Here is a 115,090-nt window from a genome sequence, read left to right on the forward strand (position 1 = left end):
CGATAGCGGTGTGTCATTCAAATAATTCTGGTCTGACACACCGCTATCGCGAGCAGGCTCACTCCTACAGGGTTTCTGCGCAAGCCGTCAGAAGGGGGCAGGGCACTCGAAGCGCAGGCGTTCACCGGTTTGCGGATGGGTGAAGCTGAGCATGCTCGCGTGCAGGCACAGGCGCGGCCAGGCAGCGAGGGCTTGTTCGTGTGCGTAGAGGCCATCGCCAAGCAACGGATGCCCGATCGACAGCATGTGTACACGCAACTGGTGCGAACGGCCGGTGATCGGCGTCAGCTCGACGCGGCACCAGTCGCCACAACGTTCCAGCACGCGCCAGAAGGTCAGCGCATGTTTGCCGAACTCATGATCCACCACGTGACGCGGCTTGGTCGGCGGGTCGTAGCGCAGCGGCAAATCGATGCTGCCGCTGTCCAGTTCCGGCTGACCCCACGCCAGCGCGGTGTAGGCCTTTTCGGTTTCGCGGTCATGAAACTGACGCGACAGTTCGCGATGGGTGTCGGCGTCACGGGCCAGCAGAATGATGCCGGATGTTTCCCAGTCCAGACGATGGACGATGCGCGCTTCCGGGTAGCCGTTTTCCTGCAAGCGGGTTATCAGGCAATCCTTGTTGTCGTCGGCGCGACCGGGCACCGAAAGCAGCAAGGTCGGTTTGTCGACCACCAGTACGGCGGCGTCCTGATGGATGATGCGGATGTTGGACAACGGCATTAAAACAGCCTCGTAACAAATGCCAACGGCGGCTCAGGGCCATTCCGGTATGGGAATGGCCCTGAGCCGCCGCCGTTCCTGCCGGATCGACTCAGCGATCTGGCAGGGTGATGTTGAGTTCCAGAATCGAGCAACTGCCCTGGCTTTCCAGTGCAACGTGTACGTCGTCGTTGCCGATGTTGACGTACTTGCGGATCACGTCGACCAGTTCCTTCTGCAAGGCTGGCAGGTAATCCGGCGTGCTGCGCTGGCCGCGCTCATGCGCCACGATGATCTGTAGACGCTCTTTCGCTACCGAGGCGGTACTTGGCTTTTTGTTGGCACGAAAGAAGTCAAAAAGGTTCATTACCTACCTCCAAACAGGCGCTCGAAGAATCCCTTCTTCTCGACATCGAGGAAACGGTGGGCTTTTTCTTTGCCCAGCAAACGGTCGACGGTATCGCTGTAAGCCTGACCGGCATCGCTCTGGTCGTCGAGAATCACCGGTACGCCCTGGTTGGATGCCTTGAGCACCGCCTGGGATTCCGGGATCACGCCGAGCAGGGTTACCGAGAGGATTTCCTTGACGTCTTCAACGCCAAGCATCTCGCCCTTTTCAACACGCTCCGGGTGGTAGCGGGTGATCAGCAGGTGTTCCTTGATCGGGTCTTCGCCACGTTCGGCGCGACGCGACTTGCTGGCCAGCAGGCCGAGCATGCGGTCCGAATCGCGTACCGAGGACACTTCCGGGTTGGTCACGACGATCGCTTCGTCAGCGAAGTACATGGCCAGGTGCGCACCTTTTTCGATGCCGGCCGGGGAGTCGCAGACCACGAACTCGAATTGTTCCTTGAGCTCCATCAGAACCTTTTCCACGCCTTCGACAGTCAGCGCGTCTTTGTCGCGGGTCTGACTGGCGGCCAGTACGTAGAGGTTTTCCAGACGCTTGTCTTTGATCAGCGCCTGTTGCAGGTTGGCTTCGCCGTTGACCACGTTGACGAAGTCATACACCACGCGGCGCTCGCAACCCATGATCAGGTCAAGGTTCCGCAAGCCCACGTCGAAGTCGACGATCACTGTTTTGTGGCCGCGCAGAGCGAGGCCGGTACCGATAGCGGCGCTGGTGGTGGTCTTACCCACACCACCCTTGCCGGATGTAACCACGAGAATCTTGGCCAAGGTGTTTCACCCCTAAGGAAGAAGGACTGTTCAGCCCCTGAAAAACATCTCTTGAAAACTACTGCAGTCGGACAGCCTTGGCTGGAATTTGGCTTTAGGCCTTTTTCCTACTTCGTTTGAGCCGTTTTCGCTACGTTTTAGAGATGCTTGGAAAATGCGGCAGTATCCGTTAAAGCCGAATGATGTTCAACACGTCGCCCGACAGGCTGACCTGTACGCCCGAGCCCCACATCGGATCGCGACGCAAGTCTTCGGAAACCTTGTAGTGGCCTGCGATAGAGATCAGTTCAGCGCTCAATTGCTGACAGAAAATCCGCGCCTTGGTGTCACCCTTGACCCCGGCCAGCGCACGACCGCGCATCGGGCCGTATACATGGATGTTGCCATCGGCAAGAAGTTCCGCCCCCGGACTGACCGAGGACACCACCACCAGATCACCGCCCTGGGCATATATCTGTTGGCCACCACGTACTGGCGTGGTGATGACGCGGGTCGGTTTTACGGTCGGCTCCGGCGGTTTTTCCGGTTTCTTTTTGACTTCGGCCTCCGGGGTTTCCAGCGGCCGTTCGCGGGCGCCGGACGGCGGCAACACCGGAATGTCGATGGCGATGGCGGCGGCGATGTCTTCGATGCGGCTGGCGCGAATCGCCAGGGTGCGCAGGCCATGCTGGCGGCACACGCGCATCAGGCCCGGCAGATCGACCGCGCCTTCGCTCGGCGGCAATTTGTCCAGCGCCAGAACCAGCGGCGCGTTGCTGAAAAAGTTCGGCGCCTGGGCGACTTTGGCGGCCAATTGCCGATCGAGGCTTTCGAGGTCGTTACGGGCCAGTTCCAGCACAGTAATGGCCAGCATGCTGCCCTTGAGCTGGAATACGGGATCTTGGTCTAACGGTTCGGTTTGGCTCATGTCGGCATACAACGGCTTGTCACTAAAAGTGCCGAGACTTATAACGAGAACGCCCGCGAGCCGCAAGCCGGGTCGAACGATGTAGAATGCGCGGCCACTGTATTTACGGAAGCTTTAATGGATCGCCCGCGTTTTCGAAGAGCATTTCTTGCTCCACGCTTCTGGCCGCTCTGGTGCGGTCTGGGGCTTTTATGGCTGATCGTGCAGTTGCCGTATCCGGCATTGCTGACCATCGGTCGAGTTTTGGGCGCGCTGATGTATCGCGTGGCCGGCGACCGGCGGCGCATCGCCAAGCGCAACCTTGAACTGTGCTTCCCGGAAAAATCCGCCGCCGAGCGCAAACGCCTGCTCAAGGAAAATTTTGCCTCCACCGGCATCGCGTTTTTCGAGATGGCGATGAGCTGGTGGTGGTCCCGCGAGCGCCTGGCCAAACTGGCCCACGTCGAAGGTCTGGAGCATTTGCAAAAAGCCCGGCGTGAAGGCAAAGGCGTGATCCTGATGGCGGCGCATTTCACCACGCTGGAAATCGGCGCGGCATTGCTCGGTCAGCAGCACACCATCGACGGCATGTACCGCGAACACAAGAACCCACTGTTCGATTTCATCCAGCGTCAGGGCCGCGAGCGGCACAACCTCGATTCGCTGGCGGTGGAGCGCGACGATGTGCGTGGCATGCTCAAATTGCTGCGCTCCGGTCGGGCGATCTGGTACGCACCGGATCAGGACTACGGTGCCAAGCAAAGCATTTTCGTGCCGCTGTTCGGCATTCAGGCAGCGACCGTGACCGCGACCACCAAATTTGCCCGGTTGGGTAAAGCACTGGTGGTGCCTTTCACTCAGGAACGCCTGGCGGACGGCAGCGGTTATCGCCTGACGATTCATGCGCCGCTGGAGGACTTCCCCGGCGAGACCGAAGAGGCCGATTGCATCCGCATCAATCAGTGGGTCGAAAGCGCTTTGCGAGCCTGCCCCGAGCAATACCTGTGGGCGCATCGCCGCTTCAAGAGCCGTCCACCGGGCGAGCCGAAGCTGTACGCCAAACGCGGTTGATTCACCCATCCCTTTAAGCACCATGGAGTGTTGCGATGAGCCCAGCTGAACCGGTCACAGGTTTGATTCTTTCCGGCGGCGGGGCTCGGGCGGCGTATCAGGTGGGGGTGTTGGCGGCGATTGCCGAGTTGTTGCCATTGGGCGCCGACAATCCGTTTCCGGTGATCGTCGGCACCTCGGCGGGGGCGATCAACGCCGTGAGCCTGGCCAGCGGCGCCACGGATTTTCGCGCCGCCATCGAACGCCTCACGCTGTTCTGGCAGGGCTTTCGCAGCCATCGCGTATTGCGCAGTGACTGGCCGGGAGTGATCCGCCAAGCCAGTCGTTTTGTCAGCCACAGTTTGCTCGGCATGGGCCGACACCTGCCGGTGGCGCTGCTCAACAGTTCGCCGCTGCGCGATCTGCTCAATGAAAAACTGCACATGCCCGGCATCGCCGAATCCATCGCACGCAAGCAATTGCACGCGGTGGCGGTGACTGCGTTCGGCTATGAGTCGGGGCAGGCGGTGACGTTCTATCAGGGCGGCGGCAAGATTGATTCCTGGCTGCGGCATCGGCGCATCGGCGTGCCGACGCAATTGTCGGTGGAGCATCTGCTGGCCAGTTCGGCGATTCCGTTGTTATTCGCTCCGGTGAAAATAGGCGAGGAATATTTTGGCGACGGCGCAGTGCGGCAATCGGCGCCGATCAGTCCGGCCCTGCATCTGGGCGCCAGTCGCGTGCTGGTGGTCGGTGTCAGTGGCAACCCGCGCGGGTTTGATCCGCAGCAGCCGCTGGAGCGCACCTACACCGGGCAACAGCCGACGCTGGCGCAGATTGGCGGGCACATGCTCAACAGCACGTTCATCGACAGCCTGGAAAGCGACATCGAGTTGCTGCAGCGGCTCAACCAGTTCAGCCACCTGATGCCCGCCGGCACGCCGACTCGCGAATTGGGTGTGGCGCCGGTGGAGGTGCTGGTGATTTCACCGAGTCAGCCGATTGATGAAATCGCGGCACGGCATCGTCAGGAATTGCCGGCGGCGTTGCGCTTGTTCTTGCGCGGGCCGGGAGCGACCAAGACGAGCGGGGCGGGGGTGTTGAGTTATCTGCTGTTCGAGGCGGGGTATTGCAGCGAGTTGATCGATCTGGGGCGACGGGATGCGTTGGCCAAGCGTGAGGAGCTGTGCCGCTTTCTGGGGATATCCGAGGCGGTGGCTCCCGCCTGAGATTTGTGGTGCGGCAAATCGCTGGCAAGCCAGCTCCCACAGGGCTTTGCGTCGTAAACAGATTTTGTCTACACCAAAGAACTTGTGGGAGCTGGCTTGCCAGCGATGGCGTCCTCGCAGACGCCACTTACACCCGCATCAGAAGTGGAACTTCACCAGGAAGCTGGTCACGTTCTGATTGGTGGTGAAGGCACGGGTGTCGTCGATCCCGTACTTGTCTTTCCAGTAGTCGTACTCAACACCGACGTACAACTGCTTCTCGCCGAAATTCAGCGCCTTGCCCAAGTCGTATTTGACCTGTGGGTTGAAGTGCAGGTTGGCGTGGTATTCGCCACGGTTGTTGACGTCGTTGTCGACGACCCAGTCCATGTAGCCGTCGATCAGCACGTTCGAGTCGCCGACCGGAATGGTGTAGGACCACACTGGAGTGATCTGCCAGACGTTGTCACCCGGGCGCGAGCCTTCGGTGTGACGCTGGTAGAAGTTCAGCTGGAAGTAGTCGAAGCCCGGGATGGCCAGGTCGAAGCCCGGACCGATCAGGTAGGACTCGGTGTCACCCTCGCCGAACTCGTATGTCATCGCCAGCAGGACGTCTTTGATCGGGCCGAATTCGATCTTCTGGTCGAGCACCTTGCCCAGCGATATGCGCGGGCTGAACTCGCCGTAGTAGGTGTTCGGGCCGTTGTTGAAGTCCTTGTCACCGTTGTAGAAGATCTTGTCGACGAACAGGAAGTTGTCCCCATACTTCCAGGCGTCGGCGTGCTCGAAGGTGACGGTCTGCTGAATCGCAGGGTTGACCTTGAAGTCTTTGCCGTAGAGGTAGGTCAGGCTGTTGTTCTGCCATTGCAGCAGGCCATCGGCCATGGCCTGGCCGCCGGCCAGCATCGATCCCGCGAGCATCAGGCTGGTGCACATACGTTTCATTCGGTTGCTCCCAAAGTAGGTGTTCCACGTTTATTTTTTTAAGATCGGCGCTCTGGTGTGGCGCCTTTTTTCGTTGCTGCAAAAGTCATCCGATTGGTCAGCTTTCATGCTGTTAGCAAGAGCTGGGCCAAGGCTTTCGAAAAGCAAAAAAACGCCCGGTCGGCTGCTGAAAAACAGTCGACTGAGCGTGTTTTCGGGATGCCTCGGTACTGACCGGGGCCGGGATAAGTTGGCCCGTCGGTCAGGAATTAAATCCGGGCTTTTTTTTAGACCGAATTCATGAGGCCGCGGAGAATACTGACTCCTTGGCCAGCTCTCAAGTGCCCCGCAACAGAGCACCGACGACAGGTATGGGGCACGGTTGCGGGTCATCTTAAAAGTGCACCTTCACCAGCAGGCTGGCGGTGTTCTGATTGGTGTCGAGGTTGTGGCTGCTTTCGACCCCGTATTTATTTTTCCAATAACTGTATTCGGTGCCGACATACAGCTGCTTCTGACTCCAGCCCAGCGCTTTGCCCAGGTCGTATTTGATCTGCGGATTGATGTGCAGGTTGGCGTGGTAGGTGCCGCGCGAGTTCTCGTCGTTGTCGACCACCCAGTCCAGATAACCGTCGATCAGCAGGTCGGAATTGCCCACAGGGATGCTGTACGACCAGCCCGGGGTGATCTGCCAGACACCGTCGCCGGGGCGCGGGCCTTCGGTCTGGCGGCGGAAGATGTTCAGGGTGACGTAGTTGAAGCCCGGCACCTTGAGGTCGAACCCGGGGCCGATCAGATAGGCCTCGCTCTCACCTTCGCCGTACTCGTAGGTCATCGCCAGCAGCACGTCCTTGATCGGGCCGAATTCGAGCTTATGGTCGAAGATCTTGCCGAACGAGAAACGCGGGGTGAATTCGCCGTAGAAGGTGTGCGGGCCTTTGTTGCGGTCTTCCTGGCCGTTGTAGAAGATCTTGTCGACGAACAGGAAGTTGTCGCCGTACTTCCATTTGTCGGCGTGCTCGAACGTCACCGTCTGCTGGATCGACGGATTGATCGCGAAATTCTTGCCGTACAGATAGCTCAGGCTGTTGGTCTGCCACAGCAATAAATCGCCGGCCATGGCTTGGGATGCGGCCAGCAGGCCACCGCTCAACAGCAGGTTGGTTTGCGTGCGAATCATCTGTTGCTCCCTCTTGTTTTTATTGTTTGAGGCGCAGAGCTGTTGCGTGCCTTTGTAGGAGTGAGCCTGCTCGCGATAGCGGTGAATCAGTCAACATTGATGTCGGTGTTGATGACGCAATCGCGAGCAGGCTCACTCCTGCAGAGGACATTGGTGTTGCTGTTTTTAGTGCTGATGCGCGTGGCAGTCGTTGATCGTCGCGCGCTCGGCGCCGCCGAGAATGTTGAACAGCAGGTTCAGCGTCAGCGCACTCAGCGTGGCCATGGCGATGCCGCTGTGGGTGATCGGGCTCATCCACAACGGCAGGTGTGCGAAGAACTCCGGACGCACCACCGGGATCAGGCCCATGCCGATGCTCACCGCCACCAGCAACTGGTTGCGACGGTCACCGATGTCGGCTTCCTGCAGAATCTTGATGCCGGTCGCGGCAACCATGCCGAACATCGCAATCGCCGCACCGCCCAATACCGCCGGTGGAATCGACGCCACCAGGAACGCCGCTTTCGGCAGCAGGCTGAGGACGATCAACAAGCCACCGGCGACGATGGTCACCGAACGGCAACGCACGCCGGTCATCTGCACCAGGCCGATGTTCTGCGCGAAAGAGGAGTGGGTGAATGTATTGAAGAAACCGGCCACGAATGAAGCGCCGGCATCGCACAACAAGCCGCGACGCAGCATGCGTGGGCAGACTTCCTGGCCGGTGATCTTGCCCAGCGCGAGAAACATCCCGGTGGACTCGACGAAGATGATCACCACCACCAGGCACATCGACAGGATCGGCGCGAGTTCGAATTTCGGCATGCCGAAATGCAGTGGGGTGACGAATTGCACCCATGGCGCGTTGGCCATGCCGCTCAGGTCGACCATGCCGATCGCGCCGCACAACAGGTAGCCGAAGCACATGCCGATGAGGACGGAAATGTTCACCCAGAAACCGCGCATGAAGCGGTGGATCAACAGAATGGTGCCCAACACCAGAGCGGCGATGGCCAGATAAATCGGTGAGCCGAATTGCGCAGCGGCAGCACCGCCACCAGCCCAATTCACGGCTACGGGGAATAGCGACAAGCCGATCGAGGTGATGACTGTGCCGGTCACCAGCGGCGGGAAGAAGCGTACGACCTTGGACATGAACGGCGCGATGATCATGCCGAAGAAACCGGCAGCGATGGTGGCGCCGAATATCCCTTGCAGGCCGATACCGGGCATGCCGGCCATGGCGACCATGCTGCCGACGGCGGCAAAACTGGCGCCCATCATCACCGGCATGCGAATGCCCATCGGGCCGATGCCCAAGGACTGCACGATGGTGGCGATACCGGCGACCAGCAGGTCGGCGTTGATCAGGAAGGCGATTTCTTCACGACTCAGGCCTGCGGCCTGTCCAATGATCAGCGGCACCGCGATGGCACCACCGTACATCAGCAGAACATGTTGCAAACCGACCAGGATCAGTTGCAAAAGGGGCAATCGCTGAATGGCGGGTGCGTCGGGGATGCGCGCTTTGGACAGCTCGGACATGCAACACCTCGGATCTTTTTTATTCTTGTGATTGAACAGCTGCCGGGTTGCTCGCAGCTGTTTCTTTGCATCAGGTAAACCGCGTTGCGGCCAATCGCTGGCAAGCCAGCTCCCACACAGGCAGTGCAAAACCCTGTGGGAGCTGGCTTGCCAGCGATGCTTTGTGGCTTAGTTGGTCTGCGCTCCCTGGGCGATCCATGCACCGATCAGGTCACGTTCCTGCTGGGTCATCTGGGTGATGTTGCCCAGTGGCATGATCTGCGTGGTGATGGCTTGCGCCTGGATGCGCGCCGCGTTCTGGCGGATCTGCTCAGGGGTGTCGAACATCACACCTGCAGGGGCCGCACTGAACAACGGGCTGGTCGGTTTGGCCGAGTGGCAAACCGCGCAACGTTCTTGAATCACGTTGTGCACTTTGTCGAAGGCCGGACCTGCATTGGAGGCTTGCGCCGGTGCTGCTGCAGGCGCTGCTGCAGGCGCTGCTGCGGGTGCTGCCGCTTCAGCCGGTTTCGCGCCACCGCCCAGTGCCGTTTCCGGCAGCGGCTGGTACTCGATTTTTGCCGGAGCCTTGGCCACTTCCGGAGCGGTCGACATCGGTACAGGCCCGGTGACGTACGCCAGAGTGATCATGCCCACCGCCGCAACCGGCAGAGTCCAGGCAAACTTGTGGCTGTCGTGACGGGTGTTGAAGTAGTGACGCACCAACACCGCCAACACTGCGATCCCGGCCAGGATCAACCAGTTGTACTGGCTGCCATAAGTGCTCGGGAAGTGGTTGCTGATCATGATGAACAGCACCGGCAGGGTGAAGTAGTTGTTGTGACGCGAACGCAGCAAACCTTTGGCCGGCAGCGCCGGATCCGGCGTGCGGTTTTCGGCAATCGCCGCCACCAGTGCACGTTGCGCCGGCATGATGATGCGGAACACGTTACCGACCATGATGGTGCCGATGATCGCGCCGACGTGCAGGTACGCACCCCGACCGCTGAACACCTTGCTGAAGCCATACGCCGCGCCGATGATCAGCACGAACAGGATGAAGCCGAGCAGGGCAGGGCGTTTGCCCAGAGCGGAGTCGCAGAGGAAGGAGTAGATGAACCAGCCGAGGAACAGCGAGCCGATACCGATGGCCACGCCTTCAGGGCCGCTCAGTGTGCTGCCCGGAGCCAGCAGGTAGAGCGTTGGATTGGAGTAGAACACCACGCACAGCAGCGCAATACCCGACATCCAGGTGAAGTAGGCTTCCCATTTGAACCAGTGCAGGTTCTCCGGCATCGACGGTGGGGCCAGTTTGTATTTTTCCAGGTGATAGATACCGCCACCGTGGATCGCCCACAGATCACCGGCAAGACCGGTTTTCGGGTTGACGCGGTTGAGGTTGTTCTCCAGCCAGACGAAGTAGAACGACGCGCCGATCCAGGCCACGCCAGTGATCATGTGAACCCAGCGCACGCTCAGGTTCAGCCATTCCAACAGATGTGCTTCCACAGTCTTTACCTCTCGCCTGTCACTCTTGTTGTCGAGTGATCAGACCTTCTCTTATTGGTGGGGGGCGAGGATCAAACGCTCATCCTCTTTGAAAAAATGCTCATCGCAGTTATTGCCTGTGCCACTGCGATCAACCACCAGGAAGTCATCCCGCTTTTCGATCGTCAGCACCGGGTGGTGCCAGACGCCGCGATGGTAATTAATGCCCTGCCTGCCGTTGGTGACGAAGGCGCGGACCAAGCCTGATACAGGTTCATCGCCAAGTGGCGCGACCACGATCAGAAAGGGGTTGCCGAGCAGCGGAATGAAAGCCTGGCTGCCCAGCGGATGGCGTTCCAGCATGCTCACGGTCAGCGGCATGTCCTGCGCGTCGGCGCGGAAGATGCTGATGATCGCGTTGTCCTCAGGCGTCGCGGTTTCGACCGTCGCCAGTTTGTGGAAGCGCATGGTCGAACCGTTGTTGATCATGAAGTGATCGCTGCCGTCGGTTTCGATCACGTCACCGAAAGGGGCGAAGGCTTCTTTGGTCAGCGGTTCAATCGTCAGTGTGCGCATGCTGTTCTTCTTATCCGAATTCTGTTGATCGTTCCCACGCTCTGCGTGGTAACGCCGCCATGGACGCTCCGCGTCCGCTGTGACGCGGAGCGTCACGGTATGCATTCCCACGCAGAGCGTGGGAACGATCATTGCGTTGTTATTTAGCGACCTTGCCCAATACGCGCAGGCGACTCACACCCCCGTCCGGGAACACGTTCAGACGGATGTGGGTGATCGGGCCCAGTGCCTTGATCTGCTCGACGAAGGTGTGTTCGGCGTGCATTTCCAGCTTCTGGCTTGGCAGCAGTTCGCGCCAGAACAGCGATTGGGTTTCGATCTGGCTGTCGGTGCCGCCCTTGACGAAAGCGCCCTGGATCGAGCAAGTGTCCGGGTAGTTGCCCTTGAAGTGCAGGGTGTCGACGACGATCTTCTCGATCTCGCCCGGGTGGCCCAGCGCGACGATCACCCAGTCATTGCCTGGCGTGCGACGACGTGCTGTTTCCCAGCCGTCGCCCATGTTGATGCCACGGCCCGGGTTGAGGATGTTGCTCATGCGACCGAAGTGTTCGTCGGAGCAGGCGAGGGCGCGGCCACCGTTGAGGGCTGCTGCCAGATCGACCTGTTCGTTGTCACCAACAGCGGACCAGTCGCGGAACGGAATGCCGTACACGCGCAGACGGGCGACACCGCCATCCGGGTAGATGTTGAAGCGCAGGTGGCTGAAGGCCTTGTCGTTGCTGATTTCGTGGTAGTGGTGGCTGTTGCCCTGCAGCTCGACGGCCGACAGCACTTCAGTCCACTGGGTGTTTTCGTCAGGCTCGCCCGAGGCCAGGAAGCACGCTTCCAGAGACGCCGATGGCGGGAAGTTGCCGGTGAAGAATGAAGTGTCGATGTCCACGCCTTTGATCGAGCCCGGAACGCCCAGGCGGATTACGGCGCTGTCGAAGCCTTCGAAGCGCTTGCGGCGCGATTCCCAGCCGTCCATCCACTTGCCGTTGTCATCGAACACACCCTCCTTCCACACGGCTGGGGTTGGCTGAAACAGACGATTGGCGTCTGCGAACCAGTCATCGGTGACCGAGATGATTTTGGTGCCCAGACGGGCATCGGCCAGGTTGACGAACTTCTCGAAAGGTACGGCGTAAGCTTTCATTCTTCTTGTCTGCCTTTAATAAGTTGGCTGGGGATGCTTGCAAGACCCTGGGTACTCTCCGCGTTTGATGTACTCGGGTCAGGCTTGCTAAAGAGTCAGTAAACGGAACAGGGCGATCTTGTTGATCTCCGCCAGCGCGCATTTGAACTCGGTGTCGACCGAATTGTGAATGCGCGTTTCGAACGCCGCGAGGATCTGATGCCGGTTGCTGCCTTTTACCGCCATGATGAAGGGAAACTTGAACTTGGCTTTGTAGGCGTCGTTCAGCTCGGTGAAGCGAGAAAACTCTTCGGCCGTGCATTGGTGAATACCGGCGCCAGCCTGTTCATTGGTGCTGGCTTCGGTCAACTGGCCCTGGACGGCGGCTTTGCCGGCCAGGTCCGGGTGAGCGTTGATCAACGCGAGTTGACTGGCGTGATCGGCGCTCAACAGGATGTCGCTCATGCGCTGGTGCAGGGTTTCGATCTCGTCGATCGATGCGTCTGCGCCCAGGTCGTAGGCCTTCTCGGCCACCCATGGCGAATGTTCGTAGATGTCGGCAAAGGCTTTGACGAAGGCGTCGCGGCTCAGGGTCGATGGTTGCAGGGTTTGAAAGCGGCTCATTTGGTGGCCCCTTGGTACGGCTGGGTTTCGTGCCAGTGGCGCGCGATGTCGACGCGACGGCTGAACCACACCTGTTCATGACTTTTGGCGTATTCGATGAAGCGCTTGAGCGAAGCGAGGCGACCCGGGCGGCCGATCAGGCGGCAGTGCAGACCGATCGAGAGCATTTTCGGCGCTTCGGCACCTTCGGCGTAGAGCACGTCGAACGCGTCTTTGAGGTATTCGAAGAAATCGTCACCCTTGTTGAAACCCTGCACTTGAGTGAAGCGCATGTCGTTGGTGTCGAGGGTGTACGGGATCACCAGATGCGGCTTGCCGGTCGGGTTGTTCGGTTCCCAGTAGGGCAGATCGTCGTCGTAGGTGTCGCAGTCGTAGAGGAAACCACCTTCTTCCATCACCAGGCGACGGGTGTTCGGACCGGTGCGGCCGGTGTACCAGCCCAGTGGGCGCTCGCCGGTGAGTTCGGTGAGGATGCGGATCGCTTCGAGCATGTGCTCGCGTTCCTGCGCCTCGTCCATGTACTGGTAGTCGATCCAGCGGTAGCCGTGGCTGCAGATCTCGTGGCCGGCTTCGACCATCGCACGGATCACATCCGGGTGGCGCTGAGCGGCCATGGCCACGGCGAAGATGGTCAGCGGAATGTCGAATTCCTTGAACAGTTTCAGGATCCGCCAGACGCCGGCGCGGCTGCCATACTCGTAAAGCGATTCCATGCTCATGTTGCGCGCGCCTTGCAGCGGCTGAGCAGCAACCATCTCGGACAGAAAGGCTTCGGATTCTTTGTCGCCGTGCAAAATGTTGCGCTCGCCGCCTTCTTCGTAATTGAGTACGAAGGACAGGGCGATGCGGGCATTGCCCGGCCAGTGTGGGTGAGGAGGGTTACTGCCGTAACCGATCAGGTCGCGTGGGTAGTCAGCGCTCACTGCAGTCTTCCTTCTTATTCGTTGACAGGTTGTGTAACGGCCCGGCGGTGAGTGTGCAGGCTGGCGTCACAGCGATGGGCTGATTGTATACAACTTTATTCTCAATTTGTAAGCCTGAATTTTCGCAAATTTCACCGACTGTCATCTTTTGCTGTTAATGGCGTGAGCCTGCAAGAAACCTGCCTGACCAGTCAGCTAATGGATAGGAGGTTCAATGATCAGGCGCTTTGCTGGCAGAACGCGGGGAAAGTCCCGGATGGCGGGGGTGATGTGAAAAATGTCGTTTTTATTGTGTACAATTTTTTTGAAAAGTGTCTTAATCAGTCGCTCGCCGCAACTTTTCGTGCTTCGAAACGGTGCGGTCTCCTTTTTATCTGACTTCGGGAGGCGCGAGGTCTGACTGCTCTTTGCGGCCAGGCGCGCAGAATCAATGGGACGTTTGACTACACACGTTTTGGACGCTGCACACGGTTGCCCGGGCAGTTCGATCAAGGTCGAGCTGTACCGCGTTGAAGGTTCGCAACTGGAATTGGTCGCCAGTGCCGTAACCAACAGCGATGGCCGGGTCGATGCACCGCTGCTGCAAGGTGATGACTATCGCACCGGCGTTTATCAGGTTCAGTTCCATGCGGGCGATTACTACCGCGCCCGTGGCGTGCAACTGCCGGAGCCGGCGTTTCTGGACGTGGTGGTGCTGCGTTTCGGCATCTCTGCCGAACAGGATCACTACCACGTGCCATTGCTGATCTCGCCTTACAGCTATTCCACGTATCGGGGCAGCTGACCCCCAAGCAGCTGCCCCCACCGGGAAGCGACTGCGCATATAGCTTCTTTGGTCTTTCGCCCGCTCACACTGCGGGCTTTTTTTCGTCTGTTGAATGGGGGCCGGGGTGACTCTCTATTGGATTTTCGTGAGATTTATGTGGCTGGGCGATCACCGCTGAACGTATCCGGATGATGATCCGATAAGGTCTCGCTTTCGCCGGCGAGACGCGGGCGCTTGCCTGGGCCTGACTCGTCTGCCTGCGATTCCTCGGCCAGTCGTCGATTATTCGTCGGCGTATGCTCGGCGGCGCTTGTGGCGTCCGCTACTTTGCGGCGCCAGCGATTTGTTCCGGGAATCTGTTCAACCCGTTCGCCGGAAGGTTTCAGTTCGCTGGCAAAAGTCTGCTGATACTCACCCTCGGCGTTTTTGCCGACCATGACGGTGCCTTCAGCCGTATCGACATAGGTTTTGCGGTGCTTGTCATAGCGGATACCCTGCGCTGACGCCGCCGGGTCTGATAGCCGCGCGGCGAGATGAGGCGCGAGAGCGCTGGGTGTTTTCGCGGATGCGCGCGTGGTGATGGCCGCAGGAGAAAGGCTTGCTGGCGAGTCCGCCGAAAGCCAGGCCGGCAGTTCAAAGCGCCACGATGACTGACCGCTGATCTTATGCAAAAAAGGTCCGGGCAAGTCCGGTGTGAAGTCGAAAGGCACTTGATAGCGGCCATCCTGTTGGCGTTCAACCAGAAAATGGCCCTCGTTTTCGATATAGGCATACGTCTTGCCATCCGGACTGATGAACAGATCGCTGTCGGTCGTCAGTGCCCGCAACAGATGCACTTGATCCGCCGGCCAGGTAATCGATCGCCGAGCGTTATCCGGCGTTGGCCACGACGTTGCGGGCCTATTGCTGACGGAAACCGCCGAGACCGGGTTGTTTTCGTCTGTACTTTCGCGAACGCGTGCAAGGGGCTGATCTGCTGCGGGAAAGACGGAGTCAGTGCTGCCGGCAATTCTGTGAGTGCCGTCAAGCGTCTCAGTCACAGGCCGCGCAGGGGGCGTGGACGAGTCGGGTGAAACGGTGCCAGGGAGTTTTTTCGGTGTTTTGGCCATTCTTTTTCGCTCGATATTCGTGATGGGTCCGGGTTACGCACTGCACGTCGCAGTGCGCCTGAAACAGGTGTGCCTGCCGCTGAACGTCAGCCCTCTCTCACAATGAAGAGCAACGTCTGTTGTGCAGAGACTGGCTGCGTACCGCCGACCAGATAGACGACCTTGCCGGGCTCGAGCATCTGCCGCCATTTCGAGGTCTCGAGCCTTTTCCTGAACCCTTCGCCGTTCAGTTCCGAAGCCGGATCCACCGCTCGATAAAGGGTGCCGTCGGCCGCACTGGGGCGAAATCTGAGGACGAATACGGCATCCAGGTTTTCCCGCTTGAAGATCAATGCGTCCTCGCTGAACATGCGGCTGGTGCGATCGACCGTATAACCGCTGTGTTCGAGGAGGTCGCTGAACATCGCGCGCAAACTGGCGCCCGGCGTGTCCAGCGCGTCGCGCCATTGCTGGTGAAACCGGCTGGTATCGAAATCGAGTCGCTGGAAGGCTTCGCCGGACGGCAGCGGGAGCACAAGGTTGTGCCCCAGCAGATCGACGCTGGGCTGTGCCGGCAGGATGGGCAGCAGCAACAATGGGTCGGCCAGTTCAGGCCTCGGTGCGGTCGAGGTGGTTCTGTTTTCCCAGTGATACAGCGTGTCGAAGAGAATGCGCAGGCCATCACCGTTGATGACTTCGGAATGATTCGCCTGATTGAACACGGTTCTGGCGATAGCATTCGACGACTGCTGCGACAAATCCAGAAAGGTTTTACCGACATACCCGGTCAGCGATCCCTCAAACGGGCGTTGCTCCACGATTGCCCAGGCATCATTGGTCTTAACCGCCCATTTTGGTTGCAGAGACAGGTCGGTCTGCAACATTTGCTCGAAGGCGTCGTATCGGCCAGGGGTGAAGAGCGGGTTTTCCAGATAGACGAGCAGCGTATCGGCCTGCATCCGCTGCGGCACGATCACATAGTGCAGGCCGTCTATTTCGATAGAGTCATTCCACTCCGGTTTGCTGGTTTTGCCCCAGCTTCTCCAGGCTCCGGTCGAGGGCTGTGCATCAGGTGTAAGGCCGGACGATGGACGTGCCAGCGTGGGTTGTTGAGGGGCGGACAGGCGCGCACGTTTGCTGGGCCCCGGCAACTGCTCGTCGTCCGGTCGGGTTCGCCAGCGTTTGCTTCCTGGAATCTGCTCGACCCGCGCGCCGAGCGAGTTGCGCTCATGGGCGGAGGCTTGCTGATAGCCGCCCTCCGGATGTTTGCGCACCATAAAGGTTGTGCCGTCTTCCATGTCGACATAGGTGGCTTTGCGTTTGTCATAGCGCATGCCGTCCCAGGTGGTTTGCGCATTGGTCAGCCAGGCCGCCTGATCGGCGGGCAAAGGGCGTGGCGGCGAAGGATTTGCCGCTGTCTCGACACTCACCGCCGCGGGCACGGGCCGAGCGGATGGCGCGGGGCGCCAGTAGGCTTGGCCCTCGACTTGCGTGAGCAGCGGACCCGCTTCGCCGAGGCCCTCTGGCCAGTGCATGCGGTAGCGGCCATCGGCTTGACGGTCGACGCGAAAGTAGCCTTCGTCGGCGATATGGGCATAGGTATCGCCGTCCGGGCTTTCGTACAACCCGCGGGGATTGCTGATTGCGCGCAACAAGTGAGCGTTTTTGGCCGGCCAGGTGATTGCGCGCATATTGGCTTCCAGCAACGCGGCGACAGTCTCCGGCAGATTGCTGATGGTAACCCCTGGCGGCTGCTGGTTTGCGTTTGGCGAAGGATTCCCGGCGTCAGAGTGAGGGGCGCGAATGATCGAACCTATCGGGTCGGAACCGCCGGTATGCGGAAGATGCCCGGCAGGCTCATGAGTAACGATTCGGGTAACCTCCACAGACGTGTCGGGTGCAGAGGTGATAGGGATTTTTTTCGGTGGTTTGGCCATACAGGTTTTCTCTTCAATTGGACTGCTGCAGCGCAGTGGGCGAGTGAGGCAGTGGACGCTCGGTCTACGGTCATCCCTCTCTCACCATGAACAGCGTCGGTTTGCCCGGGGCGATCTCTTGCGTGCCGCCCACCAGGTATACGATCTGGTTCTGCGCCAGATGGGTGGTCAATGTCTGTCGGGACACGTGGCTGAGTTTTGCCAGGAAGGCCGGGCTGGACATTTCTGCGCCGGGCACGCTGTAACGGGCAATCGTGCTGCCAGTGACGCGTGGCAGTTTCAGGACGAATATCGCGGCGACGCCTTCGCGGTGAAACAGCAAGGCGCCTTCGCTCATCGCCCGCGGGGTCGTATTGATGACGTAACCGTTCTGCCGCAGGACTGTGCTGAATAACGTGCGCAGGCTGGCACCCGTCGGGGCCGCTGCGTAGGTGCCCCATTCGAGAGGGAACTGTTGCGGGTCAAAGTCGATTCGCTGCAAAAAACGGGGAGAGGGCGCGGGCAAAGAAAGTACGCCTCCCGGCACCATGGTGAACGGCTGAACAGGCAGGGGCGGCAGCATCAGCAGCGGATCCATGAGCCCGCGCATAGGCGCTTCGTTGTTGATGCGATCCATCCAGTGGCGAAAGGTCAGGGTCATCACCGAAAGGCCATGCCCGGTCACCGTGCCCAAGGGGTGACTCTGGTCGAACACGGCGCGCGCCAGGTTGCTCTGCGAGTGATCGGAGAGGTATTTGAACGAATTGGCGACGTACTGCTTGAGAGGCATTTCAAACGGGAAATGGTTCTCCAGCACCCTCCATTGGCCATCGCGGTGTAGCGCCCATTTCGGCTGGCGCGAGGGCTCAAGGCGAAGCATCTGTTCAAACGCGTCGTAGCGCCCGGGCGCAAAGCCTGGGTGTTGCAAATAGACCAGGCCCGTAACGGGGTGGATGCCTTGATCCACGATTGGGTAATGCGCACCCTCTATTTCGATGGAGGCGCCCGATTCCGGAGGGGTGTTTTTGCCCCAGTTGCGCCATTGCCCGGCCGACAGATCCAGTGCATCCGGTTGCCGGGACAGAAGACTTTCCACGAGCATCCCGGCTTCTTCTGCCGCGCTGGTTTGCTCGTCCAGACGTGGTCGTTTGCTGGGACCTGGCGTAGGTTCATTCGCCTCGACGAGCGCCGGATCAGCGTCCACAGGCGAACGGTTCGGCGCTACCTGGCGCCAGCGTTTCGACCCCGGAATCTGTTCGACCCGTTCGCCGGTCGGGCTCAATTCGCCGGGATGGGTTTGCTGATAACTGCCATCCGGGTGTTTGCGTACCATCACCGTGCCGTGCTCCAGATCGACATAGGTTTTTTTGTGCTTGTCGTAACGGATCCCCTCCGCCGAGCTGTCGGCACTGGTCAGCAGAGCTGCCAGTGCCGGATCGATGAACGTGGCGGGACGCAGATCCGTTCCGATGGCTGAGTCGATGGCAGGTGTCGCCTGGCTGGCGTCCGGAAGGCGTGGGTCGCCCTCTGCAGACGCCCGCCGTGCAGGCACGTGAGGTTCGGGTTCAGGCATCTGGCTGATGATGACGCTCGAGTGCCGGCCGGGTACGTCGGCCCCGCTTCCTGTCGAGGTCCCGGGTGTCGGCTCGGTGCCGGTCAGCGCCGGCACCGAGTGCCCGGTATCGCCGTGGCTGCCACCCGGTGGCTCGGTCACGGGGCGGGTGGGGTTCGCAGTGTTATCGGGCTGAGGTGAAAGCGGAATTTTCTTGGGCGATTTCGCCATTGCGATGCTCCTGTGAAGTACGGGTTCTTCAAAGGGCTAATGCTGGGGAATCGGGGGAGGTGGCGTGCGGTATATATGTCTTGCACTGACGGCAAATGATGCAAGTCGTTACGAAGTGAACGCCTTGATGCGCCAAGGCAGAGGTTGCCCTCGCCGACAGAGCGGCGAGGGCAACTGTGGCTGTCAGCGCTCTCTGAGGATAAAGACCGCCTCCGGGTTCGATTCGACTTTCATCACCCCGCCAATCAGCCAGACAACCTTGCCTTTTACCGCTGCGGTGCTCAGGGCGGTATAGGCCTCGCTGCCGATTCGGGCAGATAAACCCGGATCAGCCAGCTCGTTGCCAGGCGTATGGGACAGGCCGATATGCTCGACCGTGCCCAGTTTCAGAAAAAACACCTCGTCATGATTGCTCCGCCTGAAGACCAGCGTCGGCTTGCGATGGTCGTGGGTCAGGGGAAAAACGTCATAGCTGCTGCGAATCAGCAAGGCGCCGACCAGACGCCTGAGGTTCAGATCGGTCGGCTCCTTCTTGTAGTTCTTCCATTCGAATGGAAAATGCTGCGGGTCAAACATCAGTCGCTGCAAATCGCCTTCGACCTGCGGGTGCAACGGAATGACTTTTTTTCCCGAGACCTCGATGGAGTTCGCCACCGGCAGCATGTTCAGCGGGTCGGCAAACGCCGGTGTTGTGGGGAAGGGCTTCTGGTTCCATTGACTCAAGACATTCTGAATGTTGCTCAGTCCGGTGCCGGTGACGGTGGGTGAATCATCCGACAGTTCGAACAGTCGGCGGGCGACGGCTCTTGCCGTGAAATCGGAGAAGTCGATAAAGGTCTCGGCGACGGACTGGGTCAACGGCTTCTCGAAAAGGCGCTTGCCGGGGCGAACTTCTCCCGGCTCGGTGCCGATGCGGAAAGTGGCGACCGGCTGGAGTTCCGGGGCCGTTTGCAGCATTCGCTCAAAGCCAGCGAAGTGTGTGGGCGCAAATTCCGGGTGCTGCAAGTAGTACACCTTGGGCAGGCGATGGGGTGCGGACCCGACAGGTACGATTGAATAGTGCAGCCAGCCGAGCTGGATGGATTCGCCAGTGGTGGGCTGATGCAGATGGCCCCATGGCAACCAGAAGTAAGGCGTTTGCTCAGCCATGATGGCGCTGTTTGCGGCTGTCGGAGTCTCAGGTTCTTGCGGGTCGTCAAACCGTGCACGCTTGCTCGGGCCAGGCGTCGGTTCGTCAACGGTGCGAGTGGGTTCGGCAGTGTCCAGGGCCTTGCGTCGCCAGAGTTTCGTTCCGGCAACGGCTTCAAGTTCGGGGCCGGAAGGAGAGAGTTCGCTGGCGGACGTCTCGCGGTAGGCGCCATCGCTGTTCTTGCGCACCATTACCGTGCCGTCTGCCGTGTCGACATAGGTTTTCTTGTGCTTGTCGTAGCGGACTCCGTCGGATGACAGGTCGGCCTTGGTCAATGCCGCTGCCAAATGAGGGGCTAAGTAGGTCGGCGGTTTTGGCGTTATGGAAACCGCTGCTGTCGGCGACGATTGCCAGCCCGGCCGCTCGATGCGCCAGCGTGGCTGACCTTCAACTTTGGTCAAAATCGGGCCGGGCACTCCGGGTGCAAAGGACAGGGGCACGTGGTAAACACCGCGTTCATTGAGCTCAACCAGAAAGCGGCCTTCGTTGCCTATTTCCGCATAGGTGCGCAGGTCTGGTCCTCTGAACAGTCCGGTCTCTGCTCCCAGAGCGACCAATTCGTTGTAGCGACTTTGTGGCCAGGCAATTTCACTGCGGGCGAATCCATAGGTATCAATGCTGTGACCGGGCAGATTGCTCACGATAACGTTAGGCTGTTCAACCACCGGGATCTGTGACTGACGCGCTGAATGGCCTGGTGTCGGGTCACCGTCAGGCAGATGCAGATCCGGGAATCGGTGACCGGAGGGAAGATCAACGCCAGTTCGGGTGGTGGGCGTCGACGCGTCGCCTGCGGAAGATTTCGGAATTTTTTTGGGCGATTTGGCCATGAACGGATACTCCATTTGAGGAACGTTTCATCACATTTTTGACGCGCACTTGAGTGCAGCCCCGACAGGGTCGGGGCTGGGAAAGTTGAAAAGCTGTTGGTTTGTCAGAGTGCGCTGGATTTACACAGTTGTAAGTCGAGCGGGTTAAGAGACAGGCACCGAATCAAAGGCGATTATTGATTCTTGAAGCGGTGTCAGTTGTGGTTTGGGTAGCTGATGATTACACCGGCCGGAAATATCGAGATGTGATCTGTTAATGATGTTGGTTATATAGGGCTTGGTGGCCCAACGTCGTTTTGGAAAGCTGTAGCTCAGTTCAAAGGTCGGGTAATTTTTGAGGGTGGCATTTCTCACCGGCAGTTCCAGTTCCGCCACTTGAGAATAAACTCCCGAGAGCGCCACGGAAGGTCCTGGTGGTTCAACGAAGTATCGAGCGTCGACGCCTGTGATGGTAATCAGGTCGAATGACAGGTCGACCGTTTTAATGATCCCGTTTTCGACAATGACATGCACGGTGTCGATGATGTCTTCACTGCCGTATTCCGGAAGATGGATTGTGCAAGTGCCGATATGGAGTTTGTTGTTTTCAAGTTTGATCTCGACATTGCCCAACGCTGTGGCATCCAGTTCCCAGGTGGACGAATGCGGCAATCTGACACTCGCACTGGCCAAACCACCTGGTGTCGCGATTTTGAGGTTCATGTTGGCAGCGAGGTGAAGAATGTAGGTCCCGCCTTGACCTTCCAGACATTCCAACGCGGTTTGTTCGGAAAGGGGGGAGAAATTGATGCAGGCACCCCGGGAACTTAATGTGTAAGCCTCGTTTTCGGGCAGATCGAGAGGCGGCCAGCTCGCACGGTAGTTTGACGGGAAAGGTTGCAGGGTTTTCCATCGCGCATAGCCGTCCGTAGAGTAGTCATCCTTAGTGGGCGGTATGATTTTTGTGATTCGGGGACTGGTCATCAAGCCATCATTGAATACGAGCACGTACTTCTGCTGGACGCCCTCGGCAAGTACTTCGAGGAAGCGTTCCATCTTGTCGGTGCCGTACAATGCAACGTCAAAACTCGAAAACGTAGAGAACGTCAGCTTTTTTTCGCCGAAGTGATAGGTCAGATTGGTCAAGCCATGAAGGCAGTTGGTCTTGACCCCCATTCCGCAAGCGAGCTCTACGTTGGTAATTTCGTTGCTGGCGTAGTCCAGATAGATTTTTATACTTTCCTCTGTGCGTTTGATTGATTCAAAGAAAACAGGGTGTTCATTGCGCGGGATGTAATAAGTCGCATAGTTTTTGTGTTTGATTTTGCAAACGCCGGAATAGACGAAGATCGGTTGTAAAGGAGTGCCATGCTTTAAGATAGTCGCTTCCAGAGTCACATATCCAAGTCTGTGTACCGACTCAGGAAAGTCAGGCACGAGGTAGAATTGGTCCTTGGTAAAAAAAGTTATTTTTTTGTTTTTTATACGAAGTTCGCCGTCTTTTTGTTCGTAGACGTTCGCAATGACTAACTTGGTTTTCTCATAGCTGTCAGCGTTTAGCATCAATATCAGTGAGCCGTCCTCCATCACGATAAAGTGGTCGATCAACTCCATTCTGAAATTCAGCACAATCACACTGTCCTCTTCTCCGTCTTCGAAGATAGAAAGTGTGCCCGGTACTTTGTCAATAAAATATTCATCCACACCGGCTGCACCCCAGGCTGACGCACCCGCTTGCAGCAAATGAATCTGATCGTTGCCAGCCCCCGCCCGGATGATGTCGTTGCCTCGCGCCTTGATGACATTGCGCTCATCGGTCCCGGTCACTGTGCTGGATGTACCGGCGACGGTTTCGACATTCTCGATGCTCTCGAGGGTACTGTGCGCACTACGCTTCAACTCTTTTCCGGTGGCTCGATCCAAAACGAGTGCCTCGATCGTGCCGGCGGCTAAATCAATGTTGTAGCGGGCCACAGGTTTGTACCAATGACGGTTTTTCTGTTCAACCTTGCCCAGGATCAGCGAATCGTTGCCCGCACCACCACGTAATGTCCAGCGATCAGCCAGTTCATCTTCCGGATCGCTGACAACTGCACCCTGGAATACGAAGTGGTCGTCCTTCTCGCCGCCGGTCAGTTGTTTTTTCCCCGCATTGAAATAGAAAGCGTTCGGTTTTTTTTCTACCCCTTGTATGGCGTCATCACCGCCGCCCATGAACCACACGACACCTTTGTTTTCTCCCGCAGTGCCTATTTCTGCGCCGGGGGTCTTGTCCGTTACGCCTTCGCGGGCGTCAATGGTGTCGTTTCCGTCTTTTATCTTTGGTGAAGAAACGCTGTCCCAGTGCCATTCCTTGGTCCACCAATTCTGCTTCTGGATGGGTGTTGTCTCCAGTTCCACATCGAAGCTGCCATTTACAATGGCCTCGGTGGTGTCCTTCAATTGCCCCTCCAGCAATTTTTTCGCCGTTTCCTTCAATTGCTTGCCGTGATCGATTTTGGCTTTGGCGAGCAGAAACCGATTCTGAACGTCGGTCGCTGGTCCTTGCAGGCAGAACGCGAGAAATCCGGTCTCCCAACGCTCGGCAATGGAGAGTTCGATGTAATCATCGATGTCATCCACCGCACGTACCGCGCCATACACCTGAGACCCGATTGCTAGCATGACCCCCGCTATGAGACCCACCGGGCCAGCGGAGGAGAAACCGGCCATTGCTGCGGCGCCAAGGATCACGGTCATGGCGGCACTGGTGATGCTCAGAGCACCACTGACGTAGTGATCCAGGGCTTGCTTGCCAGTGGTGTTTTCAGCTGCGGTGAAGGATCTGATCGCCGTGAAGATATCGAACGGCAACGTCAGCGCTCCCCCGATCAGACCTCCGGAGCGGCTCAGCCTGACGGCGAATCGGGTCTTGGCGAAATCCTTGAAAGCATGTTGCCCGGCCTTGATCATGCGCGAGGCCTCATGCGTAACGGTCACGTCAACAGCAATGGAGCCGACTTCGCTTACTATCCCCGTGCCATTGATAACCGCTTCATGGACGTTATCGGCTTTGATAGCCTCGTATACGCCCCGTATGCCCATGAATATCCCGAAGCTCTGAATCCCTACACTGGAGCCGAGTGCGGAATAGCTTTTTACCTTCTGAACCCAGACCGGGGTGTTTTTTGGCAAGGAGGCGTGACGCAAATCCAGCTTGTGCGCTGCATTCAACAGCTTCTCGAGTTTTCCGCGCAGGCTGGCCGCATCTTCCGTGGCTTGAAGATTCTCCCTGATCATGCGCGGAGACGTTAATGGTCGCCGACTGGCGATGTCGAACAGCAGATTTGGCAGCAGATAACTGTCTCTGCCACTGGCCGCTTTCATATGGGTTTCGATGTCGGTCAAACTGAATTGCAAAGAATTGACGAAAGAGCGCTTGGGTACTCGAAAGAAGGTGTTGTCACCGTTCAGGGGCTGGCCGTCGATTCTTGCACCCAGCGCATCGAGAGCTACCCGAGTCACCGAAACCTGGCCAATTTCAAGTGGCCCGAAAAGCTTGTCGTTGAGATTCAGTTGGCTGGTGTAGGTTTTACTTGATGTATCGGTAGCGTTATTTCTCGCTGTTTTCAGATCGAGAGTGGACTCCGTGCGCGCATTGGCAGGCTGAGGGCCAATATCGTTAATGACAACGGAGTCGTGCTGTATTTCAGGCTCTTGTATAAGAGTGGCCATTTGAACATCCTTGTTCGGCGAAATATATATTGAGTGGCGTAGCTATACTACTGTTGATTTTTGACTGGTGTATATCGCCGGGTTGTTGCGATGTATTGCATTTGTAAGAATTAATCGGTAAATGGAAGTAACAATAAGGTGTGAAATAAGTTTCAGGCTTCTCTTGCCGTGACAAGGCCAAGCTGCGAGTTTTGCCTTTGTTTCTTGGTCTCGATCGGGTAAGAGACCGTATTGCGAAGCGGAGGAGTGGATGTTGTTGCTTGTATTCGTGGCTTGGGCAACATATCACTGCACGAAGTTTTGCTGCGCTGGTGACTTATAATATGGTTTTTCGAAAAGTGTTCCTGATAGTCGCCAAGCGCCACTGTTCGCCAAAGTGTACGTAATGAAAAAATAGCCATACTGGCTGCAATTGTTTTGCAATCAGAATGGCTATTTAACAACATCATCAGTAAGTTAGCCGTAACTTGTCAGTGACTGCTAATCAAAGAAGCGGCTCCCGCTCCCCCGAACAATCCGGCACTGATGCGATTGAACCAGCTCTGGCCTTTACCGCTGCGCAGATACCGCGCTGCACCATGGGCGCCGAGGCCGTAGGCGAGTTTGCACAGCAGGTCCAGCACGGTCCAGGTCGCGATCATCACCAATAGTTGTGGCAGGAAGGGTTGTTCGGCGCTGAGGAATTGCGGCAGGAATGCAGCGAAGAACAGGATGTCCTTCGGATTGCTCGCGCCAAGCACAAAAGCACGGCCAAACAGCGCGCGGAAACGCGGTACCGGCGCTGCTTGCGGCACTTCAGCGCCTGTGGAAGGCTGACGCGATTGCTGCCAGCTCTGCCAGGCGAGGTAGAACAGATAGAGCGCACCGACAATTTTCAGCGCGCTGAAGAGTTTTTCCGAGGCGAGGAGCAGGGCGCCCAGACCCAGCGCGGAGGCGCTGAGCAAACAGATCGAGGCAAAGACACCGCCGAGAAACGCCGGGTATGAACGACGCAGACCGTAATTCAGACTGTTGCTGATCATCAGCAATGACAGTGGCCCCGGAATGAGGATCACCACCAGTGCAGCGCCGCTGAACAGCAGCCAGGTTTCCAGACTCATCACTTTGCTCCTTCTTTTTGTGGGTATTACGAGTGCGCAAAAGCCCCACCCGCGAGGGTGAGGCTGATTTGAAGCGGAACCGCGTAGCGCTTACAGGAAGATGAACTTGGCGATGAAGATCGCGCAGAGCACCCACAAGCTCACGGAAATCTCTTTGTACTTACCGGTGCCGGCTTTCAGCGCCACGTAAGTAATGAAGCCCAGCGCGATGCCGTCGGCGACCGAGAAGGTCAGCGGCATCATGATTGCGGTGACGATGGCCGGAATGGCGTCGGTGGCTTCATCCCATTCGATATGGGCCATGCCGCCCATCATCAGCATCGCAACGTAGATCAATGCACCGGCGGTGGCGTAAGCCGGAATCATGCCGGCCAGCGGTGCGAAAAACATTGCTGCTATAAATAGCACACCTACGGTGACTGCGGTAAGACCAGTCCGACCACCAGCGGCCACGCCGGCAGCACTTTCCACATAGCTGGTTACTGGCGGAACGCCCACCACCGCGCCGAATACGCTGGATGCGCTGTCGGCTTTCATCGCGCGGGACAGGTTTTCGATACGGCCGTCAGCGTTGACCAGATTGGCGCGCTGGGCCACGCCCATCAGGGTCCCGGCGGTGTCGAACATGTGCACAAAGAGGAAGGCCAGCACCACGCTGATCATGCTGACGTTGAATACACCGGCCACGTTCATGGCCATGAAGGTCGGCGCCAGACTAGGCGGGGTCGACATGATCCCTTCGTAATGCACGATGCCCAGGCCCCAACCGGCGAGGGTCACGGTGATGATGCTGATGAGAATCGCGCCGAACACTTTGTGGTAGCTGAGGATTGCGATCATCAGGAAGCAGATCGCGGCGAGCAGTGGGCCGGGTTCGCGTAGAGAGCCGAGTTTGATCAGCGTGGCCGGGCTGTCGACGACAATGCCGGCGGTTTTCAGGCCGATCAGTCCGAGGAACAGGCCGACACCGGCACCCATCGCGAAGCGCAGACTGACCGGAATACTGTTGAGCAACCATTCGCGAATCCGCGAGAAGGTCAGGACCATGAACAACACACCGGAAACGAACACCGCACCGAGCGCGGTTTCCCAGTTATAGCCCATGGTGCCGACCACGGTGTAAGTAAAGAACGCGTTGAGGCCCATGCCCGGTGCCAGACCCACCGGCCAGTTGGCGTACAGGCCCATCAACAGGCAGCCCAGCGCGGCAGCGATACAGGTGGCGACGAAGGCCGCACCGTGGTCAATCCCGGCATCGGCCATGATGTTCGGGTTGACGAAGATGATGTAGGCCATGGTGATGAAGGTTGTCAGACCGGCAATCAGCTCGGTCTTCACCGTGGTGCCATGCAAGCTGAGTTTGAAGATGCGCTCCAGCAGGCCATTGCGTAACGGCGGCGAGAGGTCCAGCGTCGATGCTTCGGATTTGCGGCTTTCCACAGCGAGTACTCCTCAAGAGTTTTATTGTTATTTCCAGGGCCGGACCCATGAGGGGTGGCAGCGGCCCTTTGAGGCATACGCGAATTTGTTGACCATGCGGTCAGGAACTCGCACGCTGTGGATTATGCTTTTGTGTACAAATAAAGCAAATATTGTTTTTGGTTTTGTTTACGAAAGGTCCGTCGATAGGGATATATCGCCTTCGAGGGCCTCATCGCTGGCAAGCCAGCTCCCACAAATTTGAGTCGTTCTGCACATCTGATTGCACCGCCAACCATTGTGGGAACTGGCTTGCCAGCGATGAGGCCAGATCAATCAGTCGAGTGCTGTCTGACTGGTCCCCAGCGCCAGATTCACCGCCAGCCAACCATTCACCGCCGCCTCCCCAGCCTCGGCAAATACCCGCTCCAGCAACTTCACCTGCTCACGCCGCAACGCCTGTTCAAACTTCGCTCCTTCGGCCGTTAATTCCAGCAGGCGCTTACGCTTGTCAGCCTGCGATGCCACGCTGTCGACCAGATGCATTTCCTGCAACTGGCGCAGCGGCATGTTCAGCGCTTGCTTGCTCACCCCGAGCAAAGCCAGCAACTCCTTGACGCTCAAATTCGGATAACGGGCGATGAAAAACACGATCCGCTGATGCACTCGGGACAAGCCGCGGCGCTCAAGCATTTCATCAGCCTTGGCGGTGAAGGCCTGGTAGCCGAAGAAAAACGCTTCCATGGCCTGTTGCTGACTACTGGGATTTTTAAGGTCAAGCATGTTGACGTACTCGCTCAAGCTGTCGTAATTTCAGTCAATCAGTTTGACTTGTTTTTTATTCGCCTCGCTACCGGTGACCGCCATGGCTTTTTCCGAACGTGTCTCGCGCCTTAAAAGTTCTTTGATCCGTGAAATCCTCGCCGCGGCCCAGCGTCCGGAGGTGATGTCATTCGCTGGCGGTCTGCCCGCTGAGGTCATGCTGCCGAAAGTCGAATGGGCCGACATGCCGCTGTCCCTCGGTCAGTACGGCATGAGTGAGGGCGAACCGGCATTGCGCGAGGCGCTGGCAGCGCAGGCGAGGGCGCTTGGGCTGGACTGTCAGGCGAGTCAGGTGCTGGTGGTCAGCGGTTCGCAGCAGACCCTCGATCTGGCGGCCAAGTTGTACATCGACCAAGGCACGGAAATCCTCCTCGAAGCGCCGACCTATCTCGCCGCGCTGCAGATTTTCCAGCTGTTCGGTGCTGATTGCCTGACCGTGCCGCAAGAGTCCGATGGCCCGAACCTGGCGCAATTGCGCAGTCGTCTGGAGCAGCATCGCCCGGCGTTCATCTACCTGATTCCGACCTTCCAGAACCCGTCAGCTGTGCGTTACAGCGAGGCCAAACGCGCAGCAGTAGCGGCGTTGCTCGATGAGTTCGGCGTCACTTTGATCGAAGACGAGCCCTACCGCGAACTGACTTTCGACGGCGGCAGCGCCAAACCGATTGCCGGGCGCCTGAAAAAATCCAGCTGGATCTACACCGGTACGGTCTCGAAAACCTTGCTGCCCGGTTTGCGTGTCGGTTACCTGATTGCCAGCCCTGACCTGTTTCCGCACCTGCTAAAGCTCAAGCAATCAGCGGATCTGCACACCAATCGCATCGGTCAGTGGCAGGCCTTGCAGTGGATTGGCAGTGAGAAATATCAGCAGCATTTGAGTCAATTGCGCGGTTTCTACCGTGAGCGGCGCGACGGGTTTCAGGCGGCATTGGAAACGCATTTTGCCGATCTGGCCGATTGGAATGTGCCGCAGGGTGGGCTGTTTTTCTGGCTGACGTTGAAGCAGCCGCTGGATACGCGGACATTGCTCAACGAAGCGTTGGCCAATGATGTGGCGTTTATGCCGGGCGAGCCGTTTTTTCCCGATCCGGATAAAAATCTCGGGCATCTGCGTTTGAATTTCAGCCATATCGACCCAGAGCGACTGGATGAGGGGCTCAAACGACTGGCGGCGGTGGTGCGCCAGGCGCAGGCAGCCGAGGCGGCCTGAAAAAAATAAACCGGCTCAACGGCCGGTTTATTTTTGTCTGGGATTTGCAGAGCCTGTGCGGGCTCCATCGCTGGCAAGCCAGCTCCCACAGGTTTTGTGAACGCCACAGATCACAGTGGGAGCTGGCTTGCCAGCGATGGGGGCATCAGTAACACAACATCAACATCAGACCGCCGCGAACCGCTTATCCAGATACTCAATGATCACCTTGGACTCATACATCCAGGTCGTCTGCCCATTCTCTTCAATACGCAGGCAAGGCACCTTGATCCGGCCGCCCTGTTCCAGCAGGGTCTGACGATCCTGCTCATTGTTCTTCGCATCCTTCAGCGCCACTGGCACATTCAAACGACGCAGAGTCCGGCGGGTTTTCACGCAGAACGGGCAGGCGTGGAACTGATAAAGGGTCAGATCCTTTGCCGCAGCGTCTACTTGAGCCTGAGCAGCGGCGGGGCGTTTTTTCTTACCGGGACGGGTGATGAAGTCGACGAAAATGATCAGTTGGCCAAGGCCGACACGAAGCGCTTTTACGAACACGTTGAAAGCCTCACGGTACACATTGAGAAAGGCGCGCAGCTTACCCGATTTTTCGCAGACGAAAAAAAACCGGCGATCAACGCCGGTTTTTTTCTGTAGCAAGTTACTTGATGAGGCTGAGGAACTCGCTGCGAGTCGCTGCGTTTTCACGGAACTCACCGAGCATCACCGAGGTGATCATCGACGAATTCTGTTTCTCGACACCGCGCATCATCATGCACATGTGCTTGGCCTCGATCACTACGGCAACGCCCAGCGCGCCGGTAACCTGCTGAACCGCGTCGGCGATCTGGCGGCTGAGGTTTTCTTGAATCTGCAGGCGACGGGCGTACATGTCGACAATGCGCGCGACCTTCGACAGGCCCAGCACTTTGCCGCTCGGGATATACGCAACGTGGGCCTTGCCGATGAACGGCAGCAGGTGGTGTTCGCACAACGAGTACAGCTCGATGTCCTTGACCAGCACCATTTCGCTGTTGTCGGAGCTGAACAGGGCACCGTTGGTGACCTCTTCGAGCGTCTGTTCATAACCGCGGCAGAGGTACTGCATGGCTTTGGCGGCACGCTTTGGCGTGTCGAGCAGGCCCTCGCGGGAGACGTCCTCGCCCAGTTGGCCGAGAATCGCGGTGTAATTCTGTTCCAGGGACATGAAACTACCTGTGGGGATTTTCGCAAAGGGCAAGGGTACGGTGGCGGACACGACCCTGCAAGTTCGGTGTAACGGGATTATTCGTCGCGACCTTCCATCATGGTGCGTTTAAGCATCACGTAAACCGCCCCCGCACCACCATGTTTCGCCTGGCACGAGCAGAAACCGAGTACCTGCGCGTGCTGGCGCAACCAGGTGTTGACGTGGCTTTTGATCATCGGCCGCTTGCCGTCCAGCCGCACAGCCTTGCCGTGGGTGACGCGTACGCAGCGAATTTCGAACTTGGTCGCTTCAGCGAGAAAAGCCCAAAGCGTTTCCCGGGCCTTTTCGACACTCATGCCGTGCAAATCGAGGCTGCCTTCGAACGGGATCTGCCCGATCTTGAGCTTGCGCATCTGACTTTCCTGCACCCCGTCGCGGGCCCACATCAACTCGTCTTCCGGGCCGACGTCGATCACAAACTGATCGGACAGGCCGTCAACGGTGGTGGCATCGGTGCGCACGGTGGCGGATTGACGCAGCTTGGCGATCTGTGCGCGGTCAGCCTTGGGTTTGCCGGTGTCGGCGCGGTCGTGCTTGATCGGCTTGACGCCTTGGATCGCACTTTTGAACAGGGAAAAATCGTCGTCTTGCATGTCAGCCTCCGCGAAGGGCGGCCAGTTTAACCAAGTCGAAACGAAACGGCCCGGCAAAAAGCCAGGCCGGTGATTCAGTCGTGTTTTTTCATCAGATGCGGGGACATGTTCAGTTCCCGCGATTGCCGTGCGCGACGGCGGCAGCGACGCCACAGGGCGACACCGAAATACAGAAACAGCAAACCGACTGCCAGGATGATTGCCGAGCCCATTGGCGTGGCATTCAAGTCGCCGAGTGCCGGCGGGTGCCCGAGCAGGCTGGCGGCTCCGGCCAGTGCCAGCAGCACGCCGAACGTCGCCAGAATGGCCGCGATCGCCGCGCCGAAACGAAAACGCCAGTTGCTTTGGCCTTTGGGCCGCAAGCGGCGTGCGTCAAATCCATCGGATAACTTCATTCCGACCTTCCTCAATGGGTATCGGCCCTTCGACCGGGAGTTGACCGGGTTGTTCCTGAGGCTATGGCATTTGCGGCAAATGAGAGGATTTTGCGGATGAGCGGCGCTGTGAGCCGCTCATCAGAGCGTGATGTGAGCGGATCAGATCAGGTCTTGAGTCAGTGCGAGGGTGGCGAAGTTGTCGGCCATGATCGCCATTTCGGCTTCCTGCACGAGTTCGGCGCTGAGCACGCGGCCCTTGAACGGCAGGTCGCGGGTGGCACAGGCGTCTTCAACCAGAGTGCAACGGAAACCGAGGTTCTTCGCTGCGCGTACGGTGGTGCTGACGCTGGAGTGGCTCATGAAACCGCAGACGATCAGGTCCAGCGAGCCAAGGTTCTGCAGACGATCGAGCAGCTCGGTGCCATGAAAAGCGCTCGGCAGCAATTTGCCGATGATGGTTTCATCGCCCTGCGGTTCGAGGCCGGGGATGAACTCGCCGCGTTCACCCTGCGGGTCGAACAGGCCACCGACGGTGCCGAGGTGACGCACATGCACGATCGGCCGACCGGCTGCACGGGCGGCGGCAACCACTTGTTTGATGTTCGCGACAGCCGCGTCCATACCGCTCAGGGCCAGTGGGCCGCTGAGATATTCTTTCTGGGCATCGATGATGACCACGGTGGCATGGCTCAACGTGGCCGCTGCGTAACCGCGACCGCTGAGTTGAAACATCGTTTTTGGAACGGACATTCTGGGGCTCCTTGGGGTGGGGCTTTTGCGACATTGTCCTCTGGCTGAGCGCTTCTGTGAATCGCTACCATCGTAGGCACCGTCGTTACTGGCCTGCAGCCTTGTCAAGTTACACGTTCTGTTCAATAGCTGTCGCATAAAACAGAAAACTCCTACCGTCGCGCCGGTATTTTTCCTTCGTCGTCGTGGCGCGTTTTGGCTGGTAGAATCGCCAGTCGTTTTTTCTGGAGTTTTGCCCCGTGATCACTTCCCGACTTCGTACCCTGCGCGACCACATCCGTTGGGCCGTCAGCCGCTTCCATGGGGAGGATCTGTTTTTCGGCCATGGCACCGACAATGCCTGGGACGAAGCCCGGCAGTTGGTGCTCGGTGCCTTGCACCTGCCGTGGGAAATCGCCGACAGCTATCTCGACTGCGCGCTGGAAGACGACGAACTGGTCAACCTGCAACGCCTGCTCAAGCGCCGCATCGAAGAGCGCATTCCAACCGCTTACCTGTTGGGCGAAGCGTGGTTCTGCGGCATGTCGTTCATCGTCGACGAGCGCGTGTTGATTCCGCGTTCGCCGATTGGCGAGCTGATCGAAAACCGCTTTGCGCCGTGGATTGGCAACGAGCCTGCGCGAATTCTTGATCTGTGCACCGGCTCAGGCTGTATCGGTATCGCCTGCGCCTACGAGTTTCAGAACGCCGAAGTGGTGCTGGCCGATCTGTCATTCGAAGCTCTGGAAGTGGCCAATCAGAACATCGAGCGCCACGGTGTCGATGAGCGCGTGTACACCGTGCAGGGCGATGGCTTTGATGGTCTGCCGGGTCAGCGTTTCGATCTGATCGTGTCGAACCCGCCCTACGTCGATGCGGAAGATTTCGCCGACATGCCGGACGAATATCAACACGAACCGGAGCTTGGTCTGGCCTGCGGAGACGATGGTCTGAACCTGGTGCGGCGGATGCTCGCTGAAGCGGCGGATCACCTGACCGAGAAGGGTTTGTTAATTGTTGAGGTGGGCAACAGCCAGGTGCACGTTGACGCGTTGTACCCTGAGGTCGACTTCGCCTGGCTCGAATTCGAGCGTGGCGGGCATGGCGTGTTCATGCTGACGGCGGAACAGTGCCGCAATCATCAAGCGCTGTTCGCTTCCCGCGTCTGACCGATACTGATCGTTCCCACGCGGAGCGTGGGAACGATCAACAAAACCTGTGGGAGCGTGGCTTGCCCGCGATGGGGACGCCTAGGTCTCAATGTGTTACCGGTGCGTAGCAATCCAGATCAACAAACCAGCCTGAAACACCGCAAACGCCACCAGACAAGTAATGGTAAAGCGCAGCCCAGCGTCTTCACGCTTGAACTTGCTGACTTTCTCATCCTGCTTCTTCAGCTTCACTTCCTGTTCAGCCAGATTCTGTTCAGCCTGCTGGAGCATCTGCGCCGCTTCAAGAATCTCGACGATCTGCAGCTTCTCGCTGTTCCAGTCACCGAGCAGATCACCGACCTGCACGTCCTTGATGCTGCCCTTCAAATGCTGGGCATCGGCGTACACCACATCAAACCCATGCACGCGCAAAAAATGATCGCGGCGCAGACGGGTGTCTTCGTTCAGCGCGTCCTTGTTGTTCAAGTCCATGCCGTCGACGGTATAGGTCGGCCAGCGCTTCTTCGCCCAGTTGATACCTTGCGCGGCGACGAAACGGCCGATGCCACGGTTCAACGGTTCGATCTGCAAGCCGCTGTCCGGGCCGAAATGCACACGTTTGGTGGTGTGATCGGCCCACACATCGAGATGGTTCTGTTCTTTGCGCACCCGCTGGCTCGGCAATTTGATCGCCATGCGCATCAGGCTGTGTTCTTTGCTGTGGCGCTCGGCGTAACCGAATTCGACAAAACGCAGCGGTCGTCCACCGGTGTGGCGGTCGGTCTGCAGCGGGGCCAGGCGGAGCATTTTATGGTGCTCGACGTGGACATCCGCCCACGGCAGCTCGACCGCTGGCGGTGCGTCTTTTTCAGCGGTGGTGTCGGGTGAAGTCTGGGTATCAGTCATAACGGCGAGATCCTGTCCAAGCCCTGCTTGTCGCCAGCCGATACGCTGGCGACAAAGGCTTATCGGCCGCTTCTTTCAGGACTAGAGGGTAAACAGCGTTTAACGGGTGCGAAGTCCGTCAATAAACTCGATGATTTTCGAACCCAGCTCTGCAGCCAACGGCAAATTCGGGTCCTTGTAGGAGGCCAATTGCCGCTTCATGTCGTTGTGCACGATGCGCATCACATGGTTCATGCCTTCGATCACCACCAGTTCGGCGTCCGGTTTGGCAGCCTTGAGCAGTCTCGCGTCTTCGGTGCCGACCTGAATGTCGTTACTGCCTTGAACGATCAGCGCCGGCATCTTCAGTTGTGCGAAAGCCTTTGCCGGGTCCTGACGGAATAGTGAAATCAGATACGGCTGGACGCTCGGGCGGAAAATCACTTGCAGCGGTTGCGGGACATTGTCATCGGTATGACCGGCCTTGAGGCTATCGAGCAATTCATTACTGCGCAGCATCAACGGTGGCGGCAGGCTGCGCGCCAGTTGCTCGCGAATTACCTGATCGACCGGCCGGGCGCTGCCCGACAGGGAAATCACTGCTGCCGCATCGACTTTCGGCGCGGCAAGGCTGGCGATCAGTGCGCCTTCACTGTGGCCAAGCAGAATCAGTTTGCCGAAACGCGGATCAGCCTTGAGCTTTTGCCCCCACGCTACGGCATCTGCTGCATAGGCTTCTAACGACAAATTGCGCTCATCCGGTGTCGCCGCCAGGCTGGCGGCCACGCCGCGCTTGTCGTAACGCACGCTGGCGATGTTGTGTTTGGCCAGCACCCACGCCAGCCGTTTCAGGCTGTCATTGCGCCCGCCGTCGGGGTTGTTTCCGTCACGATCCGTAGGACCGGAGCCAGAAATAATCAGGACAACCGGCACCGGGTTGTCGGATTTTGGCAGCAACAGCGAACCGAAAAGTTCGCCCGTGCCGGTATCCAGAGATACCGGCCGCTGTAGGACTGTCGCCTGGGCAAAGCCAGTAAAGAGGGTAAGACTCAAGATCAAAACTCGCAGCATCATCACGCCATCATTCGCCAAGGTGCCGGTTGGACTCGCCAGCACCACTAAGGTTCGAGGATGAACTACTCGGTTAGCCTGCGTATACTGGCGCGCATCACGAATTTGGGTTTGATTTCACGGAGCGTCCTGCATGTCCGGCAATACCTACGGCAAGTTGTTCACTGTCACCACCGCTGGCGAGAGCCATGGTCCGGCGTTGGTCGCCATTGTCGACGGCTGCCCGCCGGGCCTGGAGATTTCTCTCGAAGACCTGCAGCGCGACCTTGATCGCCGCAAGCCGGGCACCAGCCGCCACACCACCCAGCGCCAGGAAGCCGACGAAGTCGAAATCCTCTCCGGCGTGTTCGAGGGGCGCACCACCGGTTGCTCGATCGGGCTGTTGATCCGCAACACCGACCAGAAGTCCAAGGACTACTCGGCAATCAAGGATCTGTTCCGCCCGGCCCACGCCGACTACACCTATCACCACAAATATGGCGAGCGTGACTACCGTGGCGGCGGCCGTAGCTCGGCGCGCGAAACTGCGATGCGTGTGGCGGCCGGTGCGATTGCCAAGAAATATCTGGCGAGCCAAGGCATCGTCATTCGCGGCTACATGAGCCAGCTCGGCCCGATCGAAATCCCGTTCAAGACCTGGGATTCGGTCGATGAAAACGCTTTCTTCAGCCCTGATCCGGACAAGGTCCCGGAGCTGGAAGCCTACATGGATCAGTTGCGTCGTGATCAGGATTCGGTCGGAGCGAAGATCACCGTGGTCGCCGAAGGCGTGATGCCAGGCCTTGGCGAGCCGATTTTCGACCGTCTCGATGCCGAACTGGCCCATGCGCTGATGAGCATCAATGCGGTCAAAGGCGTGGAAATCGGCGCCGGTTTCGCCTGCGTTGCCCAGCGCGGCACCGAGCATCGCGATGAGCTGACCCCGCAAGGTTTCCTCAGCAACAACGCCGGCGGCATCCTCGGTGGCATCTCGTCCGGCCAGCCGATCGTTGCCCATCTGGCGTTGAAGCCAACGTCGAGCATCACCACCCCGGGCCGCTCGATTGATGTTGAAGGCAACCCGGTCGACGTGATCACCAAGGGTCGTCACGACCCATGCGTCGGTATCCGCGCCACGCCGATTGCCGAAGCGATGATGGCCATCGTGCTGCTGGATCATCTGCTGCGTCACCGTGGCCAGAACGCCGATGTGCGCGTGAGCACGCCGGTGCTGGGTCAGCTTTGATGGCGGGCCTCAAAGCCGTCACGGCGTAACCGGCGTGGCGGCGCTCCCTTACTGGCGACTGTCCAGTTTCTATCTGTTCTATTTCGCCTTGCTCGGTTCGACAGCGCCGTTTCTGGCGCTGTACTTCGATCACCTCGGATTCAGCGCCGCGCGCATTGGTGAACTGGTCGCAATCCCGATGTTGATGCGCTGCGTGGCGCCGAACATCTGGGGCTGGCTCGGCGACTACACCGGCAAACGCCTGGCCATCGTGCGCTTCGGCGCGGTGTGTACGCTGCTGACCTTTTCGCTGATCTTCGTCAGCAAGACCTACGCCTGGCTGGCCATGGTCATGGCGCTGCACGCGTTCTTCTGGCACGCGGTGCTGCCACAGTTCGAAGTCATTACCCTGGCGCATTTGCAGGGGCAGACCTCGCGTTACAGTCAAATTCGTCTGTGGGGTTCGATCGGCTTCATCATCACCGTGGTCGCGCTGGGCCGGCTGTTCGAATGGCTCAGCCTCGACATCTACCCGGCGGCGCTGGTGCTGATCATGGCCGGTATCGTTCTCAGCAGTCTGTGGGTGCCGAACGCCCAACCTGCGCAAGGCAATCGGCCGAGCGGCGAGGGCTTTCTCAAACAACTGCGCAGCTCCGGCGTGCTGGCGTTTTACGGCTGCGTTGCGTTGATGCAAATGAGCCACGGCCCGTATTACACCTTTCTGACCTTGCACCTTGAGCGACTCGGCTACACGCGCGGCACCATCGGCATGCTCTGGGCCGTGGGTGTCGTCGCCGAGGTGTTGATGTTCATGGCGATGAGCCGGATTCTTGCGCGGTTTTCCCTGCGCCGGGTGTTGATGGCGAGTTTTCTGCTGGCGGCGCTGCGCTGGTTGCTGCTAGGTTCGTTCGCCGAGTTCCTGTGGGTACTTTTGTTCGCGCAGGTTCTGCACGCGGCGACCTTCGGCAGTTTTCACGCCGCTGCCATCGCCTTCGTGCAGCGTAGTTTCGGCGCACGCCAGCAAGGTCAGGGCCAGGCGCTGTACGCAGCCTTGGCCGGCACCGGCGGCGCGCTCGGGGCGTTGTATTCCGGCTACAGCTGGAATGCCCTCGGTGCGACATTGACCTTTAGTATTGCCAGTCTCGCGGCGCTCGCTGCTGCCGTTATCATTGCCACACGTATGCAAGAGGACAGGCCATGAGCCTTACGCGTGAACAACTCGCCCAGCAAATCGTCGACGCCGGGCGTTTTCTCTACGGTCGCGGCTGGTCGCCGGCCACCAGCAGCAACTACTCGACGCGCCTGTCGGCCAGCGAAGCGTTGCTGACCGTGTCCGGCAAGCACAAGGGCCAGTTGGGTCTGGACGATGTACTCGCCACTGACCTGTCCGGCAACAGTCTGGAACCGGGCAAAAAACCGTCCGCCGAAACCCTGCTGCACACCCAACTGTACAGCTGGCGCCCAGAGATCGGAGCGGTGCTGCACACCCATTCGGTGAATGCCACGGTGCTGTCGCGCCTCACCCCAGAAGACTTTATCGAGTTCGAAGACTACGAACTGCAAAAAGCCTTCAGCGGTATTTCGACCCATGAATCGCGGGTGCGCGTGCCGATTTTCGACAACGATCAGGACATTGCGCGCCTTGCCGCCAAGGTGCAGCCTTGGCTCGACGCCCATCCCGATTGCGTCGGTTACCTGATTCGCGGCCACGGCCTCTATACCTGGGGCGCGCAGATGAACGACGCCCTGCGCCAGATCGAGGCTTTCGAATTTTTGTTTGAGTGCGAGTTGAAAACCCGCAGCGTCATGAACCGCCAAGGCTGACTTCACAAGAAGTAGCCCATTTGCCTGATGAAATGCTGTGCCCGACCGGTCTGCAAGAACCGGACGGCAAGGCCGATACCGAGGAATTGCCCCAATGAGCAGCCTGTCCGTCTATCACGTTTCCAGCCCTGACATTCCGAACAAGGTGCTGACCCATTTTGAAGACATCGCCTCGACCCTGGCCGAGCAGGGCGTGCGTTTCGACCGCTGGCAAGCCGCGGCGAAGATCCAGCCGGGCGCAGCCCAGGAAGAAGTGATCAGCGCTTATAAAGAGCAGATCGACCAACTGATGACCGAGCGCGGTTACATCACCGTCGACGTCATCAGCCTCAACAGCGACCACCCGCAAAAAGCCGAATTGCGCGCCAAGTTCCTTGAGGAACACCGGCATGGCGAAGACGAAGTACGCTTTTTCGTCGCCGGCCGTGGGCTATTTACCCTGCACATCGACGACTACGTCTACGCCGTGCTCTGCGAAAAGAACGACCTGATCTCGGTACCTGCCGGCACCAAGCACTGGTTCGACATGGGCGAGCATCCGCATTTCGTTGCGATCCGTCTGTTCAACAACCCGGAAGGCTGGGTTGCCAACTTCACCGGCGAAGACATCGCCGGTCGTTTCCCGCGTCTGGAGGACTGAAACGATGTCGATCAAAGCCATCGTCACCGATATTGAAGGCACTACCAGCGCGGTGAGTTTTGTCTTCGACGTGCTGTTTCCCTACGCGGCCAAACACCTGCCGGATTTCGTCCGGCAGAACGCCGGACGCGCCGATGTTGCCGAGCAACTCGAAGCCGTGCGCCGCGACAGCAATGCGCCGCAGGCCGATGTTGAACGCATCGTCGAGATTCTGTTGAGCTGGATTGCCGAAGACCGCAAAGCCACGCCGCTCAAGGCCTTGCAGGGCATGGTCTGGGCGCAGGGTTATCACGCCGGGCAGTTGAAGGGGCATGTTTATCCGGATGCTGTTGAAGCACTTAAACGCTGGCATCAGGCCGGTTATCAACTGTTTGTGTACTCGTCCGGCTCGATCCAGGCGCAGAAGCTGATTTTCGGTTGTTCCGAGGCGGGTGATCTGACGCCGTTGTTCAGCGGTTACTTCGACACTACGTCGGGAGCCAAGCGTGAGGCGCAGTCCTACACGAATATTCAACAGGCGATCGGTGTTGAAGCGGGGCAGATCTTGTTCCTGTCGGACATCGTCGAAGAACTCGATGCCGCGCAATCGGCAGGCTTGCAAACCTGCGGTCTGGCCCGTGAAGGCGGGGAGCTGGGTGCGCATGTCACCGTTGACAGCTTCACCGGGATCGAACCGGAAGCCTTCTAGCTTCACTCGATCAAATGTGGGAGCGCGCCTGCTCGCGAAAGCGTCCGTTCAGCCAACCTTATCAGTGGCTGACACACCTCCTTCGCGAGCAGGCTCGCTCCCACAGGGTTTTTTGTTAACCGCAAAATATAAACAGGCCGTGAAGCGCATGCTCCACGGCCTGTTCTGTTTAAAGCGTTAAAAGCTTACAGCGAGTGATACGTCGGCAGGGCAAAACGCTGCTGGCTTTGCAGCATGGCAATTTGCGGCAATTCACTGGCCTGTTCGGCCAGGTCACGACGAATCGCGCTAATGGCCCACGACAGTTGGTCGCCGGCATGCAGTTGCTGATACGTGAGTGCGCGTTTGAACACTTTGCCGTCGGCGCTGCGCAGGGTCAGCAGAATCCCGCCATCGGGACGTGGCGCGGTGGTGACGTCGAAGTTGGAGAACAGGGAGGTAAATTTTTCTTGGATCAGGCTCATGTTTTTCAGCTCCGTATGCACTTGAATGGCAAGCATGCAGAGGAGGTTGCAGCGATTGTGCCAGCATTTGAAAATAATAAAATCGTTATAAATCAACAAGTTAAAAATCATTGGAATTCATGGGGTCGTGCAATCTGCATGAATGGCCATCGTGCATCCTGCATTTTGCGGGATCGTCGACGAATAAACGGAACCAATTGATCAAGCCAGGATCCTCGCCGTCGCCGCTCAGCCTGCGGATACAAAACATTGCAAAAACCGCGTGTACAGCCCGAGAAGCGCTGACGTATTTTCGGACTCGACCCTCGCTCATCGAGCGTCGTTAGTTTCAGCCCGACAATAAAAAAACCGGCCACACGTCAAGGTCGAACGGGGAGCTTCCATGAGTCACGCGCCAAGCGACACGATTACCTGGGGCATGATGCTCCGCAAACTGCCGATGATTGCCAAAGCCATCCCGCGGGTGGTCAAAGGCATGAAGGTGGCCAACGTCACGGATCCGACCCAAAGCTGTGGCCTTGGCTGGACGTTCGAACAAGCGACCCTGCGCAATCCCCAAGGCCCGGCGTTATTGCAGGGCGATGTGCTGCTGACCTATTCGCAGGTCAATCAGTGGGCCAACCGTATTGCCCACTATCTGAGCGGACAGGGCATCGGCAAGGGCGACGTGGTGGCGGTGTTTATCGAGAACCGCCCGGAATTGCTGGTGACGATTCTGGCGCTGGCCAAGGTCGGAGCGGTCAGCGCCTTGCTCAACACCTCGCAGACGCGCGACACGCTGATCCACAGTGTGAATCTGGTGGCGCCGGTAGCGATTGTGGTTGGCGAAGAATTGTTGCCCGCGTTTGCCGCAGTGCGCGAGCAAGTGTCGATTGCCGCGCAACCTACCTGGTTCGTGGCCGATCAGGACACTTACAGCCATCCGGGCATTGCGCCCGACGGCTACGTCAATCTGATCAGTGCCAGTGCCGACGCCTCCAGCGACAACCCGCCGAGCAGCCAGCAAGTGTTCTTCGACGACCCGTGTTTCTACATTTACACCTCGGGCACCACGGGCCTGCCGAAGGCCGGCGTGTTCAAGCACGGCCGCTGGATGCGCAGTTCCGCCAGCTTCGGCATGATCGCGCTCAACATGGGCCCCGACGACGTCGTCTATTGCACTTTGCCGCTGTACCACGCCACCGGTCTTTGCGTGTGCTGGGGCTCGGCGATCAACGGCGCGTCAGGTTTCGCGATCCGCCGTAAGTTCAGCGCCAGCCAGTTCTGGAACGACGTGCGCCGCTACCGCGCCACCACCATCGGTTACGTCGGCGAGCTATGCCGTTATCTGGTCGATCAACCCGCCAGCGCCGATGACAGCCGTCACGACGTGCGCAAGATGATTGGCAACGGTCTGCGCCCCGGTGCCTGGGCCGAGTTCAAGACGCGCTTCGCCGTTGACCACATTTGTGAGCTGTACGCGGCGAGCGATGGCAACATCGGTTTCACCAACATCCTCAATTTCGACAACACCATCGGTTTCTCATTGATGGCCTGGGAGTTGGTGGCCTACGACCATGACAGTGGAGAGCCGCTGCGCAGCGACGACGGTTTCATGCGCAAGGTCGGCAAGGGTGAGCAGGGCCTGTTGCTGGCGCGAATCGATGAAAAAGCGCCACTGGATGGCTACACCGATCCGCAGAAAACCGCCAAAGTCGTGTTGCACGACGTGTTTACCAAGGGCGATCGTTTTTTCAACACCGGCGATCTGCTGCGCAACATCGGTTTCGGCCACGCGCAATTTGTTGATCGACTCGGTGACACCTACCGCTGGAAGGGTGAAAACGTCTCGACCACTGAAGTCGAAAATCTCTTGTTGCAACACCCGCACATCTCCGAGGCGGTGGCCTATGGAGTAGAAATTCGCAATACCAATGGTCGGGCGGGGATGGCGGCGATCACACCGGCGGAGTCTCTCGCGACGCTGGATTTTGCCGAGTTGCTGACGTTTATTCGTGAACGTATGCCGGCGTATGCCGTGCCGTTGTTCCTGCGGGTGAAAGTGAAAATGGAAACCACCGGCACCTTCAAATACCAGAAAACGCGCCTGAAAAACGAAGGCTTCGACCCCGGCCAGACAGGCGATGATCCGATCTACGCATGGCTGCCCGGCACCCACACCTACGTGCGGGTAACCCATGAAGTGTTGGCGGAAATCGATCAAGGCAAACATCGTTATTGATTCTGGCTATAGGCGTTCTTGAGAAAAAGGGGGTGACAGCTTTAGTTTCGCTCGGGAAACTGTCGGCTTTCCGATTGACCGAAAGTGGAGTTGCCCCATGTCCGACCAAAGCCGCCAGATGACCCCTGAAGAAGCTGCCGAATTCACCGAGCAGGTTTTCAACAAGGCGCGTGACGGTGATGCTGAGATGCTTGATCGCCTGGTCACGGCCGGTTTGCCAGTGAACTTGAAGAACAGCAAGGGCGACACGTTGCTGATGTTGGCCAGCTATTACGGCCATGTGGATGCGGTCCAGGTGCTGCTTAAACACAAGGCCGATCCGGAAATGCGCAACGGCAACGGCCAGAGCCCGATCGCCGGTGCGGCGTTCAAGGGCGACCTGGCAGTGGTCAAGGCGCTGGTCGAGGCGGGTGCCGAAATCGAAGGTTCGTCATTTGATGGTCGAACCGCGCTGATGATGGCGGCGATGTTCAACCGAGTGGCAATCGTTGATTACCTGATCAGCAAGGGTGCAGACCCAAAAGCCAAGGACGCCAATGGCGTGACGGCATTGGATGCGGCACGGACCATGGGCGCAGTCGACACTACTGCGCAACTGGAAAAACTCCTCGCCTGAGATTGTGATCCCCTATGGTGAGGGAGCTTGCTCCCGCTCCAGTGCGCAGCGCTGGCAAGCTTTTTTGCGGCCGCTTCGCGCCCCAGCGGGAGCAAGCTCCCTCGCCACAGGTGTCGGGTGTGCTGAAGAATGCGCTATCCTTCGCGCCCTCGAAATTCACCTTCGCCACAGGATCCGCCCTCATGAAAGCCGCACTCGTTGAACTCATCAGCAAAATCAGCTCCGGCTGCATGGGCGAGGACGAGATCCTGAACGTGGCCGACGAAGCCGCACAAGCTTACGCCGATGCCGACGCTTTTCTGACAGCCAACCCGGATATCAACTACGACGACACCTTCCCGATCCCGTTGGGCGAGTGGGTAGTGGTAGGTAGCCTGCCGGAAACCGTGCTGTTCCAGGCTGACACCTACGTCGACCTGTTCGCGCAGATCGTCGCCTCGTTCGGCCCGACCGTCGACTTCAACCTCAAGCCCAAACAACTGGCCAAGACCGAAGCCCTGACGGCGCTCAACCGTATCCAGGTGCAGATGAGCAGCCTGAACAAGGAAAACGGCGGCTACACGCTGATGAACTTCAGTCAGTTGCTCGACGATGAACTGCAAGTGGTGCTGGTCTATGGCAACGACGTGCCCCGGGTGCTGGAACTCTGCGCCGAAGTCGGCATCGCCGCTGCGCCATCGCTGGAAGCTTTGAAAATTGCCGTTCACGTCTGAGCGCAATAAAAGGGAACCCTGCGCGCGACCGTCTATCCTAAAAGTGCATGCCACTATTCTGGAGCGACACCATGGGTTCCACGTTCAACGGTTTGATCGGCCTGATCATCCTCGCCCTCGACATCTGGGCCATCATCAATGTGCTGAAAAGCGGCGCGACCACCGGGATGAAAATCGTCTGGGTGCTGCTGATCATCCTCCTGCCAGTGCTGGGTCTGATCATCTGGGCGATTGCCGGACCGCGGGGCAACGTCCGAATCTGATCGCGATTTCGAGACTGACCACAAAACCTGTGGGAGCTGGCTTGTCAGCGATAGCATCACCGCGGTGTCACTGAGAGACCGGGGCTACTGCATCGCTGGCAAGCCAGTTCGCACAAGGTTATGTGGTATGCCGATGAAGTGAGGTTCGACCTGTCATCTTCGGCAACGTAGAATGCGCGCCTTTCCCGGGCAATCGTCGTCACGATCGACGCCCGCGCATTCATCGGAGCACTTGACCATGACCGTCACCAAGACCAGCGAGTACCTGGAAACCCTCTACGAAGGCTACGGCCAGCGTTTTCGCATGGAAAAACTGCTGCACGAAGTGCGCACCGAACACCAGCACCTGGTGATTTTCCAGAACCCGCGCATGGGCCGTGTGATGGCGCTGGACGGCGTGATCCAGACCACTGAAGCCGACGAATTCATCTACCACGAAATGCTCACCCACGTACCGATCCTCGCTCACGGCACCGCCAAGCGCGTGCTGATCATCGGTGGCGGCGACGGCGGCATGTTGCGCGAAGTGACCAAGCACGCGGGCGTTGAACACATCACCATGGTCGAGATTGACGGCACTGTGGTCGACATGTGCAAGGAATTCCTGCCGAACCACTCCAAGGGCGCCTACGACGACCCGCGTCTGAACCTGGTAATCGACGACGGCATGCGTTTCGTCGCCACCACCACGGAAAAATTCGACGTGATCATCTCCGACTCCACCGACCCGATCGGCCCGGGTGAGGTGCTGTTCTCGGAAAACTTCTACCAGGCCTGCCACCGTTGCCTGAACGAAGGCGGCATCCTCGTGACGCAGAACGGCACGCCGTTCATGCAGATCGACGAAGTCAAAACCACGGCCGGTCGTCTGCGCAGCCTGTTCCCGGACTGGCACTTCTACCAGGCCGCCGTACCGACCTACATTGGTGGTTCGATGACGTTTGCCTGGGGTTCGACCAATCCGGCCTACCGCAAACTGAGCCGTGAAGTCCTGCAACAGCGCTTCATTGGCAGCGGCATCGTCACTCGCTACTACAACCCGGAAATCCATATCGGTGCGTTCGCGTTGCCGCAGTACGTGCTGCAAGCGATCAACAAACCAAGCAACGACTGATCACACCATTTTTCATTTGTGTAAGGATCCCCTGTGGTGAGGGGATTTATCCCCGACCGGCTGCGCAGCAGTCGTAAATCCAGCAAGCGCGGTCTGCCTGATCACCGCGTTGGCTGGTTTTGGGGGACGCTTCGCATCCCATCGGGGATAAATCCCCTCGCCACAATGGTTGTGTGCAAAATTCGCGGCGCATCTCCAGGATGATGTTTTTTTCATCTTTGCCCGCTGTAATCCTTTTGAACCAACTTTCGGCGTACCAGTCGATTTAGGTGTAAGCCCATTTGCGGGTTTGATCGAGGAGGCACCGATGCAAAAGTGGAAAGTCACTTTCGTGGATGATCACGGTGAAATTGTCGATGAGGTCTTCGAGCGAGCCGAGTGCCCGAGCGACGATGAGGCCGCGCGACTGATCAAGGAGCGGCTCCTGCCTGTGGCCGCCGAACTGGATCTGAACGATCTGGAAGGGCGCACCGCCGATGCCGGCGTGAAAAACCTGAAAACCCAGAACAGCATCGAAATCCGCAGCATCACTCCAATCTGAAATTCTTCCTGTCACTTGAAGCACCAGGCCTTGGCAGCGGCTCTATCTTGGGGCTACTCTGCAAGCGAGATCAGCGAACGGATCGCTAAGGTCTGGTCTTGTCAGCTACATGCTTGTTTCCCGCGCGCAACCACGTTGCCGTAGTACTTTGGCCAAAGGCCCGGGGCGGGAATACGGAAAGTCTATCCATCTATCCGAGGGGGACGATTCATGAGCACAGCCTATCAAGAAGACATCAGCAGCAATGTTCTGCGCCGCATGAAAGAAGGCGGTTTCGATTTTTCCCGATTCCATCCCATCGAGTTCTACGCCATTTTCCCGGACGAGGAGCGGGCGCGCAGGGCGGCAGGCAAGTTTCGCGGTGAATCCATCAATGCCCAGATCAGCGTGCGCGACGACGGCGCGTGGTCTCTGGAGTTGAGCAAAGTGATGTACGCGACATATGACGATATCGGCGATTTCGAGCAGGGGTTTTCTGCCGTGGTCGAACCGCTGGGCGGCATCATCGAGGGTTGGGGCGTCAAGCAGGAGGTGCGCAATCGCTACCGTCTGAACTGATCTCTTGCAGTAACTATTAAGCAACGGCTGACCTTTGGGTTGGCCGTTGTCGTTTCCGGCGTTCGAAAACCGCTGCGGCAAAACCCTGAAACAAGAATCCGAGGCAAAAAAAAGCCACCGGAGAGGGTGGCTAAAAGGGAAGACCGATAAGGAGAGGAAACCGGTCAGGGTTACAGTGGGGCGGGCTGCGACGGCAGTCCAGAGCAGTTGAGCCGAGCACTTCCCGGCGCGGTGGCCGATGAAGTTTTGCAGCGAATGCGCGGATTATCCGCAGCCGTCGCCGAGCAGTGAAATCAACTCTGACTATGCTGGTGATAGGCGATGCAGTGCGTCGCAATGAAGCGGGGGCAATCAGGTTGGGGCATTTGCCGCACAGGAATGGTGCGGCGCCTGCGGCGTGAATATCCAACCGATTGAAATCAAAGCGTTTATGCCGATGGCACGGGCCTTGCGAAGGCCTGTAGGTCCGGGTGACAAGGAGTACGGCATGATCCGCACCTATTTTGATGAGATGTACGATGCCGGCGGCCAGGTTCGCCCGCATTACCGGGAGTTCGCCCGATGGCTGGCCGACACGCCTGACGAGCTGCTGGCTCAACGGCGGCGCGAGGCCGATTTGCTGTTCCATCGCGCCGGCATCACGTTCACGCTCTACGGCGATGAGCAGGGCACCGAGCGCCTGATTCCTTTCGACACCATTCCGCGGAGCATTCCCGCCAGCGAGTGGCGGATCGTCGAACGCGGCTGCATCCAGCGGGTCAAGGCGCTGAACATGTTTCTCGCCGACCTTTATCACGAGCAACGCATCATCAAGGCCGGGATCATTCCCGCCGAACAGGTCCTGGCCAACGAGCAATACCAGTTGGCGATGCAAGGCCTGGACCTGCACCGCGATATCTACTCGCATATTTCCGGCGTTGATCTGGTGCGCGACGGCGACGGCACCTACTACGTGCTCGAAGACAATCTGCGCACGCCTAGCGGCGTCAGCTACATGCTCGAAGACCGCAAGATGATGATGCGCCTGTTCCCTGAGCTGTTTGCCGCCCAGCGCATCGCGCCCATCGACCATTACCCGAACCTGTTGCTCGACACACTGAAAAGCTCCAGCCCTATCGACGATCCGAGCGTGGTGGTACTGACGCCGGGACGTTTCAACAGCGCGTTCTTCGAACACGCATTTCTGGCGCGGGAAATGGGTGTGGAACTGGTGGAGGGCGCCGATCTGTTCGTGCGTGACGACAAAGTGTTCATGCGCACCACTGACGGCCCGAAAGCGGTGGACGTCATCTATCGCCGTCTCGACGATGCGTTTCTCGATCCGCTGGCCTTCAACCCCGACTCGATGCTAGGCGTACCGGGGCTGCTATCGTCCTACCGCTCCGGCAATGTGGTGTTGGCTAACGCTATCGGTACCGGCGTGGCGGACGATAAGTCGGTGTATCCGTTTGTCACCGACATGATCCGCTTCTACCTCGACGAAGAGCCGATCCTGAAGAACGTGCCGACCTGGCAATGCCGCAACCCGTCTGAACTTTCCCATGTGCTGGCCAATCTTCCAGATCTGGTGGTCAAGGAAACCCAGGGCTCCGGCGGTTACGGGATGCTTGTCGGGCCGGCGGCAACGACGGCGGAAATCGATGCGTTCCGCGAGCGGATCAAAGCCAAGCCGCATGCCTACATCGCGCAACCGACGCTGTCGCTGTCGACCTGTCCGACCTTTGTCGAAAACGGCATTGCGCCGCGCCACATCGACTTGCGCCCGTTCGTGTTGTCGGGTCGCGAAACCCGGGTGGTGCCCGGCGGTTTGACCCGTGTCGCCCTGCGTGAAGGCTCCCTGGTGGTGAATTCCTCCCAGGGTGGCGGAACCAAGGACACCTGGGTGGTCGAGGATTGAAGGAAGCTTGCCATGTTAAGTAGAACTGCCTCGGATCTGTATTGGATGTCGCGTTACCTGGAGCGGGCGGAAAACCTCGCACGGATGCTCGACGTCAGTTATTCGCTGTCGCTGATGCCGCAGGACGGTCGCGGCGATGGTCTGCACGAATTGGCCATGCCGTTGTTGATCACCGGCACCCTCGACGATTACCTGGAGCGCCACGGCGATCTGCATGCCGAACGTCTGCTGCATTTCTTCGCTCTGGATGCGGCCAATCCGGCGAGCATCTACAGTTGCCTCGGCGCGGCGCGGGCCAGTGCTCACGCGGTGCGTGGCCGGATCACCGCAGATATGTGGGAAAACATCAACGCCACGTGGCTGGAGATTCGCGGCATCGCCGAACAGGGGCTGAGCCGCTATGGCATGAGTCGTTTCTGTGAATGGATCAAGGAACGCTCACACCTGTTCCGTGGTGCCTCTTACGGCACGATCATGCGCAACGATGCGTTTCGCTTCATTCGCCTCGGCACCTTTATCGAACGTGCGGACAACACGCTGCGGTTGCTCGATGCCCGTTACGAGATGGCGGGCGATCAGGCCGAAGCGGTCAGCGACGGCACCGCTCATGCTTATTACCAGTGGAGTGCCTTGCTGCGGGCCTTGTCGTCATTCGAGGCCTACACCGAGATTTATCGCGATGCGCCCGGCGCCCGACATGTGGCGGAGCTGCTGCTGTTGCGCGCCGATGTGCCGCGCTCCTTGCGCGCCTGCACCGAGGAGATCGACCAGATCCTAGCGCAGCTGCCGGGGGCCAACGGTCGGCCGGCACAGCGACTGGCGGCAGAAATGGATGCACGCCTGCGCTACACCGGCATCCACGAAATTCTCGAAGAAGGGCTGCACGCCTGGCTCACCGAATTCATCCCGCTGGTACGCCAGTTGGGCAACGCCATTCACAGTTCATACCTGGAGGCTGCATGAGACTTTCCATAAGCCACGAGACCACCTATCACTATGAAGATCAGGTGCGGGCGAGCATCCAGTATCTGCGACTGACACCTCACGACAGCGAGCGTCAGCACGTGCTGAGCTGGCAGCTCGACCTGCCGCGCCCGGTGCGTGCGCAACTCGATCCGTTCGGCAACATCCTGCATGTGCTGACCATGGATGAACCGCATGAAGAGATCATCATTGGCGCCCGGGGGCAGGTCGATATCGATGAGTTGCGCGAGGCCGAGCATGAGAGTCAGTCGGCGCTGCCGTTCCTGCGTTTCACCCGGCTGACCGAAGCAGACGAAGCTCTACGCGCGTTTGCGGCGAAATCCTGCAAGCAACGGCGTGACCGCACGGCGCTGATCGATTTGATGCACGGCTTGAATCAACACATGACCTACACGCCGGGCTCGACCGAAGTCGACACCAGCGCGGCCGAGGCTTTTGCCGGACGCTCGGGTGTTTGCCAGGACCACGCCCACGCGTTTCTGGCCTGCGCGCGCAGTCTGGGGATTCCATCGCGTTATGTGTCGGGGTATCTGTACAGCGAAGATTGCGAACATCTGGCCAGCCATGCCTGGGCGGAAGCGTGGCTGGATGACGCCTGGTACAGCTTTGACGTGACCAATGAACTGGCGCGGCCGGAACGGCATTTGAAACTGGCGGTGGGTCTGGATTATCTCGACGCCTGCCCGGTACGCGGCATGCGCCGGGGCGGCGGGTGTGAGCAGATGCATGCAAAGGTGTTCGTTTCGCCGACACCTGCGCCGGTCATCTCCGTGCAGCAGCAATAAGATTCGGGACGCCGCAATCGCTGGCAAGCCAGCTCCCACAGATCACCGCTGATTCAAAGTCGGCGCTTACCCTGTGGGAGCTGGCTTGCCAGCGATGAGGCCAGTGATAACGATCAGGGCTTAACCTTGCGCCCGGCCATGTGTTTCAAATAACCCACTAACATCTGCAGATCCCGATCCGGCAACACCTGCGCCGAAAAGCCCGGCATTTTCGCCTGCGGCCACTGCCGCAAACTCTGCGGGTCACGAATGTAACGCTTGAGGAAATCAGCGCCGAAATACTCGGTCGGGTTATACGGAATATTCAGATCCGGCCCGAATTGCGCATCTCCCGCGCCATTCAATCGATGACACGCCAGGCAGTTTTTCTGAAACAACGCGAACCCCAGATTCACCGGGTCATCAGCCTTTAACGCCGGATCGGGCAGCAGAGCAGGGAAGCGCTCGGCCACTGGTGCCATGCGCTTGATGCTGGCGACTTCGAACGGCCACTGCTCCGGGCTGATCTTGCCGATCTGTGGATCGGTCCACACCAGATAAAACGGCCCGGCGCTGTGTTTGCCTTCCGACAGCGGCGGCCATGGCCTGGCCGGATCTTCAATCGCCAGCCACGCACGCGAGCCTTGGGTGTTGAGCAGCGGCGCAGCACTCAATTCGGCGGCGAAACCATCCAGCGCCACGGCCTGCAGATGATCTTCGGGATTGACTCCATCCAGTAACGCCGCCAGCGGCACGGCGCGATAAGTCATGTCCTTCTTGTAGGACACGTCGTTCTTGATCGTGAGGGTTTGCACCTGAGGATGCTTGAGCAGCTCCTCGGTCTGCCAGGTACGACTCTTTGCGCCCAACTGCAAATCCAGCTGCGCGGCAGACAGGGGCATGCTCAGCAGCAAGGCCCCGAATACAATAAGCGCTTTCAAATGATCGCCGTCCATGTCGTGGAAGTGCGCAAAGATTGGCACAGCCATGCTGGCCCGGGTAGCGGGCCAGTTACATTTTCAGTGGCGATAAACAGCACCTGCCGCTTGTATTCAGCCGATGACCTTGGTCAGGTTCGGCAAAATCAACAACAGCGTCGTGGCGAAAAGAATGAGTCCTGCTTGACGAACTTTCGGTTGTTTGAACATGGCTTGACCGCCTTTATTGTTATTTCCTGATGCTTGCCTGCATATCCATGACGGCAAGCGCTGCACTTCCTGTTAAAGAACGCCTGCCTCGGCAAAACCCGACGACCATGACGTACATGTTCTACCTTAGGGCCCGCGTCACGCTTGGCTTAGATCCATTTCATATGGAGCCGTTGGCAATCACGATAAAAAAGGCATGAGGCGTATTGCCAGCTTCTTTGCCGCCCGCTTGCTAGACAACTCGCCGACCTGAACCGGTTCACCCAGCCGCGGATGACCGTCCGTCTGAGCGTGTGCGTCAACAGCATTGAGCACTGTGGTCATTGAATCCATGGCCGCTCAGGCGAAGAGTGGAGTCACAAGAAATCACTCACCGCACAGGTTAGAGGACGTCATGACCCAAGCTTTGATTTTCGATGCATTGCGCACGCCCCGTGGCAAAGGCAAGGCCGATGGCGCCTTGCACAGCGTCAAACCGGTGAATCTGGTTGCCGGCCTGTTGACCGCGCTGCAACAGCGCACCTCGCTGGACACCAGTCAGGTCGATGACGTGGTGCTCGGCTGCGTCACGCCGATTGGCGATCAAGGATCGGACATTGCCAAGACCGCCGTACAAGTCGCCGATTGGGACGTCAGCGTCGCGGGTGTGCAAATCAACCGGTTCTGCGCCTCGGGTCTGGAAGCGGTGAACCTCGGCGCGATGAAAGTGCGCTCAGGCTTCGAGGATCTTGTGGTGGTCGGCGGTGTCGAGTCGATGTCGCGGGTGCCGATGGGCAGCGACGGCGGCGCCTGGGCACTGGATCCGCAGACCAACCTGCACAGCCACTTCACCCCGCAGGGCGTCGGTGCGGACCTGATCGCCACAATCGAAGGTTTCAGCCGTCAAGATGTCGATGCCTACGCGCTGCACTCGCAGCAAAAAGCGGCGCGGGCGCGGGCCGATGGCTCGTTCAACAGGTCGCTGGTGCCGGTACGGGATCAGAACGGCATCATCCTGCTCGATCACGATGAGTTCATTCGTGCCGAGTCGACGCTGGAAGGTCTGGGCAAGCTCAAACCGAGCTTCGAAATGATCGGCCAGATGGGCTTCGATGCGACGGCGTTGCGGGTTTACAGCCATGTCGAGCGCATCAACCATGTGCACACACCGGGCAACAGTTCCGGCATCGTCGACGGTGCGGCGCTGATGTTGATCGGCTCTGAGGCCAAGGGGCGAGCATTGGGCCTGCAACCGCGGGCGCGCATTGTTGCCACGGCAGTCACCAGTACCGATCCGACGATCATGCTCACCGGTCCGGCGCCGGCTACCCGCAAAGCGCTGGCGAAGGCCGGTCTGCGGGTGGAAGACATCGACCTGTTCGAGGTCAACGAGGCGTTTGCTTCAGTGGTGCTGAAATTCATCAAAGACATGGCGGTCGACCCGGACAAGGTCAACGTCAACGGCGGCTCGATCGCCATGGGCCACCCGCTGGGCGCGACCGGTTGCGCGATCCTCGGCACCTTGCTCGATGAACTGGAAACCCGGCGCCTGCGTTATGGCCTGGCGACGCTGTGCGTCGGCGGCGGCATGGGCATTGCCACCATCATCGAACGTCTCTGAGCCCCGAATTCAAGGAACCTTGTTATGAACGAAGTCATTCGTTACGAAAAAGGCCAGGACGCCATCGTCGTCCTGACCATCGACATGCCGGGCCAGAGCGCCAATACCATGAACGCCGTGTACCGCGAGGCGATGGCGGCCTGTGTTGCCCGGCTTGTCAGTGAAAAAGACAGCATCGCCGGGGTCATCATTACCTCAGCGAAGAAAACCTTCTTTGCCGGCGGCGACCTGAATGAATTGATCAAGGTCGGCAAGCCCGAGGCCAAGGCCTTCTATGACATGGTGCTGACCCTCAAGGGGCAATTGCGCACTCTGGAAACCCTCGGCAAACCGGTGGTCGCGGCCATTAACGGCGCGGCGTTGGGCGGGGGCTGGGAAATCTGTCTCGCGTGTCATCATCGCGTGGCGCTGGACGATTCGTCAGTGCAACTGGGTCTGCCTGAAGTCACTCTGGGCCTGCTGCCGGGCGGCGGCGGGGTAGTGCGTATGGTGCGCATGCTCGGTATCGAAAAGGCGCTGCCGTATCTGCTCGAAGGCAAAAAGGTCCGTGCGCAACAGGCGTTGCAGGCCGGTTTGATCGACGAGCTGGCGACGGATCGCGATGAGTTACTGGCCAAGGCGCGCGCGTGGATCATTGCCAATCCGACGGCGGTGCAGCGTTGGGACGTGAAAGGCTATCAGATTCCCGGCGGCACACCGTCGAATCCGAAAGTCGCGCAAATGCTCGCGATTGCACCGTCGATCCTGCGCACCAAAACCCAAGGCACGTTGCCTGCGCCAGAGAAAATTCTCTGCGCGGCCGTGGAAGGCGCGCAGGTGGATTTCGACACTGCACACCTGATCGAAACCCGCTACTTCACCGAGTTGACCACCGGGCAGATCTCGAAAAACCTGATTGGTACCTTCTGGTTTCAACTCAACGAGATCAATGCCGGTGGCTCGCGTCCGCAAGGTTTTACGCCGTTCGTCACGCGCAAGGTCGGTGTGCTCGGCGCCGGGATGATGGGCGCCGGAATCGCTTTTGTCAGCGCCTCGGCCGGTATCGAGGTGGTGCTCAAGGACGTCAATCTTGCCGCAGCAGAGAAGGGCAAAGCCCATTCGGCAGCGCTGCTGGACAAGAAAGTGGCGCGCGGTCAGATGGATGCTGCGCAGCGGGAAGCGGTTCTGGCGCGGATCCAGACCAGTGAAGACGATGGCGATCTGGCCGGGTGTGATCTGATCATTGAGGCAGTGTTTGAAGATCGCGAACTGAAAGGCAAAGTCTCGGCAGCCGCGCAGAAAGTCGTCGGCGCTGAGGCTGTCATTGCCTCTAACACTTCGACCTTGCCGATCACCGGTCTGGCGACCGCCGTGCCCGATCAAAGCAAATTCATCGGTCTGCATTTCTTCAGCCCGGTGGAGAAAATGCCGCTGGTGGAGATCATCAAAGGCGCGCAGACCAGCGACGAAACCCTGGCGCGCGGGTTCGATTTCGTCCTGCAAATCAAGAAAACCCCGATCGTGGTCAACGACAGTCGCGGTTTCTTCACCTCACGGGTGTTCGGCACCTTCACCAATGAAGGCATCGCCATGCTCGGCGAAGGCGTGAGCGCGCCGATGATCGAGACCGAAGCGCGCAAGGCCGGGATGCCGGTCGGGCCTCTGGCGATCTCCGACGAAGTTTCCCTCAGCCTGATGAGCCATATCCGGAAGCAAACTGCCAAGGACCTACAGGCAGAAGGGAAACCGCTGATTGAGCACCCGGCGTTCGCCGTGATTGACTTGCTGCTCAACGAATACAAGCGTCCAGGCAAGGCCGCAGGTGGCGGTTTCTACGAATACCCGGTCGGTGGCCAGAAACATTTGTGGCCAGAACTGAAGACCCGTTTTGAGAAGGCCGACGGGCAAATCTCGCCGAAGGACGTGCGCGACCGGTTGCTATTCGTGCAAGCCATCGAAACCGTGCGTTGCGTGGAGGAGGGCGTACTCACCTCGACGGCGGACGCCAACGTCGGTTCGATCTTCGGCATCGGTTTTGCGGCATGGACCGGTGGGGCATTGCAGTTCATCAACCAGTACGGCGTTAAGGATTTCGTTGCGCGCGCGCACTATCTGGCGGAGCAATATGGCGAGCGTTTTGCGCCACCTGCGCTGTTGCTGGAAAAAGCGGCGAAAGGAGAGCTGTTCTAGGCGATAGGGAATACATTCCGGGGCTTGCCTTGCCAGGGTGTTTCAGGGCAGGCTCTGGGGTGTTCATTATTCCCATCACGTGTCAGGTATTTTTTATGTCGCTACGCATCTGCATTCTGGAAACCGACATCCTGCGTCCGGAACTGGTCGATCAATATCAGGGTTATGGGCAGATGTTTCAGCGCCTGTTCTCGCAGCAACCGATTGCCGCCGAGTTCACGGTCTACAACGTGATGCAGGGCGAATACCCGAGCGACGAACAGACTTTCGATGCGTACCTGGTCACCGGCAGCAAGGCCGATTCGTTTGGCACTGATCCGTGGATTCAGACCCTCAAGGAATACCTGCTGAACCGTTACGAGCGTGGCGACAAACTGCTTGGCGTATGTTTCGGCCATCAACTGCTGGCGCTATTGCTCGGTGGCAAGAGCGAACGCGCAACCCAGGGTTGGGGCGTCGGTACCCACAACTACAAACTCGCGGCCAAGGCGCCGTGGATGAACCCTGTGCGTGAAGAGCTGACGTTGCTGATCAGCCACCAGGATCAGGTCACTGCGCTACCGGAAAACGCTACGGTCATTGCTTCCAGTGATTTCTGCCCGTTTGCGGCGTATCACATCAACGATCAGGTGCTGTGTTTCCAGGGACATCCGGAATTCATTCACGATTATTCGCGTGCGCTACTGGACCTGCGTCAGGAAGCACTGGGTTCGCAGATTTACAGCAAAGGCGTGGCCAGCCTGGAGCAGGAGCACCATGGCACCACGGTGGCCGAGTGGATGATGCGTTTTGTGGCGCACAAGCCTGAGGCTAAAGCCGTTTAAAGCCGGATACGGACCCTGTGGCGAGGGAGCTTGCTCCCCCCCCACAGATCTACAACCACCCCGAGCGCTTGAAACTCGCCCACAAACTCACACACCCCACTGTAATAAAGCCCAACACGGCGAAGTATCCGTAATGCCAGCTCAACTCCGGCATGTTCTGGAAGTTCATCCCGTAAATCCCCGCCACCGCCGTCGGAAACGCCAGAATTGCCGCCCACGCGGCAAACTTGCGCTGCACCACGCTCTGCCGTGACGCTTCCAGCAACACACCAATTTCGATGGTCTGGCTGGCAATGTCGGCCAGCGTTGTCAGGTCTTCCATCTGCCGCGTCACATGGATCTGCACATCGCGAAAGTAGGGGCGCATGTTCTTGTCGATGAAGGGAAAGCTGAGCTTCTGTAGCTCTTCGCTGATTTCCACCATCGGCGCTGCGTATCGGCGCAAGCGAACAACATCACGGCGCAAGCCGTGCAGCTTCTGGATGTCGTGTTCGTTCAATGCACTGCACAACACGTTACGTTCAAGCTCATCAATCTCGGCATGAATCGCTTCGCCCACAGGCTGATAGTTCTCGATGACGAAATCGAGCAGCGCATAAAGTACGAAATCTTCCCCATGCTCCAGCAACAGCGGACGCGCCTCACAACGTTGACGGACATGGGCGTAGGACGCCGAGTGGCCGTTGCGCGCGGTAATGATGTAGCCCTTGCCCGCGAAAATGTGGGTTTCGATGAACTGCAGGATCCCGTGTTCGCGGATGGGCGAGTAGGTGACGATAAACAAAGCGTCGCCAAAGGTTTCCAGCTTCGGCCGACTGTGTTTCTCCAAGGCATCTTCGATGGCCAGTTCGTGCAGGTTGAACTGTCGCTGCAGGTTGGCCAGCTCTTGCGCGTCCGGCTCTTCAAGACCGATCCACACAAAGTGACCGGTTTTTGCGGCCCAGGCGGCGCCTTCATCAAGGGAAATATTGGTGACTTTCTTACCCGCGCTGTACACCGCAGCGGCAACAACTCGACCCATGGTGGTGGTTCACTTCTTCTTGGCAGTGGCAGGGAATACAAGGCTTTAGCTTAGCCGTGTCGCTGCTTGAGAGTCAGTGAAATCTGCACAGTTCAGCGGGCAAAGAAAAACCCGCACAGGGCGGGTTTGTTTTTCACGCGGCTTGCAGTTGTCGATCCATCGATGCGATGCACTCGCGCATCTGTTCGCGGCACTGCTGGATGAGCATGGGCATGTCGTCCATGGTCATTCCGGCGGTAGGAATGGCCGGCAGCGAGCGTATGAGAATTTTCCCGCTGCGCCAGTGATTCAGGCGCATGTGCTTGATATAACTGCTGACACACACCGGAACGATCGGCACCCCGGCGGCAATCGCCATCTGGAACGCGCCTTTCTTGAATGGCAGCAGCTCTTCGCCGAGGTTGCGTGTGCCTTCCGGAAATACCCAGATCGACGTGTCTTCGTTCTGCAAGGTATTCGTCGTGGTGAGCATCGATTGGCGCGCTTTGTGCGCATTCCCACGGTCGATCAACACGTTTCCGGCCAGCCAGAACAGTTGCCCGAACAGCGGCACCCATTTCAGGCTCTTCTTGCCAATGCAGACAGTCCGGCGCGGAACGACGTTACCGAACACGAACAGATCATAGTTGGATTGATGGTTGGCGATGATCACGCAACTGTCGGGCTTGTTCATCAAGCCGCTGACATCGGTCTTCACTCGCAGGCGCAGAATGCACATGGCCGGTAATGCGTAGAGGCGCGCGCACAGACGGCTGTTGTCCGGGTTGAATGGACGGCACACCCCGAGAATCACCCCGAGTACACCCGCCACCATAAAGTGCAGGCCCATCAATAACATACGAAACACGAACAGCATTTTCAGGCCCCACCGGGACAAAAGGTGGCGCAGTGTACGGATGTGCACTGTTTTCGGCAATTACCGCTATAGAGTCCGGAGATAGCCGATGTTTAAGCGCATGTTTCCGGCTGGGTTGTCAGACGCGTCCTAGAGCTATTGAGGTTTTGTAAACCGTGCATGCAAGAAAAAGCCCGACACGACGGTCGGGCTGTTCTTTATGGCGGGAATCGGGTGATTAACCCAAATGTTCCTGATCCTGGATGATCGCGTTATCCAGGGTTTCCAGCAGGGCTTTGCGCACTTTCAGCTTGGTGTTTTTGTGCGCAGTCATGTTGATCTTTTTCAACTGACGCGCAGCAGCGAGGGCGGCGCCTTGCAGTTCCTCGGCGGCAACTACCTTGTCGAGGAAGCCAGCATCCACAGCACTTTGCGGATCGAACATCTCGCCATTGATCACCGAGCGGTGAAACGCCGAGCGACGCAGGCGATCACGGGCCAGCTCGATACCGGCATGGTGCATGGTCATACCGATCTGCACTTCGTTCAGACCAATGCTGAACGGGCCGTCGACACCGATGCGGTAATCGGCGGACAACAGAATAAAGGCACCTTTGGCCACGGCGTGCCCCGGGCACGCAACAATCACCGGGAAGGGGTGAGAGAGTAAGCGACGAGCCAGCGTCGAACCGGCGGTCACCAGCGACACCGCTTCTTTAGGCCCGGCAGTCATGACTTTCAGGTCGTACCCGCCGGACAGAATCCCAGGCTGGCCGGTAATGATCACGATGGCACGATCAGCAACCGCCTGATCCAGCGCCGCGTTGAACGCCGCAATCACGTCCGGGGAAATGGCATTGACCTTGCCGTTACTCAGGGTCAGGGTCGCGATACCGTCTTCGAGGTGGTAGGCAATCAACTCACTCATGACGCTATTCCTTGTAAGAAAGATGGGCAGACGTTACCCACCACCGCAGGCCAGGTAAAGCGCCGTGACTGACCCGCCGGTCACCGATTACCGGCTCAACCGGCGTACCGCGCAGTTCTGCTTCTATATAGAAGGGCCATGCCCACCGAAGATTGGCCGGTTTGCCATGACTCATCGGCGGGGCAAAACGACTTTTTCTCTTAACCGCATGAAAATTCTGAAAAAAAGTTTGCCATCGGAAAAGCTTTCGACTACATTAGCGCGCCTCGACAGACAGAACATGTTTGAAGAGATACGGTGAAGTGTCCGAGTGGCTTAAGGAGCACGCCTGGAAAGTGTGTATACAGGAAACTGTATCGAGAGTTCGAATCTCTCCTTCACCGCCATATTTAGCTAAAAAGCCCCGTTTTTACGGGGCTTTTTTGTGCCTTGCGGATTTGTTCCCCCATTTGTTCCCCCATCCGGATTTTCGGGAATTATCCTGTCCTCCCCAGCACCGAAACTTAGCGGGGCTGGAGAGCGCAGGGCCTTTAGCTCCCCATTATGCTTTCTTACTTTTGATAATATTCAGGGTTCAAGCCTACTACCTCTTGGTTTGAGTTGACGCATATCTCTAACATGCAATCGTCGGATCCCCCAAAAGGAACATATTTGGGGAGGTCTTTACGAAGAATCTGTTTTCCCTCCAGATCGCAATAGTCGCTCTGAGGATCGCACCAGAGTTGGTAGATCCTGCCCGGTGTTGACGAAGGTGAAGTTTCTGCTTGTGCTGATGGGGCGAACACCTTCACCCCATCACGGTAGGTGGCCTCCTCAATCAAGTTTCCACTCTCGTCCCACTTTTTGACCACGCCATTTATCCTACCGTTTACGAATGGAGCTGCGGCGGTAGGTCTACCGGTTGTCGGGTTGAAATCTTGATGGATACCTACTCTATTGCCAGCGACAAATTCGCCCTGATAGGTAAGTGAACCGTTGGCTGAGTAGCGCTTCATTACACCGTTGAACTTCCCCTTGCTTGCGGTGCTTTCGTACGTCAAGGTCCCAGTGTTCTCATCAAATGCTTCCTGCTTGCCGTCTAGGAGTTTTGCTGACGTGCGAACGATGCTGACGACTTTTCCGGTTTTCGCGCTGTATCTCTTCAGTACCCCGTCAAACAGACCATTTTTAATCTCAGCCTCAACGAGCACGTGTGTTCCTGTTACGTCGAAAACTTCTGCATGCCCGTTTAGCGCTCCGTTTTCATAGATCGCTCGATAACGAACGATTTTCGAATTCGGATTTGAGCAGGAGATTTCGCCATCAAGGAAACCGTCTGTGACGTTGATCGTGCAAGCGAGGCGGCGCCCCATCAGGACATTGCTACTTTGTGCATCGGCACGGTTCATCATTACGATCATGTCATTGAGGCTCGCCTCAAAAGGTGTGCGCTCTTCTGAGAAGTTGGTGACCTGCCCAGTTAGGGGGTGGTCCTCTCCCATTTGGTAAATCTGTCCGTTGGAAATTTCCACGTGCCTTCCATCAACCACGTCTTCGAAGCAACCTGAAAGACCGAAGGCTGACAGTAAGACCACGCTTACTGCAGTGATTTTCTTAGCAAGCATTTAACTTCTCTCATAATTAAAAGCGGCCGGTAGCGGCCAGGGTTAGGTAGGTTTTTGCGTTATCAAGCCAGTGGAGATCGCGCGTGTTTCCTCTGAATAGTGCATATCAAATGGGTCGTAAATGCCGTGGTCGTAAAGGCATGCTAGTCGGACGATCTGCCTCATGGCAAGAATCTCCGCGGCTAAAGACAAAGAACTGAATCTCGTGAAATTGGGGGTAGCGGTGCGCGCCCGGCGAACAGCGCTAGAGCTGTCGCAAGAAGCGTTGGCTGATGGGGCAGAAATTGATCGCTCTCACATGGGGAAGATCGAGCGGGGAGAGCGAAACGTGACGTTTTTGAATATCGTGCGGATAGCGATGGCGCTTCGTTGCAAACCTTCTGACCTGCTTACTGATGCAGGTCTTTGAGTCCCGAGCAGGTCAAGCTGCGTCTGTCAAAATGCGGTTCTCTGATCTCCGACCACCCTCCAAAGCAAGGCGCAGGTCAATATCAGCGCAGCCATTAGCGTTTTGTATTTTACAGCGGCCAAAGCGACCAAAATGATCGCCAAGCTTCCCCCAAACAGTCCGATGATTGCGATCAACAGTCCGACAGAGCCTAGAATTTTCATCACTTGTTCCTCGAGGGGATGGCCGGCAAGCCTCAATAGGCTTAGCCGCGTCTGGGTGTTTTTGTTTTACGCTACAAGCGCTAAGGCTGTGTCTAAAGCTCGTTGTTTGATAGCCGCGCCTTGGCTAAACCATGCTGAATCTAGGCGGTAGTCTGCGTTTCTTGCTCGTCGCTTGTGGTCTACAAACTCCGTTACAGCGTTGAGTAGCCCCCATGCAGTACCGCTAGCAGAAGCTAAATTCGAACCGCGTCCTTGCCCTTCATAAAGCGCTTGAACGTCCCGTAGTGCACGTCCATTAGGAAGTACCTCCGGCAGCTCGCTCTTAGGGCTGATCTCACTTATGACGCTCATGAAATAACTCATTGCCTCTTTCCGTTGAACCTTACGGTCGGTGAGCGTGCGCATGCGGTACATAAAGTCGTCCCATTGCGAGACGGCTATTCCTAGCTGCTTTTTGATCTGAATAGGGTCAAAGCGGGTGCTGTGGGGAACTCTGATTGCTTGGCCGGAGCCCGCCAGGGCGATAGCAAGTGTGTTGTTGCACACCACCCTGACCGTGGTAGGCGTAGCCGTTGTCGCTAACGTTCCGTCGCACGATGTGGCAAGCAGCAGATAGCCGTTTACCAAGTCATTTCCCTTTAGGGTGGCCGCTTGCCCCGTGCGAGCTAGCGCCCAGAACTTGCGCCCCCCCTTCAACACTCCAGCCGTTTCTAGTTCGTAACCCGACACTTTTGTGAGATCTCGATAGAACTCAAGGACGTCGTGTGGTTGTACCACTTGGTAGCGGCTAGAGACGACAGAGAGTGCGGCCCTAGTGTCAGAGCGATATAGGACTTTTTGTTCAGGAAATGTATGTATAGAGCCGAATTGGCCTGTTACGTCTGACTTAAAATGTACGGGGCTTTCCGCAATTACCCAGTCCATTCCTGCCTCACGTTGCCAAACCTCTACGGGTTGTTTTTGAGTAAGGCGACTCCCGAGGCCGTGCCACGGTGTATCGCCGACATAAGCCATTTTTTCAATTTGATGAGACATCAGATGTGCGTCCTTTTCGTGCGAGCAGGCATAAACGCCGCGTGTAACGGCGAGCCTGAATGAGGGGTAGAGTTAAGGCTAACTAGCGGGGTGTTGCTTAATAACGTGATGGCCGCAGGTTGGACATTTTTGGCCGGGGAGCATTATGTGGACTAGCTGATCTCCTATTCCCATTCCGTCCCTGTAGCCGATAACCCCGCCGATAAGGCCGCTAACTGCGATTTTGGTGGCCAGTTCTACTGGAGACTCGGTTCGACGGGTAGAGCAGCTTGAAGCATTCGCGTACAACGCCGTTCGGACTCCACGATAAGCGCCGGAAATTGCTCCGATGCATGCTCCGATGCGGTAGGCATGGTTTCGTGGCGCGATGAGGTCAGAAAAGCACAGAGGGCAATGCAATGACATGTTTAGCTCCATATGCGGGGCGATTCATTGCGGTGATATAGATCTAAAAAAGGTTGGGATACGTGTGGGGATTTGGTCTTGGTCACCTGATGTCATCAGAGCTCGATGGCTATCTATTGGTTTTTGACATAAAAACCACAGCACTTGTTTAGGCTTAGCGGCTTGCGACCAGGCGACCGCTCACTAAAAAATGTTGAGTAAGTTTTTTACTAAGTATCCAAAATCATAGAGCTTTAGCGCATGACGAGGTCGGGCATTAAGGCGCTAGAGCTTCTTCACACAGTTCGCGATGAGATGATTCATGGGGGAGGCATTCGCAAAGTATCCTAGAGCGTAGTTACGCTCTGCGATAGGTAATGTCCGCGTGCCCACGGCAGACGCCCAGCTCTTCCAGTTGGAGGCTCCTGACTTCAAGATCCGAGCTCTGATAGCTTTGAGGCCAAACGTCTGATCCGGTATTTCTAGAACCTTCGCTGCGACAATTTCATACGCTTCAGAACGTTCATAAATTCCCATAACCAGCTCCCCGAACTCGTCGGTATTGCCGAGATGGTCCTCTGCAATTACGGCAAGCCAAAAGAGCTGGTACTCCAGCAATTCCGCCTCCGAATCGAGCAGTTGCGCAAAGCCTTTTGCGATCGCCTCCTTGTCATCCGAGGCAGCTACTAGTTTGTACAACTGCTTTGCAATGTTTGGAAAACGCAAGTAAAGCGTGGGAATCGCTGTGGCAGGAACTGCATTATTTTCCTGAAGGATGCCGAGGATGAGCTCAACGTCGTCTTCGTCGGCTCGGACATCAAGCAGTAAATCTTCGAGCTCTGAAATCTTCTCGTTTGAAATCTCGTCCTCGTAGTCATCGTCGTATTCGTCCTCGTCGCTTCCATCCGACCAGTCGCTGCCTGATCCGAAGTAAGTGCGAGGGCGGTCATCATCCAAAATTTCACGAAGTCTGATTCGTATCGTGGAGGCTGATTCGTTAACGGTACCGAGGCCGAAGTCAAAGCTAGTCTTTGCCGCATTTACGTTGAGCGCGACTACACCCAACAGATCCTGAATTTTCAGAAAGTCGCTCACAAGCGTGTCTCGAGAATCATCAAATAGATGGATGTCATCCATGAATCGTAACGAACAAGCGGATTTGATCTCGCCAGAGGTCTCAACGAAGCTTAGGAAGCCCGCTCCAATCATCTTAGTTGGGTACAAGCCATGTGGAAGGAAGTCGATCGACCTTCCTGAGTTGATCTCTCGCATAAAGGTGCCGAACGCTTTTACATCGTCATGCTTGACGTCTTTCAGACTGGCAAACCAGTTGGTTAGATCGTGGTGGTATATCGCGTTGAAGTATGAGGCGATGTCGAAGCTGAGCGAGTGTCCGAAATCGTCTCGCTCGGTATTGATGGCTCTGGTGTAATCACCGAACGCCTTATGTACCGCGATTGGGGAGCCTTCAACAAATTGATATCCGAAGGTGACTCGATCAGGTTTTTTTCGGCTACTGAAAGCTCGCCGGTTGCGATACACCAAGTCATAGATGAAGAAGGTGCAAACCGGGTCAAGGACGATCGTTCGCCTGAGATGATGGTTTGGTTTTGCCGCGTGTGCGCGCTCTTGCCCTAGAAAGTTGTAAGGCGCATCGTCTGGCAGGTCAGACAGCACTCGTCGGACATACTCTGCCAGTTCGGGGCCCGCGTTTTCCATCATCAGCTTGTTGGTTTTCAGAGGGAAGAGCCCGGACATGAAATCTAGTTCGAAGAAATCGCGGGTGTTCACAGTCGCTCCAAAGTAGGGGTTGTACAGATATCCAGAGGCGCTGGAAGCATCTTAGATAATGCACTGACATGTCTAGGCGGGGCGTAATCCCCCCCCCCCCCGGCTTTATAACGCTTTGAGAGGCGCTTGCAACCCGTCACGTCGCGGAGCTAACGCCAAGAGGGGGTGTACAAGGCAATACTCACTGGGTTGGAAGATCTCCAGGGTAGCCGGGATTTTAGTTACTACTCCGAATTGCTTAAATTTTGGCAGTGGTGCATGTCCCCGAAATGCGCTGCCAGCGCAGTCTTGCCAAGGTTAATCAACTGGTAAGGGCAGCTTCAAATCGGGTCAAAAAATGTTCAATTGATCAACCGGTAAGGCAAGTTGGCTGGTACTACCTTCCACACAAAATTTGCTAATGAAATTCCCAGTTAGCTTGAGTCACATCGCCAGAACTAGGTTAAAGCTAATTGTTTTGGGTGCCATCTCACACCGATGTGGCCCACTCAAGGCGCCTATCGCTCGCCGAAGTGGCTGAAAGATTCGCAGAATATAGTCAACATTGCTGATGGCCGGCCAATTGCCATTAGTGGTAGCGTCTAAGTACTAACAGGCTCCGTTTGTACCGCCTTGGTCGGCAAAGCGGATGCCTGATTTCTGAAAATTTCTTGCGATACAGGGATGTCATGGTGCGTATTACTAGCCCATCCAATGCTGGCGGGCCTGCGGCAAGGCAAGGTTTCAAGTATCAAGACCACGTAGCCGTCAGCTTCATTTTTAAGATGCTCCGCGATAGTAGCTACTCCCAGGTGGAGTGCGAGACCGCGGACGATATTGTCGCTGTATTCCACTGTGCGGGGGACTGCGTCAACGAGTACATCCAAGTCAAGACCACTGAAAGTGACAGTAAATGGAACTGGAAAGAGGTAACGGCGTTGGACGGTACCAAGGCTGATTCTACGTTGCTGCATAAGTCGTTGAAATGCGATAAGCGCCCAGGAAATGCTCGCTTTCGAATCGTGACCAAGCGCGACGTCGCAACGATTCTAGAGGGGTTCAAGATTGAGCTAGGGAAGCGGGTATTGCCTGACTCCACTACAGACCGAGGCACGACACTGGTCAAAAAATTCAAGAGGTTCGTCTCTCCGCAAAAACGGGATTTTGCATACTGGGCTGAGAATTGTGTCTGGCAGGTTTATGGCGATGTGGATGCGTTGGAGGCGTTCAATATAAAGGCTCTGTCTCAGCTCGCAGAAGGGCTTGGAAACCGCCCCAACTACACTCAATTGCAGACAATTTACGATGAGTTTCTGGAGATGGCTGATAAGGCTGCTACCGCTAACGCGAAGACAGCCGCTGCATCAAAGATCATTCTCCGTGAGCCGGCACTGGTGTACTTGAAAAAGCTATTGGATGAGGCTGACGACAAATCAGTAGCCACCTCCAAACCCTATAAAAAACGCCCGGAACCGTTCTTGGTCGAGTTTCACGGGAGCACCGAAGAAGGGCTGCTGCATTCATTTTCTGGCTTTGATGTGAAGTATTCGCTGAAAAAATGGAGGCATGAGCTCTTCGCAAAGCACCTTATTGAATGGCTTCCGGAGTTTTCCCTAAAGGCTAGCGAGATCGTCAATATCCTTGCGCACAACGCTGAGGCGATTCTCGCCCGGTCAATAAATGCTTTCGGCGGCAGTGAGCTCCCGCGTGACAGGCTCATTGCAGAATTGATTCTCCACGCCATCCTGCGCAGCCGCCAAAACAGCGAGCCCGTCGCTTGCAAAGTTTTCTACAAATCTGCCGGCAAGCTTTCTGAGTTTGGTAACGCTCATATCGTTCAGATACATGGTCAAGATGATCAGTTATGGCTTGGCCTTGCCCGCCTGATCCAAGCGAACAAAATGGATGAAACGTTGGAGCAGATCGGCGAAATCCTTGACAGTACGATCTCAGAAACGGCGCTGTCGGCAGAGCGTGAAATCATCATTTCGCTGCGCGAGCCCCTACACCACCAGCCCAAAGCAGATGCTTTCAACCAAGCCCTTCATCGTAATTCTCCAGTCGATGACATGCTGAGTGTCCTCTGCTTCCCCATCTTGTTGACCTATGACAGTGAAGCGCTCTCATCAGGCTGGCTCGCTGATTATGTAAGTAACCTCAAGATAGAAATCGAGAGCCATTTCAGTGCGTTTGCCACGCAACTGCCGGAGCACATCAAACAGGTGAAGATAATGGTCTTCCTAGTGCCTATGGAAAGCATTGAACTGTTGATCAAGGCTTTCAACGCACGCTGCGAAAAGCTGGAGGAGCTGTAGGCATGATGTACCTATTCTTGGTTTTGAACAGTAGAGCGCACTAGAGCGTGAGGACATCCCGAACGGCTCGACCAGTCTCGGGGAACTCAAGGAATGAAGCGGTCATGAACTACGAAACAATCAAAAACAAGCTGGCGAAACTTGGTGGCGAGGGCACATCGACAATTGATGTGTTGTTGGCCATCAATGCCACAGTCAATAGAAGCAACTCTGAGTGGGAAGGCCGCGACCTAGTGATCCGAGCCCTCGAAAAATTCAAGATTTTCGACACGGTCGAACAGTCGCTCCTGCTCAGCATGGTACGCGCCGTCGGACTGTTCCCTTACATTACGCCCCACCTCAGCAACATTGCGACTTCTGATCGTTTGGCCTATGAGGCTCACAGGGTTGAAGGTGTTGAGCAGGGAATGGTTTTCCATCACCTGCAGGCCCACGTCTTCAGCTTAATTATGCAAGGCCGGAACGTAGTGCTCAGCGCTTCTACAAGCGTCGGGAAAAGCCTCGTGATTGACGCTGTACTGGCGCAGCGACGATTCAAAAAGGTAGTTGTAATCGTACCGACCATTGCGCTGATCGATGAAACCCGTCGCCGCTTGGTCAAGCGTTTCAGAGACTTCAATCTGATCACACACCCCAGCCAGCAAGAAGTACCCGATGCAATTAACGTTTATCTCCTGACCCAGGAACGTGTCATCCAGCGTCCCGACCTTACGGATGTGGAGTTCTTCGTCTTGGACGAGTTCTACAAAATCGATTTGGCGAGTGACCTAGACGAGAGCACGAGAGCGATTGATCTGAGCTTGGCCTTCCACAAGCTGGCCACGACTGGTGCCCAGTTCTACATGCTAGGACCGCATATTCAGAAGATCTCTGGTTTGGATGGTTACGAGTATCACTTCATCCCGTCCGACTTCAGCACTGTCGCGGTCGACGTTCAGAATTTCAATCTAAGGATGCGCTCCGAGGAGAGAAAGGAAAAGCTGCTGGAGCTGGTCAAAACGCTGAACTCGCCCACTCTGATCTACTGCCAGGCGCCACCCAGTGCGAACAGGGTGGCCGAGTATTTGATTGAGGAGGCGGGACTTACTCCTGTGCCGGAAACGCAAGAAATCGCAGCATGGATTTCCAAGCACTACCACCCAGAATGGAACGTTGCCAAGGCAATCTCTCTCGGCATCGGAATTCACCATGGTGGCGTGCCACGCGCTCTGCAGCAGTACATTGTCAAGCTGTTCAACGAGGGCATCATCAAGCGAATCATCTGTACGTCGACGATGATTGAGGGCGTTAACACTTCGGCGGAGAACGTGATTATTTACGACCGCCGCCTGAATACTTCGACGTTCGATTACTTCACGTACAAGAACATTTCCGGTCGTGCAGGTCGCATGAACAAGTACTTTATCGGCAAGGTGTTCATGCTCGAAAGTCCCCCTTTGGAGAAGGGCCTGAGCGTCGAGTACCCCATCGGCAATCAAGATGAAAACTCTCCAATGGGGCTCTTGATGCAACTGGAACCTGAGTATCTGACGGATATCTCTCGCGGCAGACTTCAGGACGCGTACGCCAACCCGATATTGTCGCCGACGACCTTGATCGAAAACCGACACATTCCGATTGATCGGCAAGTCGAAGTGGCGGAAGCGATCATTCGAGACCTGCCGAGCAGCGGTAGACTGCTGGGCTGGAAAGGCATCCCAGAGCCGAGCCAGATCAACTACTTATGTGAGCTGGTTTTCAGCTTAGAAGGCGGTAACCTGATGGACTACGGGATAGTGTCCAGCTCGCAATTGGCGTGGCACATCAATGAGCTCCGAAATCAGAAAAACCTGCCCGCATATCTACGAGACGCGGTAGAGAATCGGCGACAAGAACACACACCCAGTGAAGCGATCAACCTTCGGCTGAAGTTCATCAGAAATATGGTCTGCTTCCGATTGCCTAGGAACATCATGGCCGTCAACAAAATCCAGGCCGACGTGTTCGCAAAAAGATTAATCGAGCCGGGCGATTTCAGCTTCTTTGCTGAGCAGCTCGAAAATATGTTCCTCGACCCGCTACTCACCGCATTAGACGAATACGGGATCCCCACTCAGATCTCGACTCAGATCAAAAGTCTCATCCTGCCATCGGAGCATCTGAATGACCTGCTGGCGAAACTTCGGGCACTGGCTCCGAGAATAGAGCGACTTAGACTGACCAGCTTTGAGCAGAGCTTGATGCGTTGGGCGGTGGCCGAAATGTAGCGACCTCCGGCTGCTGAGGATTCAAGCGAACAGGGGCATACCACGATACCGACGTTCTTAACTGATGTTCTTAAGCCCATTGCAGCCTTTCACGCAGGCTAGAATTGGTCAGAAGATGGAAATCGAGAGTTAAAACGGTTGATTAACTATAAGCTGACCCTGTTACGTCCCGATTTTTTAGCCCGATACAGGGCTAAGTCAGCCTGCTCAATCCAGTGTTCAAGGTCTTGGCCGGCGCCTGTTTCCACCAACCCGATACTGACGGTTGAATGCAGTATTCCCTGAGGTGTCTGCAGGGCTTCTTCGACCCACTGTGTACGCAAACGATCCAGCAGTACGACCGCCTGCTTTTCATCACTGTCGGGTAGCAGTAGCACAAACTCTTCGCCGCCGAATCGGGCAAAGATATCGGTTGTCCGTAACTGTTCCTGGCACAGTTGGCTGAAGCGTTGCAGTACCTGGTCGCCGGTTGCATGACCGTAGTTGTCATTTATGCGCTTGAAGTGATCCAGGTCGAAGACCGCCAGGCATACGGTTGAGCCATGGCGCTTGCTGCGCGCGAGTTCGGACTCTGCCCGTTCGGTAAAGGCCCGCCGGTTCAGTGCGCCGGTCAGTGGGTCGCGGGTGGCCAGGCGGCGTAGCTCATCCTCCAGCTTCTTGCGCTCGCTGACGTCACGTATCTCGGCCACCAGGTTGCCGTCGTCCAACGCCGCGATGTTCAACTCGGCAGCGAAGTCACTGCCATCGGCACGAATGGCGCGGCGGTCATGGCGTTCTCCGTCGGCCACTTGCAGTTGCAGCGCCAGGCTGTCTTCGGGGGCAAACAAGACGCTGAGGGGCTGGCCTAGCAAGGCCTGATGGGTGCGGGCAAATAGTGCCTCCATGATGGGGTTGGCATCGACAATGCGCTGTTCGTTCAACAGCACGACACCTGCACTGCTTATGTTCATCAGGCGCTCAAAACGGGCGGCACTGTTAACGGCGTTGTCGGCGTGTTGCTGGCTGTCGCGCAGGATACGGCGCATGGTCAGGAGGGCCAGGCCCACCAAGGCCATTACCCAGAATGGAATACCGAAGTTCAGGGGCAGGAGGTAGGCGACCGAGTGGCTGACTTCAGCATGGTTTACGCCATTCAGCCCCTCGATCAGTCCGACAATACCGCTTAACACCGTGACCAGTGCCAGTGCACCCAGCGCGATCGCTACGAAGCGGCGAACGCTGCGCAGTTCCTGTTCGCCTGTCGCGCGCCAGAGTGCCCGTGCGGCCAGCGCCAGTGGGGAGGCACTAAGCGCCGAGTAGATAGCGACCAGAAATTCCGAGTTGATCGGCATCACCCACGAATGCCAGATCACCACGCCGCTTCCGGCGGCGGCACTGGTGGGGACGATCCACCAATGTGCCGGTCGGCCAAGAAAACGGAACACCCCAACGGCCAGTAGCGCTTCGCCTGCCAGCTGCAGGGCGGCACCGGTGATATTCAGCAGGGGATTGTGGCCGGCCATATAGCCGAGCGATAGCAATAGCCCGAGTACCAGGGTCAGTACTCCGCAGGCCCATACACCAGGGCCACGATAGGGACGCGCGTAGTACCAGAGCGCTGTACAGGCAACGGCGGTCGCGGCCAGCACATTGATGCCCAACAGCAGGGGCGAAAAATAGAGGCTATTCATCCAGCATCCGGAGCCACGGTCGTGACGCTGCTAGGGCGTTCTGCAAGCGTAGCCCACAGCGTTACAGCTGTACTTAGGCGGCGTGCTGGGGTCAGCACTGGATTCAAGCATCCTACGCTTAGCGTATTGAGCGAAGCCGTCGCCATAGCGTGGTTCGACTGATTCCCAGTCGACGCGCCGCCTCGTCAAGATTGCCCTGACAGCTTTCCAGCGTCGCCTGTATGTGCTGCAGCTGTGCAGTTTTGCCAATTGCCTGCAAGTCGTTCGAGCGAGGCGGTTTTTGCTGGGCAGTTGGCGGGGAGAGGCCTTCCCAGAGTTCTGGTAACACGTGAGCCAGGTACTGCTCATCTACACCGTAGTCGCGGAAGATTTCATCGGTGGAGAGCATGGCTCGCTCGATTACGTTTTCCAGCTCCCTGACGTTTCCTGGCCAGCTGTGGCGCAAGAGGTACGGTAGCAGGGCATCAAGGGTGGCGGCAGCGGCCCTAGGTTGCCCCTGGGGCAGCAGGCGCTGGCTGATTCCCCGACAGATCAGCGGGATGTCCTCGGGCCGTTCGCGCAGAGGAGTGGTCTGCAGGCGAAGAATGTTGAGGCGGTAGTACAGGTCGGTACGGAACTCGCGCTCCTGTATGGCTGCACTCAGGTCCTGGTGAGTGGCGGCAATGATGCGGACATCAATGGAAATCGGCTCGGTGCCACCCAGGCGCAGGACTTCACGCTCCTGCAGCACCCGCAGCAAACGGGTCTGCAGTGACACCGGCATGTCCCCTATCTCGTCGAGGAACAGCGTGCCTCGGTGCGCCGCTTCGAACAGGCCTGGCTTGCCACCCTTGCGTGAACCGCTGAAGGCGCCTTCTTCATAGCCGAACAGTTCACTCTCCAGCAGGGATTCGGGAAAAGCGGCGCAGTTGATGGCGACGAAGGGGTTCTTCCAGCGTGGGCTTTCGTTATGGATACCTTGGGCCAGCAGCTCCTTGCCGGTTCCACTTTCGCCGGTGATAAGAATGGTTGATTGGCTGGTGGCGAAACGTTTGGCCAGTTGCAGCATTTCGCGGTGGGCTTTGCTGCTGCCATCCAGCTGGTCGAGCCGGTAACGGGCAGCGAACACGCCGGGACGGCGGGTAGAGCGGATGCGCTGGTCGGCGCGCTGCACGGCGGTAATGTCCTGGCAGGTCAGGACCAGTCCGGTGCGTTCGCCGTTCTCCAATATAGGCAGCAAGTTGCTGACCACGGCGTGCGAGCCGAGCCGGATCACCCGGTTTTCCTCACTAGCGCCATCCTGCAGCGCCTGCTGCAAGTCCAGCTCCGGACATAACTGTTGCAAGGGTCGCCCCAGCGCTGCACCGATTGGCAGTTCCAGCAGCTGGGCGAGGGCCGGATTGAGTGATTGCACCATGCCCTGGTTGTCGACTGCCGCGACGCCGGCGGGGATATGTTTCAGCACCGCATCCAGATGCCGTCGCTTGGCGATCTCGATACGTTGGCTGTCGAGAATGCCCATGGCTTCTTCCAAGGCCTTTCGCGCAGTGTCCTCGCTCAGCGAAAGCACGCCGTGCAGCCCTGCCTGCTCGGCCAATTCCACCACCGTCGACGAGCCAATGATGCTGTGGCAGCCCAGCCGCGCCGCCTGCTCGACTGCCTGGCGGGCCTCCTCAAGCGTGGTGTAGGCGGCCTGGTGGATCCGGACCGTGAAGAGGGCGGCCATGGCTTGCAGATCCTGGTTGACGCGGCGGTAACTGATGACTGCCACCTGCGTGGAGACCTCACTGGCCTGCCCCAACGCCCGCAAAAGGTCGCCACCGCCAACTCGCATGGCCAGGACCGGGCGCGTCAGGTGTTTACGCAAGTAGGCAGCCGTAGCCCCGGCGCAGACGAACACATCGGCCTTGCCTGCCGCTTCCAGTTCGCGGGCCGTCTGCAGTGCTTCTGTCACCGAGGTATCAAGCACCTCGATATGGCTGTCGGGATAGTCCGGCGTCAGCCTGGTAACGACATGGGCGAGTCGGCTGCGTTGTTGGGGGCGCTGCAGGTGGCTTATCAGCACCACGACCTGGGAGGAAGGAGGGTTCATGGTCGGATCAGTTCATTGTTGAAGTGTTTCAATACTGAATGAATGGATTGCACAGCTGCAATAACAGGCTTTCCGATCCGTTGCTTCAATGCGCTCAAGCCCAGGCTTTATGCGGCCTGCCAGTCACGCTTGATAAGTTGGCCCATGGCTTGCTCAGGGGGACTGCCCACTCAACAGCAAGGCAGAGTCCACAGATCCATGAGCAGTTCTTCGACTATTTCTCTAGCCAGCCATGCACTCGAGAGCGCGTCTGGCGATTACCGCTTAGCCGAGTTCATCCGTGAACAGGCGGCGGCAGTACAGGTGGTCATCCAGGCTCGCAAGCGCCTGAGCGGTGGCGCCATTCAGGAAAACTGGTTGCTGGACCTGCTGATAGAGGGCGGCCCCTGGGCCGGCTCCCGGAGGTGGGTGCTGCGTAGTGACGCCCTTTCCGCTCTGCCCGCCAGCCTGGATCGGGAGCAGGAGTTCGCCGTATTGCAGGTGGTTTATCAGGCCGGCGTGAAGGTGCCGCGCCCGCTTTGGTTATGTCGCGATAGCCGGGTCAATGGGCGGGTGTTCTTTCTGATGGAGTACGTGCCGGGTATCGCCGCCGGGCGGTTGCTGAGTGCAGGTGCCGGGCCCCAGGGGCAGGCGCGGCTGGCAGCGCAGCTAGGTGCCAACCTGGCGCGACTGCATCAGGTCCGCCCACCGTGCGCCACCCTGGATTTCCTGCCAATGCCGGACAGCTCGCCGGCGCTGGCGACCATCAAGGCCTACCGCCGCTACCTCGACACCCTCGCCGATGCCTATCCAGTGCTGGAGTGGGGGTTGCGCTGGTGCGAGCTGCAGGTTCCGCCCAGCAGCGGCGTGTGCCTGCTGCACCGCGACTACCGCACGGGTAACTACCTGGCCAGCGAACAGGGCCTTGAGGCTGTGCTGGATTGGGAGTTCACCGGCTGGGGCGACCCTTGCGAGGACCTGGGGTGGTTTACCGCCCGTTGCTGGCGCTTCACTCGGCCTGACCTCGAAGCGGGTGGCATCGCCTTGCTGGAGGATTTCCTACGGGGCTACCACGAGGTTTCTGCCCTGCGTATCGAGCGCAGCCAGCTGCATTACTGGCAGGTCATGGCCACCTTGCGTTGGGCGGTGATCGCCCTGCAGCAAGGCCAGCGTCACCTCTGCGGTGAAGAACCCTCCCTCGAACTGGCGTTGACTGCACGCCTGTTGCCCGAACTCGAGCTCGACATCCTGAACCTGACTGGAGCCGAAGCACCATGACCCAGCCGAATGCCGCTGAACTGCTCGACATTGCCCGCCTGACGCTGCTGGAACAGATCTCTCCGGGGTTGCCCGGCGAGCTGCGTTATCCGCTGCTGATGATCGCCAACGCCATGGCCATCGCCGCCCGGGAAAGTCGCTCCAAGGCCAGGCTCGATGATCAGGAGCAGACCTGTCTGGCGGCCCTGGTCGATGAGGCTCCGGCCACTCTGCCCGAGGTCCGCCGCCGGCTGGCAGTTGCTATCCGTGCCGGTGCACATGATGCGCCGCCAGCCCGTCGCAAGCTGGTTGGAACACTGCGCGACATCACGCTTGCTCAACTGGCGATCAGCAATCCCAAGGCCGTGCCTTGAGCACGGTTGGCCATCCCTACATCTTCACGACCGACTAGCACGAACAAGGACAACCATGAACTTCTCCTTTCCGGACGAACTTTTGGCACTGCAGGCCAAAACCCGCGACTTTATTGCCGAACAGGTGATCCCGTTTGAACACGACCCGCGCCAGGACGCCCATGGCCCTAGCGATGCCTTGCGTCTGGACCTGCTGGAGCGTGCCCGCGATGTCGGTCTGCTGACGCCCCATGCCAGCCGCGAGATGGGTGGCCTGGGGCTGAGCCACGTGGCCAAGGCACTGGTCTTCGAAGAGGCCGGATACTCACCATTGGGCCCGGTGGCGTTGAATATCCACGCCCCGGATGAAGGCAACATCCATTTGCTGGACGTGGTCGCCACCGAGGCGCAGAAGGACCGTTGGTTGCGGCCCCTGGTGCAGGGGCGCGCCCGTTCTTGCTTCGCCATGACCGAGCCGGCGCCGGGCTCGGGTTCCGATCCGTCGATGCTGCGCACGACCGCCACCCGCGATGGCGATGACTACCTGATCAATGGCCGCAAGTGGTTAATCACCGGTGCAGAGGGCGCCGACTTCGGCATCGTCATGGCGCGCATGGAAGACGGCACGGCGACCATGTTCCTCACCGATATGCAGCGTGAGGGCATTGTCCACGAACGTCAGCTGGATTCATTGGACCGCTGCTTTACGGGTGGTCACGGCCAACTGCGTTTCGACAACCTACGCGTGCCGGCGAGCGATGTGTTGGGTGAGATCGGCAAGGGCTTTCGTTACGCCCAGGTACGCCTGGCGCCCGCGCGCCTGACCCACTGCATGCGCTGGCTCGGTGCCGCGCGCCGTGCCCACGACATCGCCTGTGACTATGCGCGCACCCGCGACGCCTTCGGCAAACCACTGGGCGAGCACCAGGGCGTGGGTTTCATGCTCGCCGACAATCAGATGGACCTGCATGTGGTGCGTCTGGCGGTGTGGCACTGCGCCTGGGTGCTGGATCAGGGGCAGCGCGGCAATGTCGATTCGAGCATGGCCAAGGTGATCAGCTCCGAGGCGCTGTGGCGGGTGGTTGATCGCTGCATGCAGGTGCTGGGCGGGCGCGGGGTGACCGGCGACACGGTGGTGGAGCGCATCTTCCGTGACATCCGCCCGTTCCGTATCTACGACGGCCCGAGCGAAGTGCACCGCATGAGCCTGGCGAAGAAGCTGCTCGGCCAGCGCCAGGAGCGTCACTGATGCAGTCCGATATGACCCGACTGTTCTCTCTCGACGGCCGCCGCGCCCTGGTGACCGGTGCTTCCAGTGGCCTGGGCCGTCACTTTGCCCTGACCCTGGCTGCCGCTGGCGCCGAGGTGGTGGTCGCCGCCCGACGTTCAGCTCCTCTCGAGGAACTGGTCGAGGCCATTGAAGCTGCGGGTGGTCGCGCGCGTGCCTTCGCCCTTGATGTGACCTGCCGTGACGATATCTGCCGGGTGCTGGATGCCGCAGGGCCGCTGGATGTGCTGGTCAACAATGCCGGGGTAAGCGACAGCCAACCCTTGCTTACCTGCGACGATGAAAGCTGGGATCGCGTACTGGATACCAACCTCAAGGGTGCCTGGGCCATGGCCCAGGAAACCGCCCGGCGCATGGTCGCAGCGGGGAAGGGCGGCAGCCTGATCAATGTCACCTCGATCCTTGCCAGCCGGGTGGCGGGTGCCGTTGCTCCCTACCTCGCCGCCAAGGCCGGCCTGGCTCATCTGACCCGGGCCATGGCGTTGGAGCTGGCGCGCCATGGCATACGGGTGAATGCCCTGGCACCGGGCTATGTGATGACGGATTTGAACGAGGCGTTCCTGGCCAGCGAAGCAGGACAGAAGCTGCGTGCGCGAATTCCCAGCCGGCGTTTCAACCAGCCCGCGGACCTCGACGGTGCCTTGCTGCTGCTCGCCAGCGACGCCGGACGGGGCATGACCGGTAGCGAGATCGTGGTCGATGGCGGCCACCAGTGCAGCAGCCTGTAGGCGCCGTGGTCACCGGCACTGCTCAACACAATAAGAAACAGGAGATGGAAATGTGCGTGCAATTTCTGGACTGCCCGTGGACGAGGTACCTGGCATGATGACGCCGAGCTTCGACCACGAACTGCCCCCCAACGCGGCCAACCATGTGCCGCTGTCACCCCTGTCGTTCCTCAAGCGTGCTGCGCAGGTGTACCCGCAGCGCGATGCGGTGGTGTATGGCGACCGTCGTTACACCTACCGACAGCTGCATCAGCGCAGTTGCGCGCTGGCCAGCGCCCTGGAGCGAGCCGGGGTACAGCCGGGCGAGCAGGTTGCGATTCTGGCGCCCAACATCCCCGAGATGCTGGAGGCGCACTATGGCGTACCAGGTGCCGGGGCCGTACTGGTGTGCATCAATATCCGCCTGGAGGCACGCAGTATTGCGTTCATCCTGCGTCACTGCGAAGCCAGGGTATTGCTCTGCGACCGCGAGTTCGGCGCAGTGGTCCGAGAGGCGCTGGCAATGCTGGAGACGCCGCCGTTGCTGGTGGCCATCGACGATGCCCAGGCCGAAGGCACCGACCTGGCTTCTGAGCTGGATTACGAGCGTTTCCTGGCCCAAGGCGATGCCACCCGCCCGCTGAGCGCACCGCATGACGAATGGCAGTCCATCGCCATCAACTACACCTCCGGTACCACCGGCGACCCCAAGGGCGTGGTGCTGCACCACCGCGGCGCCTACCTCAATGCCTGCGCCGGTGCCCTGATCTTCCAGTTGGGACCGCGCAGCGTCTATTTGTGGACCTTGCCCATGTTCCACTGCAACGGCTGGAGCCACACCTGGGCAGTGACCCTGTCGGGCGGCACCCACGTGTGTCTGCGCAAGGTGCAGCCGGAAGCGATTCACGCCGCCATCGCTGCCCATGGCGTGACGCACCTGAGTGCTGCGCCGGTGGTGATGTCGATGCTGATCCATGCCAAACATGCCGGCGCGCCTAGCGGGCCGGTATCGGTCATTACCGGCGGCGCTGCTCCACCCAGCGCCGTGATTGCCGCCATGGAAGCGCTCGGCTTCAGCATCACTCACGCCTACGGCATGACCGAAAGCTACGGCCCCAGCACCTTGTGCCTGTGGCAGCCGGGTGTCGATGAACTACCGCTGGAGGCCCGTGCCCGGTTTATGAGCCGCCAGGGCGTGGCCCACCCGATGCTGGAGGAGGCCACGGTGCTGGACGCCGATACCGGCCAACCGGTCCCCGCTGATGGCGCCACGTTGGGCGAACTGGTGGTGCGCGGCAACACAGTGATGAAAGGCTATCTGCATAACCCGCGGGCGACTCGTAGCGCCTTGGCCGACGGTTGGCTGCACACGGGTGACCTGGCCGTACTGCATCCGGACGGCTATGTGGAAATCAAGGACCGGACCAAGGACATCATCATCTCCGGCGGCGAAAACATCAGCTCGCTGGAAATCGAGGAGGTGCTGTATCAGCACCCTGAGGTGATCGAGGCCGCTGTGGTGGCACGCCCGGATATGCGCTGGGGCGAGACACCCCATGCCTTCGTAACGCTGCGTGCTGATGCTGGGGTCGCTACCAGCAGTGATGATCTGATTCGCTGGTGCCGTGAGCGCCTGGCGCATTTCAAGGCGCCACGGCATGTATCGCTGGCCGAGTTGCCCAAGACCGCTACCGGCAAGATTCAGAAATTCGTCCTGCGCGAATGGGCGCGGCAACAGGCATCCGCGGCTTCCGACCGCGCGGATTGACGCGCAACGGCGCTGAGCGCGCCGTTACCTGCAGGACAGTGACCGATCGCAAGGGAATGCGTGGTCACCCTTGCGCTTCAGTGGCCCCGGAAGATATCGCCTATACCCGCGAGCGGATGCACCGTGCGGGTGATGGCCCGATTTTCAACGGCAGGTTTCTGCGGGTGGAGCGCGGTAACGAGCAGAGCGGCGAGCACCAGACCTGCCAGTAGAAAAGCAAACATACGCATAGGAACCTCCGGGCTTATTGTTGTAATTGCCGTCGAGCCTGGTTCGGGGCGCCTGTTGAGGCTTGATAGGGCGCACCGTTGAACATTTCGTTATGTGGCTGCCTGAGTAGGAGGCAGCCGTTACTCAGCGCTTGGGACAGTCGATCAGCAGGCGTGAAAAGCCCCGTGCTGACGGTGGCGCCAGTCAGTCAATGGTGCGTTTCTGGACGAGGGCGCCCGTCGCGAATGCGTGGGTGGTGGCCACTATGTCCTGATCGCCATAGCCCATTGATGCCGCTTGCTGCACGGCCTCGCACACGGCGTCGAAGACCGGTGTCCAGGCGCCTTGGGCATGCATGGATGCGGCGATGTAGGCGAAGGCGTCTGCGTGCACATCGAGTCGTGCCTGATCGCCCGCGAAGTTCCCTTGTTCCAGCCGGCACACCGCTTCTTCGAGCGCATCGGCAATGAAAAAGCGGGACGTGTCGAGCAGCAGCCTGGCTGTCTTCGAGCCCGGCATGCCAAACCGTTCGCCTGTACCCACTGCCTCGAAGAACGCCACCATCGCGGTAAACGCATGGGCGTGGAGCACCGCGGCAAAGGCAAGGGCTTCTTCCCAGGGCAGGAAGAGCGTATGGCCGGCGAGTCCTTGCAGCAGCGCGCGATGTTGCTCGAAGGCTTCATGCTCGCCGGTAAAGATGCCGTGACTGTCCTGGTGGCCGACATTGCGAGGGTAGGCAACGATCATCCCTTTGACGTAACGACCGCCCGCCTCATTGATAAGGGCTTGAAGCGCCGGGCCATCGTCCTGGGCGTTGGTGGTGTAATCGACGATCGTACGATTGGCCAGTGCAGCAGTCACACCGGGCATTGCCAGCACTTGGTGTGTGGCGCTGTTGTCCAGCAGCACGAAGATCGCCACCGGGCTTGCGATCAATGCCGCTTCGGCAGAGTCGCAGAGGTGAGCGCCGGCTGCCACGAGCGCGGCAGCCTTGCCGGGTGATCGATTCCAGACCGCTACGCGTTTGCCTTGTTTGAGCAACGCCTGAGCCATGACTGCGCCCATGGCCCCGAGTCCGACTACGGACACATCAAAGTCGAAGCTCACATCATCCTGTTCGCGCACAGTCAAACCCTCATGAGTTGTTTTACGTGACCTGTGAAGATGTTCGGGCCGCAAGGGGCGACCGGCTTTTGCGGCTGTGCAAGCCTCATCTCAAAGCAGGTTCTGTGATTCGCCGGCGTGCGGTAGGTATCGACAGGCCGCGCGCCGGCTTATGCGGTTACTGGCTCAGTGCTTGCGCAACCGATTCACCGAAGGCGTTCAGGCCTTTTTCGAGCTGGTCGGTCGGGGTATTCACCGGTGGCATCAGCTTGATGATTTCGCCGTTCGGGCCGCAGCGATCAACCAGCACGCCCGCCTGCAAGGCGCGCTGCTGAGCATCCTTGGCGACCGCCACGTTGCCGCGACCGAAGTCGATGCCGGCGATCATGCCGCGGCAACGTGCGGACCTTACGCCTGGAATTTCTGCGAAACCGACAACCGCGCGCTCCATGGCCGCGCAGTTGTCGGCCAGCACCTTGAGGAATGGCGCATCGTGCCAATAGCTGAGCGCAATCTGTGCCGTCAGGAACGCCAGCTGGTTGCCGCGGAAGGTGCCGATGTGATCGCCGGGCTGCCAGATATCGAGCTCGGCGCGAATCAACACGATTGCCATCGGCAGGCCAAAGCCGCCGATCGATTTCGCGCAGGTGATCAGGTCCGGCACAATCCCGGCGCGTTCGAAGCCGAAGAAGTCGCCGGTCCGACCACAGCCGGCCTGAATCTCATCGCAGATGAGCAGCACGCCATGCTCGATGGTCCACTTGCGCAGCCGCTGCAGCCAGTCGTTGGAGGCGGGGTAGACGCCCGCCTGGATCTGAACGGACTCCACGATCACGGCGGCGGGGATTTCCGAACCGCTGCCTTGGTCGTTGGCCAGGCGTTCGAGGAAACCGATGCTGTCGAATGCGCCGTAGGGACTGTCTTCATACGGCACGAACACCACGTCGCTGGACAGCCCCGGGCCGCGGCGAGTGCGGTTGCCAGTGACGGCCAGCGCGCCGGCCGTCATGCCGTGGTAGGCACCATAGAACGAGACGACCTTGGTGCGCCCTGTCACCTTGCGCGCCAGCTTCAATGCCGCCTCGACGGCATCGGCACCGGTCGGCCCGGTGAACTGAACCTTGTAGTCCCAGCCGCGCGGCTTGAACAGGTCACGCTCGAGCGCCTCCAGGAACTGGCGCTTGGTGCTGGTGTGCAGGTCGAGGGCGTGGGTCACGCCGTTGGATGACAGGTAGCCGATCAGGGCATCGCGCATGCGCGGGTCGTTGTGGCCATAGTTCAGGGCACCGGCGCCGGCGAAAAAGTCCAGGTATTCGCGGCCATCCTCGCCGTGGATCTTGCTGCCTTGGGCGGTATCGAACACCAGCGGCAGGTCACGGCAGTACATCCGCACGTTGGACTCGAGCCTCTCGAATGTCTCGATGTTGTTCATGCATAACCTCTTGGAAATAGTGGGGAAGCTTTTGTCTGGGTGCCGTCAGTGTTTGAACATCACGTGGCGCACCACCGTGTAGTCTTCGAGGGCATACGTGGACAGGTCCTTGCCGTAGCCAGAGAGCTTCACCCCGCCATGGGGCATCTCGCTGACCAACATGAAGTGGGTATTGACCCAGGTGCAGCCGTACTGCAGCCGGGCGGCGAGGCGATGGGCACGGCCCACATCAGCCGTCCACACGGAAGAGGCCAGGCCGTAGTCGGAGTCATTGGCATATGCCAGGGCCTGGGCTTCATCCTCGAACGACGAAACCGTAACCACCGGGCCGAACAGTTCCTGGCGCACCACTTCATCTTCCTGCGTGGTGCCGGCCAGGACGGTAGGTTCGAAGAAGAACCCGTTCCCTGTCGCCCGTTTGCCGCCGGTGACAACCTCGATATGAGGGTGCTCCTTGGCACGGTTCACGAAGCCCTCGACGCGCTCCAGGTGCTCTTGGGTGATCAACGGGCCCATCTCGGTCGACGGGTCGTCCTGAAGCCCGCACTGGATGCTGGACACCGCCTCGCCGAGCTTGCGGACGAATTCCGGGTAGACCGACTTCTGCACATAGAGGCGGCACGCGGCAGTACAGTCCTGGCCGGCGTTGTAGAAACCGAAGGCGCGGATGCCTTCGACGGCGGCGTCGATGTCGGCATCGTCGAAGATCAGTACCGGCGCCTTCCCCCCCAGCTCCATGTGCATGCGTTTAACGCTGTCGGCCGTTTCTTCGATGATCCGGCTGCCGGTGCGCACGGAGCCGGTCAGGGACACCATGCGGACCTGGGCGTGATTCGTCAGCGGTTCGCCCACCGTAACGCCCCGGCCATGGACGATGTTGACCACACCGGCTGGGAATATCTTGGCGAGCAGCTCCCCCAGTTTCAGGGTGCTCAGCGGGGTGTGCTCAGAGGGCTTCAACACCACGGTATTGCCGGCGGCCAACGCCGGGCCGAGCTTCCATGCGGCCATCAGCAGGGGGTAGTTCCAGGGCGCGATCGAGGCGACAACGCCTATCGCGTCGCGGCGGATCATCGAGGTGTGGCCCGGCAGGTATTCGCCCGCCGCCGAACCCTGCAGGCAGCGGACGGCGCCGGCAAAGAAGCGAAATACGTCCGCTACGGCGGGCAGTTCGTCTTGCAACACGGCGGTGTAAGGCTTGCCGCAGTTGTCTGCCTCCAGGCGCGCGAACACCGGCGCCAGGGCATCGATGCCGTCAGCGAGCTTGAGCAGCAGCGCCGAGCGGTCCTTGGGTGGCGTTTGCGACCAGGCTTCGAAAGCGGCATCCGCGCCTTGAACTGCCGCATGAACCTGGGCACGGCTGGCCTCGGTGGTCTGTACCAGGACGCTGCCCAGGGATGGGTTGTAAACGCTCAGGCTTTCGCCTTCGCCGGCCACGAGGGCACCGTTGATCAGGAGTTTTGTCTGCATGTCGATTGTCGCCATTGAACGGCAAGGCCAGGGGCTTGCCTTGGGGTTGTCGTCAGAGGGTTCGATTGGGAAAAGCAATCGCTACACCAGCGCGTCGGGCACTGGGTTACGGAAGAGGCGGGTCCGGCAGGCGAGATAAACCGCACCCAGGGCCAACCAGCCACAGCCCATGATCAGTGCGTCCTTGTCCAGGCTGACCAGCATCCACCCGGCCGTGATCAGGCCGATGAATGGGAAGAGCACACCGCGTAGCCAGCCGACCCCATCCTTTTTGCGTGCATCGAAGGTGAGGCGCAACGCACACAGGTTCACGGCGCTGAAGGCGAGAAAAGCGCCGAAGTTGACCAGCGATGTCGCGGTGGCGATGGTTAAGCCAAAACCAGCAGTGCCGAATGCACCACAGAGCAGGATGTTGAAGGCAGGTGTCTGGTAGCGAGGATGCAGGACACCGAACACCTGGCGTGGCAGCTGGTTGTCCCGGCCGAGGGCATACAACAGTCGACCCACGCTGGCCTGGAACGACATGCCCGCCGCGAAATGCGCAATGATGATTCCGGTCAGTAGCACGGCGAAGAACAGGTCACCGCCGATCATCCGGGCAATCTCGAAGGCCGCTCCATCCACTTGTTCGAACTGGGGGGAGGGGTGCGCCAGGTACATGAAGTACGAGGAGCCGACGTAGATCGAACCGCCGATCAACGCGACCGTCACGATGGCCCGCGGCAGCGTTCGACCCGGGTCGCGGGTTTCCTCGCTCAGCGTGGACAGCGCGTCAAAGCCCAGGAAGGAGTACGCGGCAATTGCAGCGCCGGCCATGGTGGTGGCGAACGGCACATCCTGGTTGAAGAACGGCTTGGCCGACAGCAGCCCGCCAGGGCCGTCGGCCGCCACGATGTAGTGCACGCACAGCCCGATGAACACGACGATGATCGCCAGTTGCGCCACCATCAGCAGCACGTTGAATCGGTTGGCGACCTGGATGCCGAGGACATTGAGCAGCGATGTGGAGACGATGAACCCCGTGATCCACACCCACTGAGGCACCTCTGGAAACGCCATGTTGAGGTAGCTGGCGCCGAGCAGCCAGATCAGCATCGGGATGAAGAAATAGTCGAGCAGCGCGGCCCAGCCCACCATGAACCCAAGGTTCGCATTCAGCATCTTGCGGGTGTAGGTGTAGGCCGAACCGGCTACCGGGAACACCTTGACCAATCGGCCATAGCTGAAGGCGGTAAACACCACACCGGTGGCCGCCATCAAGTAGGCCATCGCCGTGGTGTTCCCGCTGGCCTGCGAGATCACGCCATAGGTGCCGAACACAATCAGTGGGGCCAGAAATGCCAGGCCGAACAGCAGCACGGAAAACGGCCCCAGGGTGCGCCTCAATGAGGCGCTTGCATGTGATTGATTCATGACGAGCACCTCTCACACGACGAAGTTGTAAGCAGTGGTGATGATGTCGTGGTAGGCCTGCACGGACATGGCCTTGGCATTGCTGGCGTCCGAGAAGTTCTGCTTGGACTTCTCTGCAATGGTCAGGAAATCTTCCTCGCGTACACCCTTTACTTCAGCAAAGCGGGGGATACCCAAGTCCGCGCTCATCTGGAACAGGTGGCCGACAGCAGCCTGGGCGGCATCGACCGGCGAAAGCGTGGGGTCAATCCCTAACGCGTAGGCAACCTGGGCATGGCGGACGATATCCGCGTCACGGTTATGGGCGAACACAAAGGGCAAGAAGATCGCGTTACCCACACCGTGTGGCGTGTCGTACATGCCGCCAATAGCTTCGGAAATGCAGTGCACACTAGCGACGTCCGCGTTGCCGAATGCCATGCCGGCGATCAGGCTCGCCACCAGCATCTGCTCGCGGGCCTTCAAGTTGCCTGGCTCGAGCACGGCAGGCTTGAGGTTTTGGCTGATCAGGCCAATGGCGTGCAGCGCCAGGCCGTCGCTGATCGGGTTCGACACGCGACAGGTATAGGCTTCAATGGCATGGGTGAGGGCATCCATGCCGGTTGCGGCGGCAATCGACGACGGCAGCGTGTCAGTGATGTGTGAGTCGAGCAGGGCAAGCACCGGACCGATCCGATAATCCAGTACGCTCATCTTGAACTGGCGAGCCGTGTCGGTGATCACCGCGAAGCAGGTCACCTCGCTGCCGGTACCGGCGGTGGTCGGAATGGCGACGATAGGGGGAATCGCATGCTTGGCGGTGAACGAGCCCTCGTAGTCTTCGATACGGCCTTCGTGAGTCAGCAACAGGCTGATGGCCTTGGCTGCATCCATCGCACTGCCGCCGCCAGCGGCCAGCAGGCCATCGATGCCGGTGCCCCGGTATTGCTGCGCGATCTGGTTGATGTCTTCGCTGCGAGGGTTGGCCTTGATGTCCGACACCTCCTCGAAGGCTATGTCGGCTTTTTCCAGGCTGGCGTAGACGCTGTCCAGCAGGCCTGCTGCTTTCACCCCGGGGTCAGTCACGATCAGGACGCGCGTCAGGCCAAGTGCCTGCAGATGTTCACCGGTGCGCTCGCGCAGACCGGGTTCCATCACCACTTTGCACGGGAGTAAAAACTTAAATTCCATACGTACCTCTTGCTCAATTGTTGTGATTGTCGAAAGGGCAGTGGAGGAGCGCTCGTTTGCAAAAGCGGGCGCTGGATGTACGGCCTGGCGGTTTCGCCCAAACCGGAATGTTGTTGTTCTGTGTCCTGGCAAAAATGCCGGGTGAAGCTTTTTTTGGATAAAAAGAGGGGCTGCGGGCTGCTCGCCCCTAAAGGGAAGCGGTACTAACCCAGGTGTCCCGACAGCAGCGACAACAACGTGCCTGTCAGGCAAATTGGGAGGTCGTGGCCCATCCCGGGCAACAGCACCAGCCTTGCCCCGGTAATCGCCGTGGCGGTAGCGAAGCCGCCGTCGGTTGCCACCATCAGGTCTTTCTCGCCATGAATGACCAGGGTGCTGCAACGGATTTGCTGAAGCTCCTGGGTGCGGTCGCCCGAGTTGATGATTGCGCCGATCTGCCTTGCCGTACCCAGGTTGCTTGCCTCGCCGTTACCTCGCTCCCAGGCCTGCATGGCGTAGTCACGCAGCGCTTGCTCGTCCCATTCGAGTGTCGAGCCGATCACGTTCATGATGTCCAGATAGTCGCGAACGCTTTCCTGCTGATTGCGCGGGGGGCGGCGCAGGAGCTTCAAGATGGCCTTGAGTGCTGGCTGGCCTACGCGTAGCGAACCCGTGGTAGAGAAAATGGACGTGAGGGTTCTGATGCGTTCGGGATAACGAGCCGCAAGCGTCTGGGCGATCATGCCGCCCATCGACATGCCCACCACATGCGCCGTGTCCAGTTTCAAACCGTTCATAAGTTCGATGACGTCGCTAGCCATGTCGCCTAGGTCATAGCCGGGTGTTCGCTTGCGGAAGAACTGCTGCATGACCGTGGGCGGTACCACGTCGGTAAAGAAGGACCTGCCCGAGTCACGATTGTCCAAGGTGATAACGCGCCACCCCCGCTCGACCAATCCGGCGATGAGCTGTGGCGGCCAGTAGGTCAGTTGCAGCCCCAGGCCGACGATCAGTAAGACTGCCGGAGCGTGTTCGGAACCATAAGTGCGGTAGCAGAGCTTGCGTTCGCCTTGCAGTTCGCAGAAGCGATCGGTACTCATCGGCGGTTACCCTGTTTCTGCACGCCGACACTCGCGTGCAAAGGCGCGTTGGGTGCGACGGTGAACGCGAGGCACTTGTCAGCCACTTCGCCGCGGCGCAGCAGTTTGACATCGCGGAAGTAGTCCATCGACATCACCCAGGGCTCGCACGGCCCTTGGCGCGGCATGCTGTCCAGCGCGCGCTGCACATAGCCGGCACCGAAATCCAGGAGCGGGCGGGTCTCGATCCCTTCGGGCGCCTTGGGTTCGCAGACGGTGTAGCCGCGGCTGTCCATGAAGCTCAGCAGGCGACAGAAGTGGTCGCACAGCAGGCACACTTTCAAGGTCCAGGATGAGTTGGTGTAGCCCACGGCGAACGCGAAGTTGGGGACACCGGAGAGCATCGTGCCCTTGTAAGCCAGGGTGTCACTCAGGACCACTGGATTTCCGTCCTTGTACAGACTGATGCCTCCATACATCTGCACATTCAGGCCGGTGGCGGTAATCACAATATCGGCCTCCAGCACCTTGCCGGATTTCAGCAAAATGCCGGACTCGGTAAACCGTTCGATATGGTCGGTGACGATCTGCGCCTTACCCGCACTGATCGCCTTGAACAGATCGCCTTCGGGTACCGTGCACAAGCGCTGGTCCCAGGGGTTGTAGGGCGGGTTGAAATGCACGTCGACCGGATAGTCTTTCGGTAGCTCCTTGCGGGTCAGCCACAGCAGCAATTTGCGAGAGAGCTTGGGGAAGCGCTGGCAGAAGGCCCAAAAGGCGAGGGTGAGTTTCGCGTTTTTGTAGCGGGTCAGTGCGTAGGCGGTTTTCGCCGGCAGAACCTTACGAAGAAACGCTGCAACCGAATCGTTGGCGGGCTGGTTGATGATGTAGGAGGGCGTACGCTGCAGCATGGTGATGCTGGAGACCTTGTCCACCATGGCCGGAATCAGGGTGACAGCCGTTGCGCCACTGCCGATCACGACGACGCGCTTGCCCGCGTAGTCCAGATTTTCTGGCCAGTGTTGCGGGTGAATCACCTGCCCGTTGAATTGCTCGATACCTTCAAAGCGGGGGCTGAAGCCCTGGTCGTACCGATAGTAACCACCTGCGCTGAACAGCCAACGACACTCAATTGTGCGAGTTTGCCCTGCGTGGCCATCCTCGACACACACCGCCCACACGCCACGGTCGGATCGCCAGTTCGCTGAGATTATTTTCTGTTTGTACTGGATAAAAGGTTCCAGCTCATGCTCGTCGATGGCTTCCTGCAGATACTCGAGAATGTCTGCGGCGTCCGCCAGGGACTTCGCCTTGTTCCAGGGTTTGAAGTCGAAGCCGAAGGTGTACAGGTCGGAGTCGGAGCGGATGCCGGGATAGCGGAACAGGTCCCAGGTGCCTCCCATTCGCTCACGCGACTCGAGAATCGCAAAGGTCTTGTTTGGCTGCTGGCGCCGTAAATAGGCTGCCGCGCCGATGCCAGACACACCGGCTCCCATAATCAATACATCGAGTGGCTCAACCGGAAGAGCAGTGTGCGAGGACATATCGCCGCCTATTGTTGTGTTATGGACGCTGATCTTTTGACTTGATCATGTGACCATGATGGGGCGGTCGATTGGGTGAAGCAAGGTGCAAAATGCACCGCACATTTACCGTTTTGGGATGTTTTGCACCGGGGCGGTCAGTGAGCGCTGACTAGGTGAGGCTGTTCGCTGTAGTGGTGGCCAGTGCGAAGAGGGCGGTTATGCAGTGATAGAGGAACACACGATCCTGGGGGACGGCGATGTGGTTACCTAGTGCGATTCAGGGAGGAAATTCGAGTCGTAGCAGCGGGGGCAGCATGCTTGTTCGACGAGGTCGCGCAAGCATGCCGGCAATCCGAATAGCGTTTCAGAAGCTGGCCACGAGCAGCTTCACCGCCTGACAGGCCGTCTCGGTTTCCGCCGCCAAGCGCTCGTGGTCGCCATGGGCAGACCAGGCCAGCAGCAGGCCATCGAACAGATTGATCACCAAGCGACTGATGGTGGTCAGTGCTGCCTCATCCAATACGCCATCCGTAGCCTTCTGAATGGCCTGCTGCGTCGCCTCAACGGAGACGGCATAGATCTTGGCTGCCATTTCCGGGTTGTTGCGCAGGTTCCAGAAGAAGAGTTCGAACTGCGTGGTGGCCAGTTCAGGGTGCGCGGTAAACCAATTGACCAACTGGCGCAGCATTTCGCTAATCGTCTCTGCTGCCGTGGCGCCTACCGGAGCGTGTTGCAACGAGTGCTGCGGCATGTTGATCAAGGACTCATAGACCGCATAGAACAAGTCTTCCTTGGTGTGGAAAACGTAGTGCAACGAGGCCAGCGGAGAGTCAGCCGCCGTCGCGATGCGCCGCGTGGTGGCATTGGCGACGCCGTGTTCCGCGATTACCTTAATGGTGGCTTCAATAAAATCCTGTCTGCGCTCTTCCGCGCCTATCCGAGCCATCGAGCGTTCTCCTTTTAGTGTTGCCGCCGCCCCTTGGGTACGGCGTCGGCGGTGACGAATGCTATCGCAAGGTCATTTGCCAATCCATTGGATGAGTCGCTGCCCCTCATATCCAGTGAGGGCGGGGCCTCGTTATGTGGCTGTCTCCTAGGGCGTCTTTACCCCAGATTTTAATGACGCTCAGGCGGATTAAGGGTGTTGCGAAAAAATAAGATCATCCGACTTGATCATTTGACCATGTTTGGATAATCATGGCGCCACGCAGCCGGTAACACCAGGTTGCGGTGCGGGAGAAGAGGGCGCTGCGGTGGCTGGCGCTGAGGGTTGAGCCGGGTTATCCGGGCTCACTGGATAAAACAATGACAAACCAGACAGGTATAAAGCAGATGGGTACCCCAAAACTATCGACAGTCGGCAACGATGCATCGGTCGAGCAGGTGGTAGAGATCATCCGGCGTGACGGCGGGGTCATCATTTCCGAGTTTGTCTCGTCAGAGACGCTGAAGTCGCTCACCGAGGAGCTGGACGCCTACCTGAATGTCACGCCTTGCGGAATGGATCCCTATTTCGCCGGCGCGCAGACTCGGCGTGTCGCACGTATCATCGGGCGCAGCGACAAGGCAGTGGACGTGGCCCTGAGCCCTCTGTTCATCGAGACTGCCCGGAAGATCCTGCAGACGCCTACTCATGTCTGGGTGGGTAGCGACCGCATCGAAACTGAACCCGACATTCAGCTCAGCATCACTCAGGCCATCCAGATAGGCCCGGGCCAAGGCCTCCAGCCCCTGCACCGGGATGACGCCACTTCGCTATGGCGGCATCCCCAATACGGACGTGAAGCCCGTCTGCAACTGATGCTGGCCATATCGGATTTCACCGAAGAGAACGGGGCGACCCGCGTCATTCCTGGCAGTCATCAATGGGATGACGAGCGCATGCCTACCCAGGAAGAGACCGTTGCCGCTGAAATGAAGGCAGGCTCCGCCCTGTTGTGGGTGGGGTCGGTTTACCACGGTGGCGGCGCCAACAGTACATCGTCTCCTCGTACCGGCCTGACCATGGCCTACGACCTGGCCTTCCTGCGCCTCGAAGAGAATCACTTCCTCTCCATTCCTGTTGAACGCGTCCGCCAGCTTCCTGCCGAGATGCAGCGCCTGCTGGGTTGGAGCGTCAGCTCCACGCTGCTGGGTTGGGTAGAAGTCGATGGCCAGATGCGCGACCCGCACGATCTCCTGGACATGCCTGCTTTTTCCGAACCGGGTAAAGGGTTCTAACGATCCTGGGCGACCAGAAAGCGGTCCACAGTACGGCCGACGCGCCGTGCCGCACATTGAATTTATGTCCTATGGGGCATTACTGAGGAAATACCTATGACGTACTCAATTGAATCGAAAGTTGGCGAGTTGCTGGACAACAGTCATACAAGCGAAATTCTGGAAAAGCACCTACCCGGTATAAAGAAACACCCGCAGCTTGGCATGGCCCGTAGCTTCTCCCTCGCTACCGCAGCGAAATATTCTGGCGGGGTCATTTCTCAAGAGGCGCTAAAGAATATTGATAGCGACCTGAGGTCGCTGGCCACGTAATGGCAGGGCGCGCCCCGAACGCCGAGCCGGGGAACGATTTCCAGCATTTCTAGCCCGCCACGGAGCGTTCCTGGCGGAGCGTTGGTCGGCAATCTTGGGGCGAATCAATGAACGCGTTGAATAGAGCAGTTACCGGCGATTCTGTGCCGTTGAGATTCCGCACGCTTGGCGGATGGATTGAACGGCCGCGTGATCTGCAGCCTGAGCTCAAAGGTCACGAGCACGCCGATGTGATCGTGATCGGCGCCGGCTTTGCTGGCCTTTCGACCGCGTTGGAACTAAGGGCGCGCGGGGCGAATGTCATCGTGCTGGAGCAGGAGTTCGCTGGCTTCGGTGCTAGTGGTCGCAATGCAGGCTATCTGTTAGGCAGCATGGGCATCGAGTACGAGTTGTTCGTCAAGCGGGTAGGGGTGGAGCAGGCGACGCAGTTTGTCAGGTTCTACGACGAGGCCGTTCCCTATGTGGAAGGCCGATTGAAGGCGCTGGGTATCGACTGTGACTACACCCCTTCGGGAGTGCTGCGGGCCGGTGTTCATTCCAGCCAGGAAAAGCGCCTGCGGAAAAACATGGCGCTGGGGCAGAAGCTGGGGGCGCAGACCCGCTTCGTCGACGGCGACGAGATGCGTGCACGGGGGATTCCGCCGGCTTTTCTGTTCGGCGCCGAGCAATGTGGCGGCACCTTGAACCCTGGCAAATATGTCAGTGGTCTACGCCGCGCTGCCATCGCGGCAGGCGTCAAGCTTTATGAAAGAACGCCATTGCTTTCCTTCACTGAAGGCGCGGTCGTCACCTGCAACACAGCGTACGGCAGCGCCACTGCGCCGGTGATGGTGCTGGCCACGAATGCCTATACCCCTCAGCTGGGGGTGTTACGCAACAAGGTCGCGGCGATTCGCGTGTCGGCACTCGAAACGCAGCCGCTGTCGCCGGAGCAGTTAGCTGCCTTGGGGTGGCAGGGGCGCGAAGGCATCATCACGCCACACTACACCATGGAGAGTCATCGTCTGACAGCCCATGGCACCATGGTGCTGACCGTCAAGAAGCTCGGTTACGTCTACGGTTCGAAGACGCCCAATATTCCCGATCACGGCGCCTACCAGGCCTTGGCGCAGGTGCTGCGCGAGCGCTATCCGGCATTGCAAGACCTTGGCATTCAGCACTGCTGGAGCGGCTATGTCAGTGGCGCTTACGACTTCCTGCCGGTAATCGGCGCAATGGGCGCAAAACAGAACATTTACTACACGACTGGTTGCTCGGGACACGGGTTGGGCACTCAATCGTACGTAGGATCGCTTTTTGCCGCGCAAATCAATGGTGAGGCGCCGAATCTACTGGCAGCGTTGAAGCACAAAACGCCATCGCTGCTACCTGAACCCTTGCAATGGTGCGCTGTGCAGTCCGCGTTTACTGCGGCCAAATGGCTGGATGCCTGGACTGATAAAAAAGTGCGGAAAAACACGCCATAAAAGCTCACTGAAAATAATGCGGTCGCATTGTGCAAGTTTCTGCTCTAGAACGGTGTCATCCTATTGACTGAGGTTTCGTCGTGGAATTAATCGAAGTATATATTTTTGCCTCCAGTGTGCTGCTGGTAATCTGCGGCCTGGGCTATGGGGTGGCATTCGTCAGGCGAAAAAACCACCTTATTGGCGGGGAGTTTCTAATCGTCGGAATATCTGCGACCAATTTCACGATCTATATCGCCACGGGCTGGCTGGCGAATTATGAAGTTGCCATGTTTCTCGACGCATTTTCGCGAGGAGTCGGAATACCGATTATCACAACACTTGGTTTAATGGCAGTGACGCACAATTACAAGCCCTCCCTGGCGACAGACATCTTTCTGTTCTTAGGTGGTTTTGCCGCTGCAGCTATTTACTATTCGTCCAATGCATTCAAAGAGTGGCTGCCTTACTTTTATGTACTGATGTGGTCTGCGTACACCCTGTATCTGATCTATTTTGTCTGGCTGCTGGTCCGGGTTAGGGAGCCTCTACACGCCCTGGCCACCACGCTGGGCGGTGTGGCCGGGCTGACGATCGCGCTGCGGTATGACTTGTTCCCGATTCCGGGCGACGACACCAAGATGGTTTTCATGACCTGCGCTTTTTTAACCTGGTCATACTCGATTGCTCAGTCTTTTTATGCCTATGGTGCACTTCAGCGTTCCAGGAAAGTGTCTACTCAAGCCGTTCTTAATTATCGCTGAACCGCACCATCAGTAGCCTTTTGTCCTACTGCTGATCCGCGTAGTTCTTGGTTTAAAGTTACTCCATGCCGGGCCGAAGGCCTGCTTTTTGCCGCCCCTAGGGGCGGTTTTTTTATTCTTGTTTTCTTCCGCATGTGCATATGAAAGCACGTTTGGTCCGGTAATAAGCGAATAAGTCCTGATGCAGTAATTTTCTCTAAATGGCCACTGATAAGTAACGCGGTTAGTGCGCCTACATGGGTGTTTTGGGGTAACACATGTTCCTTTACTTCCCATTATGGTGCGGTGGTTTGGTACATATAAAACAAACACTAAGCCTAACCACCTGATTTGTCTTGGTTATTAACCCTATACCGGTTTTTGGCATATGAATTGCGTCTTGGTCAACCGACATGGTCATTTGATCATGTCGGTTGACCAAGAAGTGACAGGCCCATTTCCGTCCGCAAGGTCGGGCAGCCCGTCCAAGCCCTTTGTTTTAGGAGCCTTCAATGAAAGAAGTAACTGCACGGGTGAAGGGTGACGTATCCGCACGCCGTATGTTCAGGCAGCTGCTGGCTACCCTCGCGGCGTCGACCGCGATTTGCTCTGTACAGGCCGCGCCCCAGGGGGCCGAGGCGTTGGGTTCGACACTGACGCCGCTGGGCGCTGAGATCGCCGCAAATTCAAGCGGGGATATTCCGGCCTGGTCAGCTCCAGCGCCGCAAGGGGAGGGGTGGAGCTACGGCCAGGTGCGGGGAGAGCATTGGAAGTTCAAGGGTGACAAACCTCTCTACAGCATCGACTCCAGCAGTGTGGCGCAGCATGCGGGTCAACTGTCCCCTGCCCAGCTCGAACTGTTCAAGAAGATCCCGGGCTACCGCATGGACGTCTACCCGACCCGCCGAACCTGTGGCGTGCCGGATTTCGTCGCGGAGAACACTCGGCAGAACGTTGGCTTCGCCAAGCTCGATGTCACGGGGCTCGCCCTCGAAGAGGCCCATGTTCCAGGTATCCCGTTCCCACTGCCCACCACAGGCGCGGAAGTGATGTGGAACATGAAAATGCGCTACCGCGGCATCGCTGTCGAAATCCCCAAAAGCATCTCGGGCATTTCGCCGCGCAAGGGTGGGGAATGGTTGCGCCAAAGGACGGACACCTTCTTTTTCACGCCGTGGGGAAAGAAAGGCAGTGCACTTTTTTCCTCCGTCGGCCGTTTAGAAAACGCCACGTTCTCTACCTACCAGGAACCAGCAGCGCTGGCCGGTCAGGCTGGGGTGCAGACGGCGGTGGCCGGCGAGCAAGCCACCACGTTCTATTACTTCCCCGGTCAACGCCGAGTGCGGCGCATGCCCTCGTATTCCTACGACGCTCCGCAGATCGGACTGGACAACCAATACACCGTCGATGAAGCGAACGTCTTCTTCGGCTCCATGGACCGCTTCGATTGGAAGCTGATCGGCAAGCAGGAATTGCTGGTGCCGTACAACGCCTTTGGCGCCTACGACACCGCCGCCAAGGTAGAGGCATTCGCGGGCAACGATTCGATTGCGCCGCAATCGCGCCGCTACGAATTGCACCGGGTGTGGGTAGTCGAGGCCAATGTGCGCCAGGGTATGCGCCACCAGGCGCCCAAGCGCCTGTTCTATATCGACGAAGACAGCTGGAACCCCCTGCTGGCTGTGGACTACGACAAGCAAGGGCAGATCTGGAAGGTTCGCGAAGGGTTCTCGATCCCTGTCTTCGAGACGGGCGCGTGCGATGTACAGGCGATGGTCCAGTACAACCTGGTCGACGACCGCTATCTCTTCGATTTGACCTCAATCGGCGCGGGTAAGAACGATATCCGCTGGCTCACCGAAGACAGTGGTAACCCTCGCCTGAAACGCGATTTCTTCACCTCCGACAACCTGCGCGCTATCAGCGAGCGCTAAGACGGACGTCAGATCGAGAGCCAGCATGAAAAAAATAATTATGAAAGCCTCAGGCCTTGCCATCGTGTGCGTAACCCCAATGGCAATGGGATTTACGTTTGAAACCGAAACCCTCAATGGCTCCTTCGACTCCACGATTGCTGCAGGCATGGGCCTGCGCACAGAGTCGCGTGGCTGCAACCTGATCAACCAGGAGCCGACCGGGCACAACGTGCCCTCCGGCTGCCTGGCGCAGAGCTCCGGCGTGGCTGATCAAGGTGACCTGAATTACGACCGTGGCGACCTCTTCACCAACTACCTCAAGGGTACTCATGAGCTGCTGCTGAAGCTGCCAGAAGACTTCACGTTTATGGCGCGCGGCACCTGGATCCGCGACTTCGCCGCCACCGATACCACTGGCACGTTGTCGTTCAACACGCCAGAAACCGTCGGCAGCGACGGTCTGAGCGATGACGCTCATGACGACCTCGCTTTCAAGGCACGCCTGCTGGACCTATGGGTAAGCAAAAGCGTTGACCTGGGCGGGCAGCGGGTCCGGGCCCGCCTGGGCAACCAGGTAATCAACTGGGGCGAAAGCCTGTTCGTGGCCGGGGGTATCAACAATACCAACGCCTACGATTACCAGGCCTTGGCCCGTCCCGGTGTGCAGCTCAAGGAGGCCGTGCTGCCGGCACCTATGCTCAGTGTCGCGTCTGGCCTGGGTTCGGGCGTCAATATCGAGGCTTACTATCAGTTCCGCTGGAACAAGAGCGAGCTACCGCCGGTGGGCAGCTATTGGTCCACTAACAACGCGCTCGGCGAAGGTAGAGGTGATTACGGGTTCTCCGAAAGTCACGCCCGCAACAGTGGCCAGTGGGGCCTTTCGCTGCGTTGGCAGCCGGAAGAAAGCGATATCAACTATGGGCTTTACGTGATGCGCTATCACGACAAGCTGCCATCGCTACGTGTGACTATCCTCGACCCGAATACCTTTGCGGCTGCACCGACCTGGGAGTACCAGGAAGATCGGATGATGTATGGCATCAGCGCCAACATGCCGGTTGGCGATTGGGCGGTCGGCACCGAGCTGTCGTACCGGCCGAAAGACTCGGTCATGCTCAACCCCGTCATCGACCTGTGTTCGAGCAATGACGGCAAGTGCTGGAAGGACGAGAAGAAATTCCAGTGGCACCTGACCGGCCTGTACAGCTTTACGCCTTCCAATTCACCCATGCTGCTCGACCTGACCGGGGCGAGCACGGGCACCTTACTGACCGAACTCGTGGTCATCAAATACCCAGGGCTGCATGACGAGGTCAATGGCGAGCCACTGGCAGCGGGGCTCAATACCTGGCAGCTGGATCCTGCGACAGCGCCGAAGGCCCATGGCGACAAAACGTCGTCAGGGATCAATCTGGACTTCAGCGTGACCTATGACGGCACGTTGTTGCCAGGCTGGCAGGTAACGCCGGGCGTCTTCTACTCGCGCTCGCTGGGTGGGCGCACGCCTAACCTCGCGGCCACGTTCACGGAAGACGCGAGCAACATGAACCTGTACCTGAACTTCGTGCGCAACCCAGCCAGTTGGCAGGTATCGCTCAACTACACCAAGTTCATGGGCGGCGATACGCCTTACGACCAGCTCTATCGTGACCGTGATTATGTCGGTATCGCGATCTCCCGTACGTTGTGAGGCCCGCTGTGAACGGTTCTGTAAAACTGAGTGAAATTCAGGCACGTGGCGTGTTGCCACGTGTCGAGCGTGCCTTGTTCGGGCATCGCCGTCTCGTGCTCACAAGCCTGGCCATCTTCACGTTGGTCATGGCGTGGTTCGCTGTACAGCTGCGCATGGATGCCGGCTTCGAAAAGCAACTGCCGATCGGCCATGAGTACATCGATACCTTCGAGGCCTATCGCAAAGACCTGTTGGGCGCAAACCGCCTGACCATTGTGGTCAAGGCCCGCAATGGTGCTGTCTGGAGTGTCCCTGGGCTGAAGCGGCTCTATGACGTAACCCAGGCAGTCACCTTCCTCCCCGGAATCTCGCGAAGCAGCGTGCGCTCGTTGTGGACGCCCAATGCGTTCGTCAACGAGATCACAGAAGAGGGTTTTCGCGCTGATCCCTTGGTGCCGGGAACGGTTTCTCCTGAGCACCTGAATGACGAGATCATCGCGACGATTTCCAACTCGACCGCGCGTGGCGGCTTCATTGGCACCCTGGTTTCCCGCGATCAGAGTAGCGCGATGATCACGGCGGAGCTCAATGAGTACGAAGCCGACGGGGCGCATCTGGACTATGTCGCGTTCAACCATCGGCTGGAGAAAGAGATCCGCCAGCAGTTCGAAGATGGCGAATTCGAAGTCCAGATCATTGGCTTCGCCAAGCAGACCGGCGACATTGCCGATGGGGCTTCAGCCGTTCTGGAGTTCTGTTTGCTGGCGCTGCTGCTGACGGCGGGCGCGGTCTATTGGTACTGCCATTCGTTGCGCTTCACGCTGTTGGCGCTGGTCTGCTCGCTGGCCTCGCTCGTCTGGCAGTTCGGCAGCCTGCGCTTGCTGGGTTACGGTCTCGACCCGCTCGCGGTCCTAGTGCCCTTTCTGGTATTCGCCATTGGGGTTTCTCATGGCGTGCAGCAAATCAACTACATCGTTCGTGAAATTGCGCTCGGCAAGAGTGCGGAGGAGGCGGCCCGCTCAAGTTTCACAGGCTTGCTGATTCCAGGAACTCTGGCCCTGGTGACTGCATTGGTTTCCTTCGTGACGCTGCTGCTGATTCCTATCCCAATGGTGCGGGAAGTAGCCATCACGGCATCGCTTGGTGTGGCTTTCAAGATCATCACCAACCTTGTGATGTTGCCGTTGCTGGCTTCATTGCTGCGGGTCGATGACCGGTACGCGGCGGCGCAGGAGAACTCCCGCCAGCGCCGCACTCGATGGGTTCGTGGTCTGTCTCGGCTCGCTGAATGGCCCAAGGCGAAGTGGGTGCTGAGCGTGGCCTTGATCGTCTTTTTAGTGTCGTTCTGGCAAAGCCATGAGCGCGTTATCGGCTCGCTGCAGGCGGGGGCTCCGGAGTTGCGCGAAGACTCGCGCTTCAACCGAGATGCAGTCTCCATCGCTAGCAACTACGACATCGGCCTGGACTGGCTCAGCGTGATTTTCGAAGTCAGCCCAGGCGCTTCTGGGGAAGGCGTGCCGGTGGCGTGTGAGGATGTCGCGGTGGGGCAGTACCAGGATCGTTTCGTGTGGGCCATGCAGGGCGTGCCCGGTGTGCTGTCGGTAGACTCCTTCTCCACCACCATGCGGCAGTTCAACGAGGGTTACAACGAAGGCAATCCCAAGATGGCCGCAGTGCCCATCGACCCGATGAACTATGCCGCGCTGGCCACAGAAGTAGCGCGTACGCCGGGTCTGATGCGTATCGACTGCAGCATGACCGCCGTACATCTTTATCTGGCCGACCATAAAGCGACGACGATCAATCGGGTGGTGGAGGCCGTCAAGGCGTTCCGCAGCGAGTACCCGCTGGCGGGCCTGTCAATTCGCCTCGCCTCGGGCAATGCCGGTGTTCTGGCGGCCATCAATGAGGAAGTCGAAAAAAGCGAAACACCCATGCTGCTGTACGTCTATGCCGCGATAGCGTTGCTGGTGTTCGCGGTCTACCGCGACCTTCGCGCCGTGCTGGTGTGCTGCCTGCCGCTGACCATCGGGACGTTCATTGGCTACTGGTTCATGAATGAACTGCAGATCGGCCTGACTATCGCCACCTTGCCGGTGATGGTGCTGTCGGTGGGCATTGGCGTCGACTACGCCTTTTACATTTATAACCGTCTGCAACTGCACCAGGCCCACGGCCAGACGATCACCAAAGCCGTGGAGTACGCGCTGCTCGAGGTGGGCGTGGCGACAATTTTCACGGCGATCACCTTGGCAGTCGGGGTCGCGACCTGGGCGTTTTCCGATCTCAAATTCCAGGCCGACATGGGCAAGCTGCTCGCCTTCATGTTCATCGTCAACATGGTCATGGCCATGACAGTGCTGCCGGCTTTTGCCGTGTGGCTGGAGCGGGTGTTCCCGCGCAAACGTCCCGTGAAAATGATCGGCGCATTGCTGCACTGAGGAAAAAAACATGCATTTCAGTGTTTCATTTACGGCGGCCTTGTTTGCTGCGGCGCTGCCGCTTGCAGGCCTCCAGGCCGAGCCTTTGCAACCCCTCCCAGCTGTGCAGGTGGCCAATGCTACGCAGGCCACCATGCTGGATGCAGTGTGGGCCGGTGATCGTGTGGTGGCGGTCGGCGACCATGGTGTCGTGCTGCTGTCGGACGATCATGGCAAGAGCTTTCGTCAAGCTAGCTCGGTCCCTATTTCCACGTCGCTGACGGGCGTGTCGTTTGCTGATGCACAACACGGCTGGGCGGTTGGTCAGTGGGGGGCTGTCTTGTCCACCGCTGATGGTGGCGAGTCCTGGGCGGTCCAGCGCTTGTCCAGCGAGGAGGACCGCCCTCTGTTTGCGGTGCACTTCTTCGACGCCCGTCAGGGTGTCGCCGTAGGGCTCTGGTCGTTGGTGCTGATTACCGAAGATGGAGGCCGCACCTGGACTGAGCAGTCCCTGCAAGCACCGCCCGGTGCGAAGAGGGCCGACCTCAACCTGATGAGCCTTTTTGCCGATGGCCGCGGCGCACTTTATGCCACTGCCGAACATGGGCAGGTGTTGCACTCAGACGACCATGGCAAAAGCTGGCGTTATCTGGACACGGGCTATGAAGGAACGCTTTGGTCCGGCGCTGTATTGGCCGATGGCAGTCTGCTGTTGGGCGGTCAGCGTGGCGCACTGTTACATGGCTCGATAGGCAGCAAGAGCTTCCGCAGGCTGCCTATACAAAGCCAAGGCTCCATCACCTCGATAGCGGTATCGGGCCCTCGCGTACTGGTCGCCGGGCTGGATGGCTTGATGGTGCAGAGCAGTGACGATGGCCGCAGTTTCCAGGAAAAGCACTCAGCTGATGGTCTGTCACTGACAGCAGCGCTGCTCACCGTCGAGGGCGCGCCTGTGATGTTTTCACGTCGTGGAGTCGTACCGTAACGGTATATGCGCTGTTTAGTTGAGTGACCGAGGTTCCATGAATCACACACCGTCCCACTGGCTGCGGCCATCGGAAGCCGTTCGCGAGCTTATGCGCAAAGGTGCCGAGATCGCTCAGACACTGCCGCAGGCGTGGATCGAGCGTCTAGATCAGGCCCTGTTTGCGTCACCGGAAGATGCGAAGTTGCTTGATGATCCTGTGGTCCTGGCGGCCTGCCGACGTGTCAATCGCGCAGAACTGCTGCACTGGGCGAACGCCAATCTGCAGCGGCCAGGGGAGCCAGTGGAACCTTACGTCTCCGCTGATCTGGTGGACACGGCCAGAGAGCTGGCCCGCAGGGGATTGCCTGAGCTGCTGATGAATATTGCACGGTCAACGCAGAATGCAGCCTGGGAGTCCTGGATGCAGATGGCGTTCAGCCTGACGCACGACCCTGTGTTGCTTGAGGAATTCCTGAAGGTCTCGTTACGGTCGATCTCGGAATTTATCGATAGCAACATGCGGGTAGTGAGCCAGATTCTCCTGAAGGAAAAGAGCCTTCACCCCCATGAAGACGCGGTCGACAAACGGAGTCTGGTTACGCGCTTACTCGATGGTCGAGACGTGGACACCGAACAGTTCGGCAAGCGACTGGGCTACAGCCTTTTTCAAAAGCACCGCGCCTGGCTTGTCTGGAGCGAGGTGGCGGATACCGAAACCCAGCACCTGGAAGCGCTGGCGCGCGCGCTGGCCCATCTCACTGGCACAGCTGCCCCGCTGATCGTGTTCGCCGGTCCAGCCACCCTGTGGGTCTGGACCCATGCGGCTAAACCCCTGGATCTGTACAGGTTGCAGAGCGTCGCTCGGCAATTCCCAAACATGCGAACGGCAATCGGCTCTCAGGGCGCAGGGGTCAATGGTTTTCGCCAATCACATCTGGAGGCTTTGACCACTCAGCAATTGATGGGGCGCTTGGCCGGTGCACCCGCCGTCGCCACGATTGATCAGGTACGGATGGTGTCCCTGATGACTCAGGACGCTCGTGCTGCCAGGCAATTTGTAGTGAACACGTTAGGGCGGTTGACCACGGAGCCCAGCATTTTCCAGCGCTCGTTGCACGCCTTCCTCGCCAATGGCTGCCATATCACTCAGACCGCAGAAGCCTTGGGTACGCATCGCAATACGTTGCTGCGGCGACTGGAGCGTGCTCAGCAGCTGCTACCCGTACCGCTTGCCGATCACCGCATTCAAATCGCCGCAGCGCTTGAATTGCTGATTTGGGACACACCGTTAATTGACGATGAAAAACTGAGCCGGAGGAGGGCAGGCGCATGAGACGGCGTTTTCATGATTGCCAGCGTTGACCTCCTGCGGCGATCCGCACCCCCTAACTTTGCAAACCTTCTCGTCGAGAGTTGCTCTTCATGTTTAAAAAAATGTCACTGACGTTGAAGTTGTCGCTACCGCCTGCCGTGGCTTTGCTCGGGTTACTGCTGTTTGTCATTTACACCTCGGTACATCTGAGCAACAACGACTTGCGCCTGGTGGAGCTGGAACAGACTAGCTATCCCACCTTGGAAAAGGCCGATGCAGTGATCTTCCAGTTCTCGCGCCTCCCCGGCTTGCTCAATAGCGCGGTGGCTGCTGGCGAAATGGAAACCCTCAACGAAGCCCGTAAGGTGGTCGAGGAGGTCGGTACCCAGCAGCAGGAGCTCAAGTCGCTCACCAGCGGCAACCGCAAGCGCAGTGAAGAACTGAACGCCTGGAACGCAGCGATCAAAGGCTACGCCGACAACGCCTTCTCCACCTCTGAACAACTGCTCAAGGGCACCGCGTTCGATGAGCTGCGCCCCAACCTCAATCGCATGGCCACCGACCTGCAACAGGCACAGAAAGCCGGTGAAGCTTTCCGCAGCCATGCCTATGAAGACTTCCAGAAGAGCCTTGCGCAAACCCGCACCGACAATGCCACCACAACCCGCGTCGGCTACGGCCTGAGCGTGCTGTTGATTCTGCTGGTGAGCATCGGCTCGGTGATGGTGATCCGTAGTGTGATGAGCAATGTCCACGGCGTGATCGACTCGCTCAAAGCCATCGCCAATGGCGACGGCGACCTCACCCGCCGCGTCAACGTCGAAACCAGCGATGAGATCGGCGTGATGATCAAGCTGTTCAACAGCTTCCTCGACAAGCTGCAAGGCACCATCCGCCAGATCGTCGATGCCGCCAGCCCGCTGGCCGATATGTCCAAGGAACTGTATCGCCTGACCCAGGGCGCGGAAGAAAACGCCCGTTCGCAGCAAGGCCATACCGATTCCATCAGCCGCGATATTTCCACCATGACTGGCAGCATCCAGGAAGTGGCAACCCGTTCGCAGCAGGCCTCGCAGGAAGCTGGCGCCGCCTCCAGACAGGCAGAAACTGCGCGACAGAACATCAGCAGCCTGTCGTCCGGCATTAGCGACCTTGGCAGTAGCGTGATGGGCTCGGTGCAGGCCATGGAGCAGTTGGAAGAAGAAACTCAACAGGTGGGCTCGGTACTGACCGTGATCCGCAGCATTGCCGAGCAGACCAACCTGCTGGCGCTGAACGCCGCCATCGAGGCTGCGCGGGCCGGTGAACAAGGCCGTGGTTTTGCCGTGGTCGCCGATGAGGTGCGCAACCTGGCCCAGAAGACCGCCGCCTCCACCGCCGAAATCCAAAGCATCATTCAGCGCCTGCAGAGCAGTGCCAACGGCGTGCTGAATGCCATGACTCTGAACGGGGAAAAAGCCCAGGCCAGCATTGAGCGCTCGGTCGCCGCCACCCAGACCCTGGAAGCCATTGCCCAGGCCGTTCGCCAGATCGACGAGTTGAACGCCGGTATCGCTCAGTTCACCCAAGAGCAGATCGGCCTGTCCAACTCGATTCAGAAAGACACAGAAGTGTTGCAGAGGGATACGCAAGCAACCACACACGGGGCCGATGCGACCGCACGCCTCGGCGAGCAACTGGTCAGCACCGGGGACCATTTGCGCGCCGCTACAGCCCAATTCCGCGTTTAACCAGAGAGCACCAGGATGACCCAACTTCGAGTAATCACCCTCGCAGCTTGCCTTGCGAGCACTTCGGCTTTCGCCCTTGATGGAGGCGAATACCGTTTCAATGGTTTCGGCACTGCTGGCATCACCCATCTGGGTGGTGAAGACGATGGCCGCAGCTACGGCGTGAACGGCCAGACCAACGATTCCTGGCGCGGCGACCAGCTGTCCAAGCTCGGCGGCCAGTTCCAGTACGGCCTCACCGACACCCTCGGTGTCACCGTGCAAGCCACTGCCAAACCGGAGCAGGACAACTGGAAAGCCAACCTGGAATGGGCCTACCTGTCGTGGCAAGCCACCGACGGCCTGACCCTGCGTGCCGGCCGCCTGCGCAGCCCCGTTTACATGTATTCCGAAACCCTCGACGTGGGCTTCACCTACCCGTGGCTGCGTCTGCCGGATGAGGTCTACAGCCAGGTGCAGGTGAGCAACTACGAAGGCGCCGACGCCCTCTACACCCTGCCGCTATCGTTCGGTTCGGTGAGCTTCCAGGTCGCTGCCGGCCAGGCCGTGAACCGCAATATCTTCGCCGCCGATGACCTCTACGACATCGACTACAAGAAGATCTTTGCCGCCAACGTCAGCCTCGCCAGCAACGACTTCGGTACCGTGCGCATCGGCTACACCGAGGCCGATATCAACACCGATATTTCCGCGCGCGTGAATACATTCCCGTTCGGCACCTCGGCCTCCATCCTGCTCAACCAGCTAGATGACCAGAAGGGCAAGTTCACGTCCGTGGGCTACCAGTACGACGACGGTACCTGGATCACCTCCAACGAATGGACCAGCCTCATTATCGAGCGCGACGGTGAAGGCAGCACCGAGGCGTTCTACCTGATGGGCGGCCGCCGCTTCGGCGACTTTCTGGCCCACGTCACCTACGCCCAGCTGGACAAAGACCAAGGTCGCCAGACCTCTTGGACCTATGGCCTGAACTACACCATCACGCCGACCGTGATCCTGAAAAGCGAATACAAGCGCGTAGACACTAGCGGAAATGGCTACAGCGGCGTTTTCGTGGAGAAGGCGCAGGAAAGCTACGACCACGCCGTGTACGCGCAATCCGGTGGCCTGGGCGGTAGTCCATCGCGTAACTACGACGGCGATATCATCAGCGTCGGCGTCGACTTTGTATTCTGAGGAGAGCATCCATGAAGTTGTTTACTCGCACTCTCAGTGCCTGCGTCCTGCTGTCGGCCGTCAGTGCTGTCCAGGCCGAAGTGGCCGTGATCGTCAACGCCGCTGCCACGGCGACCCCGTCGCAATCGGACGTGGCAAACATCTTCCTCGGTAAGGACAAGTCCCTCAAAGGCGTGGACCAGAAAGACTGGAACCCCATCAAGGACAAGTTCTACGGCGCCGTAACCAGCAAGAACGAATCCCAGCTCAAGTCCTACTGGTCGGGGCTGGTGTTCACCGGAAAGGGCCAACCGCTGGCAAGCGTCGCCGATGATGCAGCTGTGGTCGCAAAAGTGGGAGCCGAAGCTGATGCAATCGGCTATGTCGACAAGGCCGCGGTCAGCGACCAAGTGAAAGTTCTGTTCACGCTGCCGTAAGCAGTGGGTCAGCTGTGGTGAAAATAGCATGGTCGACTTACGAGCCCCTCGCCGTAGGTGAGGGGCCTCCTGCGATGCAGATGGAGCGACTAAGTAGTTACTTCACGAATGGATGAGCGCTAAGAAGATTAAGGGGGGACTCAGCGTCACGGCATCTATCATCAGCGCGTGTCGATTAACGGCCGCAGTTCTTCAGTGCACTAACTCATATCCGGTAATGTTCATATCTCGGTTGCTGCGCAACGATGCGATAACGGCCTATATCCGGCTCGTTAAGCCTGAATTAGGCATCGAGTTAAACGGTGTCTTGGAGGCCATCACCGTCGATGCGCGGAGCATGGAGCGAGAGTAAAAAATGCTTGATATCCAGGCTTCGAAGTGGCGCATCGCGGGCATTCCGGTTGCGCCTGCTTCTGGCCAGAAGCAGCTCCTGGCCATTTGCAGCCATTCGCGAATGGCTACCGTCAGTGCCGCCTGAATGCGCGTAGGCGATTTCGTACGGCCAATCAGTAATCTTCTGACTTTCGGTTTTGGGTAAGTCTGCGGTGAGCTAAGTATTGTTCAAAAAGCACTGCCATGGACCGCGTAACGTGTAGGTCAATGTGACCGTCGCAGCAGAGGCCATCTAAGATGATGTCATTTGTTAGGTCGGCGCTCAGTGCAAGCTTGATGATTGCAAACGTATAGCGTCAGCTCATACAGGTACTGTACCCCCGGGAGAAAGAACGAATGAATTTTACTGGTCGTCCTGAGGCTGACGTATTCGCGGATCTTGCTGTTCTAACGGCACAATCAGGTTATATCCACGCCATTGCACAGATATGCCATCGAGACAACCTCGTAGCTTACGCAGGCGAGTACAAGGCATCTGACCTGAGCCACATGTTTAATTATGAGCGTCTCATAAGGACTGAGGTTACTACGCTACTGGGTTTGATGATGCGACAACCACTTGATCTCACGCTCCCAACGGCAGAGACAATGCAGGCTTACATATCGCGTACTGACGAACTGATGAGGGAGCTGCATGATGCGCTGAACCGCCCGATGTTCGAATCGATGATCGAAAAGTCTCGTGACGGAAGGGGGCCGAGCGATTTCTGGAGCGGCTCGGTAATGCGGGAACCCATTTTCTACGGTACCGAGTCTGCGTACTCCTTCCAATACCGTGATTTTTTCCTAGAAAAACATAGCCCAGACGATACTTGGCTTCAGGAAAATATGGGGTTCACCAGTGCACAAGCGCAGCGGGTAGCGCGCACTATGTGTTCGCTGATGGATGAGAGGGCTACGGCCACCTTTGCCAAAATTCGGCAAGGCGGGCAGCTTCCACCTTCGGTGTTATACCACTTTGAATTCACACCAGAAGAGATCGCCCAACGAAGCAGCCAGAACATGGAGGTCGTGCAGGCGGTGTTCATGGCATTGACGCTTACGACCGGTAATTCTCAGTTTAACGAGCTTGGAGACTTCAACGCTGTGGCGGCCACCCCATTGCTGCCCACCGGCCGAGGATCCGTGTTGCTCTTTCAGCATTACGCCATCTACGAAGCGCTGTATGAGTCGCCTTTTTTCTGGATGTGGAACGATAAAGCTTACAAGCAAACTGCGATGGACAACCGCGGCGCCTTTGCAGAGAAGTTCTCCTCTCGGAGGCTGGCTGCCGTCTTCGGTCAGGCGTGCGTCCATACGAACGTTAATATCTACCAAGGGAAGGACATCGTCGGAGAGGCTGATGTTCTGGTCGTCTTTGGCGACCGGATTATCATCGTTCAAGCTAAGGCGAAAAAGCTGACTCTGGCAGCTCGCAAAGGAAACGATGGCCAACTGAAAAGTGATTTTTCTGCGGCCATCCAAAAGGCTTATGACCAGGGGTTGGAGTGCGCTAATGCAATGCTCACTGGCAACTGTCGCCTAATTGATGATCAGGGCCGAGAAGTCAATCTGCCTGAGTCAATAAAAGAAATTTCTCCATTCTGCTTGGTTTCGGACCACTATCCCGCTTTGGCATTCCAGGCGAGCCAATACCTTAAGCATCAAACGACAGACGTGATTCAGCCGCCGTTTGTAATGGACGTTTTTCTTCTCGACGTCCTCGCCGAAATGCTGGACACGCCACTTCGATTTCTGAGCTACGTTCGTCTACACGCGGCAGCGACAGGTAAATTATCTGTCAATCATGAATTGACCGCACTGGCATACCATTTACAGCGCAATTTGTGGCTTGACCCCGAGTTCAACATCGTAATGATTGAGGACTCAATCGCAGCCGAATTGGACACTGCGATGACTGTCCGAAGAGAGGGGTTTCCCGGTCAGAGAACCCCGTCTGGAATTTTGACAAAGATGGCGGGTACGCTTTACGAGAACCTTATTACCCAAATTGAGCGAAGAGCAGACCCCGCAATCCTTGAGCTGGGGTTCACCCTATTGTCCATGGATGAGGACTCCTGCCAGAACGTTCATCGAGGCCTTGTAGCCATTACCCACCAAGCGAAGTTAGATGGCAAGCGTCATGACTTTATCATCGGCGTGAGTTCAGGCAGCACCGGGATATGCTTCCATTGCAACCCTTCGCCTAGCCGAGACGCAATTGACGCGTTGCAACTACATTGCCAGAAGCGGAAATACTCACTTCATGCCCGCACATGGTTTGGTGTGTCGCTGAGCCCGGATGCTGATATCCAATTTGGTGTGACGTTAGATTTTGCGTGGGCGCAATCGAGAGAGATGGATGATCTAACGAAGGGTATGAAGGCTCCCACATCAGTGAACGCGGCACTCAAAACATTCGAAAGAAATATCCGTCCTAAGAAATGCGGACGTAACGAGCCCTGTCCCTGCGGCAGCGGGAAAAAGTACAAAAGGTGCTGCTGTTCCTAATAGCGATGAAAGCCTGGCGGTATCGGAAGGACAACCTAGGTTTAGTACGAAAAGTACTGCCGTGAGCATCTCGGCGCGCAGATCAGAGTGATCATCATGACAAACTCCTGTATCGATGCTGAATCAGTTGATAGCTGCACAGAGCTCTCGGATCAGGGGTTGCTCTAAACGGCTGCTATTGGCCCAGAGTGTGTAAAAACACTTTCGAGTTATTGGTGAGCCAGCCCATGGCTCCTGATCGTTGCGATAGTCCAAGCATTCGCCAAGGTCAGCACCGCCAACGCTCCTGGCGTCTTCAGGATGCGTTTTATGGCCTCTACAGCAGTAAAAGCCGGGTCTTTTACGCCGTCATCGCCTTCATCAAGCCTTCGGTACCGATGATTTTCATGACTCGCTTCATGTTGTAAGCGAGCACGTTAAGGCTCATCTCTGTGCTGACGCCAACCAGCTTACGAGTGAGGAAGTGCGTAGATCCCATCCATTGTTTGAGCGTCCCGAAGGGATGCTCAACAGTCCTTTTTCGCACGCGCATCATGTCCGGAGCCTGGTTTAATCGGTGCTGCATTTGCTCCAGCACCGCCTCATGCTCCCAGCGCCTGACTCGACGATTTGTGCTGGGCGTGCACTGCGGTTTCAGCGCGCATTTCTGGCAGCTCGAACTCCAGTAGCAGTCCATTTTCAGCCCTTTCTCTAGGCTGGAAAAACGCCAGATCAGTGCCTCGCCAGCCGGGCAGGTGTATTCGTTTTTCGTTGCGTCATAAACGAAGGCATCTTTGTTGAATCGCCCATCTGCCTTGGCGTTTGAAGTCATCGGCTTTGGCACGTGGGCACTGATGTTGGCGTTGTGACAGGCCAGGATTTCTTCACCTTTGAAGTAACCCCGATCAGCCACGACCGATAACGCCTCTGAACCGATGGCTTCCCGCGCGAGCTTCGCCATGGAGCTGAGTTGGTCGCGGTCAGAGCCGACGTTGGTGACCTCGTGGGCAACGATCAAGTGATGCTGGGTATCGACCGCCGTCTGCACGTTGTAGCCGACGATTCCGTTGCCGCGCGTCATCATCGAACGGGCATCCGGGTCGGTAAGAGAGACCTGCTTGTCAGGCGATTCGTTGAGCTTGGACTCGATCCCCTGAAGCTCTTTCATCTGGGCTCTGAGCTTTTCGATCTTCTCTTCCAAGCGTGTCGCATCTGGCTCAGAGGCAGCTGGTACTTGCCGATCCGCCGCATCAAGCGAGGCTAAGTAACGGCTAATGCTCGACTCAATTTCTTCCATCCGCCGCTTCAGTTTCGCGCTGGTGAAGTTGCGGTCACGATTATTTACCGCCTTGAATTTGCTGCCATCAATGGCCACCAGGTTTTCGCTAAACAACCCCAGTTGCTGGCAGAGCACAACGAACTGGCGACACACGCCACGAATAGCTTTGCTGTTGTCTTTTCGGAAGTTGGCGATGGTCTTGAAGTCGGGCATCAAACGCCCGGTCAGCCACATCAGCTCGACATTGCGCTGGGCTTCTCGCTCAAGGCGCCGGCTGGATTGGATGCGGTTCAGATAGCCGTAGATATAGATCTTCAGCAGGACAGCGGGATGGTAGGCCGGTCGGCCAGTGTCGGCGGGAATGGCGCCGTCAAACCCTAGCGTTGCAAGGTCGAGTTCATCGACAAAGACGTCGACTACGCGCACCGGATTGGTATCACTGACGTAGTCGTCGAGGCTTTCAGGCAGTAAGGTGCTTTGGCCCCGGTGTTCACCTTGGATAAACCGTTTCATGGGTTTCCCTTGCGATGAAATTCTCAGAAATCATAGCAAGGCTTTGTCTGGGCGTTTTTACACACTCTGGGCCGATAGCAGGCTCTCATGAATGGCGGCATTTGGCTGTTGCTGACCTTGATAGCAAGGCAAGAGCATCGCGGCTGAAGTCGCTTCTCCAATAGCGGTCGATCCCTTGTAGGAGCAGCTTCAGCTTGAGTAGAGCGCATATTTCACCATCATTCGCCAACGACTGCTTTTGGCTGTGCAGCAGGTAATGAAGAGCTGTTTTTGGCCGATCAATACCTACGGCGATCTGCAGGAATAGACCAGACGCGGACGTACCCTCCTTAAAGCACGCACCAGCCCCGCCGGCTGGGAAGTCGTACTCCCTCTGCCCGAAGAATACCGTTAGTGCCCTAGCAATTCAGCCGACGCTGTAAAAAAGTGCAATAGCGCAGTCGCGGATTTGGTGTGTGATCTTGTCAGTAGCACATATTCAAATTCACCTGCTTGGAACGGGGTATCCAGAGAAAAGGAACTACTTTTTCCAAAAGGAACCATTTTATCGAGCGATTGCTCAAGGCAGAGCTGACTGGCAGCCGATGTCTACTCGCACACAGGAGATATCCCCCTCGTCGCAGAATCCTATCTGCTGCTCAAGCTTCGCAAAAAATGTCTCTGGCTGAGCTGCCCACTTCAAAAAAAAAACCTCGTGCTTAACATTTACTCGTCCACAGCATTTCAAGGAGGTTGGGTATGTGCGAGTGCCGAAAAACACACAAATTTTGCCGTCTAGGCCGTTTGATGGACCTAACGGGCACCAGCCGGACTGGTGTTTACGAAAAACTAGATAAAAACTCTCCTCGATACGATGCGACATTTCCCAAGCCAATAAAAATTGGAGCTTGTGCGGTGGCTTTTCTGGAGTCAGATATATACAGGTGGATGCAAGAGAGAATTGATGAGTCGATTAAGGGCGATTGAAATTGGCTGCACCAAGTTTGCATAAGTTAAAGTTGCTGGGAGCACTGTTCTGTGCGGAGTGGGGTGGAGTGTGGTGAGTGGAAGTGTATGTTATAGATTTTAACTTAGTTAAATATAATAATATACGGCATTATCAATATGATAATGCCGGTAGTTATTAGGGGGGTTCATGTGTTTAGTGAGGTTGATTAGTGGTAGCTTGTACTGAGCTTCTGCTTCTAGGATTACTATGGAAAATAATAGTGCGTTGCTAGATTCTCTCTTAGTTCGAGATGCAGTGATGGATATGCATGGCGAAAAATATCTTCATGATGAAGTGTTGCAGTCAATCAATCTGGAAGACCAGTTGTTAGTTGTGAAGGCTATTGCGAAAAGCAAGGGGGATTTGTTCTTTGTTAAAGCTTCTGGGCTGTATGATTGCGGAATAGGTGCAGGCCGGATTGGACGTAAGTTCGTAAATACCTTTAAGAATATCGCCAGGGGAGATAAGTTAACTTATGGCAGGTATGTTTTTAATCCATATATCGAGGTGCTTATATCTGCGGTTGTTAAGTTTGATTTGCGGTCCTATGGGTTTAGCCTGAGATCATTGGATGAAGAGCTTGTGCCATTGAGTCATGCTGAATTTCTCGTTGCTATTTTAAATGATGCTGTACGCTACATAAGGGACGAAATTGGGTTGCCTCAATTCGCAAGGAAGATTAATAGTCATTGTCGTTCTGCTAACAAAAATACTAAGACGCTGTATAATTTTGTAGATGGGTTGTTTGATAGGCACTCTAGGCTTTTAGTATTGCGAGTTGATTTAGGGTACGCTGAATCATTTTGCCGTGGAGATCGCGCTGTAAATAGAACCGATATTAGACTTCACCGTGAAAAGCTTTGGAGTGTAGCTAGAGCTAATCCGATATTTAAGTATTTGGTTGGGTACGTGTGGAAGCTGGAATGGAAACCATTGAAGGGCTATCACTTTCATATGGCATTCTTTTTAGATGCTAGGCACGTGCAGCAAGATATCACTTATTGTAGATTGATAGGGGAGTTGTGGTCGCGTGTTGTTACGGGCTATAAAGGTGGTTATTGGAACTGTAATAGAGATAAAGACAGCTACCCCGAACGAGTACTTGGAGTGGTTCATCGAGGGGATATTTATCGTAGAGGGAAATTAAAGAAGGCTCTCAGTTACCTGACTAAGGCAGATATAATTAGCAAGCTCAAGGGTAATGTAAAGGAAAAGAATTTTGGGAAAAGCGAGATTAAAAAGTTGAACTCCATGCGAAAAAGAGGAGGGTATGCGTCAGTTCGTTCGGAAAAATGACCCGACTGAACACGCTGGAAGTGTCAGGGTGACTAGGATGCTTATAATAGAAAAGGTAATCTGGTAATAAGATGCTTTTAGGGGTTAAGTGACATCCTTTCTTGGGGTTTTAGCTTTGGCTATTTTTGCTATGTTCCGCTTTCTTTCATTAACTTCCCAAGCGTTTCTTACTAAATCATTGTTTCTCGTCCAATCTAAAAATGTATCTATCAAATTCGAAGGCCGGAGTTTTCCTCTCGGGTTTGTGTTCGCAAGCGCTTCCTCCAGTTCGGGGAGGGCACTTTTAGCGGCAAGCGTTTTACTCTCCCAGTATTCGTTGTCAGGTTTACTGAGGATTTTTTCGGCAGCAATACGATGTAAAGGAATGAGGTACGCATGGGCTTTACTACCGTATTTGCTTTTGTCTTGCGAAAGTTCATTTTTCGTTAGATTGATTTTGTAGTTTTCTAATCTTGAAATGTTGTAAAAGTATTCGCCGATTGTTTCCTCTGCTTTGTACAGTAGTAGCCAGGCATTTTGGTATTGTTCGTTGTTTTCAGACCAGTTGGCCAACACATTAAAAGCGCATGAAAAACGATATCTTTCTTCTGCGAGTGATAGGGCGTCTTCTCTATAAGGTGCATTCAGCTCACCCTCGATCTCTTCCTTGTTTTTACACTCAAATATCTTATTGTACGTGGTGATAAAGTCGGTTTTTGTATAAAAGCCCATGGCAATTTCTAATAGAGAGACGCGCTGGTTTGTCACGCAATCACGAAGTGTTTTTTCTTTAAGTAGTATTAAGTGAGCGTCAAGCTGAGTAAGGGTGGGGGTGCTGTTGCTTAGGTCGAAGCTAATACTCGTCGGTTGGATGATCTGTTTTTCCGTTTTTTTTACCATTTTGTGTGTCCAAACCAGCCGCTTTTGATTTAATTAATATGAAGATGCCTGGGTGGAGCTAGTGTTGGTGGCTCGTAGTCATGACGCTTTTAACTTATGCAATTAGGGCGTACTTGTTGCGAATTTGGCCCAATCGTCCATTAGCGAACGACGTTTCTCCAAAAGATCGGAGCGCCAGTAGGCGGCTTCTGCGCCCACGGCCACTACGTGGGCTAAAGCCATCTCGCAGACTTCTCGAGTATGATTCGTACACTCTGCCGCCCAATCTCTAAATGTGCTGCGAAATCCATGAGCGGTGATGATCCTCTGATTGATGTCGCGCCAACCCTTACCTCCCTCGTCTAGATCCTTTTGATCCATGCGACGCAACGCCATCAACATGGCCATGTTGCTAATTGGTCGACCCTCACGTGCGCCCGGAAATAACAACGAACTGCCGTTGATCCGAGGAATTTTGGCCAGCACAGCGATCACTTCGTCAGATAGTGGCACGGTGTGCGCTTTACCTCCTTTCATTCGCCTAGCTGGAATTACCCATAGCTTCGCTTGCAGATTAATTTCTCTCCAGTCGGCCTCAAGGACTTCTGCGGTTCTGCATGCGGTTAAAATAGTCAATTTGATCGCGTGCGCGGATTGTCCTTCAACTTTGCCGAGTACTTGGATGAACCTCCCCAGCTGTGAGTAAGGAAGAGCAGGGTGATTTTGAGTGCGCTTTCCCTTGACGATGGGTGGCAACAGCTTGTCCAGGTGCCCTCGCCATCGAGCTGGGTTTTCACCTTCTCTTAATCCACGAGCTTTCGCTGCATCTAGCACCAACTCAATTCTGTTGCGGACTCGACTAGCCGTTTCAGTTTTAGTGGTCCATATAGGTTTTAGTATCTCCAAAACGTGGTCAGTAGTGATCACGTGGGTAGCTAGCTCGCCGATAACAGGGTTGGCGTACGTAGCGAGGGTGTTTGTCCACTGCTGCGCATGTTTGAGGTTCTTCCAACCGGTTTTTTGAGCCTCTATGTAATCTACCGATACATTCTTAAAAGTCACAGCTTTGCTCTTATGTAGCTCTTCAGCGGCCAGCTTAGCTGCGCGAATATCATCGCGAGCCTGCAGTGGATCAATACCACCTAAGAGCAAGCGACGCTGATCGATAGTGTTTTGTCGTGCGAGTTTTAGACTTATTGCTGGATAGCTGCCTAGTCCCATTTCCCTCCGCTTGCCCGAAAGCTGAAAACGAAGCACCCAATATTTCCTCCCGTTTGGCTTTACTAGGAGCCTAAGTCCTTCGCCATCTTCGTAGGTTCCTGGGGTGGTCAAGCTGTCTACCTGTTTTGCGGTGAGATTTCCCACAACATGCTCCTTTTCGATCTGTCCCCCCATTTGTCCCCCCACTTCGCTTCGTAAGCTAGTGGATTTTGTCGGACGCTATAGGACGGGACCACCCCTGTAGGGCCCGTAAAAACGAGGTCTTTAGAATATATTCGATTTTAGTCGGATGTAAATTTGGCGGACTCCTTCACCGCCATATTCAGTACACAAAACCCCTGATTTCGAAAGAAGTCAGGGGTTTTGTGGTTTCTGGCGTCTGGATTTTATCGGACGCGCCGCCGAAGTCCGCCTCACCTTTGGCAGGGATTACAATTGCGCATTTATTTACCAGTAAAAGGACGATTTCATGATCATTTCCACCACTCACGCCATTGAAGGCCGTCAGATCACTGCATATCTGGACATTGTCAGCGCCGAGTCGGTGCAGGGCGTCAATGTGATCCGTGACATGTTCGCTGGCATGCGCGATTTTTTTGGTGGTCGTTCGCAGACGCTGGAAAGGGCTTTGAAGGAGGCGCGTATTCAGGCGACTGAAGAAATCAAGGAGCGGGCGCGTGCTCTGCAAGCCGATGCGGTGGTCGGGTTGGACTTCGAGATCAGCATGCCTGGCGGTAAGGGTGGGATGGTTGTGGTGTTCGCAACCGGTACCGCAGTGAAGTTGCGCTGAATTTTGATCCCAAGCCATGTGAGCCCATCCAGGTCGATGGCGACAAGGTGGGGCGTATCGGAGGGGTGATTCGGTGTAGGCCATTCGTCGGGCATCAGTTCATCTGAATAACAAGTCCAGGAATGACCGACTAGTCTCAAAAGTCTTGGAGGTCGATATTTTTTCAGGCAAAAGCGCTTTGCCGGTGTCGACCCGATTTGAAGGGGCGAAGGTATGACTGATCCGTATATCGAAGACGATGGCGCTGAATTTTCCTTCAACAACTGCGTACGGTGCGGCCAGACCGAGTACCAGTCTGGTTTTGGCGAGGACCCGGTGCAGATCGGCAGGATCAAGTCCACGGCACCGAAAGGGCCGAAGGCGAAATTTCTACCCAAGGTCGCGATCCGCGCCCGCAAATAATCCGGCTGCTAACAACCCCGTCAACGAACGGGGTTTTTTACGTGTGGCAAACGAGCTGGGAAATGTCCTACGTGGTTTTTTAGGTTTTCACAAACTTTTCACGTTCGCCAAAGTAGGGTGAAGCCATCCGTTAGAAAGCAAGTCTCCAGCCCGTCTCCCCAGCGGGCTTTTTTTTGCCTGTCATAAAACCTTTTCCAGAATCGCTGTCCAATCGGCGCCGAGTACGCGCAGCGCTCCGATTTCGTCTGGACTTTTGCGCTTCGACGGCATTAAATCCCGGCCCTTTTTGTCATCCCAATTTTTGAGGTTTCCGTCATGCGTTTAACACTGCCTGCTTTGGTTCTGGGGCTTTTCGTTGCTCAAGGTGCGATGGCTGCCGGTGACGGTACCGCGGCGCTGGGTGGTGGTCTGGGTGGCGCGTTGGGTAACGTTGTCGGCCAGAAAATGGGCGGCAGCACCGGTGCCGCGATTGGCGCTGGCGTTGCAGGCGCAGCGGGTAGTGCGATGGCGGCGCGTAAAGGCAGTCGCACCAAAGCAGCCATCGGCGGCGGTGTCGGTGCAGCTGGCGGTTCGGTAATCGGCAACAGCCTCGGCGGCAGGACCGGCGCGACCATTGGTGCCGGCCTGGGCGGCGCGGCGGGCGGTGCGGTAGGCAGCAACCTGTCGAAAGGTCACAAGCGTCACTGATCCAAAACGTTTGTCAGAAAAAGCCCGGCTCAATGCCGGGCTTTTTCATGGCTGAACGTTTTTCCCGCCGAAGTCTCCAATCTCACATAGGCCCTTGTGTGGGCGAACTGTCCCGATTCGGGAACTGTGAGGTTCATATGCGTTTGTCATTATCTGCACTGTTTTTCGGATTGCTGGTGGCTCAGGGCGCGATGGCCGCCGGTGATGGTTCGGCAGCCGTTGGTGGAGGGCTGGGTGGCGTGCTGGGCAATGTCGTCGGCGGACAACTCGGTGGTAGCACCGGTGCGGCGGTCGGCGCCGGTGTAGGTGGCGCGGCTGGCGGTGCCGTCGGGGCGAATAAACGCAATCGCACCGAGGCCGCCATTGGTGGCGGCCTCGGTGCTGCGGGCGGTTCAGTGATCGGTAACAGTCTTGGCGGCTCAACCGGATCGGCTGTCGGTGCAGGATTGGGAGGCGCGGCGGGTGGTGCGGTCGGCAACAACCTGGGCGACGATGGCGGGAAGTCTCATTCCGGTGGTGGTCACAAGCATAAGAACAAACATAAGAACCGCCATCGTTGATGGATGGTTAAACAAAAACCCGGTCGTGAGCCGGGTTTTTCGTTTCTGCAGTAGGGGGGAACGATTGGCTGTTGGGCTTTTCGAAAGTGATACACACCCCGAATTATGAGGTTTGCCATGACTCCCGAAACCGAAGGCAAGGAAGAAAAAGGCCCGAGTGGGCTGCCGTTTATCAATGATCCGGGGAATGAGGATCCGGGGTCGCTGATGGATGACGCGACGGTGCCGTTGAACGATGCTGATGAGGCGGATATGGAAGACGAAGAGGATGAAGATGAGCAGTGACCGAATTCCCGATGGCTTCTAAATGCCGATGGCGTAAAGTTTGAATCTTCAGGGCCTGTGGTTGTGCAGGCCCTCATCGCCGCAGAGAACATTGCCCGTTGCTCAATGTCCATTGCGCTCGTTATGCTGCTGAACCCTTTAATCAGATCCGCGCAGCGGCGCCAGTCGTCGCCCGGGATGTCTTTGAAAACGGATCCGATGATGAATGCACCGCTGAAGGCGTTCGGCCCGATCAAGGCCGTGATTTTCGATATGGACGGGTTGCTGCTGGACACCGAGGGCATTTACACCGAGGTCACCTCGCTGATTGCCGGGCGCTACGGGCGTACCTTCGACTGGAGCATCAAGCAGA

General features: G+C 57.8%; 103 protein-coding genes and 1 tRNA gene (1 of these 104 cut by a window edge). 55 read left to right on the forward strand and 49 right to left on the reverse strand.

Going from position 1 to position 115,090, the window contains the following annotated elements; genetic code table 11:
* Positions 1–87: 87 nt before the first annotated feature.
* From AC3WMT_RS12200 to minC, 4 genes are all read right to left on the reverse strand, one after another.
* The gene (locus tag AC3WMT_RS12200) at positions 88–723 is read right to left on the reverse strand and encodes an RluA family pseudouridine synthase (protein ID WP_007960625.1); all 636 of its coding nucleotides are present in this window, start codon (positions 721–723) and stop codon (positions 88–90) included.
* Positions 724–814: 91 nt separating this feature from the next.
* The gene (gene minE, locus AC3WMT_RS12205) at positions 815–1,069 is read right to left on the reverse strand and encodes a cell division topological specificity factor MinE (protein WP_003223146.1); all 255 of its coding nucleotides are present in this window, start codon (positions 1,067–1,069) and stop codon (positions 815–817) included.
* Positions 1,069–1,881: a septum site-determining protein MinD gene (minD, locus tag AC3WMT_RS12210; RefSeq protein ID WP_007913953.1), complete on the reverse strand. Its 813-nt coding sequence runs from the start codon at positions 1,879–1,881 to the stop codon at positions 1,069–1,071. Before minD ends, minE begins: the two co-directional genes overlap by 1 nt.
* A 169-nt stretch (positions 1,882–2,050) precedes the next feature.
* Positions 2,051–2,788, reverse strand: a complete 738-nt coding sequence (gene minC, locus AC3WMT_RS12215) for a septum site-determining protein MinC (protein WP_026000431.1) — start codon at positions 2,786–2,788, stop codon at positions 2,051–2,053.
* A 117-nt stretch (positions 2,789–2,905) separates the two neighbouring features.
* Between minC and AC3WMT_RS12220 the strand changes: the two genes are divergently transcribed.
* Positions 2,906–3,838 (forward strand): lipid A biosynthesis lauroyl acyltransferase, encoded by a 933-nt coding sequence (locus tag AC3WMT_RS12220; protein ID WP_103303779.1) that lies wholly within the window; start codon positions 2,906–2,908, stop codon positions 3,836–3,838.
* 35 nt (positions 3,839–3,873) lie between these two features.
* Positions 3,874–5,046 (forward strand): patatin-like phospholipase family protein, encoded by a 1,173-nt coding sequence (locus AC3WMT_RS12225; protein WP_103303780.1) that lies wholly within the window; start codon positions 3,874–3,876, stop codon positions 5,044–5,046.
* 138 nt (positions 5,047–5,184) lie between these two features.
* Here AC3WMT_RS12225 and AC3WMT_RS12230 read toward each other — a convergent pair whose 3' ends face one another.
* The 8 genes from AC3WMT_RS12230 to puuE all read right to left on the reverse strand — a co-directional run bounded on the left by AC3WMT_RS12230 (position 5,185) and on the right by puuE (position 13,357).
* Complete coding sequence (locus AC3WMT_RS12230) at positions 5,185–5,970, reverse strand: outer membrane protein OmpK (protein WP_064118621.1); 786 nt, start codon at positions 5,968–5,970, stop codon at positions 5,185–5,187.
* A 373-nt stretch (positions 5,971–6,343) separates the two neighbouring features.
* Positions 6,344–7,129 carry an outer membrane protein OmpK gene (locus AC3WMT_RS12235; protein ID WP_103303781.1) on the reverse strand — a complete coding sequence of 262 codons (786 nt, stop codon included), beginning with the start codon at positions 7,127–7,129 and terminating at the stop codon, positions 6,344–6,346.
* 165 nt (positions 7,130–7,294) lie between these two features.
* Positions 7,295–8,653, reverse strand: a complete 1,359-nt coding sequence (locus tag AC3WMT_RS12240; RefSeq protein WP_103303782.1) for a nucleobase:cation symporter-2 family protein — start codon at positions 8,651–8,653, stop codon at positions 7,295–7,297.
* Positions 8,654–8,821: 168 nt separating this feature from the next.
* Positions 8,822–10,141 (reverse strand): urate hydroxylase PuuD, encoded by a 1,320-nt coding sequence (locus tag AC3WMT_RS12245; protein ID WP_103303783.1) that lies wholly within the window; start codon positions 10,139–10,141, stop codon positions 8,822–8,824.
* A gap of 51 nt (positions 10,142–10,192) precedes the next feature.
* The gene (locus AC3WMT_RS12250) at positions 10,193–10,696 is read right to left on the reverse strand and encodes an ureidoglycolate lyase (RefSeq protein WP_007960046.1); all 504 of its coding nucleotides are present in this window, start codon (positions 10,694–10,696) and stop codon (positions 10,193–10,195) included.
* A gap of 139 nt (positions 10,697–10,835) precedes the next feature.
* Entirely contained in the window at positions 10,836–11,831 is a 996-nt protein-coding gene (gene alc, locus AC3WMT_RS12255) for an allantoicase (RefSeq protein ID WP_095191513.1), read from the reverse strand.
* A gap of 87 nt (positions 11,832–11,918) precedes the next feature.
* Positions 11,919–12,434 (reverse strand): 2-oxo-4-hydroxy-4-carboxy-5-ureidoimidazoline decarboxylase, encoded by a 516-nt coding sequence (uraD, locus tag AC3WMT_RS12260; protein WP_103303785.1) that lies wholly within the window; start codon positions 12,432–12,434, stop codon positions 11,919–11,921.
* Positions 12,431–13,357 (reverse strand): allantoinase PuuE, encoded by a 927-nt coding sequence (puuE, locus tag AC3WMT_RS12265; protein WP_103303786.1) that lies wholly within the window; start codon positions 13,355–13,357, stop codon positions 12,431–12,433. The genes uraD and puuE overlap by 4 nt, the downstream gene beginning before the upstream one ends.
* 430 nt (positions 13,358–13,787) lie before the next feature.
* Between puuE and uraH the strand changes: the two genes are divergently transcribed.
* Positions 13,788–14,141 (forward strand): hydroxyisourate hydrolase, encoded by a 354-nt coding sequence (uraH, locus tag AC3WMT_RS12270; RefSeq protein ID WP_008080901.1) that lies wholly within the window; start codon positions 13,788–13,790, stop codon positions 14,139–14,141.
* Between the two features lie 134 nt (positions 14,142–14,275).
* Here the strand turns inward: uraH and AC3WMT_RS12275 are convergent, their stop codons facing one another.
* The 8 genes from AC3WMT_RS12275 to AC3WMT_RS12310 all read right to left on the reverse strand — a co-directional run bounded on the left by AC3WMT_RS12275 (position 14,276) and on the right by AC3WMT_RS12310 (position 27,924).
* Positions 14,276–15,232 carry a hypothetical protein gene (locus tag AC3WMT_RS12275; protein WP_146041234.1) on the reverse strand — a complete coding sequence of 319 codons (957 nt, stop codon included), beginning with the start codon at positions 15,230–15,232 and terminating at the stop codon, positions 14,276–14,278.
* Positions 15,233–15,318: 86 nt separating this feature from the next.
* Positions 15,319–17,148 (reverse strand): hypothetical protein, encoded by a 1,830-nt coding sequence (locus AC3WMT_RS12280; protein ID WP_146041235.1) that lies wholly within the window; start codon positions 17,146–17,148, stop codon positions 15,319–15,321.
* A 70-nt stretch (positions 17,149–17,218) separates the two neighbouring features.
* Positions 17,219–18,910 carry a hypothetical protein gene (locus tag AC3WMT_RS12285; RefSeq protein ID WP_103303790.1) on the reverse strand — a complete coding sequence of 564 codons (1,692 nt, stop codon included), beginning with the start codon at positions 18,908–18,910 and terminating at the stop codon, positions 17,219–17,221.
* Between the two features lie 183 nt (positions 18,911–19,093).
* Positions 19,094–20,929, reverse strand: coding sequence for a hypothetical protein (locus AC3WMT_RS12290; RefSeq protein WP_103303791.1), 1,836 nt, complete (start codon positions 20,927–20,929; stop codon positions 19,094–19,096).
* A 144-nt stretch (positions 20,930–21,073) separates the two neighbouring features.
* Positions 21,074–24,622 carry a hypothetical protein gene (locus tag AC3WMT_RS12295; protein WP_103303792.1) on the reverse strand — a complete coding sequence of 1,183 codons (3,549 nt, stop codon included), beginning with the start codon at positions 24,620–24,622 and terminating at the stop codon, positions 21,074–21,076.
* A 470-nt stretch (positions 24,623–25,092) separates the two neighbouring features.
* Positions 25,093–25,722, reverse strand: a complete 630-nt coding sequence (locus AC3WMT_RS12300; protein ID WP_103303793.1) for a LysE family translocator — start codon at positions 25,720–25,722, stop codon at positions 25,093–25,095.
* A gap of 90 nt (positions 25,723–25,812) precedes the next feature.
* Entirely contained in the window at positions 25,813–27,162 is a 1,350-nt protein-coding gene (locus AC3WMT_RS12305; protein WP_103303794.1) for an NCS2 family permease, read from the reverse strand.
* Between the two features lie 315 nt (positions 27,163–27,477).
* Positions 27,478–27,924, reverse strand: coding sequence for a MarR family winged helix-turn-helix transcriptional regulator (locus AC3WMT_RS12310; RefSeq protein WP_103303795.1), 447 nt, complete (start codon positions 27,922–27,924; stop codon positions 27,478–27,480).
* An 82-nt stretch (positions 27,925–28,006) separates the two neighbouring features.
* On the opposite strand from AC3WMT_RS12310, the gene AC3WMT_RS12315 reads away from it, so the two are divergent.
* Positions 28,007–29,173: an aminotransferase-like domain-containing protein gene (locus AC3WMT_RS12315; RefSeq protein WP_103303796.1), complete on the forward strand. Its 1,167-nt coding sequence runs from the start codon at positions 28,007–28,009 to the stop codon at positions 29,171–29,173.
* A gap of 165 nt (positions 29,174–29,338) precedes the next feature.
* Here the strand turns inward: AC3WMT_RS12315 and AC3WMT_RS12320 are convergent, their stop codons facing one another.
* The 5 genes from AC3WMT_RS12320 to AC3WMT_RS12340 all read right to left on the reverse strand — a co-directional run bounded on the left by AC3WMT_RS12320 (position 29,339) and on the right by AC3WMT_RS12340 (position 32,121).
* Positions 29,339–29,710, reverse strand: coding sequence for a glutaredoxin family protein (locus AC3WMT_RS12320; RefSeq protein ID WP_103303928.1), 372 nt, complete (start codon positions 29,708–29,710; stop codon positions 29,339–29,341).
* Positions 29,711–29,813: 103 nt separating this feature from the next.
* Positions 29,814–30,359, reverse strand: coding sequence for a GTP cyclohydrolase I FolE (gene folE, locus AC3WMT_RS12325; RefSeq protein ID WP_003204506.1), 546 nt, complete (start codon positions 30,357–30,359; stop codon positions 29,814–29,816).
* Between the two features lie 77 nt (positions 30,360–30,436).
* Entirely contained in the window at positions 30,437–30,994 is a 558-nt protein-coding gene (locus AC3WMT_RS12330) for a Smr/MutS family protein (protein ID WP_103303797.1), read from the reverse strand.
* 74 nt (positions 30,995–31,068) lie between these two features.
* Positions 31,069–31,389 (reverse strand): hypothetical protein, encoded by a 321-nt coding sequence (locus AC3WMT_RS12335; protein WP_096822944.1) that lies wholly within the window; start codon positions 31,387–31,389, stop codon positions 31,069–31,071.
* A 141-nt stretch (positions 31,390–31,530) separates the two neighbouring features.
* The gene (locus AC3WMT_RS12340) at positions 31,531–32,121 is read right to left on the reverse strand and encodes a cysteine hydrolase family protein (RefSeq protein WP_053118675.1); all 591 of its coding nucleotides are present in this window, start codon (positions 32,119–32,121) and stop codon (positions 31,531–31,533) included.
* Positions 32,122–32,360: 239 nt separating this feature from the next.
* On the opposite strand from AC3WMT_RS12340, the gene prmB reads away from it, so the two are divergent.
* Positions 32,361–33,269 carry a 50S ribosomal protein L3 N(5)-glutamine methyltransferase gene (prmB, locus tag AC3WMT_RS12345; RefSeq protein WP_103303798.1) on the forward strand — a complete coding sequence of 303 codons (909 nt, stop codon included), beginning with the start codon at positions 32,361–32,363 and terminating at the stop codon, positions 33,267–33,269.
* Between the two features lie 96 nt (positions 33,270–33,365).
* Here the strand turns inward: prmB and AC3WMT_RS12350 are convergent, their stop codons facing one another.
* Positions 33,366–34,157, reverse strand: coding sequence for a hypothetical protein (locus AC3WMT_RS12350; protein WP_103303799.1), 792 nt, complete (start codon positions 34,155–34,157; stop codon positions 33,366–33,368).
* 99 nt (positions 34,158–34,256) lie between these two features.
* Positions 34,257–35,210 (reverse strand): alpha/beta hydrolase, encoded by a 954-nt coding sequence (locus tag AC3WMT_RS12355; protein WP_103303929.1) that lies wholly within the window; start codon positions 35,208–35,210, stop codon positions 34,257–34,259.
* 130 nt (positions 35,211–35,340) lie between these two features.
* On the opposite strand from AC3WMT_RS12355, the gene aroC reads away from it, so the two are divergent.
* From aroC to mtnC, 5 genes are all read left to right on the forward strand, one after another.
* Positions 35,341–36,432, forward strand: a complete 1,092-nt coding sequence (gene aroC / locus AC3WMT_RS12360) for a chorismate synthase (RefSeq protein WP_103303800.1) — start codon at positions 35,341–35,343, stop codon at positions 36,430–36,432.
* 34 nt (positions 36,433–36,466) lie between these two features.
* Positions 36,467–37,612: an MFS transporter gene (locus tag AC3WMT_RS12365; protein ID WP_103303801.1), complete on the forward strand. Its 1,146-nt coding sequence runs from the start codon at positions 36,467–36,469 to the stop codon at positions 37,610–37,612.
* A complete protein-coding gene (locus AC3WMT_RS12370; RefSeq protein WP_103303802.1) occupies positions 37,609–38,235 on the forward strand; it encodes a methylthioribulose 1-phosphate dehydratase in 627 nt (208 codons plus the stop codon). Before AC3WMT_RS12365 ends, AC3WMT_RS12370 begins: the two co-directional genes overlap by 4 nt.
* A gap of 94 nt (positions 38,236–38,329) precedes the next feature.
* Positions 38,330–38,875 (forward strand): 1,2-dihydroxy-3-keto-5-methylthiopentene dioxygenase, encoded by a 546-nt coding sequence (locus tag AC3WMT_RS12375; protein WP_103303803.1) that lies wholly within the window; start codon positions 38,330–38,332, stop codon positions 38,873–38,875.
* A 4-nt stretch (positions 38,876–38,879) separates the two neighbouring features.
* Complete coding sequence (gene mtnC / locus AC3WMT_RS12380) at positions 38,880–39,563, forward strand: acireductone synthase (RefSeq protein ID WP_103303804.1); 684 nt, start codon at positions 38,880–38,882, stop codon at positions 39,561–39,563.
* 185 nt (positions 39,564–39,748) lie between these two features.
* Here the strand turns inward: mtnC and AC3WMT_RS12385 are convergent, their stop codons facing one another.
* Positions 39,749–40,027, reverse strand: a complete 279-nt coding sequence (locus AC3WMT_RS12385) for a DUF3509 domain-containing protein (protein ID WP_095191301.1) — start codon at positions 40,025–40,027, stop codon at positions 39,749–39,751.
* 382 nt (positions 40,028–40,409) lie between these two features.
* Here AC3WMT_RS12385 and AC3WMT_RS12390 point away from each other — a divergent pair, with 382 nt between their 5' ends.
* The 10 genes from AC3WMT_RS12390 to AC3WMT_RS12435 all read left to right on the forward strand — a co-directional run bounded on the left by AC3WMT_RS12390 (position 40,410) and on the right by AC3WMT_RS12435 (position 49,719).
* Entirely contained in the window at positions 40,410–42,248 is a 1,839-nt protein-coding gene (locus AC3WMT_RS12390) for a long-chain-acyl-CoA synthetase (RefSeq protein ID WP_103303805.1), read from the forward strand.
* A 97-nt stretch (positions 42,249–42,345) separates the two neighbouring features.
* On the forward strand, positions 42,346–42,864 hold the full coding sequence (locus AC3WMT_RS12395; protein WP_103303806.1) for an ankyrin repeat domain-containing protein: 519 nt from the start codon (positions 42,346–42,348) through the stop codon (positions 42,862–42,864).
* A gap of 182 nt (positions 42,865–43,046) precedes the next feature.
* A complete protein-coding gene (locus AC3WMT_RS12400) occupies positions 43,047–43,577 on the forward strand; it encodes a hypothetical protein (protein WP_103303807.1) in 531 nt (176 codons plus the stop codon).
* Between the two features lie 71 nt (positions 43,578–43,648).
* Complete coding sequence (locus AC3WMT_RS12405) at positions 43,649–43,840, forward strand: PLDc N-terminal domain-containing protein (protein ID WP_007914053.1); 192 nt, start codon at positions 43,649–43,651, stop codon at positions 43,838–43,840.
* 238 nt (positions 43,841–44,078) lie between these two features.
* Positions 44,079–44,954 carry a polyamine aminopropyltransferase gene (gene speE / locus AC3WMT_RS12410; RefSeq protein ID WP_103303808.1) on the forward strand — a complete coding sequence of 292 codons (876 nt, stop codon included), beginning with the start codon at positions 44,079–44,081 and terminating at the stop codon, positions 44,952–44,954.
* 307 nt (positions 44,955–45,261) lie between these two features.
* Positions 45,262–45,495 carry a hypothetical protein gene (locus AC3WMT_RS12415; RefSeq protein WP_103303809.1) on the forward strand — a complete coding sequence of 78 codons (234 nt, stop codon included), beginning with the start codon at positions 45,262–45,264 and terminating at the stop codon, positions 45,493–45,495.
* 210 nt (positions 45,496–45,705) lie between these two features.
* Positions 45,706–46,053, forward strand: coding sequence for a ribonuclease E inhibitor RraB (locus tag AC3WMT_RS12420; RefSeq protein WP_103303810.1), 348 nt, complete (start codon positions 45,706–45,708; stop codon positions 46,051–46,053).
* Positions 46,054–46,540: 487 nt separating this feature from the next.
* A complete protein-coding gene (locus tag AC3WMT_RS12425; RefSeq protein WP_103303811.1) occupies positions 46,541–47,950 on the forward strand; it encodes a circularly permuted type 2 ATP-grasp protein in 1,410 nt (469 codons plus the stop codon).
* 12 nt (positions 47,951–47,962) lie between these two features.
* Positions 47,963–48,913 (forward strand): alpha-E domain-containing protein, encoded by a 951-nt coding sequence (locus AC3WMT_RS12430; RefSeq protein WP_103303812.1) that lies wholly within the window; start codon positions 47,963–47,965, stop codon positions 48,911–48,913.
* Complete coding sequence (locus tag AC3WMT_RS12435; RefSeq protein ID WP_103303813.1) at positions 48,910–49,719, forward strand: transglutaminase family protein; 810 nt, start codon at positions 48,910–48,912, stop codon at positions 49,717–49,719. Before AC3WMT_RS12430 ends, AC3WMT_RS12435 begins: the two co-directional genes overlap by 4 nt.
* Before the next feature lie 113 nt (positions 49,720–49,832).
* On the opposite strand, the gene AC3WMT_RS12440 is transcribed toward AC3WMT_RS12435, so the two are convergent.
* Positions 49,833–50,654: a c-type cytochrome gene (locus tag AC3WMT_RS12440; RefSeq protein ID WP_103303930.1), complete on the reverse strand. Its 822-nt coding sequence runs from the start codon at positions 50,652–50,654 to the stop codon at positions 49,833–49,835.
* 586 nt (positions 50,655–51,240) lie between these two features.
* On the opposite strand from AC3WMT_RS12440, the gene AC3WMT_RS12445 reads away from it, so the two are divergent.
* From AC3WMT_RS12445 to AC3WMT_RS12455, 3 genes are all read left to right on the forward strand, one after another.
* Positions 51,241–52,446, forward strand: coding sequence for an acetyl-CoA C-acetyltransferase (locus AC3WMT_RS12445; protein ID WP_103303814.1), 1,206 nt, complete (start codon positions 51,241–51,243; stop codon positions 52,444–52,446).
* A 24-nt stretch (positions 52,447–52,470) separates the two neighbouring features.
* Entirely contained in the window at positions 52,471–54,615 is a 2,145-nt protein-coding gene (locus AC3WMT_RS12450; protein ID WP_103303815.1) for a 3-hydroxyacyl-CoA dehydrogenase NAD-binding domain-containing protein, read from the forward strand.
* Between the two features lie 95 nt (positions 54,616–54,710).
* Positions 54,711–55,439, forward strand: a complete 729-nt coding sequence (locus tag AC3WMT_RS12455; protein WP_103303816.1) for an amidotransferase — start codon at positions 54,711–54,713, stop codon at positions 55,437–55,439.
* 49 nt (positions 55,440–55,488) lie between these two features.
* Here AC3WMT_RS12455 and AC3WMT_RS12460 read toward each other — a convergent pair whose 3' ends face one another.
* From AC3WMT_RS12460 to AC3WMT_RS12470, 3 genes are all read right to left on the reverse strand, one after another.
* Positions 55,489–56,460, reverse strand: coding sequence for a magnesium and cobalt transport protein CorA (locus AC3WMT_RS12460; protein ID WP_100848073.1), 972 nt, complete (start codon positions 56,458–56,460; stop codon positions 55,489–55,491).
* Positions 56,461–56,593: 133 nt separating this feature from the next.
* Entirely contained in the window at positions 56,594–57,316 is a 723-nt protein-coding gene (locus AC3WMT_RS12465; protein WP_103303817.1) for a lysophospholipid acyltransferase family protein, read from the reverse strand.
* 217 nt (positions 57,317–57,533) lie between these two features.
* Entirely contained in the window at positions 57,534–58,223 is a 690-nt protein-coding gene (locus AC3WMT_RS12470) for a crotonase/enoyl-CoA hydratase family protein (RefSeq protein WP_103303818.1), read from the reverse strand.
* Positions 58,224–58,287: 64 nt separating this feature from the next.
* Between AC3WMT_RS12470 and AC3WMT_RS12475 the strand changes: the two genes are divergently transcribed.
* Positions 58,288–58,524, forward strand: coding sequence for a hypothetical protein (locus AC3WMT_RS12475; protein ID WP_146041236.1), 237 nt, complete (start codon positions 58,288–58,290; stop codon positions 58,522–58,524).
* Positions 58,520–58,609: transfer RNA gene (locus tag AC3WMT_RS12480), tRNA-Ser, on the forward strand. The genes AC3WMT_RS12475 and AC3WMT_RS12480 overlap by 5 nt, the downstream gene beginning before the upstream one ends.
* A 165-nt stretch (positions 58,610–58,774) precedes the next feature.
* Here the strand turns inward: AC3WMT_RS12480 and AC3WMT_RS12485 are convergent.
* A complete protein-coding gene (locus tag AC3WMT_RS12485; RefSeq protein WP_103303819.1) occupies positions 58,775–59,827 on the reverse strand; it encodes a toxin-antitoxin system YwqK family antitoxin in 1,053 nt (350 codons plus the stop codon).
* A 163-nt stretch (positions 59,828–59,990) separates the two neighbouring features.
* Between AC3WMT_RS12485 and AC3WMT_RS12490 the strand changes: the two genes are divergently transcribed.
* Positions 59,991–60,236 carry a helix-turn-helix domain-containing protein gene (locus AC3WMT_RS12490; RefSeq protein WP_103303820.1) on the forward strand — a complete coding sequence of 82 codons (246 nt, stop codon included), beginning with the start codon at positions 59,991–59,993 and terminating at the stop codon, positions 60,234–60,236.
* 26 nt (positions 60,237–60,262) lie between these two features.
* Here the strand turns inward: AC3WMT_RS12490 and AC3WMT_RS12495 are convergent, their stop codons facing one another.
* From AC3WMT_RS12495 to drt5, 3 genes are all read right to left on the reverse strand, one after another.
* On the reverse strand, positions 60,263–60,439 hold the full coding sequence (locus tag AC3WMT_RS12495) for a hypothetical protein (RefSeq protein WP_158249170.1): 177 nt from the start codon (positions 60,437–60,439) through the stop codon (positions 60,263–60,265).
* A gap of 66 nt (positions 60,440–60,505) precedes the next feature.
* Positions 60,506–61,474: a DUF932 domain-containing protein gene (locus AC3WMT_RS12500; RefSeq protein WP_103303821.1), complete on the reverse strand. Its 969-nt coding sequence runs from the start codon at positions 61,472–61,474 to the stop codon at positions 60,506–60,508.
* A gap of 669 nt (positions 61,475–62,143) precedes the next feature.
* The gene (drt5, locus tag AC3WMT_RS12505) at positions 62,144–63,649 is read right to left on the reverse strand and encodes an antiviral reverse transcriptase Drt5 (protein ID WP_103303822.1); all 1,506 of its coding nucleotides are present in this window, start codon (positions 63,647–63,649) and stop codon (positions 62,144–62,146) included.
* Between the two features lie 668 nt (positions 63,650–64,317).
* Here drt5 and AC3WMT_RS12510 point away from each other — a divergent pair.
* Both AC3WMT_RS12510 and AC3WMT_RS12515 read left to right on the forward strand, forming a co-directional pair.
* A complete protein-coding gene (locus AC3WMT_RS12510; protein WP_177431392.1) occupies positions 64,318–65,943 on the forward strand; it encodes a HamA C-terminal domain-containing protein in 1,626 nt (541 codons plus the stop codon).
* Positions 65,944–66,047: 104 nt separating this feature from the next.
* Complete coding sequence (locus AC3WMT_RS12515; protein ID WP_103303823.1) at positions 66,048–68,189, forward strand: DEAD/DEAH box helicase; 2,142 nt, start codon at positions 66,048–66,050, stop codon at positions 68,187–68,189.
* Positions 68,190–68,335: 146 nt separating this feature from the next.
* Here AC3WMT_RS12515 and AC3WMT_RS12520 read toward each other — a convergent pair whose 3' ends face one another.
* Together AC3WMT_RS12520 and prpR are read right to left on the reverse strand one after the other, a co-directional pair.
* On the reverse strand, positions 68,336–69,859 hold the full coding sequence (locus AC3WMT_RS12520; protein WP_103303824.1) for a GGDEF domain-containing protein: 1,524 nt from the start codon (positions 69,857–69,859) through the stop codon (positions 68,336–68,338).
* Positions 69,860–69,977: 118 nt separating this feature from the next.
* Positions 69,978–71,930, reverse strand: a complete 1,953-nt coding sequence (prpR, locus tag AC3WMT_RS12525; protein ID WP_103303825.1) for a propionate catabolism operon regulatory protein PrpR — start codon at positions 71,928–71,930, stop codon at positions 69,978–69,980.
* A 198-nt stretch (positions 71,931–72,128) separates the two neighbouring features.
* Between prpR and AC3WMT_RS12530 the strand changes: the two genes are divergently transcribed.
* From AC3WMT_RS12530 to AC3WMT_RS12555, 6 genes are all read left to right on the forward strand, one after another.
* On the forward strand, positions 72,129–73,187 hold the full coding sequence (locus AC3WMT_RS12530; protein WP_103303826.1) for a phosphotransferase family protein: 1,059 nt from the start codon (positions 72,129–72,131) through the stop codon (positions 73,185–73,187).
* Positions 73,184–73,540, forward strand: a complete 357-nt coding sequence (locus AC3WMT_RS12535; RefSeq protein WP_103303827.1) for a DUF6285 domain-containing protein — start codon at positions 73,184–73,186, stop codon at positions 73,538–73,540. The genes AC3WMT_RS12530 and AC3WMT_RS12535 overlap by 4 nt, the downstream gene beginning before the upstream one ends.
* Before the next feature lie 55 nt (positions 73,541–73,595).
* The gene (locus AC3WMT_RS12540) at positions 73,596–74,768 is read left to right on the forward strand and encodes an acyl-CoA dehydrogenase family protein (protein WP_103303828.1); all 1,173 of its coding nucleotides are present in this window, start codon (positions 73,596–73,598) and stop codon (positions 74,766–74,768) included.
* Positions 74,768–75,535, forward strand: coding sequence for an SDR family NAD(P)-dependent oxidoreductase (locus AC3WMT_RS12545; protein WP_103303829.1), 768 nt, complete (start codon positions 74,768–74,770; stop codon positions 75,533–75,535). Before AC3WMT_RS12540 ends, AC3WMT_RS12545 begins: the two co-directional genes overlap by 1 nt.
* Positions 75,536–75,632: 97 nt before the next feature.
* Positions 75,633–77,282 (forward strand): acyl-CoA synthetase, encoded by a 1,650-nt coding sequence (locus AC3WMT_RS12550; RefSeq protein ID WP_371919309.1) that lies wholly within the window; start codon positions 75,633–75,635, stop codon positions 77,280–77,282.
* A gap of 56 nt (positions 77,283–77,338) precedes the next feature.
* Entirely contained in the window at positions 77,339–77,494 is a 156-nt protein-coding gene (locus tag AC3WMT_RS12555; RefSeq protein WP_158249171.1) for a hypothetical protein, read from the forward strand.
* A 202-nt stretch (positions 77,495–77,696) separates the two neighbouring features.
* Here AC3WMT_RS12555 and AC3WMT_RS12560 read toward each other — a convergent pair whose 3' ends face one another.
* The 8 genes from AC3WMT_RS12560 to AC3WMT_RS12595 all read right to left on the reverse strand — a co-directional run bounded on the left by AC3WMT_RS12560 (position 77,697) and on the right by AC3WMT_RS12595 (position 87,611).
* The gene (locus tag AC3WMT_RS12560; protein ID WP_103303831.1) at positions 77,697–78,617 is read right to left on the reverse strand and encodes an NAD(P)-binding domain-containing protein; all 921 of its coding nucleotides are present in this window, start codon (positions 78,615–78,617) and stop codon (positions 77,697–77,699) included.
* 157 nt (positions 78,618–78,774) lie between these two features.
* The gene (locus AC3WMT_RS12565; RefSeq protein ID WP_103303832.1) at positions 78,775–80,028 is read right to left on the reverse strand and encodes an aspartate aminotransferase family protein; all 1,254 of its coding nucleotides are present in this window, start codon (positions 80,026–80,028) and stop codon (positions 78,775–78,777) included.
* Positions 80,029–80,073: 45 nt separating this feature from the next.
* Entirely contained in the window at positions 80,074–81,498 is a 1,425-nt protein-coding gene (locus tag AC3WMT_RS12570) for a gamma-aminobutyraldehyde dehydrogenase (protein WP_103303833.1), read from the reverse strand.
* Between the two features lie 81 nt (positions 81,499–81,579).
* A complete protein-coding gene (locus tag AC3WMT_RS12575; protein WP_103303834.1) occupies positions 81,580–82,911 on the reverse strand; it encodes an APC family permease in 1,332 nt (443 codons plus the stop codon).
* Positions 82,912–82,923: 12 nt separating this feature from the next.
* Complete coding sequence (locus AC3WMT_RS12580) at positions 82,924–84,081, reverse strand: iron-containing alcohol dehydrogenase (RefSeq protein WP_103303835.1); 1,158 nt, start codon at positions 84,079–84,081, stop codon at positions 82,924–82,926.
* Positions 84,082–84,284: 203 nt separating this feature from the next.
* On the reverse strand, positions 84,285–85,160 hold the full coding sequence (locus tag AC3WMT_RS12585) for an alpha/beta fold hydrolase (RefSeq protein ID WP_103303836.1): 876 nt from the start codon (positions 85,158–85,160) through the stop codon (positions 84,285–84,287).
* Positions 85,157–86,683 carry a flavin-containing monooxygenase gene (locus tag AC3WMT_RS12590; RefSeq protein WP_103303837.1) on the reverse strand — a complete coding sequence of 509 codons (1,527 nt, stop codon included), beginning with the start codon at positions 86,681–86,683 and terminating at the stop codon, positions 85,157–85,159. Before AC3WMT_RS12590 ends, AC3WMT_RS12585 begins: the two co-directional genes overlap by 4 nt.
* Before the next feature lie 346 nt (positions 86,684–87,029).
* Positions 87,030–87,611 (reverse strand): TetR/AcrR family transcriptional regulator, encoded by a 582-nt coding sequence (locus AC3WMT_RS12595; protein WP_103303838.1) that lies wholly within the window; start codon positions 87,609–87,611, stop codon positions 87,030–87,032.
* A 386-nt stretch (positions 87,612–87,997) separates the two neighbouring features.
* Here AC3WMT_RS12595 and AC3WMT_RS12600 point away from each other — a divergent pair, with 386 nt between their 5' ends.
* The 13 genes from AC3WMT_RS12600 (at position 87,998) to AC3WMT_RS12660 (ending at position 105,880) form a co-directional block, all read left to right on the forward strand.
* The gene (locus tag AC3WMT_RS12600) at positions 87,998–88,885 is read left to right on the forward strand and encodes a phytanoyl-CoA dioxygenase family protein (RefSeq protein ID WP_103303933.1); all 888 of its coding nucleotides are present in this window, start codon (positions 87,998–88,000) and stop codon (positions 88,883–88,885) included.
* A gap of 96 nt (positions 88,886–88,981) precedes the next feature.
* Positions 88,982–89,197: a hypothetical protein gene (locus AC3WMT_RS12605; protein WP_103303839.1), complete on the forward strand. Its 216-nt coding sequence runs from the start codon at positions 88,982–88,984 to the stop codon at positions 89,195–89,197.
* Between the two features lie 107 nt (positions 89,198–89,304).
* The gene (locus tag AC3WMT_RS12610) at positions 89,305–90,663 is read left to right on the forward strand and encodes an NAD(P)/FAD-dependent oxidoreductase (protein ID WP_103303840.1); all 1,359 of its coding nucleotides are present in this window, start codon (positions 89,305–89,307) and stop codon (positions 90,661–90,663) included.
* Positions 90,664–90,743: 80 nt separating this feature from the next.
* Entirely contained in the window at positions 90,744–91,406 is a 663-nt protein-coding gene (locus AC3WMT_RS12615; protein WP_103303841.1) for a hypothetical protein, read from the forward strand.
* 491 nt (positions 91,407–91,897) lie between these two features.
* Positions 91,898–93,319: a DUF1329 domain-containing protein gene (locus tag AC3WMT_RS12620; RefSeq protein ID WP_103303842.1), complete on the forward strand. Its 1,422-nt coding sequence runs from the start codon at positions 91,898–91,900 to the stop codon at positions 93,317–93,319.
* 25 nt (positions 93,320–93,344) lie between these two features.
* Positions 93,345–94,991: a DUF1302 domain-containing protein gene (locus AC3WMT_RS12625; protein ID WP_371919308.1), complete on the forward strand. Its 1,647-nt coding sequence runs from the start codon at positions 93,345–93,347 to the stop codon at positions 94,989–94,991.
* An 8-nt stretch (positions 94,992–94,999) separates the two neighbouring features.
* Positions 95,000–97,414, forward strand: a complete 2,415-nt coding sequence (locus AC3WMT_RS12630) for an efflux RND transporter permease subunit (RefSeq protein WP_103303843.1) — start codon at positions 95,000–95,002, stop codon at positions 97,412–97,414.
* 10 nt (positions 97,415–97,424) lie between these two features.
* Positions 97,425–98,378 (forward strand): WD40/YVTN/BNR-like repeat-containing protein, encoded by a 954-nt coding sequence (locus AC3WMT_RS12635; RefSeq protein WP_103303844.1) that lies wholly within the window; start codon positions 97,425–97,427, stop codon positions 98,376–98,378.
* Positions 98,379–98,415: 37 nt separating this feature from the next.
* Complete coding sequence (locus AC3WMT_RS12640; RefSeq protein ID WP_218276675.1) at positions 98,416–99,693, forward strand: PucR family transcriptional regulator; 1,278 nt, start codon at positions 98,416–98,418, stop codon at positions 99,691–99,693.
* An 89-nt stretch (positions 99,694–99,782) separates the two neighbouring features.
* Entirely contained in the window at positions 99,783–101,402 is a 1,620-nt protein-coding gene (locus tag AC3WMT_RS12645) for a methyl-accepting chemotaxis protein (RefSeq protein WP_103303845.1), read from the forward strand.
* A 15-nt stretch (positions 101,403–101,417) separates the two neighbouring features.
* Positions 101,418–102,581, forward strand: coding sequence for a hypothetical protein (locus AC3WMT_RS12650; RefSeq protein WP_103303846.1), 1,164 nt, complete (start codon positions 101,418–101,420; stop codon positions 102,579–102,581).
* Positions 102,582–102,592: 11 nt separating this feature from the next.
* On the forward strand, positions 102,593–102,997 hold the full coding sequence (locus AC3WMT_RS12655) for a phosphate ABC transporter substrate-binding protein (RefSeq protein WP_103303847.1): 405 nt from the start codon (positions 102,593–102,595) through the stop codon (positions 102,995–102,997).
* Positions 102,998–103,726: 729 nt separating this feature from the next.
* Entirely contained in the window at positions 103,727–105,880 is a 2,154-nt protein-coding gene (locus AC3WMT_RS12660) for a YecA family protein (RefSeq protein WP_103303849.1), read from the forward strand.
* A 340-nt stretch (positions 105,881–106,220) separates the two neighbouring features.
* On the opposite strand, the gene AC3WMT_RS12665 is transcribed toward AC3WMT_RS12660, so the two are convergent.
* Positions 106,221–107,651, reverse strand: a complete 1,431-nt coding sequence (locus AC3WMT_RS12665; protein ID WP_103303850.1) for an IS1182 family transposase — start codon at positions 107,649–107,651, stop codon at positions 106,221–106,223.
* 738 nt (positions 107,652–108,389) lie between these two features.
* Here AC3WMT_RS12665 and AC3WMT_RS12670 point away from each other — a divergent pair.
* Positions 108,390–108,617 carry a helix-turn-helix transcriptional regulator gene (locus AC3WMT_RS12670; protein ID WP_103303851.1) on the forward strand — a complete coding sequence of 76 codons (228 nt, stop codon included), beginning with the start codon at positions 108,390–108,392 and terminating at the stop codon, positions 108,615–108,617.
* Positions 108,618–108,846: 229 nt separating this feature from the next.
* Complete coding sequence (locus tag AC3WMT_RS12675) at positions 108,847–109,935, forward strand: YagK/YfjJ domain-containing protein (protein ID WP_103303852.1); 1,089 nt, start codon at positions 108,847–108,849, stop codon at positions 109,933–109,935.
* 84 nt (positions 109,936–110,019) lie between these two features.
* Here AC3WMT_RS12675 and AC3WMT_RS12680 read toward each other — a convergent pair whose 3' ends face one another.
* Positions 110,020–110,814 (reverse strand): hypothetical protein, encoded by a 795-nt coding sequence (locus AC3WMT_RS12680; RefSeq protein WP_103303853.1) that lies wholly within the window; start codon positions 110,812–110,814, stop codon positions 110,020–110,022.
* A 102-nt stretch (positions 110,815–110,916) separates the two neighbouring features.
* On the reverse strand, positions 110,917–112,158 hold the full coding sequence (locus AC3WMT_RS12685; protein WP_177431393.1) for a tyrosine-type recombinase/integrase: 1,242 nt from the start codon (positions 112,156–112,158) through the stop codon (positions 110,917–110,919).
* Positions 112,159–112,483: 325 nt separating this feature from the next.
* Between AC3WMT_RS12685 and AC3WMT_RS12690 the strand changes: the two genes are divergently transcribed.
* The 6 genes from AC3WMT_RS12690 to AC3WMT_RS12715 all read left to right on the forward strand — a co-directional run.
* Entirely contained in the window at positions 112,484–112,804 is a 321-nt protein-coding gene (locus tag AC3WMT_RS12690) for a YbjQ family protein (RefSeq protein ID WP_103303855.1), read from the forward strand.
* A 213-nt stretch (positions 112,805–113,017) separates the two neighbouring features.
* Positions 113,018–113,206, forward strand: a complete 189-nt coding sequence (locus tag AC3WMT_RS12695) for a hypothetical protein (RefSeq protein WP_103303856.1) — start codon at positions 113,018–113,020, stop codon at positions 113,204–113,206.
* Between the two features lie 315 nt (positions 113,207–113,521).
* Complete coding sequence (locus AC3WMT_RS12700; RefSeq protein ID WP_103303857.1) at positions 113,522–113,893, forward strand: glycine zipper domain-containing protein; 372 nt, start codon at positions 113,522–113,524, stop codon at positions 113,891–113,893.
* Positions 113,894–114,030: 137 nt separating this feature from the next.
* Positions 114,031–114,453, forward strand: a complete 423-nt coding sequence (locus AC3WMT_RS12705; RefSeq protein WP_103303858.1) for a glycine zipper domain-containing protein — start codon at positions 114,031–114,033, stop codon at positions 114,451–114,453.
* A gap of 117 nt (positions 114,454–114,570) precedes the next feature.
* Entirely contained in the window at positions 114,571–114,738 is a 168-nt protein-coding gene (locus tag AC3WMT_RS12710) for a hypothetical protein (RefSeq protein ID WP_177431394.1), read from the forward strand.
* Between the two features lie 201 nt (positions 114,739–114,939).
* Positions 114,940–115,090 carry the 5' end (the start) of an HAD-IA family hydrolase gene (locus AC3WMT_RS12715; protein ID WP_103303859.1) on the forward strand. 545 nt of this gene lie beyond the right edge of the window, so the window shows 151 of its 696 coding nt (coding positions 1–151); the start codon lies at positions 114,940–114,942; the stop codon falls past the right edge of the window.

It is taken from the genome of Pseudomonas sp. FW305-7 (assembly GCF_058786735.1).

Bases quoted from the DNA above. Each gene is read 5' to 3' on its own strand.
- AC3WMT_RS12535 (WP_103303827.1), top strand. From the start codon at position 73,184: ATGACCCAGCCGAATGCCGCTGAACTGCTCGACATTGCCCGCCTGACG.
- uraD (WP_103303785.1), bottom strand. From the start codon at position 12,434: ATGAGCCGCTTTCAAACCCTGCAACCATCGACCCTGAGCCGCGACGCC.
- AC3WMT_RS12700 (WP_103303857.1), top strand. From the start codon at position 113,522: ATGCGTTTAACACTGCCTGCTTTGGTTCTGGGGCTTTTCGTTGCTCAA.
- AC3WMT_RS12635 (WP_103303844.1), top strand. From the start codon at position 97,425: ATGCATTTCAGTGTTTCATTTACGGCGGCCTTGTTTGCTGCGGCGCTG.
- AC3WMT_RS12450 (WP_103303815.1), top strand. From the start codon at position 52,471: ATGAACGAAGTCATTCGTTACGAAAAAGGCCAGGACGCCATCGTCGTC.
- AC3WMT_RS12385 (WP_095191301.1), bottom strand. From the start codon at position 40,027: ATGAGCCTGATCCAAGAAAAATTTACCTCCCTGTTCTCCAACTTCGAC.
- AC3WMT_RS12310 (WP_103303795.1), bottom strand. From the start codon at position 27,924: ATGCTTGACCTTAAAAATCCCAGTAGTCAGCAACAGGCCATGGAAGCG.
- AC3WMT_RS12485 (WP_103303819.1), bottom strand. From the start codon at position 59,827: ATGCTTGCTAAGAAAATCACTGCAGTAAGCGTGGTCTTACTGTCAGCC.
- AC3WMT_RS12670 (WP_103303851.1), top strand. From the start codon at position 108,390: ATGTGCGAGTGCCGAAAAACACACAAATTTTGCCGTCTAGGCCGTTTG.
- AC3WMT_RS12520 (WP_103303824.1), bottom strand. From the start codon at position 69,859: ATGAATAGCCTCTATTTTTCGCCCCTGCTGTTGGGCATCAATGTGCTG.
- AC3WMT_RS12565 (WP_103303832.1), bottom strand. From the start codon at position 80,028: ATGAACAACATCGAGACATTCGAGAGGCTCGAGTCCAACGTGCGGATG.
- AC3WMT_RS12350 (WP_103303799.1), bottom strand. From the start codon at position 34,157: ATGACTGATACCCAGACTTCACCCGACACCACCGCTGAAAAAGACGCA.
- AC3WMT_RS12515 (WP_103303823.1), top strand. From the start codon at position 66,048: ATGAACTACGAAACAATCAAAAACAAGCTGGCGAAACTTGGTGGCGAG.
- AC3WMT_RS12530 (WP_103303826.1), top strand. From the start codon at position 72,129: ATGAGCAGTTCTTCGACTATTTCTCTAGCCAGCCATGCACTCGAGAGC.
- AC3WMT_RS12250 (WP_007960046.1), bottom strand. From the start codon at position 10,696: ATGCGCACACTGACGATTGAACCGCTGACCAAAGAAGCCTTCGCCCCT.
- AC3WMT_RS12465 (WP_103303817.1), bottom strand. From the start codon at position 57,316: ATGCTGTTCGTGTTTCGTATGTTATTGATGGGCCTGCACTTTATGGTG.
- AC3WMT_RS12335 (WP_096822944.1), bottom strand. From the start codon at position 31,389: ATGAAGTTATCCGATGGATTTGACGCACGCCGCTTGCGGCCCAAAGGC.
- AC3WMT_RS12400 (WP_103303807.1), top strand. From the start codon at position 43,047: ATGAAAGCCGCACTCGTTGAACTCATCAGCAAAATCAGCTCCGGCTGC.
- AC3WMT_RS12355 (WP_103303929.1), bottom strand. From the start codon at position 35,210: ATGATGCTGCGAGTTTTGATCTTGAGTCTTACCCTCTTTACTGGCTTT.
- AC3WMT_RS12315 (WP_103303796.1), top strand. From the start codon at position 28,007: ATGGCTTTTTCCGAACGTGTCTCGCGCCTTAAAAGTTCTTTGATCCGT.
- AC3WMT_RS12705 (WP_103303858.1), top strand. From the start codon at position 114,031: ATGCGTTTGTCATTATCTGCACTGTTTTTCGGATTGCTGGTGGCTCAG.
- AC3WMT_RS12280 (WP_146041235.1), bottom strand. From the start codon at position 17,148: ATGGCCAAACCACCGAAAAAAATCCCTATCACCTCTGCACCCGACACG.
- AC3WMT_RS12300 (WP_103303793.1), bottom strand. From the start codon at position 25,722: ATGAGTCTGGAAACCTGGCTGCTGTTCAGCGGCGCTGCACTGGTGGTG.
- AC3WMT_RS12470 (WP_103303818.1), bottom strand. From the start codon at position 58,223: ATGAGTGAGTTGATTGCCTACCACCTCGAAGACGGTATCGCGACCCTG.
- AC3WMT_RS12650 (WP_103303846.1), top strand. From the start codon at position 101,418: ATGACCCAACTTCGAGTAATCACCCTCGCAGCTTGCCTTGCGAGCACT.
- AC3WMT_RS12430 (WP_103303812.1), top strand. From the start codon at position 47,963: ATGTTAAGTAGAACTGCCTCGGATCTGTATTGGATGTCGCGTTACCTG.
- AC3WMT_RS12710 (WP_177431394.1), top strand. From the start codon at position 114,571: ATGACTCCCGAAACCGAAGGCAAGGAAGAAAAAGGCCCGAGTGGGCTG.
- AC3WMT_RS12575 (WP_103303834.1), bottom strand. From the start codon at position 82,911: ATGAATCAATCACATGCAAGCGCCTCATTGAGGCGCACCCTGGGGCCG.
- AC3WMT_RS12340 (WP_053118675.1), bottom strand. From the start codon at position 32,121: ATGTCCGTTCCAAAAACGATGTTTCAACTCAGCGGTCGCGGTTACGCA.
- AC3WMT_RS12500 (WP_103303821.1), bottom strand. From the start codon at position 61,474: ATGTCTCATCAAATTGAAAAAATGGCTTATGTCGGCGATACACCGTGG.
- AC3WMT_RS12540 (WP_103303828.1), top strand. From the start codon at position 73,596: ATGAACTTCTCCTTTCCGGACGAACTTTTGGCACTGCAGGCCAAAACC.
- speE (WP_103303808.1), top strand. From the start codon at position 44,079: ATGACCGTCACCAAGACCAGCGAGTACCTGGAAACCCTCTACGAAGGC.
- AC3WMT_RS12225 (WP_103303780.1), top strand. From the start codon at position 3,874: ATGAGCCCAGCTGAACCGGTCACAGGTTTGATTCTTTCCGGCGGCGGG.
- AC3WMT_RS12495 (WP_158249170.1), bottom strand. From the start codon at position 60,439: ATGAAAATTCTAGGCTCTGTCGGACTGTTGATCGCAATCATCGGACTG.
- AC3WMT_RS12645 (WP_103303845.1), top strand. From the start codon at position 99,783: ATGTTTAAAAAAATGTCACTGACGTTGAAGTTGTCGCTACCGCCTGCC.
- AC3WMT_RS12390 (WP_103303805.1), top strand. From the start codon at position 40,410: ATGAGTCACGCGCCAAGCGACACGATTACCTGGGGCATGATGCTCCGC.
- AC3WMT_RS12665 (WP_103303850.1), bottom strand. From the start codon at position 107,651: ATGAAACGGTTTATCCAAGGTGAACACCGGGGCCAAAGCACCTTACTG.
- AC3WMT_RS12295 (WP_103303792.1), bottom strand. From the start codon at position 24,622: ATGGCCACTCTTATACAAGAGCCTGAAATACAGCACGACTCCGTTGTC.
- mtnC (WP_103303804.1), top strand. From the start codon at position 38,880: ATGTCGATCAAAGCCATCGTCACCGATATTGAAGGCACTACCAGCGCG.
- AC3WMT_RS12570 (WP_103303833.1), bottom strand. From the start codon at position 81,498: ATGCAGACAAAACTCCTGATCAACGGTGCCCTCGTGGCCGGCGAAGGC.
- AC3WMT_RS12435 (WP_103303813.1), top strand. From the start codon at position 48,910: ATGAGACTTTCCATAAGCCACGAGACCACCTATCACTATGAAGATCAG.
- AC3WMT_RS12550 (WP_371919309.1), top strand. From the start codon at position 75,633: ATGACGCCGAGCTTCGACCACGAACTGCCCCCCAACGCGGCCAACCAT.
- AC3WMT_RS12440 (WP_103303930.1), bottom strand. From the start codon at position 50,654: ATGGACGGCGATCATTTGAAAGCGCTTATTGTATTCGGGGCCTTGCTG.
- AC3WMT_RS12620 (WP_103303842.1), top strand. From the start codon at position 91,898: ATGAAAGAAGTAACTGCACGGGTGAAGGGTGACGTATCCGCACGCCGT.
- AC3WMT_RS12220 (WP_103303779.1), top strand. From the start codon at position 2,906: ATGGATCGCCCGCGTTTTCGAAGAGCATTTCTTGCTCCACGCTTCTGG.
- uraH (WP_008080901.1), top strand. From the start codon at position 13,788: ATGGGACGTTTGACTACACACGTTTTGGACGCTGCACACGGTTGCCCG.
- minC (WP_026000431.1), bottom strand. From the start codon at position 2,788: ATGAGCCAAACCGAACCGTTAGACCAAGATCCCGTATTCCAGCTCAAG.
- AC3WMT_RS12455 (WP_103303816.1), top strand. From the start codon at position 54,711: ATGTCGCTACGCATCTGCATTCTGGAAACCGACATCCTGCGTCCGGAA.
- AC3WMT_RS12585 (WP_103303836.1), bottom strand. From the start codon at position 85,160: ATGAGTACCGATCGCTTCTGCGAACTGCAAGGCGAACGCAAGCTCTGC.
- AC3WMT_RS12460 (WP_100848073.1), bottom strand. From the start codon at position 56,460: ATGGGTCGAGTTGTTGCCGCTGCGGTGTACAGCGCGGGTAAGAAAGTC.
- AC3WMT_RS12330 (WP_103303797.1), bottom strand. From the start codon at position 30,994: ATGCAAGACGACGATTTTTCCCTGTTCAAAAGTGCGATCCAAGGCGTC.
- AC3WMT_RS12420 (WP_103303810.1), top strand. From the start codon at position 45,706: ATGAGCACAGCCTATCAAGAAGACATCAGCAGCAATGTTCTGCGCCGC.
- AC3WMT_RS12370 (WP_103303802.1), top strand. From the start codon at position 37,609: ATGAGCCTTACGCGTGAACAACTCGCCCAGCAAATCGTCGACGCCGGG.
- AC3WMT_RS12545 (WP_103303829.1), top strand. From the start codon at position 74,768: ATGCAGTCCGATATGACCCGACTGTTCTCTCTCGACGGCCGCCGCGCC.
- AC3WMT_RS12695 (WP_103303856.1), top strand. From the start codon at position 113,018: ATGACTGATCCGTATATCGAAGACGATGGCGCTGAATTTTCCTTCAAC.
- AC3WMT_RS12595 (WP_103303838.1), bottom strand. From the start codon at position 87,611: ATGGCTCGGATAGGCGCGGAAGAGCGCAGACAGGATTTTATTGAAGCC.
- AC3WMT_RS12680 (WP_103303853.1), bottom strand. From the start codon at position 110,814: ATGGTAAAAAAAACGGAAAAACAGATCATCCAACCGACGAGTATTAGC.
- AC3WMT_RS12660 (WP_103303849.1), top strand. From the start codon at position 103,727: ATGAATTTTACTGGTCGTCCTGAGGCTGACGTATTCGCGGATCTTGCT.
- aroC (WP_103303800.1), top strand. From the start codon at position 35,341: ATGTCCGGCAATACCTACGGCAAGTTGTTCACTGTCACCACCGCTGGC.
- AC3WMT_RS12655 (WP_103303847.1), top strand. From the start codon at position 102,593: ATGAAGTTGTTTACTCGCACTCTCAGTGCCTGCGTCCTGCTGTCGGCC.
- AC3WMT_RS12415 (WP_103303809.1), top strand. From the start codon at position 45,262: ATGCAAAAGTGGAAAGTCACTTTCGTGGATGATCACGGTGAAATTGTC.
- folE (WP_003204506.1), bottom strand. From the start codon at position 30,359: ATGTCCCTGGAACAGAATTACACCGCGATTCTCGGCCAACTGGGCGAG.
- AC3WMT_RS12690 (WP_103303855.1), top strand. From the start codon at position 112,484: ATGATCATTTCCACCACTCACGCCATTGAAGGCCGTCAGATCACTGCA.
- minE (WP_003223146.1), bottom strand. From the start codon at position 1,069: ATGAACCTTTTTGACTTCTTTCGTGCCAACAAAAAGCCAAGTACCGCC.
- AC3WMT_RS12230 (WP_064118621.1), bottom strand. From the start codon at position 5,970: ATGAAACGTATGTGCACCAGCCTGATGCTCGCGGGATCGATGCTGGCC.
- AC3WMT_RS12395 (WP_103303806.1), top strand. From the start codon at position 42,346: ATGTCCGACCAAAGCCGCCAGATGACCCCTGAAGAAGCTGCCGAATTC.
- AC3WMT_RS12200 (WP_007960625.1), bottom strand. From the start codon at position 723: ATGCCGTTGTCCAACATCCGCATCATCCATCAGGACGCCGCCGTACTG.
- AC3WMT_RS12275 (WP_146041234.1), bottom strand. From the start codon at position 15,232: ATGGCCAAAACACCGAAAAAACTCCCTGGCACCGTTTCACCCGACTCG.
- AC3WMT_RS12555 (WP_158249171.1), top strand. From the start codon at position 77,339: ATGCGTGGTCACCCTTGCGCTTCAGTGGCCCCGGAAGATATCGCCTAT.
- AC3WMT_RS12610 (WP_103303840.1), top strand. From the start codon at position 89,305: ATGAACGCGTTGAATAGAGCAGTTACCGGCGATTCTGTGCCGTTGAGA.
- AC3WMT_RS12445 (WP_103303814.1), top strand. From the start codon at position 51,241: ATGACCCAAGCTTTGATTTTCGATGCATTGCGCACGCCCCGTGGCAAA.
- AC3WMT_RS12625 (WP_371919308.1), top strand. From the start codon at position 93,345: ATGAAAAAAATAATTATGAAAGCCTCAGGCCTTGCCATCGTGTGCGTA.
- AC3WMT_RS12490 (WP_103303820.1), top strand. From the start codon at position 59,991: ATGGCAAGAATCTCCGCGGCTAAAGACAAAGAACTGAATCTCGTGAAA.
- AC3WMT_RS12640 (WP_218276675.1), top strand. From the start codon at position 98,416: ATGAATCACACACCGTCCCACTGGCTGCGGCCATCGGAAGCCGTTCGC.
- AC3WMT_RS12590 (WP_103303837.1), bottom strand. From the start codon at position 86,683: ATGTCCTCGCACACTGCTCTTCCGGTTGAGCCACTCGATGTATTGATT.
- AC3WMT_RS12605 (WP_103303839.1), top strand. From the start codon at position 88,982: ATGACGTACTCAATTGAATCGAAAGTTGGCGAGTTGCTGGACAACAGT.
- AC3WMT_RS12510 (WP_177431392.1), top strand. From the start codon at position 64,318: ATGGTGCGTATTACTAGCCCATCCAATGCTGGCGGGCCTGCGGCAAGG.
- AC3WMT_RS12240 (WP_103303782.1), bottom strand. From the start codon at position 8,653: ATGTCCGAGCTGTCCAAAGCGCGCATCCCCGACGCACCCGCCATTCAG.
- AC3WMT_RS12675 (WP_103303852.1), top strand. From the start codon at position 108,847: ATGGAAAATAATAGTGCGTTGCTAGATTCTCTCTTAGTTCGAGATGCA.
- AC3WMT_RS12405 (WP_007914053.1), top strand. From the start codon at position 43,649: ATGGGTTCCACGTTCAACGGTTTGATCGGCCTGATCATCCTCGCCCTC.
- AC3WMT_RS12600 (WP_103303933.1), top strand. From the start codon at position 87,998: ATGGGTACCCCAAAACTATCGACAGTCGGCAACGATGCATCGGTCGAG.
- AC3WMT_RS12580 (WP_103303835.1), bottom strand. From the start codon at position 84,081: ATGGAATTTAAGTTTTTACTCCCGTGCAAAGTGGTGATGGAACCCGGT.
- AC3WMT_RS12235 (WP_103303781.1), bottom strand. From the start codon at position 7,129: ATGATTCGCACGCAAACCAACCTGCTGTTGAGCGGTGGCCTGCTGGCC.
- AC3WMT_RS12375 (WP_103303803.1), top strand. From the start codon at position 38,330: ATGAGCAGCCTGTCCGTCTATCACGTTTCCAGCCCTGACATTCCGAAC.
- AC3WMT_RS12425 (WP_103303811.1), top strand. From the start codon at position 46,541: ATGATCCGCACCTATTTTGATGAGATGTACGATGCCGGCGGCCAGGTT.
- AC3WMT_RS12285 (WP_103303790.1), bottom strand. From the start codon at position 18,910: ATGGCGAAATCGCCCAAGAAAATTCCGCTTTCACCTCAGCCCGATAAC.
- AC3WMT_RS12290 (WP_103303791.1), bottom strand. From the start codon at position 20,929: ATGGCCAAATCGCCCAAAAAAATTCCGAAATCTTCCGCAGGCGACGCG.
- prpR (WP_103303825.1), bottom strand. From the start codon at position 71,930: ATGAACCCTCCTTCCTCCCAGGTCGTGGTGCTGATAAGCCACCTGCAG.
- alc (WP_095191513.1), bottom strand. From the start codon at position 11,831: ATGAAAGCTTACGCCGTACCTTTCGAGAAGTTCGTCAACCTGGCCGAT.